We start from the raw sequence: 111,940 nt of genomic DNA on the forward strand, positions 1-111,940 counted from the left end.
TCGAATACCTGGGCCGCAGCGACGATCAGGTGAAGATCCGGGGGCAGCGCATCGAACTGGCGGAAATCGATCATGCCCTGCTGGCGCTGCCCGGCGTGGCCCAGGCGGTCACCCACGCCCGGGTGCTGGGCGAGGCGGCCGTTACCACCGGCGGCGATGCCCGTCAGCTGGTGGGTTATCTGATCGCCCAGCCAGGTGCCGCGCTGGACCTGGAGCGCCTGCGGGCGCGGCTGGGCGAAAGCCTGCCGCCGCATCTGGTGCCGGTGGCGCTGGTCGAGCTGGAGGCCTTGCCCCTGGGCGCCACCGGCAAGCTGGATCGCAAGGCCCTGCCGGCGCCCCAGGGCGTGGCCAGGGCCGCGAGCCGTCCCCTGGCGCCGGGGCTGGAAAGCGACTTGGCGGCAGCCTTTTCCGAGGTGCTCGGCTGCGCCATTGTCGGCGCGGACGATGACTTTTTTGCCCTGGGTGGCCATTCGCTGCTGGCCATGACCCTGGCGGCCAACCTGCGCCGGCGCCTGAGGCGGCCGGTATCCATCGGCCAGATCATGGTGGCCTCCAGTATTGCCCGCCTGGCGCGGCAGCTGGAGCAGGACGCGGCCAGCGCAGCGCGGGCCGGCTTCGAGACCCTGCTGCCGCTGCGCCCGGGCGACGGCCCGACGCTGTTCTGCTTCCATCCGGCCTCGGGCTTCGCCTGGCAATTCAGCGTGCTGCAGCGCCACCTGGATCCGCGCTGGTCGCTGCTCGGTATTCAGTCGCCGCGTCCGGACGGTCCCCTGGCCCAGGGCGCCGATCTGGAAGCCGTCCTCCAGCGCCATCTGCGCACCCTGCGCGAGGTACAGCCGCACGGCCCCTATCATCTGCTCGGCTATTCCCTGGGCGGCACCCTGGCCCAGGGCCTGGCGGCGCGGTTGCAGGCGGCAGGGGAAGAGGTCGCCTTCCTCGGCCTGCTCGACACCTATCCGCCGGAAACCCAGAACTGGCAGGAGCGCGAAGGCCAGCGCGAGCTGGACCCGGAAGTGCTGGCCGAGGTCAATCGCGAGCGCGAGGCCTTCCTCGCCGCCCAGCAGGGCCTGGCCGATCCGGCGCTGGGGGAGGGGGCGGAGCTGTTCGCCACCATCGAGGGCAACTACGCCGATTCGGTGCGGCTGTTGGCCTCGGCGCGCAGCGCGCGTTTCGACGGCGAGGCGCTGATGTTCGTCGCCCGCCGCACCCTGCCGGCGGGAATGGACGTCAAGGCCACCTGGGCGCCCTGGATCACCCGCCTGCAAGCCCACGAGGTGGACTGCGCCCACGTCGACATCATCGCCCCGGCCCAGCTGGCGCAGATCGGCCCGGTACTGAATCGGGCGTTGAAAGGACTCTAGCCAGCCGAGCGCCGCGCCAGGGGCACCACCATGGGAGTCCCGGCCACCGGGTCGTCGATGATCAGGCAGTCCAGGTCGTAGACCGCCTTGATCAGCGCGGGGGTGACCACCTCGCGCGGGCGGCCGGTGGCCAGTACCTTGCCGTCGCGCATGGCCACCAGGTGAGTGGCGTAGCGACAGGCGTGGTTGAGGTCGTGCAGCACCATCACCAGGGTGTGGCCCTGCTGGCGATTGAGGTCTTCCAGCAATTCCAGCAGGTCGATCTGGTGAGTGATGTCGAGCCAGGTGGTGGGCTCGTCGAGCAGCAGCAGCGGGGTTTCCTGGGCCAGGGCCATGGCGATCCATACCCGCTGGCGCTGGCCTCCGGAGAGGGTGTCCACCGCCCGGTCGGCCAGTTCGAAGACACCAGTGGCCTGCATGGCGTGGGTCACCGCGCGTTCATCGTCGGCGCGCACGCCACCAAACAGCGTCTGGTGCGGATAGCGTCCGCGGGCCACCAGGTCGCGCACCGAGATGTCACCCGGGGCCTGGGAGCTCTGCGGCAGCAGGCCCAGGCGGCGGGCCACCTCCTTGGTGCGATAGCTCTGGATCGCCTGGCCGTCCAGCCAGACCTGGCCCTGGCTGGGCGCCAGCAGTCGACTGAGGGTGCGCAGCAGGGTCGACTTGCCGCAGCCGTTGGGGCCGATGATGACCGTCAGCTCGCCGTCGGGAATGGTCAGCGACAGGTCTTCGGCGATCAGCTTGCGGCCGTAGCCCAGGGTCAGGCGCTCGGCGTGCAGGCGTGAAGCGGGGGCGTCGTTCATGAGCGGCGGGACTCCCAGATGAGCAGGCCGATCAGGTAGAGCCCACCCAGGCTCACCGTGACCAGGCCCACCGGCAGGACATAGGGCAGGAACAGGCGCTGGGCGAGCAGATCCGCGCCCAGCAGCAGCACCGCGCCGGTGAGGGCGGCGGCGGGCAGCGCCAGGCGCTGGGTGCCGGTCAGGCGGCGGGCGATCTGCGGCGCGGCCAGGGCGATGAAGGAGATCGGTCCGGCCACCGCGGTGCCGGCGGCGGTGAGCACCACCCCCAGGCCCAGCAGCGACAACCGGGTGCGCTCCACCGGCACGCCCAGGGCGCAGGCGGTGTCGTCGCCCATTTCCAGCAGGAACAGCCGGCGACTCAGCGCCAGGCTGGCGGCACCCGCCAGCAGGATGAAGACCACCGCCGGCCAGGCCTTGCCCCAGGTCAGGCCGTTGAGCGAACCGGCGCTCCACAGGCCGGCGCTGAAGGCGGCCTCCAGGGAGGCGTGGACGATCAGCCAGGTGTTGAGCGCCATCAGCAGGGCGCGCACGCCGATGCCGACGATGATGAGTCTCAGGGTATCCACGCCGCTGCCCCGCCAGGTGAGGGCATAGACCAGCGCCGCGCTGAGCAGGCCGCCGATCAGGGCGGCGGTGGTACTCCAGAGGATGCTGGCCTGGAACAGCACCAGGGCGACCAGCACCCCGCTGTAGGCGCCGGTGTTGAAGCCCATGATGTCCGGGCTGCCGAGGGGATTGCGCAGCAGCGATTGGAACAGCGCGCCGCTGAGGCCCAGGGCGGCGCCGATCAGCAGCGCCAGGGCCACCCGCGGCAGGCGCCACTGGGTGACCACCAGTTCGATGCCGCGCGGCGCCTCGCCGAGCAGCGCGGCCAGCACCTGGGAAGGGCTCAGGGCCAGGCTGCCGCTGCCCAGGGCGAACAGCGCCAACAACAGCGCGCCGCCGAGCAGGGCGAACAGCACGCCGGGCAGGCGCAGGCGACCGGGGCGGTTCATGCCCGGCCTCCCTGGCGCTGACGGCGCGCCAGCCAGATCAGCAGCGGCGCGCCGAGGAAAGCGGTCACCACCGAGACCCGCAGCTCGTTGGTGACCAGCAGGCGGCCGACGATATCGGCCGTCAGCAGCAGACTGGGAGTGAACAGCAGGACGAAGGGCAGCAGCCAGCGATGGTCTTCGCCGATGGCCCAGCGACCCAGGTGCGGCACCATCAGGCCGACGAAGGCGATGGGTCCGACCGCCGCTGCGGCGGCCCCGCAGAGCAGGGTGATGGCCAGCAGGCCAAGCAACTGGGTCTGGCGGACCCGGGTGCCGAGGGCCACGGCCAGATCGCTGCCCAGGCTCAGGGCATTGAGCGCCGGAGCCAGCAGCAGGGCGATGACCACGCCGCCCAGCACCGGCAGGCTGGCGCTGCGCAGCAGGTCGAGCTGCCGCACGTCCAGGGAGCCGAATTGCCAGAATCTCAGCTGATCGTAGACCTGGGGATCGAGCAGGGCGATGCCCGAGCTGACACCTTCGAGCATGGCGCCCAGGGCCACCCCGACCAGCACCAGGCGCATCGGGTTGAAGCCACCGCCACCGGCGATACCGGCCAGCAGTACCACCAGGCTGGCCAGCAGGGCGCCACCGAAGGCGAAGCCCAGGTACTGCTCGGGACCGCTGGCACCGAACAGGGCGATGCCCAGCACCACGGCGAAACTGGCACCGGCGTTGACGCCGAGGATGCCCGGGTCGGCCAGGGGATTGCGCGTCAGCGCCTGCATCAGGGTGCCGGCCACGCCCAGCGCCGCGCCGGCGAGCAGACCGGCGAGGGTCCGCGGCAGCCGCGCTTCGCGCACGATCAGACAGGCCGGCTCGCTGCAGCCCTGGCCCAGTGCCTGCCAGACGTCGACCAGCGGGATGGCGGTGGCGCCGAGCGCCAGGCTGGCAGCCATCACCAGCAGCAGCAGGACCGCGGCGCAGCCGAGGATGAAGAGGCTGCGCCCGGTCATCCGCGGCGACCGACGGGAAGGGGAGTGGATGAGAACAAGGCGTATTAACACATGATAGTCTGTATTACATGCTAACAGCCTTGCCCCGGCGGCTCGATAGCGTCCCCTGTGTTTTTCCGGTGATTCATGTCCAAGACGTCCTTCCTGCTCGACTTCGGCCTGCTCAGGTCCCACGCCGCCTTTCGCACCCTGTTCATCGCCCGCCTGGTGTCCGTGCTGTCCCTCGGCCTGCTGGCCGTGGCGATCCCCATCCAGGTCCAGGCCCTGACCGAGTCGCCGCTCAAGGTGGGCCTGGCGCTGAGCATGGCCGGCATCGGCATGTTCGTCGGCCTGCTCACCGGCGGGGTACTGGCCGACCGCCTGGAGCGGCGCCGCCTGATCCTGGCGGCACGCTCCATCTGCGGCCTGGGCTTCATCGGCCTGGCGGTCAATGCCAGCCTGCCCGAGCCGTCGCTGAACGCCATCTACCTGCTGGCGCTGTGGGACGGCTTCTTTGGCGCCCTCGGCGTCACCGCGCTGCTGGCCGTCACGCCGATCCTCGTCGGTCGCGAATCCATGGTGCAGGCTGGTGCCCTGAACATGCTCAGCGTGCGGGTGGCGGCCATCGTTGCCCCGCCGCTGGGCACCCTGCTGATTGCCCAGAGCGGCGTGGCCTGGAACTACGGCCTAACCGCCTGCGGCACCCTGATCACCCTGCTGGTGCTGCTGCGCCTGCCGCGGTTGCCGCCGCCAGAGCAGCCGCGCGAGACGCCCTGGGAGGCCCTGGGCGGCGGCATCGCCTTCCTGTTCGAGAATCGCCTGCTGGGCGCGGTTGCCCTGGTCGGCGCCCTGGTGACCATGGCCAATGCGGTGCGGGTGCTCTATCCGTCGCTGGGCGAGAGTTGGGGGCTGGATACCGCACACCTGGGCTGGCTCTATGCCGCCGCGCCCCTGGGTGCGGCCATCGGCGCCCTCACCAGTGGCCGACTGAACCAGGCGCCACGCCCGGGGCGTACCCTGCTGATGACCGCGGTGGCCACTTTTCTGGCGGTAGCGGTGTTCGCACTGTTGCCCGGCTTCTGGCTGTCCGCGCTGTGCCTGGTGCTGTTCGGCTACCTGGGCGCGCTCAATGCCCTGGTGCAGTACGCGCTGATCCAGCGCCTGACGCCGGATCGCCTGCTGGGGCGCATCAATGCGCTGTGGACGGCGCAGAACATCGGCGGCGAGGCCATTGGCGCGGCGCTGTTCGGCGGCCTGGCCAGCCTGATGCTGCCGGCGCAGGCGGCGTTCGTCTTCGGCCTGGTCGCCACTGGTGTGGCCGCCCTCTGCTGGACGCTGGCCCGAGGTCTGCGTAGGGCTGAAAGCCTCGGCACCTGATCCGCTTCGGTGCGCCTGGCGTAGCGTGGAAAACCGCGCAGCGTTTTCCACTGGGGACTCATGGCGATCAGCGATGGACAAGACAGATCGCGGCCATGGGCCGCTCCTACAGGCTAGACGGTACCTGTAGGAGCGGCCGCATCGGCGGACCGCCCTGGCCACGACTGCTCTATTCAAGGCTTGGCGTAGCGCTGTTCCAGGCGATCCAGCAGCAGGTTGGCGCTATAGGGGTCGAGACGGAAGGTCTCGGCGCCCAGGGCTTCGACACGGTTGTCCTTGACCGCCGGCAGGTGCGCCAGCAGCGGATTGCCGCGTACCGCCTCGGCTTCCTTGGCGTCCGCGGCGAACAGTAGGAAGGTCTGGCCCGTGAGACCGGTGGCGACGTTTTCGCCGGCGAGCTGAAGGATGTCGTGGCGCTGCCCCTGGCTATGGCCGGTCTCCAGTCCCGCCGGCAGCGCCGCCAGTTCGAAGCCCAGGCTTTCCAGCAACTGGCCCTGGGAAGAGGCGGCGGTCCAGAGATTGGCCTGGCGCGTCGCCGGGTTGTAGACGAAGGCCGATACCGGTTGCGGCGGCAGCTGCAGGCGCACCTTGAGCTCGGCGACACGCCGGTCGAAATCGGCGACCACCTGGCTGGCGGCGTCCTCGCGGCCGGTGGCCTGACCGAGCAATTCCACCACCTGTTGCCAGCTGCGATTGTCGTAACCCACCACCAGCACCGGGGCGATGGCCTTGAGTTGCTCGACCAGGCGCAGCGCCGAGTCGTTGCCGGCGGCGCTGACCAGGATCAGGTCCGGTGCCTCGGCGGCCACGGCTTCGGCATTGGCTTCGCCGATGTACAGCCGTTTCACGTCACGCTGCCTGGCGACCGCGCCCCACTGCCGCAGGAAGCCCTGGTCATCGGCGAATCTGTTGTTGGGCGAGGTGGCACCGCTGGCCACCACCGGTGCGCCGATGGCGAGCAGGGCGCCGGTGAGGGTGACGCTGGTGGAGACGATACGTTGCGGCTGGGCGGGCAGGGTGACCTGGCTGCCGTCGGTGCTGATCTGCCGGGGCCAGTCCGCCGCCCGAGCGGTACCGCCCAGCGCCAGGGTCGCGAGGACCAGGGTGGTGAGAATGCGAAACACTGACGACAAGCTGAACATGAACGCCTTCCGGTTGTAAGATAATCACTCTCATTTTCAAAGAAGCGCTCTCTGGCAGCAAGTCGTTCCGGTCAAGCCGCCGGTGTGCGCCCAGGGGAAGGGCAGGAGCTCATCGCCAGACGCCTTCCGGCCGGTGGGTATTTGTCTTTTATTTCAAGGATTTGCGGGATAGTCGGGAATATCGTTCGGTCCCTAACGAATTGACTTTCCGGTATCCAGTAAGTTAGCTTCTGCTTATTGATAAGCATTATCATTCGTGTAGAGGTTCATCGAAATGACGAGCAAGAGGGCCGAGCGGGTCGGAGACGTAGGCGCCGATCGTCGGGAACAGGCCGCATTCCTGTTCCAGTCGGGTGATCGCGTCCTGCAGGGGCGGGGCATCTGTGCCCGGGTCGAGACACCGGCCAGCGGCGGTGCGCACCGGGACAGTCTGTTCCTCCACTCCGTGGAAGAGGCCTTCGCCCGTGCCCGCCAGGCCGGCATCGCCGAGCCGGTGATCATGGGTGCCATTCCCTTCGATACCACTCGGCCCTCCTGTCTCTATGTGCCCCGGGAGCATGCCTGGGTGGCTCGTCCGGCGCCGGTCAGCAGCGCGCCAGTCGCCCCGGCGCAGGTGCGCGAGGTGCGCAACCTGCCCAGTGCGGATGGTTTCTGCCTGGCGGTGGAGGAGGCCATCGAGGCCTTCCGCCGCGGCGAGCTGAGCAAGGCGGTGCTGTCGCGGATCCAGGAGATCCACCTGGCGGAACCCGCCGACGTGGAAGCCATCCTCGCCAATCTGGCGCGGCAGAATCCCACCGGCTATCAATTCCGCATCCCCCTCGCCGAGGGCGGCGAGCTGGTCGGAGTCAGCCCCGAGTTGCTGGTGCGCAAGCAGGGCGCCCGGGTCCACACCAATCCGCTGGCGGGTTCGGCCAAGCGTCGCGCCGATCCGCAGGAAGACCAGCGTGTCGCCCGCGATCTGCTGGAGTCCAGCAAGGATCACTATGAGCACCGCCTGGTGATCGAGGACATCCGCCAGCAGCTGGCACCACTGTGCAGCCGGCTGGACGTGCCCGAAGGGCCGTCGCTGCTCAGCACCAACGCCATGTGGCACCTGTCCACCGCCATCGATGGCGAACTGGCCGACAGTCGCACCTCGGCGCTGCAGCTCGCCTGCCGCCTGCATCCGACCCCGGCGGTCTGTGGCTTTCCCACGGCGGCGGCGCGCCAGCTGATCCAGCGTATCGAGCCCTTCGACCGCGGCCTGTTCACCGGCATGGTCGGCTGGTGCGATGCCCAGGGCAACGGCGAGTGGGTCGTCACCATCCGCTGCGGCACGGTGCAGGGCGACTGGCTGCGGCTGTTCGCCGGCGCCGGCATCGTCGAAGCCTCGGATCCGGCGGCGGAGTGGGCCGAGGTCACCGCCAAACTGGGCACCATGCGTGCCGCCTGTGGTTTGCTCGACGAGGAGAACCCCACGTGAGTCTGGAATTCACCCCCTGGCCGGACGACCTGGCGGCGCGCTATCGCGCCCTGGGTTACTGGCCCGATCTGCCGATGACCGAAATCCTGGCGCGCAGCCGCGCGACCCTGCCCGAGGCGCCGGCGATCCTCTGCGGCGAGCGGCAGCTGAGCTATGCCGAGCTGGACGAGCGCTCCAGTCGGCTGGCCGCCCACCTGCAGGCCGCCGGGCTGCGGCGCCACGACACGGCCCTGGTGCAGCTGCCCAACGTGGCCGAGTTCTATGTGGTGTTCTTCGCCCTGCTCAAGGCTGGCATCGCCCCGGTCAACGCCCTGTTCAGCCACCAGAAGCTGGAGTTGCTCGCCTATGCGCAGCAGATCCAGCCCCGGCTGCTGATCGCCTCCCGCGAGCACAACCTGTTCCGCGACGACAACTTCCTCGCCGAATTGCGCGACGTGGCGCCGGGCCTCGGCGAGGTGCTGCTGGATGGCGCCGACGACGCACGCAGCCTGCAGCAGCGTCTGGATACCCCGCTGGACGGTTTTCAGCTGACCCCTACCGCCTGTGGCGAGGTGGCCTTCTTCCAGCTCTCCGGTGGCAGCACCGGCACGCCCAAGCTGATTCCGCGCACCCACAACGACTACTACTACAGCCTCAGACGCAGCGTCGAGATCTGCCGCCTGACCCCGGCGACGCGCTTTCTCTGCGCCCTGCCGGCGGGCCACAATTACACCCTCAGCTCGCCCGGCGCCCTGGGCGTCTTCATCGCCGGTGGCTGCGTGGTCATGGCCCGCGATCCCGAGCCGCTGCGGTGCTTCGCGCTGATCGAACGCCATCAGGTGGATTGGGTGGCCCTGGTACCGCCGGCGGTGGCGCTCTGGCTGCAGGCCGCGGCTGCCCCCGAGCAGCGCGCCCGGCTGGCCAGCCTCCGCGTGGTGCAGGTGGGCGGTGCCAGCTTCGCCGAGGCCCAGGCCCGCCGCGTGCCCGTGGAACTGGGCTGCCAGCTGCAGCAGGTGTTCGGCATGGCCGAGGGCCTGGTCAACTACACCCGCCTGGACGACGAGCCCGAGCGCATCTTCACCACCCAGGGCCGTCCCATGAGTCCGGACGACGAGGTGCGCATCACCGACGAGGACGGCAATCCGGTGCCCGACGGCGAGCCGGGCCTGCTGTCCACCCGCGGTCCCTACACCTTCCGCGGTTACTACCGCAGCCCCGAGCACAATGCCCAGGTGTTCGATGCCGAGGGTTTCTACTTTTCCGGCGACGTGGTCCAGCGCGATGCCGCCGGCTATCTCAAGGTGGTCGGCCGGGTGAAGGACCAGATCAACCGCGGCGGCGAGAAGATCGCCGCCGCCGAGATCGAGGGGCTGCTGCTGCGCCATCCCGGCATTACCCACGCGGCCCTGGTCGCCATCGCCGACGAGTTGATGGGCGAGAAGAGCTGCGCCTGCCTGGTGGTGAGCGATCCGGCACTCAAGCCGGTGGCGCTGCGTCGCTACCTGCGCGAGCAGGGCGTGGCCGAATACAAGCTGCCCGACCGTTTCCAGTTCCTTGACCAGTTGCCGCTCACCGCCGTCGGCAAGATCGACAAGCGGCGCCTGCGCGAGCAGCTGCAGACCCCTTCCACCGAGCGTTCCTAAGGTTTCCCATGGCTATCCCCCGTCTTGCTTCCTATCCCTTGCCTCAGCCCGACGGCTTTCCCGCCAACAAGGTCGACTGGACACCGGCGGCCGACCGCGCCGTGCTGCTGATCCACGACATGCAGCGCTATTTCGTCGAGTTCTATGGCGACAGCAGCCCGCTGATCGACCAGGTGGTGACCAACATCGCCGCGCTGCGCGCCTGGGCCGATGCCCGGGGCGTGCCGGTGGTCTACACCGCTCAGCCCACCGACCAGCCGCCAGCCGATCGCGCCCTGCTCAACGACATGTGGGGTCCGGGCCTGACCCAGGCCGATCCCGCGCTGCAGCAGGTGGTGGACGCGCTGGCGCCCAAGGACGGTGACGTGGTGCTGACCAAGTGGCGTTACAGCGCCTTCCACCGTTCCAACCTGCAGGACCTGATGACCGAGTGGCGGCGCGACCAGCTGATCGTCTGCGGCGTCTACGCCCATATCGGTTGCCTGACGACCTGCACCGACGCCTTCATGCGGGACATCCAGGCCTTCCTGATCGGCGACGCCGTGGCCGACTTCAGCGAGGAAGAGCACCGCATGGCCCTGCGCTACGTGGCGACCCGTTGCGGCAGTACCCTGAGCACCGCCCAGGTCACCGGCGGCGCGGTAACCCTGGACGAAGCCTGGCTGCGTGCCCAGGTCCAGCCGCTGCTGGACGCTGACGACGAAGCGCCGGCGCTGGACGACAACCTCACCGATTTCGGTCTGGATTCGGTGCAGGTCATGACTCTGGTGGGCGAGTGGCAGAAGCGCGGCCTGCCCGTGACCTTCGCCGATCTGGCCGCCCAGCCGACCCTGCAGGGCTGGCTGGATCTGCTGCGCGCCCGCGCCTGAGGAGTGTCCTGATGACGCAACTGGATTTCACCGGCAAGCGCGTCTGGGTGACCGGCGCAGGGCAGGGCATCGGCCTGCAGGTGGCGCGGCGTTTCCAAGCCGCGGGCGCCGAGGTGATCGGCCTCGACCGGCAATTCGCCGAGAGCGACTATCCCTTTCGTACCCAACTGCTGGACGTCGCCGACGCGGCCCAGGTGGAGGAAGTCTGCCAGGCGTTGCTGGCGGAAGAACGCCGTCTGGACGTGCTGGTCAACGGCGCCGGCGTGCTGCGCCTGGGCACCAGCGACAGCCTGAGCCTGGATGACTGGCAGGCGCTCTTGGACGTCAACGTCTCCGGTCCCTTCTACCTGTTCCGCCAACTGGTGCCGCTGTTCAAGGCCCAGGGCCAGGGCGCCATCGTCAACATCGCCTCCAACGCCGCCCATGTGCCGCGCCTGCAGATGGCCGGCTACTGCACCTCCAAGGCGGCGCTGGTGTCCCTGAGCCACTGCGTGGCCCTGGAACTGGCCGGGTCGGGCGTGCGCTGCAACGTGGTCTCGCCGGGTTCCACGGCGACCCCCATGCTGGCCGGCATGCTCGGCTCGCCCGAGGGCTATCAGCGCCTGGTGGACGGCCTGCCGGAAGACTTCAAGCTGGGCATCCCGCTGCGCAAGATCGCCCAGCCCGACGAGATCGCCAATACCGTACTGTTCCTCGCATCGGACCTGGCCAGCCATATCACCATGCAGGACATCGTGGTGGACGGCGGCGCGACGCTGGCGGCGTGAGGTATTTTCGCAGGTTGGGTTGAGCGCGAGCGAAGCCCAAGGCGACGGGTTCGACTCCGTTTGTTGGGCTTCGACGATGGAGCCGTCTCAACCCAACCTACGGCCGGGCGCGCTGAGCGATCCCGAGCTTGCCGGAGCTGATGAAGCGGAGCGCTCGCTCGGATAACCCCCTCTCCCCTCGGGAGAGGGTTGGGGTGAGGGCGCGCCCAGCTACGGAGTCCAGTGGAAAAGGCTGCGCCGTTTTCCACGCTACGGAGTCAGCAGTTCCGTAGGTTGGGTTGAGCGCGAGCGCGGCGGGTTCATGTCCATCCGTTGGGCTTCGACGATGGAGCCGTCTCAACCCAACCTACGGCCGGGCGCGGTGAGCGATCCCGAGCTTGCCGGGGCTGATGATGCGGAGCGCTCGCTCGAACAGCCTCCTCTCCCTCGGAAGAGGGTTGGGGTGAGGGCGTGTCCAGCTACGGAGTCCAGTGGAAAAGGCTGCGCCGTTTTCCACGCTACGGGCGTCCGTAGTTCCGTAGGTTGGGTTGAGCGCCAACGCGGCGGGTTCGCGTCCTTCCGTTGGGCTTCGACGATAAAGCCTCAACCCAACCTACGGCCGGGCGCGGCGATCGATCACGAGTTTGCCGGGGCGGAACGCCTGCTCGGATAACCCCCTCTCCCCTCGGGAGAGGGTTGGGGTGAGGGCGCCCCCAGCTAAGAAGTCCAGTGGAAAAGGCTGCGCCGTTTTCCATGCTACGGGCGTCCGCAGTTCCGTAGGTTGAGTTGAGCGCCAGCGCGGCGTGTTCGCGTCCGTCCGTTGGGCTTCGACGATGGAGCCGTCTCAACCCAACCTACAAGGTCACGCCCAAGCGCGAGTCTCGTAGGTTGGGTTGAGCGCTAGCGAAGCCCAACAGTGCGACCGGCCTAGCCCGCCACCAGCACCCGAATGGCTTCCAGGCGCAGCGAGGCCTTGTCCAGGTAGGTCAGGCCTTCTTCGCGCTGCTGGCGCAGGCGATCGATCTCGTCCTGGCGGACGCTGGAATTGACCGCGCGCAGGGCTTCCAGGCGGGCGATTTCTTCGTCCATACCCGACACATAGGCCTGGCGGGCCTTGGCGACGCGTTCCTCGTGGCGGGGCAGGGCCTTGTCTTCGCCACCACCGATCAGCTTGGCCAGGGAGTCACGCTGGGCCTGGACGAACTTGTTGGCGCTGGTACGCGGCACGCTTTCCAGCTGATCGTTGAGGGTCTCGAAGGCCACCCGGGCAGCCAGGTCGTTGCCGTTGGCATCCAGCAGGCAGCGGATCGCCAGCGGCGGCAGGTAGCGACCCAGTTGCAGGGCGCGCGGCGCCACTGCCTCGCTGATGTAGATCAGCTCCAGCAGCACGGTGCCCGGTTTGAGCGCCTTGTTCTTGATCAGCGCCACGGCGGTGTTGCCCATGGAGCCGGACATCACCAGGTCCATGCCACCCTGGGCCATGGGGTGCTCCCAGGTCAGGAATTGCATGTCTTCGCGGACCAGGGCCACGTTGCGATCGTAGGTGATGGTCACGCCTTCGTCGTCGCCGAGGGGGAAGCCGGCGTCGAGCATCTTCTCGCTGGGCTTGAGGATCAGGGCGTTGTCGGAGTGGTCCTCGCTGTCGATGCCGAAGGCGTTGAACAGCTCTTCCATGTACATCGGCAGGGCGAACTGGTCGTCCTGGTCGAGGATGTCCTCGACCAGTTGCTCGCCGGCGCCGGCGCCCGAGGAATTGAGTTCCAGCAGGCGGTCGCGACCGTTGTGCAGTTCCGTCTCCAGCGCGGCGCGCGCCTGGGCGCCCTGTTCCAGCAGTGCCTGCCAGGTGGCTTCGTCGCCACCGGCCAGCTGCTCGTCGAGCTCGCTGGCGAAGCGTGCCTGGAGGGCGCTGCCGGTCGGCGAGGTGGCCAGAAAGGCGTTCAGCGCCTGGTGGTACCACTGGAACTGGCGTTCCTGGCGGCTGCCTTCCAGATAGGGCACGTGCAGCTGGATGGTGTGGCGCTGGCCGATCCGGTCGAGACGGCCGATGCGCTGCTCCAGCAGGTCCGGGTGGGCCGGCAGGTCGAACAGCACCAGGTGATGGGCGAACTGGAAGTTGCGGCCTTCACTGCCGATCTCGGAGCAGATCAGCACCTGGGCGCCGAATTCTTCGTCGGCGAAGTAGGCGGCGGCGCGGTCGCGTTCGAGGATGCTCATGCCTTCGTGGAAGGTCGTGGCGGGGATGCCGGACTTGAGGCGCAGGGCGTCTTCCAGATCCAGGGCGGTTTCCATGCGCGCGCAGATGACCAGCACCTTGTGCGGCTTGAGCGCCTTGAGGGTGTCGATCAGCCATTCGACGCGGCCGTCGTGACGCCACCAGCGATCGTTGTCGTCTTCCGGGGCGAATTCGGTCTCCGGCTGCAGCGACTGGCCGGGCATGACGCCCTCGTCCAGGTAGGCATCCGGGAAGGGCAGGGCGTGGGCGTGCAGCTCGCGCTCGGGGAAGCCCTTGACCGCGGCGCGGGTGTTGCGGAACAGCACCCGGCCGGTGCCGTGGCGATCCAGCAGCTCGCGCACCAGGCGCGCGCGGGCGTCGGCGTCGCCGGCTGCGGCGGCGGCCAGCAGGGTCTCGCCTTCCTGACCGAGGAAGCCGCCGATGGCGTCCTGGGCGGCCGGACTCAGGGCGCCGGCGTCGAGCAGTTCCTGCACGGCTTCGGCCACCGGGCGGTAGTGCTGGGACTCCTGCTGGAAGGCGGCGAAGTCATGGAAGCGGCTGGGATCGAGCAGGCGCAGACGGGCGAAGTGGCTGTCCTGGCCCAGTTGCTCGGGGGTCGCGGTGAGCAGCAGCACGCCGGGGATGACCTCGCCGAGTTGCTCGACCAGGCTGTATTCGCGACTGGCGCCCTCGGGGTGCCAGACCAGGTGGTGGGCTTCGTCGACCACCAGCAGGTCCCAGCCGGCGGCGAAGGCGGCGTCCTGGGCCTTTTCGTCGCGCACCAGCCAGTCCAGGGAGACCAGGGCGAGCTGGGCGTCTTCGAAGGGATTGCCGTCTTCGCTGGCCATGAAGCGCTCGGCGTCGAACAGCGCCACTTCCAGGTTGAAACGGCGGCGCATCTCCACCAGCCACTGGTGCTGGAGATTTTCCGGAACCAGGATCAGCACCCGACTGGCGCGACCGCTGAGCAGCTGGCGATGGATCACCAGGCCGGCTTCGATGGTCTTGCCCAGGCCCACCTCGTCGGCCAGCAGGACGCGCGGGGCGACCCGGTCGGCCACGCTGCGGGCGATGTGCAGCTGGTGCGGGATCGGCTGGGCGCGGGTGCCGCCGAGGCCCCAGAGGCTGGACTGCAACAGGCGGTTGCGATGCTCGTGGGTGTGATAGCGCAGGCCGAACCAGGGCAGGGGATCGATCTGCCCGGCGAACAGGCGGTCGCTGGCCAGGCGGAACTGGATGAAGTTCGACAGCTGGGCCTCGGGCACGCTGCGTGCCTCGCGCTCGGCGGTAAAGCCGTGGTAGGTCAGCAGGCCGTCCGCTTCGGAGACCTCGCGCACGGTGAGCTTCCAGCCCTCGAAGTGAGTCACCTCGTCGCCCGGGGCGAAGCGCACCCGGGTCAGCGGGGCGTTGCGCTGGGCATACTGGCGCGTCTCACCGGTGGCTGGATAGAGCACCGTGAGCAGGCGGCCGTCCAGGGCCAGGATGGTTCCCAGGCCCAGTTCGGCCTCACTGTCACTGATCCAGCGTTGTCCCGGTTGATGCGACGCCATGTGGAAGCTTCTCCCCAGCTATCAAAAAGCCGGCTATTTTAGCGAAAGCGGAGTCAGAAGCCTAACGCGCTCTTTGCCGCAGTCCGCGAATTCGAGGTCCCCGTCATGATCCCTGCCATTCCGCCGCCCGGCGTGACCCCGCCAAATCAGCTGGATCCCGCCCCGGTGCGGCCCGCCAGCGCCCCCATAGCGCCCGTGCAGCCGGCGGCCGAGACCGCCCACGCACCCCTGGAGGACGAAGCCACCCTGGACCGCGAGGCGCGTCGTCGTCGCCGGCAGCGCGAAGCCCTGCGCCAGGGCTTCGGCGCCGAGCGTGCCCAGGCCCTGGAAGAGCCGGAGCAGGTGGGCGCCCAGGTGGATCTGCGGGTCTAGCCATGGTCGAGCGCCTGGAGCTGGACGATGCCGAGCTGATCTTCCAGCCGCACTGGCTGGCGGCGGAAACCGCCGACGCCTGGCTGCGGCAACTCGACGCCGAAACGCCCTGGAACCAGCCGCAGGTGCGGGTGTACGGGCGCTGGCACCCGGTGCCGCGGCAGGTGGCCTGGTACGCCGACCCGGGCGTGGTCTACGGCTACGCCGGCCTGGACCACGCCGCCTTGCCCTGGACACCCCTGCTGCAGCGGATTCGCGAAGCCGTCGAGGCGGCCTGCGGCCGGGGCTTCAACGGCGTGCTGCTCAATCGCTATCGCGATGGCCAGGACTCCATGGGCTGGCACAGCGACGACGAGGCCAGTCTCGGCGCCAATCCGCTGATCGCCTCGCTCAATCTCGGGGCCGCGCGGCGCTTCGACTTTCGCCGCAAGGGCACCAGCCGCATCGGCCATTCCCTGGAACTGGGTCACGGCAGCCTGCTGGTCATGGCCGGCGCGACCCAGCATCATTGGCAGCACCAGATCGCCAAGACCCGCAAAGCCAGCGGGTTGCGGCTGAATCTCACCTTTCGCCGGATAGCGACATGAGCGACGACAGCAATCTCATCGACTTCACCACCGAGCGCGGCAAGCGCATCCACGACCTCAAGGAGCGCCGCCTGCAGGAGGTGCGCTCGGCCTTCGAGCAGGCGCTGCCGCTGACCGCGGCCAAGAAGAAAAAGCGCAAGCCGAAGAAGAAGTAGCGGGCACTACCGTTCGTCGGGTTTTGTCCTTGAAATTTTTTGGAGAATTCCTATCTAGGTTCGTGCGGGATGCCGAAGTCGGGTCCCGCAGGCAATACCGAAACTTGCTGAACCTATCAGGAGATTCACCATGAGCAATGTACTGTCCCTGGCCCCGCTGTTCCGTCATTCCGTCGGCTTCGACCGGTTCAACGACCTGTTCGAATCCGCGCTGCGCAACGACGCTGGCAGCTCCTATCCGCCCTACAACGTCGAGAAGCACGGTGACGACCAGTATCGCATCGTGATCGCCGCCGCCGGTCTCCAGGAAGATGACCTGGACATCGAAGTCGAGCGTGGCGTGCTCACCGTCAAGGGTGGCCGGCGCGAAAACAGCGCCGAGAGCGTGACCTTCCTGCATCAGGGCATCGCCCAGCGCGCCTTCAAGCTGTCCTTCCGCCTCGCCGACCATATCGAGGTGAAGGGTGCCGATCTCAAGCATGGCCTGCTGAGCATCGAACTGGTGCGCGTGATCCCGGAAGAAGCCAAGCCCAAGCGCATCGCCATCTCCGGCCAGCGCCCGGCCCTGGACAACTGATCGTCCAGGCGTCCTGCCCAAGAGCCCCAGCCCCGCGCTGGGGCTCTTTCGTTTGTGGCGACTGCGCTAGCGATGGTGGCTGAAGAGCTCCAGCAGCACCCCGCGCAACCAGCGATTGCCGGCATCCTGGTGATAGCGCGCGTGCCAGTGCTGCCTGACCGCGAAGCCCTCGACTGGCAGCGGGCATTCGTGGACCCTGAGGCCGTAAGTCTGCGCCAGGGTGGTGCCGATGTGCCGCGGCAGGGTGACGATGAGGTCGGAGTTGCCGACCACCGCGCCGACGCCCAGAAAGCCGGGTAGCTCCAGCACGATGCGGCGCTGCACCCCGGCGCGCAGCAGGCCCGCTTCCAGCAGCTTCTGCCCGGTGCCGGCGCTGACCAGCACATGGCCCTCCTCGGCATAGGCCGTGGCCGTCAGTTGCTCGCCGAGGCGCGGATGGCGGGCGCTGACCAGACACACCCAGTCCTGGGGAAACAGCAGTTGCTGATAGAGGCTGCCGCCCAGCCAGGGAATGAAGCCGACCGCCAGGTCCGCTTCGCCGATCTCCAGCGCCTGTTCGGTGTTGCCGTCGATCCGTGCGACTTCCAGCCGCACCCCGGGCGCCACCTCGCGCAGCTGCGCCAGGATCCGTGGCAGCAGGGTGATGTGACTGGCATCGCTCAGGCAGAGGCGAAACAGCCGCTGGGCAGTGGCGGGCTCGAAGGCGACTTCCCAGGCCACCAGCCGGCGCAGGGATTCGAGCACTTCGCGACATGGGGTGATCAGGGCCTCGGCTTGCGGCGTGGGCTTCATGCCGCCAGGCGTGCGTACGAACAGCGGATCGCGCAGCTGCTGGCGCAACTTGCCCAGCCAGAGGCTGATGGTGGGCTGGCTCTGGCCCAGCTGTTCGGCGGCCCGGGTCACGCTGCCGGTGCGGTAGAGCACCTCGAACAGCATCAGCAGCTTGGGCTCGGGCAGGCCATCCGTGGGTAGCATTATCAGAATTCCTGATGGGCGAATTGAGCTCTTTGTATAGCTCAATAGCAGGCGCGGGCCTAGGGTAGGGCGAAAACAAGGAGCCCGATCCATGAAGATCTGCATCCTCGGGGCCGGTGCCCTGGGCAGCACCTTTGGCGCCTGGTTGAGCGAGGCGGGACACGAGACCTGGCTGCTCAACCGCCCCAATGCCCATATCGAGGCGGTGGCGCGTGACGGCCTGGACATCGAGACCGCCGATGGCCGTCGCCGGGTCCAGGTGCGGGCGGCGGTCAGCGCCGAGGCGGTCGGGGTAGTGGATCTGGTGGTGGTGCTGGTCAAGTCCTTCGCCACCCGCGCGGCCATGAGCCATGCCCGGGCGCTGGTCGGTCCGCATACCCTGGTGCTGTCGTTGCAGAACGGCCTCGGTCACGAAGAGCTGCTGGCCGAGATTGTCGGCCAGGAGCGGGTGATCGCCGGCAAGACCTATGTCGGCGGCGTGCTGCTCGGCCCCGGGCGGATCCGTAGCGGGGTGGCGGGCAAGCGCACGCTCATCGGCGAACTCGACGGTCAGCTCTCGGCACGCGTCCAGGCCGTTGCCGCCGTCTTCGAGGACGCCGGGCTGGCCACCACGGTCAGCAGCAACATCCGCGGCACCCTCTGGGACAAGTTGCTGGTCAACGTCGCCACCGGTGCCCTGACCGGCATCACCCAACTCACCTATGGCCAGCTCTACAGCGAGCCGCAGCTGCGCGACACCGCCTTGCAGGCGGTCGCCGAGGCCATCGCGGTGGCCCGCGCCGCCGGGGTCGAGCTGGGCCTGCGCGAGCCCCAGGCGGCCTGGGAGCTGGCACGGGAAGGGTTGCCGCCGTCCTTCAAGACCTCCCTGCTGCAGAGCCTGCAGAAGGGCTCCATCACCGAAATCGACTTCATCAACGGCGCGGTGGTGCGGCTCGGCCAGCAGTACCGCGTGCCCACGCCGGTCAACGCCACCCTGGTCGCCTGCATCAAGGGTATCGAGCGCGCCCTGGCCGACCGACAACAAGAGGACGCCAAACCATGAGCATTCCCAAGGCCTATCTGGAACACGTGGCTATCTGGGTGAAGGACATCCACTGGCATATCCGCTTCTTCCACGAGGTGTTCGGCATGACCCTGCGCGAGGTGCAGGGCACGGTCGAACAGCCCAGTCAGTACTGGACGCTGGGCGGGATGCAATTCATGAGCAAGCCTGACTTCGAAGGCCCTGAGGGGCGCCTGGGTCATCTGGGGCTGATGTGCGAGGACCTCGAGGCCGCCCTGGCCGCGGCCCGGCGCTTCGAGGGGGTGGAGCAACTGCCCCAGGGCCCCAACTGGCTGCGCCTGCCCGATGGCCTGGCGCTGGAATTCATCCAGGCCGTGCCGGCCCGCGCCGTGCACGACGCCCTGGCCGTCAACGCCCGCCAAGCCGAGTGACAGCGACCATGACCGTACAGGAAAAATATTTCGAGGATGCCCGCGAGGGCGACGAGGCGCTCACGCCGAGTTACCAGGTCACCAGGGAGCGCATCCTGGCCTACGCCGACCTCACCGGTGACCATACCCCGGTCCATGTCGACGAGGCCTATGCCAATGCCAGCCACTTCGGCGGTCTGGTCGCCCATGGCCTGATGGGGCTGTCCATCGCCGACGGCCTCAAGACCCAGTGCGACTACCGCTTCCTGCCAGGCATGTCACTGGGCTGGACCTGGGATTTCCTCCTGCCGATCCGCGTCGGCGACGAATTGCACGTCAGGGTGCGCGTCGGCGCCATGCGCCCGAGCAAGAGCAGGCCGGGCTGGGGCATCGTGGTGCTGCCCTCGGAGCTGATCAACCAGAAGGGCGAGGTGGTCCAGCGCGGCGAACACCGGCTGATGGTGCCGCGGCGGGAGGGCGTGGTATGAGCCAGCCACTGCCGCTGCACGGCCTGAGGGTCATCGACTACAGCCACTTCCTCGCCGGCCCCTATGTGGGGCGCTGCCTGGCGGCCTTGGGCGCCGAGGTGATCAAGGTGGAGCGCCCGGGCAGTGGCGATGCCGGTCGCCAGCACGCCTTCGTCCTCGATGACCAGCAGAGCGGCTATTTCCTGCAACTCAACATGGGCAAGCAGGGCGTCAGCGTCAACATGAAGGACCCGCGCGGCAAGGCCTTCATGCAGCAGCTCTGCGACAGCGCCGACGTCTTTATCGAGAACTACCGACCCGGCGCCCTGGACAGGCTCGGCCTGGGCTATGCGGAACTGTCGGCGCGCAATCCGCGACTGGTGTACTGCTCGATTTCCGCCTACGGCCACACCGGCCCCGACGCCCATCGCGCCGGCTTCGGGCTGATCGCCGAGGCCAAGAGCGGCATCATGCAGATGGTCGGCACGCCCGGCGAGGCCCCGCCATTGCTGCGGATTTCCCTGGGCGACATGTACACCGGTGCCCATGCGGTGGCTGCCATCAACGCGGCGCTGTTGGGGCGGGTCACCAGCGGCCGTGGCCAGCACATCGACATGGCGCTGTATGACACCCTGGTATCGATGCACGAGTACGCCGTGCAGTGCTATACCCTGTCCGGCGGCGAGATCCTACCGCAGCAGACCGGCCACGACATGCCCACCTCGACCCTCTATGGCGTGTTTCGCGCCCAGGACGGCGACCTGGTGATCGCCGCCCAGGTGGACGACTCCTGGAAGCGCTTCGCCGCCCTGGTCGAACAGGACGCGGACCAGCCGGGCTTTGGCAGCGACCTGCGCTTCCATACCTCCACCGGCCGCAACGCCCATCGCGAAGCCATCCTGCCCATCGTCAAGGCCTGGGTGGCGGCCAATCCGGTCGCACGGCTGCTGGCCCTGCTCGACGAGATCGACGTGCCCTGTGCCAAGGTGCAGCGCATCGACGAGGTGATCGAGGATCCCCAGATCAAGGCGCGCGGCATGATCCAGGAACAGCAGCACCCGCGCTTCGGCACCCTGCGCATGCCCAATCTGCCGTTCCGCTTTTCCGAGTGCGACACCACCATCCAGCAGGTGGCGCCGGACCTGGGCGAGCACAACGCTGCTGTCGCTCAGAGCCTGGGCTACAGCGCGGAAGACATCGCTCGGCTGCAGGCCGACGGCGTGCTGTTCAGCCAGGAGCCCTGCGCATGACCGACCACTACGCGGTGATCGGCCGCCCGATCAACCACACCAAGTCGCCGCTGATCCATGGCCTGTTCGCCGCCACCACCGGGCAAGACCTGGAATACGGCGCCATCGAGGGCTCGCCGGAAGACTTCGCTGGCGACGTGCAGCGCTTTCGCGCCCAGGGCGGGCAAGGCCTGAACGTGACCGCGCCGTTCAAGCTGCAGGCCTTCCAGCTGGCCACCGAGTCCAGCGAAAGGGCACGGCTGGCCCGGGCGGCCAATGCGCTGAAGTTCGAGGGCGAGCGGGTGCTGGCGGAGAACTTCGATGGCATCGGCCTGCTGCGCGACATCGAGGTCAATCTCGGTCAACCCCTGGCCGGCAAGCGGGTGCTTTTGCTGGGCGCCGGTGGTGCGGTGCGTGGCGCCCTGTTGCCCTTTCTCGCCGCCGGACCGACCGAATTGGTGATGGCCAATCGCGATGAGCGGAAGGCGGCTGAGCTAGCCCAGGAGATCAACCATCCGCTGCTGAGCGTAAAGGGCTACGCAGCGCTGGAAGGAGAGACCTTCGATCTGGTGGTCAACGCCACCTCTGCCAGCCTGGTTGGCGAACTGCCGCCGGTGCCGGTGGGCGTCTTCACCCAGGCGGCGCTGGCCTATGAACTGGCCTATGGCAAGGGGCTGACGCCCTTCCTGCGCCTGGCCCAGGAGCAGGGCGTGGCGCAGCTGGCCGATGGCGTGGGCATGCTGGTGGAGCAGGCGGCGGAAGCCTTCGCCTGGTGGCGCGGCGTACGCCCCGAGACCCGGCCGGTCATCGACCAGCTGACCCTTCCCCTGACCTGAGCGAACCCATGAAGATCCTGATGCTGCACGGTATCAACCACAACATGTTCGGCAAGCGCGACCCGGCGCAGTACGGCACCGTGACCCTGACCGAGATCGACGCCAGGCTAACGGCCCTGGGCGCGGAACTGGGCGTCGAGGTGGAAAGCTTCCAGAGCAACCACGAGGGGGCGATGGTGGAGTGCATCCATCGGGGCTACGAGGAGGGCGTCGACGCGGTGCTGATCAACGCCGGCGCCTGGACCCACTACAGCTACGGCATCCGCGACGCCCTGGCGATCCTTGCCGTGCCGGTGGTGGAGCTGCACATGTCCAACATCCACGCGCGCGAGGGTTTCCGCCATCATTCGGTATTCGCCGAGATCGTCCTGGGCCAGATCGCCGGCTTCGGCGTGGACAGCTACCTGCTGGCGCTACGCGCGGCAGTGAGCGAGGCCCAGGCCAGGCGGTAACGGGGGCTTGCAGTTCTGCTGCCAGAGAGCCCTGGCCGTGCCGAGGCTTTTTCGTCGAGGCGACCCTCACCCCGGCCCTCTCCCAGAGGGAGAGGGGGAGGTAACGGGGAGCCCCGCGTAGGGTGGAAAACCGCGCAGCGTTTTCCACGCGCCAAGAGTGGTTGCTGAGGCCCTGTTGGGCTTCGCTGCGCTCAACCCCAACCTACGAAAGCATCTCGACGTAGGTTGGGTTGAGGCAGCTCCATCGCCGAAGTCCAACAGCCACAGCCTATCCTCGATAACCGCGCCTACCCGCCGGATTTCCGGGCCTCACCCGCATGCGGCCCCAACTCCCGCTGCGGACACTCCCGCCACTGCTTATCCCCCAGACCTGCGGTGTATTCCGGATGCAGCGGATAGTGCAGCCGATTGTCCGCCCGGCTGGTATCGCCCACCACCAGCAGTTCCACCGGCTCCGTGGTCTCGTTGATGAAGGTATGGGCGACACCGTCGCCGGCCTTGAAGCCAATGCCGTCGCCCGGCTTGAGTCGGTGGGCGTGGCCGTCGATCCAGGCGGTGGGATGACCGGCGATCACATAGACGAATTCGTCTTCGGTGGCCTCGGCATGGGGCCTTGAGGTGCGGCGCCCGGGTGGCAGCCATTCATGGTGGATGCCCAAGCGGGCGAAGCCGAAGTGGCGGCCGAAGGCGGCGCCCAGGGAAAAGCGCTCGTCACTGTCAGGATAGCCGGGGCCATCCGGGGCCTGCAGCTGGGTCCAGTGCACGATCTTGTCGAAATCTTTCCGGGATTGCATGGGGTGCTGCGCCTCGCGGGAAAATAGCTCAAGCTTAGTGGTTTAGGCGGATGCTGCCGCCTCAGGTCTCTTTCGGTGCAGGAACGCGATGCCCAGACTGTCCAGACAACTCCTCGCACTCCTGACCCTGGCGCTGCTCGGTGGCTGTTCACCCGATACGCCGATCAACAGCCCCTACCGCGCTGGAGCCGAAGGCCAGAATACCCTCTATACCGCTTTCACCACCCGTTCGCCGAAGTACCTGGATCCGGCCAGTTCCTATTCAGGCGACGAGACCAACTTCACCTACAACATCTATGAGCCGCTCTACGGCTACCACTACTTCAAGCGGCCCTACGAGCTGATCCCCCGCGGCGCGGAGCGGGTGATCGCGCCCTATTACCTGGACACCCAGGGCCGGCGCCTGCCGGATGATGCACCGCCGGCGCAGATCGCTCAGAGCGTCTACGACATCCCCATCCGCCGCGACGCCCGCTACGCGCCCCACCCGGCCTTTGCCCGCGATGCCCAGGGCAATTACCGTTACTTCCCGATCAAGCCGGACGATCTGGCCGATCGCTACCAGATCCCTGACTTCCCCGAGACCGGCAGCCGCGCCCTGACCGCCGCCGACTACGCCTACGGTCTGCGCCGCCTGGCCAGTCCGCGGCTGGTCTCGCCCAGCTATGCCATCTTCGCCGAGCACCTGGTGGGCATGCAGACGTTTGGCGATGGTCTGCGCGCCGCCGACAAGGCCCTGCGCGCCAGCCTGCCCAAGGGCGCGCCGCTGCCCTGGCTGGACCTGCGCCGGGGCGAGTTGCCCGGGGTCGAGGTGCTGGATGAGCACACCCTTCGCCTGCGGGTGATCGGCAAGTACCCCCAGTTCAACTACTGGCTGGCCATGACCTTCGCCGCGCCGATGCCCTGGGAGGCGGATCGCTTCTACAGCCAGCCGGGCATGACCGAGCACAACCTCGGCTTCAACAGTTGGCCGGTGGGCACCGGCCCCTATCGCCTGGCCGAATCCATCCCCAATCGCCGCCATGTGCTGGCGCGCAATCCCAATTATCACGCCGATCCCTATCCCTGCGAGGGAGAGCCCGAGGATCGCGAACAGGGCCGGCTGGACGATTGCGGCAAGCCCATGCCGCTGATCGACCGCGCGGTGTTCAGCCTGGAAAAGGAAGGGGTGCCGCTGATGGGCAAGTTCATCCAGGGCTACTACGACACCCCCCAGGTCGAGCGCGGCGAATATGGCGTGGCGCTGCGCACCAAGGCCGGTGATTCGGCCGATTCCGCCGAACTCTATCGCGAGCGCGGCCTCAAGTTGCCCACCGCGGTGGAGGCGTCCAACTGGTACCTGGGTTTCAACTGGCTGGATCCGGTGGTGGGGCAGGGCGCCACACCCGAGCAACAGGCCCGCAATCGCAAGTTGCGCCAGGCGCTGTCCATCGCCTTCGACTGGGAGAGCTACATTACCGTCTTCCTCAACGGTAACGGCCTGGTTGCCAATGGCCCTCTGCCGCCGGGCGTGCTGGGCTATGAAGCGCCGCCGGCCGGCAGCAACCCGGTGGTCTATCGGTTGGTGGATGGCAAGCCCGAGCGGCGGCCCATCGAAGAGGCCAGGCAGCTGCTGGCCGACGCCGGCTATCCCGATGGCCGCGACGCCAGGAGCGGGCGGCCGCTGATCCTGCAATACGACGCCCAGAGCAGTGGCGACAGCGCCATGTTCGACTGGATGCGCCAGCAGACCGCCAAGCTGGGTATCCAGCTGGAATTGCGCGGCTCGGACTACAACAGATTCCAGGACAAGATGCGCAAGGGCGCGGCGCAGATCTTCTTCTGGGGCTGGAACGCCGACTATCCCGATGCCGAGAACTTCCTCTTCCTCTTCTACGGCCCCCAGGGCAAGGCCAAGCATGGTGGCGAGAATGCCGGCAACTACAGCAATGCCGAGTACGACCGGCTGTTCGAGCAGATGAAGAGTCTCGATGATGGTCCGGAAAAGGTGGCGCTGATCCGGCGCATGGTCGCCCTCGTGCAGCAGGACGCGCCCTGGCTGTTCGGCTGGAATCCCCTGTCGGCCGGGGCCTATCAACAGTGGGTGTACAACGCCAAGCCGACCCAGATGGTGCGCGATCAGCTGCGCTACCTGCGCCTGGATCCGGCGCTGCGCGAGCGCAAGGTGCTGGAGTGGAACCGGCCGGTGCTCTGGCCGCTGTGGCTGCTCTTGGGCCTGGCGCTGCTGCTGGCCTGGCTGGCCTGGCGCAGCCTCCGGCGCCGCGAGCGCCAGACCGCCTTTGGCGACGACACCGGGGAGGGGCGGTCATGATCGGCTATCTGTTGCGGCGCCTGGCCTATGGCGTGCTCATCCTGATCGGGGTGAATCTGCTGACCTTCCTGCTGTTCTTTACCGTCAACACCCCGGACGACATGGCGCGCCTGGCCATCGGTGGCAAGTACGTCACCGCCGAAGCCATCGAGGACTGGAAGGCAGAGCACGGCTACGACAAGCCACTGCTCATCAATACCACCCGTGAAGGGATGGAGCAGTTTACCGATACCCTCTTCTTCGACCGGTCGGTCAGTCTGCTGGTGTTCGACTTCGGCACCTCCGACAGCGGTCGCGACATCGGCCGGGAGATCGCCGAGCGCGCCGGACCGAGCCTGGCGCTGGCGCTGCCGACCTTTGTCCTCGGCCTGCTGGCGAGCGTCGGTTTTGCCCTCCTGCTGGTGTTCTTTCGCGCCACCCGCCTGGACTTCTGGGGCGTGGTGCTCTGCGTGCTGCTGCTGTCGATCTCCTCGCTGTTCTACATCATCGCCGGCCAGTGGCTGTTCGCGAAGATCCTGCGGCTGGTGCCCTATTCGGGTTATGAGGAAGGCTGGAATCTGCTGCGCTTCCTGGCGCTGCCGGTGCTGGTCGCGGTGATTTCCGGGCTGGGCAGCCAGGCGCGCTTCTATCGCGCGCTGTTTCTCGAAGAGATCGGCAAGGACTATGTGCGCACCGCCCGCGCCAAGGGCCTCGCCGAGCGCCAGGTGCTGTTGCACCACGTCTTGCGCAATGCGGCGCTGCCAATTCTCACCGGCGTGGTCTCGGCCATCCCACTGCTGATCATGGGCAGCCTGATCGCCGAATCCTTCTTTGGCATTCCCGGCCTGGGCAGCTACACCATCGACGCCATCAACGGCCAGGACTTCGCCGTGGTGCGCACCATGGTGTTCCTCGGCTCGGTGCTCTACATCGTCGGCCTGATCCTGGCGGACCTGTCCTACACCCTCGCCGATCCTCGCGTTCGCTTCAGGTAGCCGCCATGCCGAAATTCGTCTTGCTCTGGACCGACCTCGCCCTCTACCTGCTGGTGGCCGGTACCCTGGTCTACGCCTGGCGCACGCGTCGCCAGCCGGCCCTGCGCGCCAGTTGGCGGCGGGTGCTGCAGGATGCGCCGGCGATGAGCGCGGCCGTGATACTGGCCAGCTTCGTCGCCATCGCCCTGCTGGATTCGGTGCACTACCGGCCCCAGTTGCCCGCCACGCCCGGCGCCACGGCGCCGATCTATTCCCCCACGGTGCTCTCGGCCCTCGATGGCCTGCTGGCCGACACCAGCCTGACCCAGCGCGAAAAGACCTATTCCGCGCCACTCGCCACCCACCAGTTCACCAAGGAAACCCTGGGTACCAGCGCCGAGGGCCTGCCGCTGCGCGATTTCCCGCGCCTCAGGCATGCCGGCACCACCTTGAGCGATCCCGCTACCGAGTGGCGGGGCGATCTTCTCAAGCGACTGACGTTGGGCCTACTCGGCGGTCTGGCGCTGGCCCTGGCGACCGCGGCCCTGGCGACGGCACCGTTGCGCGAGACGGGTGGTTTCGCGGTACGTTGCGGACTCATCCTCCGTGGCCACACCGCCACCCCCTGGCGCGCCATCCTGCTGACCTGGCTGGGCGTCTGCCTGGTGACCGGCAGCGTGATCGCCCTAGCCAGCGGCTATCACGTGCTGGGCACCGACAGCACCGGCAACGACGTCCTCTACCAGTCGCTCAAGAGCATCCGCACCGCCTTCGTCATCGGCAGCCTGACCACCCTGGCCATGCTGCCGCCGGCGATCGGCTTCGGCCTGGCCGCCGGCTATTTCAAGGGCCGGGTGGACGACGTCATCACCTACCTCTACACCACCCTTACCTCCATCCCCGGGGTGCTGCTGGTGGCGGCCTGCGTGTTGATGATGCAGGTGTTCATCGACCGCCATCCCGAGCTGTTCGACACCGGTGCGGCGCGGGCCGACCTGCGCCTCTTCATGCTCTGCCTGATCCTCGGCCTCACCGGCTGGGCCGGGCTGTGCCGTCTGCTGCGCGCCGAGGCGCTCAAGTTGCGCGAGCTGGAATACGTTCAGGCCGCACGAGCCTTTGGCGTCTCCCACTTCACCATCCTGCGCCGGCACCTGCTGCCCAACGTCTTCTACCTGGTGCTCATCACCCTGACCCTGGAGTTCTCCAGCCTGGTGCTCTACGAGGCGGTGCTGTCCTACCTGGGCATCGGCGTCGATCCGACCATGAATTCCTTTGGCTCCATGATCAACGACGCCCGGACCGAGATGTCCCGGACCCCGATGATCTGGTGGAATCTGCTCAGCGCCTTCGCCTTCATGCTGGCCCTGGTGCTGGCGGCCAATCTGTTCGCCGATGCCGTGCGCGACGCCTTCGATCCGCGCAGTCGCCGGCTGAGATCCGCCTGGCTCAGGCGCCGTCCCGGCCAGGGTGAGGTGCAACCATGACCCCGGTGCTGGAGATTCGCGATCTGGAGATCCTGGTCGAGGGCGAGGAGGGCACACGGCAGGCGGTCCGCGGCCTGAGCCTGGCCATCGCCCGTGGCGAGACCTTCGCCCTGGTCGGGGAATCGGGCAGTGGCAAGAGCGTCACGGCGCTCTCGCTGCTGCGGCTGCTGCCACCGTCGCTGGGTATCGCCCGCGGCGCGGCGCTGCTGGCCGGGACCGACCTGCATCGACTGCCGGAAGGACGCCTGCGCGAACTGCGCGGCGGGCGTGTCGGCACCATCTTCCAGGAGCCCGCCACCAGCCTGAATCCGGTCATGCGCATCGGCGAGCAGATCGAGGAAACCCTGCGCGCCCATACCGTGCTGCGCGGTGCTGCCGCCCGTGCCCGGGTGGTGGAATGGCTGCGCCGGGTCGGCATTCCCGAGCCGGAGCGGCGGATCGACGACTATCCCTTCCAGTTCTCCGGTGGCCAGAAGCAGCGCATCATGCTCGCCCTGGCACTGGCCGCCGAACCGGACCTGCTGATCGCCGATGAACCCACCACGGCGCTGGACGTCACCGTCCAGGCGCAGATCCTCGCGCTGCTGGCCGATATCCAGCGTGAACTGGGCATGGCCATCCTGCTCATCACCCACGATCTGGCGGTGGTGCGCCAGGTGGCCGATCACGTGGCCCTGATGCGCCATGGCGAGATCGTCGAGAGCGCCCCGGCCGCGGAATTCTTCGAGGCGCCCCGGCATCCCTATGCCCGCGAGCTGTTCGCCGCCATTCCCACCTTCGCCAAGCGCGGCCAGACCCTGGCCGGCACCCCGCGTGCCCTGCCGCAGCGCCAGCCGGGCGCGCGGCTGCTGGAGGTGCGTGAGCTGGCCGTGCACTATCCGCTCCGCCGCGGGGCCTGGGGCCGAACGCGGGACTGGGTCAGGGCGGTGGACGGGGTGAGCTTCGACCTGCACGCGGGCGAGACCCTGGCGCTGCTGGGCGAGTCCGGGTGCGGCAAGACCACCACCGGCAAGGCGCTGCTGCGGCTGCTCGATGGACCGCGCATCAGCGGCAGCGCCCAGCTGGGCGGCGAGGACCTGCTCACGGCCGATCGGCGCACCCTGCAGCGGCTACGGCGGCAGATCCAGATCGTCTTCCAGGATCCCTTCGCCTCGCTGGATCCGCGCATGCGCATCGGCGCTACCCTGGAGCAGGGCTTGCTGGCGCTGCGTCCCGAGCTGGATGCCGCCGAGCGCCAGCGCCGCGCCGCGGCCCTGGTGGAGCGGGTCGGGCTGCCCGGCGACACCCTGCAGCGCTTCGCCCACGAATTTTCCGGCGGCCAGCGGCAGCGTATCGCCATCGCCCGGGCGCTGATCGTCGAGCCGCAGGTGCTGGTATGCGACGAACCCACCTCGGCGCTCGACGTCTCGGTGCAGGCGCAGATCCTCGATCTCCTGCGCGAGCTCCAGGCGGAGCGGGGGCTGGCCTATCTGTTCATCACCCATAATTTCGGCGTGGTCGAGTACCTGGCCGATCGCATCGCGGTGATGGACGGCGGCCACATCGTCGAACAGGACAGCGCCGAACGGGTACTGCGTGCGCCCGCTCACGCCATGACCCAACGCCTGCTGGCCGCCGTGCCGCGCCTGGATTTCGGGACCCCGCCATGAATTTTCCACCGCGCATCGCCCTGGCCGACTTCGCGCTGGTCTGGCCGCAACCACGCCTGGCCGAGGCCTTCGCCGAGGCGCTGAACTGGAGCTATGCCGAGCATCGCCGCTTCCTCGGCTGGGCCCGGGAACACACCACGGTCGCCCAGGCTCGCGACAGCCTGCTCGCCGCGCGCGGTGCCTTCACCCTGGCCCAGGGCGAGAAACGCTACTTCCTGGTGCGCGGTGACGCGTTGCTCGGCTGCCTGGGGCTCACGCCACTGGACGGCGGGCGGCGCTACGAGATCGGCTACTGGCTGCACAGCCTGCATACCGGCCAGGGCCTGATGACCGCCGCGTTGCGCTACTTCGTCGAGCAGCGGGGCGCGGCGGGGCTCTTTCTCACCACTTCGGCCGCCAACCACTCCAGCCAACGGCTCGCCGAACGGGTGGGTTTCCGGCGCGTGCGGGTGCTGGAAAACGATCGGCAAGGTCCGGACGGGCAGCGCTGCGCCACCTGGGTCTATGAATTGCCACCGCAGGTGAAGCCATGACCGCCCTGAGCGTTCCGCTGCAGTATCCGCCCCGCTTCGCCGTGACTGAGGCGGTGGAACTGATCGACCTGACCCTGGCCGATCCTGGCGCGGTAGCCGACTACTATCGGCGCAATCGCCAGCACCTGGCGCTGTCGATGCCACGGCGCTCGGATGCCTTCTATACCCTGGCGCAATGGCAGGGGCAGGTAGCGGCGTACCGCGCCGGCGGCCCAGGCCTGAGCGAATTGCGCCTGGTGCTGCGGGCGGGGCCGCTGGTGATAGGTACGGTGAATTTCAGCCAGATGGTTCGCGGCGGTTTCCAGGCCTGCTACCTGGGCTATGGCCTGGATGCAGCCTGGCAGGGACGGGGGCTGATGCGCCAGGCGGTGCGCCTGGGGCGGGACTTCGTCATCGCCGAGCTGGGCCTGAATCGGATCATGGCCAACCATCTGCCGGAGAACCTGCGCAGCGCTCATCTGCTGACCCGCCTCGGCTTCGAGCGCGAGGGTTTGGCGCGGCGCTATCTGGAAATCGACGGGGTCTGGCGGGATCACGTACTGACCAGCTATGTGCGTCCCGCCCCCTGAATGAAAACCGGCGGCACCTGGCCGCCGGACTTCTCTCAGACCCGCGCGGCGGTGACGGCCGCCGAGCCCCAGGTGGTGCGCCAGCGGCGCTTGACGCTGAGCAGGCCGAACCAGGCGAGCACGCCGAGGGCAGCGAACAGCCAGAGGCCCAGCTGATAGTCGCCGGTGGCCTGTTTGACCGCGCCCAGGCCGGCGGTGAGGGCGAAGCCGCCGATGCCGCCCGCCATGCCAATCAGTCCGGTCATGACGCCGATTTCCTTGCGGAAGCGCTGGGGGACCAGTTGGAACACCGCGCCATTGCCAGCACCCAGGCTGAGCATGGCGACCACGAACAGCGCAAGGGCGGCCATGGCGCTGGGCAGGTGGAAACCCACAGCGGCGATGCAGATGGCCGCGACGGTGTACATGCCGAGCAGCGCGCGGATGCCGCCGATGCGGTCGGCCAGGGCGCCACCCAGGGGCCGCATCAGGCTGCCACCGAAGACACAGGCCGCGGTGTAGTAGCCGGCAACCACCGGCTCCAGGGCGTACTGGTCATGGAAGTAGCCGGGCAGGGTGCTGGCGAGGCCGAGGAAGCCGCCGAAGGTCACGCTGTAGAAGAACATGAACCACCAGCTGTCCTGGTCGCCCAGGGCGCGGCCATAGTCCGCCAGCTTCTTCGGCGCCGGGCGTTCCGGGGCGTTGCGGGCGCAGAGCACGAAGACCACCAGGGTCAGGATCAGCGGGATCAGCGCGAAGCCGAACACGTTGGTCCAGCCAAAGGCCTTGGCCAGTGCCGGGGCGAAGAGGGCGGCGAACACCGTACCCGAGTTGCCCGCGCCGGCGATGCCCAGGGCCTTGCCTTGGTGCTGCGGCGGATACCACTGGGAGGCCAGCGGCAGGGCAACGGCGAAGGAGGCGCCGGCGAAGCCGAGGAACAGGCCCAGCACCAGGGTCTGCTCATAGCTGTGCACGCCATGCTGCCAGGCCACCAGCAGCGCCAGGATCACCACCACCTGGCCGATGATGCCGGCGGTCTTGGGTGACAGTCGATCGGCGACGAAGCCCAGGATCAGGCGCAGGACAGCGCCGGCGAGGATGGGCGTCGCCACCATCATGCTGCGCTGCTGGGTGGTCAGCTGCAGGTCGGTGGCGATCTGCACGGCCATGGGGCCGAGCACGTACCAGACCATGAAACTCAGGTCGAAGTAGAGGAAGGCGGCGAACAGGGTCGGCGCATGGCCGGCTTTCCAGAAACTGGGACTCATGGAGGCACCTCGGGCACGTCACGGGCATGAAAAAGGCGCCAGTCACCCTTGCCCGTTGCCGGGAGGTGAACTGACGCCTTTGTCGATTGGGGTGACCGCCGTTGGCCACCGCTACCCAGGTCTTTGCAAGAGCGAAGCCAAGTTGAGTAAGCCCAGTGTTAGCCGGGGATCGCGATATTGGCAGCGTCTGAACCGGTCAAAGCGCTGCACAAGGATTGAGCGCCGTCACGACAGGTTGCCCCTTGTTGGCGCTTGTGAAGAGGTAGTATGGGCTAGGTTGGATCGCGGCCATGGGCCGCTCCTACGGGTACAGCAGCGTCTGTAGGAGCGGCCCATGGCCGCGATAACGTGCTCGATACCTTCCGTCCGTCTTCGGTGCACTACCTGCAACGCCACGAACGGGTGGGTAGGACAGGACGCCGATACGGCCGCTCCTGGCTGTTACTTTGCGTACTTGGTCTGCAGCGCCTTGGCTTCCTGGAGGTGGTGCTCCAGCTTCGGCAGGGTCTTCTCGGCGAAGGCCTTGAGCGCGGCGTCATCGCCGGTCTTGGCTTCGTTGCGGAAGATCTCGATGGTCTGCTCATGGGCCACGACCTGGTTGTTGGCATAGGAGCGATCGAAGGAATCGTCACGCACCTGCAGGATCATGGCCTTGGCCTTGTCCATCAGCTCGGCGTCGGTGGAGACTTTCAGCTTCTTCTCCTGGGCCAGGCTCTTGAGCTGCTCGTTGGCCTTGGTGTGATCGTCGATCATGCTCTGGGCGAAGGTCTTGATGTCCTGGGACTGGCTCTTTTCCAGGGCCAGCTTGCCTGCCTCGATCTCGGCGATGCCCTTGGCCGAGGCGTCGTCGACGAATTCGGCCGGAGACAGCTTGTCGGCGGCCTGGGCCAGACCGGCACCGGCAGCCAGCAGGATGGCGAGGGACAGGCTGGAGGCTTTCTTCAGCATGGGCGTCATGGACGTGCTCCTGATTTTCTTGGCAGTAAGGGAAGGGCGTCACCGGCTGGCAGTGAACGCGCCTGCAAAATGGGACCTGCCTAAAAAGTCATACGTTCCCTGAAGAAAGCGTGCGAAGCCAGATCAGGTGCGGCTTACGCTTGAGCGAAACGCTTCGTAGGCGTCGAAATCGAAGCGCGTCGCCGAGACGATCTGGCTCTGTTTCAGGGTCAGGTAGATGTCCTTGCCCTTGTCCGCATAGTGGGTGGTGAAGGTCACCCAGAGTTTGTCCTTGTCGCGGTAGCCACTCATGATCGGCTTGATGCAGACGTCCTGGTCGGCCCCTTCCGTTTCGCTAGGCTCGCCGAGGGTAGTGATACGACCGACATACACCTTTCGCTCTTCCAGGGTCAGCATCAGCGTCTCCCTGTTGATGGAGGCGGTCATCAGCAGATCGTCCAGCGGACTGTCCTTGAGGATCCCGGCGAGGATGAAGGTACGGTAGTTGTCCTCGCTCAGGCCGTACTTGCGCTTGATGGTCCAGCGCGCCAGCGCGGCCCAGGCGCCGGGGATCAGCAGGGCGGTCACCGTCACCACCAGGATCCAGGCGGCCTGCAGCGGGTCATCCAGGGTGCCGGTGCGGCGCAGCAGCTCGGCGAGACCGGCGAAGTAGTCGAGAGAGAAGGTTCGCGCGCCCCATGACCAGTGGCGGCCCTGCAGGACTTGGGCGATGCCCAGGTGCAGGATCACGGCGAGCAGGGTGCAGAACAGCCCGAAACGGGCGCTCTGCAGATAGAGGTACTGGCCCTCGTAGCGATGCAGGCGATAGAAATAGAGCGGATGCTTGTGGCAGACGAGAAAGCCACTGACCAGGATCGGCAGGAGCAGCAGCAGGAACATCAGCGGTTGATGAGCCGCCGGGCGCGGTCCAGGTCTTCCTTGAATTCGGGGGAGTCGAAGACCTCCGCTGGATCGATGCGCAGGGTGCCGCGGCCGACCACGCGCATGGACTTGTAGGAGTTGTTGATGCTCGCGGCCAGCTTGAGATCGTCCGCGGAGGGCGATTTGAGCAGGTTGAACAGGCCTTTCAGCATGACGATATCCTGGGGATGCACTAGGCGCTTATAGCTTGGAACACCCGGACTGACAAGAATTCGCCGCGCCGCCAGTCGACGGCGCGGCGAAGACTCAGGCCGGCTCGACGCCGGATTTGCGCGGGGCCGCCTTGGGCAGCAGGCCGTCGGCGCGGAACATCTGCTTGATGCCGCGCACCGCCTGGCGGATGCGGTCCTGGTTCTCGATCAGGGCGAAGCGCACATGGTCGTCGCCATAGTCACCGAAGCCCAACCCCGGCGAGACGCAGACCTTGGCCTCGGCCAGCAGCTTCTTGGCGAATTCCAGCGACCCCAGGTGGGCATAGGGCTCGGGAATCCTGGCCCAGACGTACATCGACGCCTTGGGATTCTCGACCATCCAGCCGGCTTCATGCAGGCCGCGCACCAGCACATCGCGGCGCTGCTGGTACTGCTGGGCGATGTCGCGCACGCACTGCTGGTCGCCCTCCAGGGCGGCGATGGCGGCCACCTGCAGCGGGGTGAAGGTGCCGTAGTCGTGATAGCTCTTGATCCGCGCCAGGGCGGCGACCAGCTCGGGATTGCCGACCATGAAGCCGATCCGCCAGCCGGCCATGTTGTAGCTCTTGGACAGGGTGAAGAATTCCACCGCGATGTCCTTGGCGCCGGGCACCTGCATGATGGAGGGCGCCTGCCAGCCGTCGAAGACGATGTCGGCATAGGCCAGGTCGTGCACCACCAGCACGTTGTAGCGCTTGGCCAGTTCCACCACGCGCTCGAAGAAATCCAGCTCCACGCACTGGGCGGTGGGGTTGGAGGGGAAGCCGAGGATCATCATCTTCGGCTTGGGAATGCTCTCGCGGATGGCCCGCTCCAGTTCGGCGAAGAAGTCCATGCCCTGCACCAGGGGCACCGAACGCACCTGGGCGCCGGCAATCACCGCGCCGTAGATGTGGATCGGATAGCTTGGGTTGGGCACGAGCACGGTGTCGCCGGCATCCAGGGTGGCCAGCATCAGATGCGCCAGGCCTTCCTTGGAACCTATGGTGACGATGGCTTCGCTGTCGGCATCGATTTCCACCTGATAACGGTCGCGATACCAGTGGGAGATGGCGCGACGCAGACGCGGAATGCCCTTGGAGCTGGAATAGCCGTGGGTGTCCTCGCGCTGGGCGACCTGGCAGAGCTTCTCGACGATGTGCGGCGGGGTCGGACCGTCGGGATTGCCCATGGACAGGTCGATGATGTCCTCACCGCGACGGCGCGCGGCCATCTTGAGTTCGGCGGTGATGTTGAAGACATAGGGGGGCAGGCGATCGATGCGCGCAAAGCGGCGCACGGGACTGGAATCAGTCATGCGTTCCTCGAAGTACGTAAGCGCCCGGAACCGTCCGAGCGACGTGGGTCACAGGAGGTGACCTGCCGCGGACATTAGCCGCAGGTCGCTGCGCTTGTCGAGGAAAAAATCTGACTGGTCCGCGCGGCCTGTCTCAGCCGAGCAATTCGCTCATGGCGATGATCTGGTCGGCCACCTGGATCAGCTTCTGCTGCTTGCTCATGGCCTGGCGGCGCATCAGGGTATAGGCCTCGTCCTCGCTGCAACCGCGCATCTTCATCAGCAGGCCCTTGGCCTGGTCGACCTTCTTGCGCTCCAGCAACTGCTGCTCGCGGGCCTGGAGTTCGGCGCGCAGGGCCTGGTCGGTCTCGAAACGGGCGCGGGCCACATCGATGATGGCCTGCAGGCGGCTGGTCTGGATGCCCTCGACGATGTAGGCGCTGACCCCGGACTGGATGGCCCGGCGCATCACCGCCGGGTCGTGCTCGTCGGTGAACATGACGATGGGGCGTGGCCGGTCGCGGGTGACCAGGCAGACCTGTTCCATGACGTCGCGACCGGGTGATTGGGTGTCGAACAGGATGACGTCCGGCCGCAGGGCCTCGATGCGCGCGGGCAGGTCGATGGTCAGGCCGGATTCCTCGATGACCTCGAAACCGGCTTCGATCAGCGCGGCCTTGAGACGGCCGACCTGCTTGGGGGTGTCGTCGATGAGCAAGATGCGCAAGGTCGTTCTCCCTAGTGATCGCTGAGCGCGTGGATGGCGAAGCTGCGGGCGTAACCGGCCGGATCGCTGCCGTCCCAGATGCGACCGTCGAACAGGGTGCTGCGGCGCCGGGTCGGCGGCACCGCCAGACCGAGGTCGGTGGCAGCCTGCCGGTACAGTTCGGTGCATTGCACGGCCTCGGCGATGGTCAGGTAATCCGGCTCCTCGCGTAGCAAACCCCAGCGGCGGAACTGGGTAAGGAACCAGAGGCCGTCGGACAGGTATGGCGGATTGACCGTGCCCTGGCGATGGAAGGCCAGGGGATGCTCGTCCTCCCAGTGGCCATCGAGGCCGTCTTCGTAGTGACCGAGAAAGCGCTGGGCGAGCAACGCCGGATCGGTATCCACATAGTCGGCGCCGCTGATCAGCTGGGCGGTGCCCAGGCGATTCTCACGACTTTCCTCGATGAAGCGGCTGGCATCAAGCAGGGTGCGGATCAGCGCCCGGGCGGTGTTGGGATAGCGCTCGGCGAAGCTGCCGGTGCAGGCCAGCACCTTTTCCGGGTGGTCCGGCCAGATGGCCTGGGTGGTGGTCAGGGTGAAGCCCTGGCCGCGCGCCACGGCGGCAGCGCCCCAGGGTTCGCCGACGCAGAAGCCGTCGACTCGGCCGGCAGCCAGGTGCTCGGGCATCTGCGGCGGTGGCACCAGTGCGGTACGCACGTCCTTGAGGGGATGAATGCCCTGGGCGGCGAGCCAGTAGTAGAGCCAGAAGATATGGGTGCCGGTGGGAAAGGTGTGCGCCAGGGTCAGCGGCCGGGCATCCGGCTGGCGAATCCGCTCGACCAGGGAGGCCGTATCCCGGACGCCTTCCCGGGTCAGGCTGCGGGCCAGGTTGAGGCTCTGACCGTTCTGCGCCAGGCTCATGAGCACCGCCATCGGCGTGGCGGCGGCACCGCCCAGTCCGAGCTGGGCGCCATAGACCAGGCCATAGAGGCAATGCGCGGCATCGAGCTGGCCATTGAGCAGGTTGTCGCGCAGCGCCGACCAGGAGGGCTGGCGGTGCAGATTGAGTGTCAGGCCATGGGGTTCGCCAAAGCCCTGGGTCGCCGCCACGATCAGCGAGGCGGCATCGCTCAGGGGCAGGAAGCCCAGATTGAGCTCGGGCTTTTCCGGGGCATCCGAACCCGCGACCCAAAGATGCGCGGCGTGGGGGGAAGGCTGGGCAGGCATGGTGTCTCCGGCGGCTGACGGACGTCCAGGCACCGCTTTGTGCACCGCTGTGGACGTCTCGGCTTGAGCCTGCACCATTTTGGTGACAGGCACGGCACCATCACCGGGCGCTCTCACGGCCACGGCGCTTGCCGGACAGCGCCTCTGCGGCGGTCCGCGGCGCGGCGGGAGGAGGGGCGCCGGCTGAGGTCTGACAGAGAAAGGGCAAAACCCGCGCCAAGTCACGGGTTGCCAGGGGAAGATTACTTCTGCGGGATCAGCAGCAGGCGATCACGGCCATAGACGCGCTCCAGATTCTGCGGTTGCAACGGCAGGCTCTGGTATTGGCCGCGGGTCCAGCCCTTGCCCGGGGTGCCGGCCTGGCTCGCCTGCAGGGGCTCGGCCAGGCCGAAGTCCACCACCAGACGCAGCGCCGGCGCCAGCCAGGCCTGGTCATCGCCGCCCCAGTGGCTGGCGGTCAGGTCCAGGGTCGAGCCGTCGCCGCCACTGGCATTGCCATCCAGGCGGTGCAAGCGGCCCCACTGCCAGGCGGCGCGATCACTGCCCAGCTTGGCCTCGCAGGTTTCGACGGCCCCGGCCAGCGCGCGGGCGAAGATCGCCGGCTTGTCTTCACGGGCCGGCGTGCTGACGTCATCCCAATAGGGGCTGTCGTCACGGGCCAGGAGATGATCGACGATGGCGTTGTAGCCGGTGTCGCTGAGGGTGGTGAAGGCCTGCCAGGCCGGGCTCCTGGTGCCCCCCAATTCATCGGCGAAGGTCTTTTCGGCCAGGGCCTGCAAGAAGGCCTCGTAGAGCGCCGCATCCGCGGAACCGGCGGCCAGGCGACCGTCGAAGCCCTGCAGACGGCGCAGGGCTTCTTCCGCCTGCTGGCGCTGGGTGGCCGGCAGGGCGGCGATGGCCTGGCGCAGTGGCGCGGCGAAGCCGGGGGCGTCGAGCTGGGTCTTGAGCTTGGCGGCCAGGGTGGTGGTCTGGTCCTGCTGCAGGGCCATGGCGTCGCGGGTAGCGAGGCGCGCCGAGCGCCCGGCCAGTTGTGCCAGGCGCTCCTGGCGCTCGGGGCCCGACCAGTTGCTGGACAGCTGCATGCCGTAGCCACGCGGCACCACGCGCTGGTTGGCGGCGCCCAGCCAGCCCTGGGCCGGGTCCTGATCGTAGGGGTGCAGCATGGGGTCGGCGTAGCCATCCCAGGCATAGCGCTCGTCCCAGCCGGGCGAGGGCAGCAGCCCCAGGCCGCTGCGGCGATTGGGATAACGGCCGGTCACCTGCCAGCCGACATGCTCGGCATCGGCGAATACCAGATTCCAGTCACTGGCGCGCAGCTCGCGAGCCAGTTCGAAGGCGCGCTCCACGTCCTTGGCGCGGGTGAGGTCGAAGAGGGCGTCCAGGCTCTTGTCGGCTTCCAGGCGACTGCTGCGCAGGGCCAGGCCGTAGCCGTTGGCGTCCGGCGCCAGGGCCAGATTCAGCAGCGGACCGCGCGGACTGGTGTAGAGGGTCTCGCGCCGCGGCTTTTCACCGCGGACGAAAAAGGTCTCCACCCGCTCGCCGGCCGGCTGCCACTGGCCGCCGCTCTGCACCTGCAGGCGACCGCCCTGGCGCTGCAGGCGTTCGAGGTAGAGGTCCTGACTGTCGCCCATCAGGGTCGCGGCGCCCCAGGCCAGCTTGCCGTTGTAGCCGTCGAGCAGCAGCGGCAGGCCGGGCAGGGTGGTGCCCACGGCCTCGAAGCGCGGCGCCCTCAGGGTCACCAGGGTGAAGGGCGACTGTCCGGCAAAGGCGCTGACCTTGTCGACGCCGAGCAGGCTGCGACCGCTGCGGGTATGGCCCGGGGTGGCGGCCCAGGCGGTACCGGTGGGGCCGCCGAAGGGGGCGAGCGCCGCCAATTGCCGCTGGACCTGCAGCAGGGCGTCGAGTCCGGGCAGCTGGCCGCGCAGATTCAGGCCGCGCAACTTGGCGGTCTCTTCTTCCGGTAGAGGTTCGTCGGGGTAGGTGGGCAAGAGCCAGGCCAGGCGTTCGGGACCGACCTGGGCGGCCAGGGCCAGCGCCGCGGTTTCCTTGCGCAGGTCCACCGCCTGGGCGAAGTTGAGCAGTTCGAAGAGCAGGGCGCTGTCTTCGGCTTTCCAGTATTCGGCGCGGTAGTCGTGGCCATCCAGCGCGACCCGCTCGCCGGCGCGATAGAGGTAGGCGTTGACACCCCGGGCATAGACCTCGAAGAAGGTCTTCATCCGCGGCGAGGCGTTGCCGTAGGCCACCTGGGCGGCCTTGCGCAGGTCCACGGCACGCATGAATCTGTCGCTGTCCAGGCGGCTTTCACCGTAGGCCTCGGCCAGCCGCCCCTGGGCCAGCAGGCGCAGCTCGACCATCTGCGCCAGGCGTTCGCTGGCGTGGACGTAGCCGAGGGCGAAGAGGGCATCGTGAAAGGTGGTGGTCTCGATCAGCGGCTGGCCGTCGGCATTGCGGCGCACCGAGGCGGTCTGCGCCAGACCGCGCAGCGGCAGGCTGCCCTTGAGTTGCGGCTGGCCGCGGGGCGACGGCTCCTCGGCGAAGTACTGGCAGCCGGCGAGGGCGGTCAGCAGGCCGAGAGTGGCGAGGCGCAGCGGCGCGCGCGAGCGAAACGGGAGAGGCGAGACCATGAACAGCGGACACTCCGAGCGGATGGATGCGAACGGGTGGCTACGTTAGCAGGGTCCACCGGGGGAGCAAGCCTCGGGCGAGGGGTGGCGTCCGGGCGCTGCCGACAGGTCATCGGGAAAGGCGCCTGGCGCGGCACCAGACCGCTCAGCGCAGCGCCATCCAGATCAGCAGTGCGGCCTGGAACAGGCAGAACACCGCCAGGCAGCCGATGGCGAATCTCAAAGAGATGTCATCACGACGATAGAGGGCGATGCGGTCTTCCAGCTGACGCAGGCTGGCATCGCGCTCGTCGATCAACCGGTCGCATTGCTCCAGCAGGGTGGCGCCGTCCAGCAGCGACAGCAGTTGCACCTTGTCGGTATTCCAGTCCTCGCGCAGCTGGCTGACCCGGGCCGCCCGGCAGAGCTGCTGGCGCTCGTCGTCTGCCGCCGTCTCGACGGTGAAGCCCTGGGCGCCGAGCACGTGGTCGCGACGCTTGCGGCTGTCTTCGTCGAGGGCGTCGCGGCGCGCCAGGGGCAGGTCCTGCACCCGGTAGTGGTTCCAGCGCAAGCGCGCCCAGGCGGCCGCCCGGGCCAGCAGGAAGCGGCCCAGGCCGCGCTCCTCGGGCTCGATCTGCAGGCCGCGTTCGGGGCCCAGGCGGATTTCGCCGAGGCGATGGTCGACCCAGACCTCCAGCACGTTCACCTCGCGGTGCAGCAGCTGGCCGGGAATCTGCACCGTCAGCCGCAGCAGGCTTTCTTCGTCGCCATGGCGCTCGACCAGGCCGAGTTGCACGAAGCGCAGGGGGCGCACGCCGACCCGACGATCCGCCGGCTGCGGCATCAGCCGCAGCAGCTGGAAGCGCTCCGGCGGCAGGCTGGCCCATGGATGGGGCTCATTGGGAACGGCTTCGACGGCCGGCGATGCTTGATCGGGGGTTTCCACGGGCGGACTCCAGCTGGCGCGCCTCCTGGGCGCCTGTGCCGGCTTATCGGCCAGGGTGCGGGGAACCTGAGCGCGCGACGAAGGCGGTCACGCGCTCGACCAGCGCGCGGGCTAGCGGCAGGTTGGGGTTGTCGTAGGTGGGCAGTTGCGCCTGAATGTCCGCCGGAGCGATGCGCAGCACGTGGTTCATGCCGGGAATGATCGCCAGTTCGGCATCCGGCTTGGCCCGCTGCAGGGTGCGGGCATCGTCCACCTCCACCTGCACGTCATGGGTACCCTGGACGATCAGCGCCGGGGCGTGGATGCCGGCAAAGGCCCTGGCCGGATTCTGGCGGAACAGCGAGATCAGATAGGGCTGGACGCTGGGACGGAACAGCACCAGCAATTCCTTCGGCACCTCGGGCACCGGCGTGCCGCGCAGCAACTGGTCGATGATCCACTGGGCGCTGGCCAGGCCGGCGGGCGACAGCTTGCCGGCCAGCTGCTCGCGCAGCACCACGTCGATGGGCCGGCCACTGCCGGCCAGGGTGACCACGCCGGCGACCGGCACCCGGTCGGCGGCCAGGCTGGCGATCAGGGCGCCTTCGCTGTGACCGAGCAGGACCACCTTGGAAAAGCGCGGATCGGCGCGCAGCAGCCGGATCCAGCCGACCAGGTCGTCGACATAGCGCTCCACGCTGAGACGACTCTCGTCCGGCTCGGCGCCGCGACTCTCGGCCACCCCGCGCTTGTCGAAGCGCACGCTGGCGATCCGCTGCCGGCCCAGGGCCTCGGCCAGACGCTGCAGGGCGGCATTGCGGGCGCCGGGGGCGTTGCCATTGCGGTCGATGGGGCCCGAGCCGGAAACGAAGAGCACCACCGGTTGCGGACGCTCGCTGCGGGGCAGGATCAGACTGCCCTTGAGCACGCCGCTGCCGGTGTCGAGCTGGAGGGGGCGGTAGAGCACGGGATCGGCCGCCGTGGCGAGGGCGGGCAGGGCGAGGCACAGCAGCAGGGAGAACAGCAGACGCATGGCAGGAAGGGCACCGGAGAGCTGGGGTGTGGGGGCCTATCCCGCACACAATCCGTGTAAAAGACCACGGCGCGTGTAAAATCGCCCATTGCCAATTTGAATCCATACCTTTCACCCGTAGCGCGGAGCCCTCGCATGTCCGGCAATACCCTCGGCACGCTGTTTACCGTCACCACCGCCGGCGAAAGCCATGGCCCGGCGCTGGTCGCCATCGTCGACGGTTGCCCACCCGGACTGCCCCTGGACATCGCCGACCTGCAGCGTGACCTGGATCGGCGCAAGCCCGGCACCAGCCGCCATACCACCCAGCGCCAGGAAGCGGACGAGGTGGAGATCCTCTCCGGGGTCTTCGAGGGCGTCACCACCGGTACCCCCATCGGCCTGCTGATCCGCAACACCGACCAGAAGTCCAAGGACTACTCGGCGATCAAGGACCTGTTCCGCCCGGCCCATGCTGACTACGCCTACCACCACAAGTATGGCCTGCGCGACTACCGCGGCGGCGGTCGCAGCTCGGCGCGGGAAACCGCCATGCGCGTGGCGGCCGGCGCCATCGCCAAGAAGTACCTGGCCACCCAGGGCATCCGGGTGCGTGGCTACATGAGTCAGCTGGGCCCCATCGAGATCCCCTTCAAGACCTGGGACAGCGTGGAAGAAAACGCCTTCTTCAGCCCCGATCCGGACCGGGTACCGGAGTTGGAGGCCTACATGGATCAGCTGCGCCGCGATCAGGACTCGGTGGGCGCGCGCATCACCGTGGTCGCCGACGGCGTGCCGCCGGGCCTGGGCGAGCCGATCTTCGACCGCCTCGACGCCGAACTGGCCTATGCGCTGATGAGCATCAATGCGGTGAAGGGCGTCGAGATCGGCGCCGGCTTCGCCAGCGTCGCCCAGCGCGGCACCGAGCACCGTGACGAGCTGACCCCGGAGGGCTTCCTGTCCAACAACGCCGGTGGCGTGCTGGGCGGTATCTCCTCTGGTCAGCCCCTCGTCGCCCACCTGGCGCTGAAGGCCACGTCCAGCATCACCACCCCGGGGCGCTCCATCGACGTCCATGGCAATCCGGTGGATATCATCACCAAGGGTCGCCACGATCCCTGCGTGGGCATCCGCGCCACGCCCATTGCCGAGGCGATGATGGCCCTGGTGCTGATGGATCACCTGTTGCGTCACCGTGCGCAGAACGCCGAGGTGAAAGTGCACACGCCCACCCTGCCGCAACTCTGATCCGCGGACGGACGATGCCGGTTCCCTATTGGCGGCTGTCGGGCTTCTACTTCGCCTACTTCGCGCTGCTGGGGGCCACGGCGCCCTACCTGGGGCTGTACTTCCACCACCTGGGCTTTTCCGGCACCGCCATCGGCCAGCTGGTGGCCATCCCCATGCTGATGCGGGTACTGGCGCCCAACCTCTGGGGCTGGCTGGCCGATCGCACCGGCCGCCGGCTGAGCATCGTCCGCCTCGGCGCCGCCTGCACCCTGCTGTGCTTTTCCGGTATCTACCTCGGCCAGGGCTTCGCCTGGCTGGCGCTGATCATGGCCGGCCATGCCTTCTTCTGGCACGCGGTGCTGCCCCAGTTCGAAGCCATCACCCTGGCCCATTTGCGCGACCAGCCACAGCGCTATGCGCGCATCCGCCTCTGGGGCTCCATCGGCTTCATCGCCGCGGTGGCGGGGCTCGGCTGGGCCTTCGAATACGTCAGCCTGGATCTCTATCCGGCCTATCTGCTGCTGGTGATGGCGATCATCCTGCTGGCCTCACTGGCGGTGCCAGGGGTCAAGGTCGATCCAGGCCAGCGGCCCGAGGCGCCGGCCGAGCCCTTCCTGACGACCCTGCGCCAGCCGCGGGTGCTGGCCTTCTTCGCTGCCGCGGCGCTGATGCAGCTGTCCCACGGCCCTTACTACACGGTCTTCACCCTGCATCTGGAAGAACTCGGTTATGGCCGCGGCGTCATCGGTCAGCTCTGGTCGCTGGGCGTGGTCGCCGAGGTGCTGATCTTCCTGGTGATGCCGCAACTACTGGCGCGGCTGGCGCTCAACACCCTGCTGGTCGGCGCCTTTCTGATCGCCGCCGGGCGCTGGCTGCTGCTGGGCACCCTGGCCGACCAGTTGCCAGTGCTGTTGTTCGCCCAGCTCCTGCATGCGGCCACCTTCGCCTGCTTCCACGCCGCCGCCATCCAGTTCGTGCAATCTCATTTCGACCGCCGCCGCCAGGGCCAGGCCCAATCGCTCTACGCGGCACTTTCCGGGGCTGGCGGGGCGCTGGGCGCGCTGTATGCTGGCTATGCCTGGCAGGTGTCCGGCGCCCTTGCCGCCTTTGCCGGCGCCTCCCTGGCGGCGCTGGCAGGCGCCTTCCTCATCCTCTTGTCCGTTAGGTCCAGTACGAAAAGTGCCTGCGCTCTGTGATGCTTCGTTGAAAAACACCTGGATCGCCAGCCCGGTCGCAATGCTCATTTACCTCTCGTAAACTCCGCTTCCTCAGCGTTTTTCGCCTCGCCTGACCATCGCTCGGCGACTTTTCGTACAGAACCTAGGAGAACCCTCCATGATCCAGCAGCGTGAGCAACTGGCCCGGGAAATCATCGACGCCGGTCGCTTCCTCTATGGCCGCGGCTGGTCGCCGGCCACCAGCAGCAACTATTCGGTACGGCTGTCCGACAGTCGCCTGCTGCTGACCGTCTCCGGCAAGCACAAGGGTCAGCTGGAGCTGGACGACGTCCTCGCCACCGATCTCGACGGCACGCCGCTGGAGGACAAGAAGCCTTCGGCCGAGACCGCGCTGCACACCCAGCTCTATCGCTGGCAGCCGGAGATTGGTGCCGTACTGCACACCCATTCGGTGAATTCGACGGTGCTCTCGCGCCAGCTCGAAGGCGATCGCATGCTGCTGGACGGCTACGAGCTGCAGAAGGCCCTGCATGGCGTCACCACCCACGACGTGCGAGTGGAGATCCCGGTGTTCGACAACGACCAGGACATCCCGCGTCTGGCCGACCAGGTGCAGACCTGGCTGGACGTGCATCCCGACTGCGTGGGGTACCTGATCCGCGGGCACGGCCTCTATACTTGGGGCCCGCGCATGGCCGACGCCCTGCGCCACGTGGAAGCCTTCGAATTCCTCTTCGAATGCGAACTCAAGACCCGGAGCCTGCGTCCATGAGCCGACTGACCGTCTACCACGATGCCGAACCGCGCCAGCCGCTGAAGGTGATCAGCGATGGCGAGCACATCGCCGCCACCCTGGCCGAGGTCGGGGTGCGTTTCGAGCGCTGGCAGGCCACCGCCCCGGTGGCGCCGGGCGCCAGCCAGGAGGAGGTGATCGCCGCCTACCGGCCGGAGATCGATCGTCTCATCCAGGAGCGCGGCTACCAGACCGTCGACGTCATCAGCATGCATCCCGAGCATCCGCAGAAGGAGGCGCTGCGCGCCAAGTTCCTCGAAGAACATCGCCACAATGAAGACGAGGTGCGCTTCTTCGTCGCCGGTCAGGGCCTCTTCACCCTGCACATCGACGACCAGGTCTATGCCGTGCTCTGCGAGAAGGACGACCTCATCTCGGTGCCGGCCGGTACGCCGCACTGGTTCGACATGAGCGAGTCGCCGTCCTTCGTCGCCATCCGCCTGTTCGACAATCCCGATGGCTGGGTCGCCCACTTCACCGGCGTCGACATCGCCCAGCGCTTCCCGCGCCTGGAGGTCGAGGCGTGACGATCAAGGCCATCCTCACCGATATCGAAGGTACCACCAGCGCCGTCAGCTTCGTCTTCGACGTGCTCTTTCCCTATGCCCGTGAGCACCTGCCGGCCCTTGTGCGCGCCCATGCCGGAGAGCCGGCGGTGGCCGAGCAACTCGATGCCGTGCGCGCCGAAGCCGGCGAGCTGGACGCCGACGTGGAGCGGGTGATCGCCATCCTGCTGGAATGGATCGCCACCGACCGCAAGGCCACACCGCTCAAGGCGCTGCAGGGTCAGGTATGGGAGCAGGGCTATCGTGCCGGCACCCTCAAGGGCCACGTCTATCCCGACGCCGTCCAGACCCTGCGCCAGTGGCACGCGGCGGGGCTGCCGCTGTACGTCTATTCCTCCGGATCGATCCAGGCGCAGAAGCTGATCTTCGGCTGCTCCGAGCATGGCGATCTCACGCCTTTGTTTTCCGGGTATTTCGATACCCTGACCGGCGGCAAGCGCGACGCCGAGTCCTATGCGCGCATCGCCTCGGCCACCACCCACGCGCCGGCGGAACTGCTGTTTCTCTCCGATGTGGTGGAAGAGCTGGATGCCGCGCGCCAGGCGGGCCTGCCGACCTGCGGGCTGGTACGTGCCGGTGGCCAACTGGGCGATCATCCGTGCGTGGCGTCCTTTGCCGACATCGATCTCGCCGGACTCAGCTGAAGCCCACGGCCGGCCTCGCTGCCAAGCGAGCCGGCCGAACTCGACGCCCTCATCGCCAGTCCCAATTGACGAGACCTGTGTCCTCGCAACGGGAGTCGCGACATGATCAATTCCACCATCGGCGGTGTACTGGGCTTCATCGTCTTCCTGCTCGACATCTGGGCCATCGTCAACGTCATCCGCAGTGACAGCACCAGCAACGCCAAGATCGGCTGGACGGTGCTCATCATCGTGCTGCCGGTGATCGGCCTGATCGCCTGGGCTGCCGCCGGACCACGCGGCAATCGCTCGGCCACGGCACCCACGCACAAGGGCTAGCCAGCACAACGCTGGAGCCTGTCACATCCAGCTCTTACAATGCCCGGCTTTTGGCCGGGCATTGTCTGTCTCGGCCAGCCACCTGCGGAGATCGACATGAGCGACTACCTGGAAACCCTCTACGACGGCTACGGTCAGCGATTCACCGTCGAGCGCATGCTGCACGAGGTGCGCACCGAGCATCAGCACCTGGTGATCTTCCAGAACGCCGTGCTGGGCAAGGTCATGGCCCTGGATGGCGTCATCCAGACCACCGAGGCCGACGAATTCATCTATCACGAGATGCTCACCCACGTCCCCCTGCTGGCCCATCCGGCGCCCAGGCGGGTGCTCGTCATCGGCGGTGGCGACGGTGGCATCCTGCGCGAAGTGGCCAAGCACCGGGGTGTCGAGCACATCACCATGGTCGAGATCGACGGCTCGGTGGTGGCGATGTGCAAGGAGCACTTTCCCGGTCACTCGGCAGGCGCCTTCGACGACCCGCGGCTGAAGCTGGTGATCGACGACGGCATGAATTTCGTCGCCAACACCACCGAACGCTACGACGTCATCATCTCCGACTCCACCGATCCCATCGGACCGGCCGAGGTTCTCTTTTCGGAGAACTTCTATCAGGCCTGCCATCGTTGTCTGAACGACGGCGGCGTGATGGTGGCCCAGAACGGTACTCCGTTCCTGCAACTGGACGAGGTCAAGACCACTGCCAGCCGCATGTCCGGGCTGTTCGCCGATTGGCACTTTTATCTGTCGGCGGTGCCTACTTACATAGGGGGCGTCATGACCCTGGCCTGGGGTAGCAAGGACTCGACCTTGCGTCGGCAGAATGCCGAAACCCTGGCGCAGCGCTACAGTGATACAGGCATCCAGACCCGTTATTACACTCCGGAGCTGCATGCCGCAGCCTTTGCTCTACCTCGATACGTGCTGGAGGCCATCGGCAAGGCGTAAGCCCTGGCGGTCGCTGCACCGTTCGAGTTCTCAGCCGCGACTCGCCAGGCGTCGGTAGCGACGTCCAGCGAGACGATCATCCGAACCAGAGGAGGGAAGTCCTATGTCCTTGTCGTTTGCCGATGATGTGAGCTTGAACCTGCTGCAGCGGATGAAGGAGGGCGGCTTCGATTTCGCCCGCTTCCATCCCATCGACTTCTTTGCCATTTTCGCCGATGAAGGCAAGGCCCGCATCGCTGCGGACCAGTTTCACGGCGAATCCCTCAACGCCCAGGTGCTCCCCCATGAAGAGGGCGGCTGGCATCTGCAGGTCAGCAAGGTGATGTTCGCCACCCACGCCACCATCGATGATTTCGAAAGCGATCTCGAGGCGGTGGTTGCGCCTCTTGGCGGTCAGCTCGATGGCTGGGGCGTCACCCAAGAAGTCAGCCGCAGCTCCGCCTGATCCTGCACGTCCCGAGGCGGCATCCCAGACGGGGTGCCTGTCTCATCTCCGGTTACCGCTCGGCCCCTCAATCATCGCACTTTCCGCGTGGCGCACCGTCTTAGGCTCATGACGGAGACGTTGCGGTGCATGCGCACGCTGACGTGCCTGGGTTTGGTGCATCGTGCGACTCGCAGCCGCGCAAGGGCTTGATCTTGAAGGCTCTGGCGCTGGCACGCGGCTTGCGAAGCTGCACCGTGGGTGACAAGGAGATCGGCATGAGCCGCCAACTGTATAACGAGATGTATGACGTCCAGGCACAGTGTCGACCGCATTATGGTCGCTATGCCCAGTGGCTGAGCGAGACACCCCCGGAACTCCTGGCCCAGCGGCGGCGTGAAGCCGATCTGCTGTTCCATCGCGCCGGGATCACCTTCACCCTCTATGGCGACGAACAGGGCACGGAACGCCTGATTCCCTTCGACGCCTTGCCGCGCGCCATTCCCGCCAGCGAATGGCAGATCATCGAACGCGGCTGCATCCAGCGTGTCCAGGCGCTGAATCTCTTTCTGCACGACCTCTATCATGACCAGCGCATCATCAAGGCCGGGGTCATTCCCGCCGAGCAGGTGCTGGCCAACGACCAGTATCAGCTGGCCATGCAGGGGCTGGACCTGCCCAATGGCATCTACGCCCATATCGCCGGGGTCGATCTGGTACGAGATGGCGATGGCGCCTACTACGTGCTGGAAGACAACCTGCGCACCCCCAGCGGTGTCTCCTACATGCTCGAAAACCGCAAGATGATGATGCGGCTGTTTCCCGAGCTGTTCACCCTGGAGCGCATCGCGCCCATCGACCACTATCCGAACATCCTGCTCGATACCCTGCGCAGCTCCACCCCGGTCAACAACCCCACGGTGGTTGTCCTTACCCCGGGTCGTTTCAACAGCGCCTATTTCGAACACGCCTTCCTCGCGCGCGAGATGGGCGTGGAGCTGGTGGAGGGTGCCGATCTGCTGGTGCGTGACGAGCAGGTGTTCATGCGTACCACCTCTGGCTTCCGCAAGGTCGATGTCATCTATCGGCGTCTCGACGACGCCTTCCTCGACCCGCTGGCCTTTAATCCCGATTCCATGCTCGGCGTGCCCGGTCTGCTCGCCGCCTATCGCGCCGGCAATGTCATCCTGGCCAATGCCATAGGTACTGGGGTGGCCGACGACAAGTCGATCTATCCCTATGTGCCGGAGATGATCCGCTTCTATCTCAGCGAAGAACCCATCCTCTATAACGTGCCCACCTGGCAGTGCCGCAAGCCGGACGAACTGTCCCATGTGCTGGCCAACCTGCCCGAGCTGGTGGTCAAGGAAGTCCATGGTTCAGGCGGTTACGGCATGCTGGTCGGCCCCACCGCCAGCAGCCTGGAGATCGAAGCCTTCCGCGCGCGGCTCAAGGCCAACCCCAGTGCCTACATCGCCCAGCCGACTCTGTCGCTGTCCACCTGCCCGACCTTTGTCGAGAACGGCATCGCGCCGCGCCACATCGACCTGCGGCCCTTCGTGCTGTCCGGGCGCAAGACGCGTCTGGTGCCTGGTGGCCTGACCCGGGTCGCCCTGCGCGAAGGCTCGCTGGTGGTGAATTCCTCCCAGGGCGGCGGCACCAAGGACACCTGGGTGGTCCAGGACTAGATCGCCACAGAACAGCGGCCGCTCCGGCGGCCCCGCAAGGACCTTTGAAAGGCGATCCCACCATGTTGAGTCGTACCGCTGCCGATCTGTACTGGATGTCCCGCAACCTGGAGCGCGCCGAGAATCTCGCGCGGATGCTGGACGTCAGCTATTCGCTGTCGATGATGCCGCAGAGCGGGCAGGGCGGAGGCCTGGATGAACTGGCCATGCCACTACTCATCACCGGCACCCTGGATGACTACCGGGAAAAGCACGGGGCCCTGCACCCCGAGCGCCTGCTGCACTTCTTCGCCCTGGACGAGCGCAACCCTGGCAGCATCTATTGCTGTCTGCAGGCTGCGCGCAGCAATGCCCACGCGGTGCGTGGGCGCATCACCGCCGACATGTGGGAGAACGTCAACTCCACTTGGCTGGAGATGCGCGAGATCGCCGTTACCGGCCTGATCCGCTTCGGCATCAGCCGTTTCTGCGAGTGGGTGAAGGAGCGTTCCCACCTGTTCCGTGGTGCCACCGTCGGCACCATCATGAGAAACGACGCCTATCGCTTCATCCGCCTGGGTACCTTCGTCGAACGCGCCGACAACACCCTGCGCATGCTCGACGCCCGCTACCAGGTGCTCGGCGAAGAGGAAGCGGAAGCCATCAGCGACGCCTCCGCCCGCGGCTTCTATCAGTGGAGCGCCCTGCTGCGCGCCCTGAGCGCCTTCGAGGCCTACACCGAGCTCTATCGCGATGCCCTCAACGTGCGCAACGGCGCCGAGCTGCTGCTGTTGCAGGAAGACCTGCCACGCTCGCTGCTGGCCTGCGTGATCGAGCTGCACCGGGTGCTGGTCAGCCTGCCCGGCGAGAACGGTCGCGAGGCCAAGCGCCTGGCGGCAGGCCTGGAGGCACGCCTGCGCTACACCAGCATCGACGAGGTGCTCGAAGAGGGACTGCATGCCTGGATCGGCGATTTCATCGTCCACATCCGCCAGCTTGGCAGTGGCATCAACACCGCTTACCTGGAGATCGTATGAGACTCGCGATCCATCACGAAACCCTGTATCGCTACGCCGACCTGGTCCGCGCCAGCATCCAGTACCTGCGTCTCACGCCACAGGACGACGCGCGACAGAAGATTCTCAGCTGGGAGCTGGCACTGCCGCGCCCGGCGCTCGCGCAGCGCGATCCCTTCGGCAACATTCTCCATGTGCTGACCCTGGACACCCCGCACGACGCCATCACCATCACCGCCAGCGGCCAGGTGGAGATCGACGAGACCTTCGAGGCGGAACCCTGCCAGGCCTCGGCCTTTCCCTTTCTGCGCCAGACCCGGCTGACCGAGGCCGACGAGGCGCTTACCGCCTTCGCCCGCGAGGTCTGCGACGGTCGCCGGGATCGCGCCACCCTGATCCAGCTGATGGAGCACTTGCACGAGCGCATGACCTATGTGCCCGGCTCCACCGAGGTGGACGGCAATGCCGCCCAGGCCTTCGCCAAGGGGTCCGGGGTCTGCCAGGACCATGCCCATGCCTTCCTGGCCTGCGCCCGCAGCCTGGGCATCCCGGCACGCTATGTGTCTGGCTATCTGTGCACCGATGACAGCGCGCACCTTTCCAGTCACGCCTGGGCGGAAGCCTGGTACGACGGCGCCTGGTACAGCTATGACGTCACCAATCGTCTGATCCGACCGGAGCGGCACCTGCGCCTGGCCATCGGCCTGGACTACCTGGATGCCTGTCCGGTGCGCGGCATGCGCCGCGGTGGCGGGGTGGAGCACATGGAGGCCAAGGTACTGGTCGAGCCCTTGCAGCAGGTGCAGCAACAGCAATAATCAGCGCTGCCCACAGCAGACGAGAAGGCGGCCACGGGCCGTCTTTTCTTTTGGGGTCGGGCCTGTTGCGTCGACCGTTCCATCACCCGAGGTTCGCATGACCTATTGCGTCGCCATGAAACTGCAAGATGGCCTGGTATTCGTCGCCGACTCCCGCACCAATGCCGGGGTCGACAACATCGCTACCTTCCGCAAGCTGCATCTGTTCCGGATCCCCGGCGAGCGCCTGATCGCCATCCAGTCAGCGGGCAATCTGGCCACCTCCCAGGCGGTCGTCAGTCTCCTCCGACAACGGCTGGACAGCGAGCGGGACAACCTGCACGGGGTGCCCACCCTGTACGACGCCGCCCGACTGCTGGGCCAGACCCTGCGCGAGGTCCTGCAACGCGACGCCGAGGATGCGCCCCAGGGGCACGGCCTGGACCTGAGCTGTTCCTTTCTGCTGGGTGGGCAGATCCGCGGCGCGGCGCCGGAGCTGTTCAATCTCTATCCCCACGGCAACTTCATCAGTGCCACCGAGGACACGCCTTACTTCCAGATCGGCGAGAGCAAATACGGCAAGCCCATCCTGGATCGGGCGCTGACCTTCGCGACGCCGCTGGAGGAAGCCCTGCGCTGCGCGCTGCTGTCCTACGATGCCACCATTCGCAGCAATCTGTCGGTTGGGCTACCGCTGGATCTGGTGGTCTATCCGCGTGATCGACTGGCGCAGGTGAGCAGTCATCGGATCGACGAACACGATCCCTACTTCCAGGCCTTGCGCAAGGGCTGGGGGGAGGGATTGCGGGATCTGCTGGCAGCCTTGCCGGCAGCCCCTGCGGACTATTGGCGCTAGGGATCAGCCAACGAACCGCGAGAGGTTGGGGATGACCAGCACTACGGTGGTGACGATGAGCACGAAACTCGCCTGACGCCACTTGGGGACGGGATTCTTGAACATGACTCGGGGCCTTTATTGTTAGCTGTTTAGAGCCTTTACGTCTTCAGCGGGAAGCGCTTGCGCAACAGCGGCATGCAATTACTGATACCCGCAGGCTTGAGCACTATCCAGTAGCTATAGAACATAAATTTCAGTTTTGTGGCGGTAACCGGCCAGGCGGTTATCAGAAATGTCGTACCAGGCGATTTTTCCTTTGCTTTCAGCCGATTAGAAAAATGCTTGCGACGCTACCGTTGGTCGGAGGTATCAGTGACTCAGGGCCAGGGGGCGGCGACCAACCGGTCATCCCATGAACGGGGCAGGGCGGAGCCCCTTCCAGGTCATGAATGCAAATGCATGAATAGATTGAAGAAAAAGCTTGCCATCGAAATCGCCTTTGCCTATAGTTGCGCGCCTCGGTGATGCAGATGCAGCCGCCGAGCAAATCTGGTGAGGTGTCCGAGCGGTTGAAGGAGCACGCCTGGAAAGTGTGTATAGGAGAAATCTTATCGAGGGTTCGAATCCCTCCCTCACCGCCAGATCTGAGAGAACCCCTGAGAGCCCAGCTCCAGGGGTTTTTTCTTGCCTGCGATTTGGCCAGGCCATCCAGAAATCAGGCGGCCTGGGCGAAGGTCGCGGCGGTATCCCGCGCGTTGGGCAGGACTGCGCTCAGCTGCGCCAGGTCGATGCTGGCGAACAGCGGGCCGCTCAGGTCCTGCACCTTGCTGTCGCCGGCGTTCTCGTGGAGCACCTCGGCCACGGCGACCGCCTGGGCCACGATCAGCGCATAGCCATTGCTTTCCGGTGCCTGCAACGGGCGCGCCTGGTAGCCGATGGCGTCGCGCAGCACCTGGGGCAGCTGCCAGCGGCGCGCCAGCTCGGCGCCTACCTCCGGATAGCCAAATCCCAATTGCAGGGTTTCGTCCGCGGCGCGATGGCTGCTGGCAGTGGCGCGACCGGCCAGGCTCGGCGCCAGCTCCGGCGCGCCGTTCTGGATCAGCAACTCGCCAATGTCATGCAGCATGCCGCAGGTAAAGGCGGTTTCCTGATCCAGGCCGGCCTGCTTGGCCAGCGGCTTGCACAGGCTGGCGACCAGGAAGCTGTTGTACCAGAAGGCCTGCAGATCGAAGCCGGGCGCGGATTTGAAGCCGCTGGCGAAGGCCGAGGCCAGCACCAGGGTGCGCAGGGTGTTGAAGCCCAGACGCAGGGCGGCGTCTTCGATGCTGGTGGATTCACGGGCGCCGCGGAAGCGCGCCGAATTGGCCAGGCGCAGTACCTTGGCGGCGATGACCGGATCGCGCGCCACGGTGCGCGACAGGGTTTCGATGCTGGTGTTGGGGTCGTCGAACTGCCGGATCAGAACCTGCGCCACCTCGGGAACGTTGGGCAGGTTGTGCAGCTGGGCAAAGAGGGTGTCGAGTTGCATGGGCGTCTCCGCGGAAAAGGGTTACATCTCCTTACACCCTCGTCATCGGTCGCCTGCGCGGATTTCTGTAGCTGTCATGTGACGATCGGTCGCAGCCCGGGCGGCCAATACCGGCTAGCCGGGAAAAATTGCTTTGCTGGTCAGGGACCTGCCGCCAGCGAGCCAGGCCTGCCTGGCTACGCCCTTACCGTTCGTCGAGGGCGAAATCGACCTGGGTCAGGCCCGCTTCGCTGGCTTCCAGCACCCAGCCGCGACGGTCCCAATCGCCCAGCACGATACGTTCGGCCGGCTGGCCATCGAGCAGCAGTTCATGGCGGGCGGGCCTGTGGGTATGGCCGTGGATCAACGTCGTCACCCGGGCGGCGCGCATTTCCCGCTCGACCTCGGCCTCGGTGACATCGGTGATGTCCATGGCCTTGGCCCGGGTCTGCTGGCGACTCTCGCTGCGCAGCTTGCGTGCCAGCTTCTGGCGGCTGGCCAGTGGCAGGTTGCGCAGGACGAAGAGGGTGAGGGGGTTGCGCAGGATGCGGCGCAGCTTCTGGTAGCCCTCGTCACGGGTGCAGAGGGTGTCGCCATGCATCAGCAGCACCCGGCGGCCGTGGAAGTCGGCGATATGGCGATCCGGCAGCAGGCGGCAGCCGGCCTGGCGGCAGAAGGCCTTGCCAATGAGGAAGTCGCGATTGCCATGCATCAGGTAGACGGCCGTGCCGCTGTCGGCCAGTTGGCGCAGGGCGGTGGCGATTTCCTGCTCGAAGGCACCCATGGCGTCGTCGCCGATCCAGGCTTCGAACAGGTCGCCAAGGATGTACAGGGCCTCGGCACCGCGGGCACGGGTTTCGAGGAGATGCAAAAACGCCCGGACCAGGTCCGGGCGTTGCAGTTCGAGATGCAGGTCGGAGACCAGTAAAATCACTCGACGATCTCGGCCTTCTCGATGATCACGTCTTCGCTCGGCACGTCCTGGTGACCGGCCTTGCTGGTGGTGGCGACGCCCTTGATGGCGTTGACCACGTCCATGCCCTCGACGACCTTGCCGAACACCGCATAGCCCCAGCCCTGGCTGGTGGGCGCGGTATGGTTGAGGAAGGTGTTGTCGGACACGTTGATGAAGAACTGCGCCGAGGCGGAGTGCGGGTCCATGGTGCGGGCCATGGCGACGGTGCCGATCGCGTTGGAGACGCCGTTGTTGGCCTCGTTCTTGATCGGGGCGCGGGTCGGCTTCTGCTTCATGCCCGGCTCGAAACCACCGCCCTGGACCATGAAGTTGCTGATCACACGGTGGAAGATGGTGCCGTCGTAGTGACCGCTCCTGACGTATTCCTTGAAGTTGGCCGCGGTTTCGGGCGCCTTGTCCTCGAAGAGTTCCAGGGTGATGACGCCGTGGTTGGTGTGCAGCTTGATCATGGCAGCGAATCCGTAGCTAAGGGGGACAGCATCCAGACCCGGCGAGGGCCTCAAGGGTTTCGCCGGGACTTGACGGGTTGGGCTATGATACGGGTTTACCTTTGCCCGGCCTACCCTGGCCGTGCGTCTGCCCAGTTAAGGATCCCATGAGCAAGCCGACTTCCGACTCGTCCACCGCCGCCAAAGCCGCCCCCGCGCATTTCCTGCGGCAGATCGTCCAGGCTGACCTGGACGCCGGCAAGCAGGCCAAGATCGTCACCCGTTTCCCGCCCGAGCCCAACGGCTACCTGCACATCGGTCATGCCAAGTCGATCTGCGTGAACTTCGGCCTGGCCAAGGAATTCGGCGGCGACTGTCATCTGCGCTTCGACGACACCAACCCGGCCAAGGAAGACCAGGAATACATCGACGCCATCAAGAGCGACGTGCACTGGCTGGGCTTCGACTGGGCCGGCGAGGTGCGCTACGCCTCCGCCTACTTCGACCAGCTCTACGCCTGGGCCGTCAACCTGATCGAGCAGGGTCTGGCCTATGTCTGCGACCTCACCCCCGAGCAGGCCCGCGAATACCGTGGCAGCCTCACCGAGCCGGGTCGCAACAGTCCTTTCCGCGACCGTTCGGTGGCCGAGAACCTGGACCTCTTCGCCCGCATGAAGGCCGGCGAATTCAAGGACGGCGAAAAGGTGCTGCGCGCCAAGATCGACATGGCCTCGGCCAACATGAACCTGCGCGATCCCATCCTCTATCGCATCCGCCACGCCCATCACCACCAGACAGGCGATGCCTGGTGCATCTATCCGAGCTATGACTTCACCCATGGCCAGTCCGATGCCCTGGAAGGCGTGACCCACTCCATCTGCACCCTGGAGTTCGAGGACCATCGCCCGCTGTACGAATGGTTCCTGGCCAAGCTGCCGGTGCCGGCCCAGCCACGCCAGTACGAATTCGCCCGCCTCAACCTGAACTACACCGTCACCAGCAAGCGCAAGCTCAAGCAGCTGGTGGACGAAGGCCACGTACACGGCTGGGACGATCCGCGCATGTCGACCCTGTCGGGCTATCGCCGTCGCGGCTACACCCCGGCCGCCATCCGCAACTTCTGCGAGATGATCGGTGTGACCCGCTCCAACGGCGTGGTCGACGTGGCCATGCTGGAATTCGCCATCCGCGAGGACCTGGACCAGAACGCCCCGCGCGCCATGTGCGTGCTCAAGCCGCTCAAGGTGGTGATCACCAACTACCCCGAGGGCCAGGTCGAGAATCTGGAACTGGCGCGCCATCCCAAGCAGGATCTGGGTGTGCGCCAGCTGCCCTTTACCCGCGAGCTGTACATCGACCAGGGTGACTACGAAGAGAATCCGCCCAAGGGCTACAAGCGCCTGGAGCCGGGTGGCGAGGTGCGCCTGCGCGGCAGCTACGTGATCCGCGCCGACGAAGCCATCAAGGACGCCGACGGCACCGTCGTCGAACTGCGCTGCAGCTACGACCCGGACACCCTCGGCAAGAATCCCGAGGGCCGCAAGGTCAAGGGCGTGATCCACTGGGTGCCGGCCGAGGGCAGCGTGGAGTGCGAGGTGCGCCTCTACGATCGCCTGTTCCGTTCGGCGCAGCCGGAGAAGAGCGAAGAGGGCGGCAGCTTCCTCGACAACATCAACCCCGACTCCCTGGTGGTGCTCCAGGGCTGCCGCGCCGAGCCGTCGCTGGCCCAGGCCCGGCCGGAAGACCGCTTCCAGTTCGAGCGCGAGGGCTACTTCTGCGTCGATCCCAGGGATTCGGCGCCCGGCAAGCCGGTGTTCAACCGCACCGTGACCCTGCGCGATTCCTGGGGGCAATGATGGCGCTGCACCTCTACAACACCCTGACCAAGACCAAGGAAGCCTTTACGCCGCTGGTGCCGGGGCAGGTGCGGATGTACGTCTGCGGCATGACCGTCTACGACTATTGCCACCTGGGCCATGGTCGCAGCATGGTGGCCTTCGACGTCATTACCCGCTGGTTGCGTCATAGCGGCTACGACCTGACCTACGTGCGCAACATCACCGACATCGACGACAAGATCATCAATCGCGCCAACGCCAACGGTGAGCCGTTCACCGACCTGGTGGCGCGTATGATCGACGCGATGCACGAGGACGAGGCGCGGCTGAATATCCGCAAGCCCGATCAGGAGCCGCGCGCCACCGAGCACATCGACGGCATGCACGCCATGATCCAGACCCTGATCGACAAGGGCTACGCCTATGCCGCGGGCAATGGCGACGTCTACTACCGGGTCAATCGCTTCGCCGGCTACGGCAAGCTGTCGCGGCGGCGCATCGAGGACCTGCGCATCGGTGCCCGCATCGAGCCGGGCGAAGCCAAGGAAGATCCGCTGGACTTCGTGCTGTGGAAGGCCGCCAAGCCGGGCGAGCCGAGCTGGCCGTCGCCCTGGGGCGCCGGGCGGCCGGGCTGGCATATCGAGTGCTCGGTAATGTCCACCTGCTGCCTGGGCGAGACCTTCGACATCCACGGCGGCGGCAACGACCTGGAATTCCCGCACCACGAGAACGAGATCGCCCAGAGCGAGGCGGCCACCGGCAAGACCTACGCCAACGCCTGGCTGCATTGCGGGATGATCACCATCAATGGCGAGAAGATGTCCAAGTCCCTGGGCAACTTCTTCACCCTGCGCGAGGTGCTGGAGAAGTATCACCCGGAAGTGGTGCGCTACCTGCTGATCGCCAGCCACTACCGCAGTCCGATCAACTACTCGGAAGACAACCTGCGCGAGGCCAAGGGTGCTCTGGAGCGCTTCTACCACTCGCTCAAGGGCTTGCCCCAGGCGCCGGCGCAGGGCGGCGAAAGCTACGCCGAGCGCTTCGCCAAGTGCATGGACGACGACTTCAACACCGCCGGCGCCTGCGGTGTGCTGTTCGAGTTGGCCCGCGAGATCAACCGCCTGCGCGAGAGCGATCCTGCCACGGCGGCTGGCCTGGCCGGGCGGTTGCGCGAACTGGGTGAGGTGCTGGGCGTGCTGCAGCTGGAGCCGGAGGCCTTCCTGCGCGCCGACGCGGCGGGGCGGGTGGATGCGGCCGAGGTCGAGGCGCTGATCCAGGCGCGCCTGAACGCGCGCGCGGAAAAGAACTGGGCGGAATCCGACCGCATCCGCGATCAGCTCACCGCTCTCGGTGTGGTGCTGGAAGACGGCAAGGGCGGCACCACTTGGCGCCTGGCGGAATAGGTCTGCGATCAGCTGGATGACGGTTCTGCGTCTTCCAGCTGATCTGGCCTGGTCCACCGTCCCATCCCCGGAAAACGCTGCGCGGTTTTCCGGACTACGGAGTGCGTCGTAGGATGGACAACGGCGAAGCCTTGTCCATCGCTCCAAACCTCAGGGCTTTTTGCGCGGCTTGCCGAAACCGGGCGACTTGCGTACCGACTTGACCTTCGGCTTGCCGTCTTCCACCCAGCGACCCAGGGGCTTGTCCGACACCGGCGCGTCCACCTTGGGCTTCTTCGGCTTCTTGGGTTTCTTCACGACCAGGCCGTTGGGTCGGGTTTCCGGGACCCGGTGATCGGGGATGAAGTCCGGTTCGTCGCGGCGCTGCAGGACCTGGCCGATCAGCGTCTCGATCGCGGCCAACTGCTCCACTTCATCCGCGCAGACCAGGGACACCGCCTGGCCCTGGTTGCCGGCACGCCCGGTCCGGCCGATGCGGTGGACATAGTCCTCGGCGACGATGGGCAGGTCCAGGTTGACCACCAGCGGCAGGTCCTGGATGTCCAGGCCACGCGCAGCCACATCGGTCGCCACCAGGATGTCGGCCTCGCCGGCCTTGAAACGGGCGAGGGCGCGCAGCCGCGCGGGCTGGGGCTTGTCGCCATGGATGGATTCGGCGGCCAGACCTTCGGCCTGCAGCGCCTCCACCAGTTGCTCCACACCCTTGCGGGTCTTGGCAAACACCAGCACCTGGCCATGGCGACCGCTGCGATGGAGGTGCAGGAAGAGTTCGGTCTTGCGCTTCTTGTCGACCGGCACCACCCACTGCTTGACCGTGACGGCAGCGGTGTTGCGCGGACTCACGTCGATCGTCTGGGGATCGCGCAGCACGGGCGCGGCCAGCTGGCGCACGGCGTCGGAGAAGGTCGCCGAGAACAGCAGGGTCTGGCGCTTGCGCGGCAGCATGACGAACAACTCGCCCAGCTGCCGCGAAAAGCCCAGGTCGAGCATGCGATCGGCTTCGTCCAGCACCAGCAGCTGCACCTGGTCGAAGCGTACGGCGTTCTGGCTGAACAGGTCGAGCAGGCGCCCGGGGGTCGCCACCAGCACGTCCACGCCCTTGCGCAGCTTCATCATCTGCGGATTGATGCTGACGCCGCCATAGGCTACCGCGGTGCGCAGCGGCAGGTGCTGGGCGTAGTCGCGCAGACTGGCATGGACCTGTTCGGCCAGCTCGCGGGTGGGGGTGAGGATCAGCGCACGGATATGGTTGGGCGCCACCGCCGGGCCTTCCTGCACCAGTCGCTGCAGGAGCGGCAGGCCGAAGGCGCCGGTCTTGCCGGTGCCGGTCTGGGCGGCGGCCAGCAGGTCGCGACCGGCCAGCACCGCCGGGATGGCCTGGCGCTGGATCGGGGTAGGGGAGCTGTGCTCCAGGGCGCTGAGCGCCTGCAGCAGCGGATCTATGAGGCCGAGGTCGGCAAAGGTCATGACGGGCCCGCAAGGCGACGAAAAGGGAGCGAATTCTAGGCCGACTGTGACGCGTGCTCAAACTTTGTAGCCAAGCGGCGGCTGCAGGCGGAATCCCGGCACGGCATAGTGGTCAGTTCCGTGGCTACAGGAGACCCCATGAGCGCTACCCCTACCTTGCCCCCGGTCCTGGCCGGCCCGCTGCTGCGGCGCACCGAGGCCTCCCGGTTGCTGCTCTGGCTGGTGACCACCACGGCCGAGGTGCCTGTCCCGCAGTTATGGCAGGGCGAGGTCGAGCTCGGGGCGCAAGCCGAGGTGCGGTGCCTGCGCCTGGGCGAGCACGCCTATCTGCAACTGATCGATGTCCGGCCCGACGCCGCGTTGCCGGTCGACGCCTTCATCCAGTACGACGTGCGGCTGGCCGCAGGCGGAATTGGTAATTGGGCGCCGCATCTGCTCTCCACGCAGGGCGAGCTGCCACGCTTAGTGCTGCGTGCGCGCTTCGATCACCTGCTTCACGGCTCCTGCCGCAAGCCTCATCATGCCTCGGCCGATGGCCTGATCGCGGTAGATCGCCTGCTGCAGGCCTGCACGGCCCCCGCGGAGCGGCCCGCGGCCCTGCTGCTCACCGGTGATCAGGTCTATGCTGACGATGTCGCCGGGCCGATGCTGTTGGCGGTGCAGGCACTGATCCGCCGCCTCGGCCTCCATGGTGAGGGTCTCGAAGGCGCGGTGGTGGCGGACAGCGACGCGCTGATGGCCCATCCGGCCAACCTCTATCATCGCGAAGACCTGCTGCCGGCCTTCAAGTCCAACCGGGCGCTGCGCGAGAAATTCTTCGGCGGGGTGGAAAAGCCGATCTTCACCTCCACCAATGCGCACAATCACCTGGTGACGCTGAGCGAGGTGCTGGCGCTCTATCTGCTCTGCTGGTCGCCGACGCCCTGGACCCTGATCGAGGTCATGCCGCCGGCGCTGGACGCCAGGGACCAGGAGCGTTACGCCGCCGAATCGCGCTGCATCGACGGCTTCGTCGCGACCCTGCCCCAGGCGGCACGAGCCCTGGCCTGGGTACCGACGCTGATGATCTTCGACGACCACGACGTCACCGACGACTGGAATCTGTCCGCCCGCTGGGAGGAGACCGCCTACGGCCACCCCTTTTCCCGGCGCATCCTCGGCAATGCGCTGCTGGCCTATCTGCTCTGCCAGGCCTGGGGCAACGCTCCGGAAGCGGTAGCCGAACCCCTCGCGGTCACCGCCCGCCTGCTGGACACGGCGGGCGACGACGGCATGCTGGATTGCCCGGTGCAGAACAGCTGCATCGACGACCTGCTGCGCTTCCAGGGTTGGCATTATGTGCTCAAGACCGATCCGCCGCTGATCGTGCTGGACACCCGCACCCGCCGCTGGCGCAGCGAAAGACGCCTGGAGCATCCGTCGGGCCTGATGGACTGGGAAGCCCTCTGCGAATTGCAGCAGGATCTGCTGGACCATCCCTCGGCGGTGATCGTCTCGGCCGCGCCCATGTTCGGCGTCAAGCTGATCGAGGCGGTGCAGCGTATCTTCACCTGGTTCGGCCAGCCGCTGATGGTGGATGCCGAGAACTGGATGGCCCATCCCGGTGCGGCCAAGACCATGCTCAACATCTTTCGCCACCGGCGCACCCCGGGCAACTACGTGGTGCTCTCCGGCGACGTGCACTATTCCTTCGTCTACGACATCCGCATCCGTGACCGACGGGGCGAGCCGCGGCTCTGGCAGATCACCAGCAGCGGCATCAAGAACGAATTTCCGCCGCGCCTGCTGGCGACCCTGGACCGGCTCAATCGCTGGCTCTATGCGCCCTGGTCGCCGCTCAACGGCTTCACCAAGCGTCGCCGCTGGGAGCTGCGGCCACGCCTGCCCGATCGCCGCGAGGCCGGCGAGCGGCTGTGGAACGGCGCCGGTATCGGCCAGGTGCTGCTGGACGAGGAAGGGCGGCCGGCGGTGATCCGCCAGCACAATGCCGATGGCTCGCCGGCCACCGAGTTCGTCGAACGCCCGGCCTGAGGTCAGCGCGGCCGCTTGCTAGGTTCTCGAGGGGGACAGGCGCCTGATCAGCCAGGTCGAGATCCAGTACACCGGCTCCAGCACCAGAAAACCCAGCAGGATACCGCCCAGCCGCGCCATGCCTGCCACCGGGTCGATATGGTCATGGTGGTCAGGCACCATCACCACCAGAAACGCCAGCGCGAACTGCATGCCGAGATAGCCGATACCGAGCGGGCCGTTCTCGAGGTGTCTGCCGATCAGCACGCCGAGCGCAACGCCCGCCAGCGTCAGCCAGAGACTTTCCTGGCTGACCAGCAGCAGGATGGCCGCCAGGCCGCCGCCGAGCAGGCAACCGAGCATTCGATGCAGCAGCCTTCTGGAGACTGCCTTGCCGGCGCTGCTCAGGCCGTCGAAGGGAACGACCATGACCGCCAGGATGGTGATGGCGGCCTGGCTGATGTCCACCGCGATCTTCCCCGTCGCGCCCAGCGCCAGCAGGGCCAGGGCCAGACCCCCCTGCAGCGCATGGCGCAATGCCAAGGGTTGCCAGACACCCAGGGTTCGCGGCGCTGAGGCTACCGTGGTCGGTACCCTGGGCCATAGGCGGGCACGGACGCCGTAGGTGGAAAGCGCGCTCACCAGTACGCAGGCCGAGGTGCCGAGCGCCACTTCCAACAGACGGGACAGGGCGTATTGCTCGAGCTGAGCGGGTGCCTGGAGGCTCGCCAGGACCACCATGGCGTAGGTGAGGCCGCCCAGCAACCAGGCGTAGCCATAGCGGCCCACCAGGGTCAGATAGAGGGTGATGCTGCCCACGGTGCCCAGCAGTCCGGCCTGCTCGTAGGGGTTCAGCTGCAGGTGGCGCAGGACGAGCAGGGCACCTGCGGCGCCGATACAGGTACCCAGCACTCGCAGGCAGCCGCGTGCGCAGCTGTCGCGGACATCTGACCTCATCACGATATAGCCGCTGAAAGCCGCCCAGCCGACATGCTGAACCCCGGCCAAATGGCCGAGCAGGATCGCCAGCAAGACCGAGGTCAGGGTTTCCAGTTCGTCGACCAGGCGGCGACGGTCGCGGCCGAACTGGCGGAGATCTCCCGCCAGATCGCGCAACAACTGCCTGAATTCCGACAACGCCTGGAAAGGTGGCATGGATCCATGATGATCGCCGTGGTCGCTGCCTATGCTACCGCGCCCGGTCGCCGTCTGGCATCACCGAGGCCGGCCGCGAGCAGTAGAGCGGCATCGCGCCGGGACTGCTCAGGCCGACCTGTCACCAGCGGCCAGCCAGCGCAGCACGCCCTGGCCCGCCGCCCGGCCGCTGGCAAAGCAGGCCGTGAGCAGATAGCCGCCGGTGGGTGCTTCCCAGTCGAGCATCTCGCCGGCACAGAAGACGCCAGGCAATTGCCGCAGCATCAGGCCCTCATCCAATGCTTCCAGGTGCACCCCGCCCGCGCTGCTGATGGCTTCTGCCAGGGGGCGCGGTCTGACCACGGTGAGGGGCAGGGCCTTGCAGGCCTGGGCCAGCCGAGCCATGTCCTGGAACGTTTCCGCCGGGGCCAGCTCGCGAAGCAGGGCGGCGCGGGCGCCGTCGATCCCGGCGTGACGCCGCAGGTGATTGGCGAGGGACTGGCTGCCGCGTGGCTTGGCGAGTGCCCGGCCGAGTTCGGCGAGGTCGCGCTGGGGGGCCAGATCCAGGGTCAGGGTGGCCTGGCCGGCGCCTTCGATGGCCGAGCGGATCTCGGCAGACAGCGCATAGACCAGACTGCCTTCGATGCCGGTCTCGGTAAGGACGAATTCGCCCTGGCGTGGCGGTTGGCCGGGCAGAGCCAGGGCGGCGGGCTTGACTGGCGCGCCGGCATGGCGGGTCTTGAGGAAGTCACTCCAGCCAGCCACCTCGAAGCCACAGTTGGCCGGTTCCAGCGGTCGCAGTGTGATGCCACGTTCGGCCAGCAGGGCCTGCCAGGCACCGTCCGAGCCCAGGCGCGGCCAACTGCCGCCGCCCAACGCCAGTACACAGGCCTGGAACTGCAAGAGGCGCTCGCCTTCCGGGGTCGCCAGGCGCAGCCGACCCTCGGCGTCCCAGCCCAGCCAGCGGCTGCGGGTGTGGATGCGTACGCCCTGATCGCGCAGGCGATGCAGCCAGGCGCGCAGCAGCGGCGCGGCCTTCATGTCGGCGGGAAACACTCGCCCCGAGGTGCCGACGAAGGTCTCGATGCCGAGGTCATGGATCCAGGCACGTAGGGCATCACTGTCGAAGCTATCGAGCCAGAGACCGACGCCGCGCTCGCGTTCGCGATAGCGCCGGCGAAAGGCGGCCTGTTCCTCGGCATGGGTGATATTCATGCCGCCCACACCGGCCAGCAGGAACTTGCGGCCCACGGAGGGCATGGCGTCGAAGAGGTCTACGGGGATGCCGGCAGCGGCCAAGGTCTCGGCCGCCATCAACCCGGCGGGGCCACCTCCGATGACAGCGACGGCAGGGGTGGCGGGGGAGAGAGACATGGCGGCATCCAGGAGCTACGGAAAGCCGCCATTGTACGCGAGGTGCTGGGCTCTTAGACCACGCCAGCCTGACCCAGGGGCGCCGCCAGGGGTTCTTCCAGTCGCTCCGGAATCAGGGGCTCCGTGCGTCCCGGCGTCAGGATCACCTTGCGGCAGTCCTCCTGCTTCTTGTCGAAGATCTTGTAGCCCTCGACCGCCTGCTCCAGGGACATCCGGTGGGTGATGATGGCCTCCGGCGCCAGGTCGCCGCGCTCGATATGTTCCAGCAGTTCCGGCAGATAGCGCTGTACGTGGGTCTGGCCCATCTTGAAGGTCAGGCCCTTGTCGAAGGCGTCGCCGAACAGGAAGCCATGGATGAAGCCGGCATAGACGCCCGGGACACTCACGGTGCCACCACGCCGTACCGCGGCGATGCACTGACGCAGGGCCTTGCCACTGCTGCCTTCCAGTTTGAGGTTGGCAAGAATGGTCTCGGTGGTGCTGCCCTTGGCCTCGAAGCCTACCGCATCGACCACACCGTCGACGCCGCGCTTGCCGGGTGTCTGCTCGATGATGGTCGCGGCCGGGTCATCGTCTTCGTCGAAGTTGATCGGGATGACGCCATAGGTCTGCTGGGCATAGGCCAGGCGATAGGGGTGGTGATCGACCATGAAGATGCGCTCGGCACCCAGCATCCGCGCGCAGGCCGCGGACAGCAGGCCGACCGGCCCGGCGCCGTAGATGGCGATGCTGGAGCCCTGACCGATGCCGGTGTTGAGCACCGCCTGCCAGGCGGTGGGCAGGATGTCGGAAAGGAACAGCACCTTCTCGTCGGCCAGGGTACCGGGCACCTTGAAGGGCCCGGTGTTGGCCTTGGGTACGCGCACGTACTCGGCCTGGCCGCCCGGTACGCCACCGTAGAGATGGCTGAAGCCGAACAGGGCCGCGCCCGGTGGGATCTGCTTCTTGTTGAGAATGGCGCCGCGGCCGGTATTGGTGGTTTCGCAGGCGGCGTAGAGATCCTGGTTGCAGAAGAAGCAGCTGCCGCAGGCGATGACGAAGGGAATCACCACCCGGTCGCCTTTCTGCACGGCGGTCACTGCCGGACCGGTTTCCTCGACGATACCCATGAATTCGTGGCCGAAGATATCACCGTGCTCAACGGTGGGAATCTTGCCGCGATAGAGGTGCAGGTCCGAGCCGCAGATGGCTGTGGCGGTCACCCGCAGGACGATGTCGTCGGCATCCTGGATGGTCGGATCAGGAACGGTATCGACGCGGACATCGTGGGCACCGTGGTAGGTCAAGGCTCGCATGGCGGTCTCCGTAGGGCGGTAAGCACCTAGGATTGAGGCCACCGCCAGCCGAGCGGTTCCGCGGCCTCGGACCGGTGGTATGGCACCTTGATAGTGACCGATCGCGGCTTTTCGCCGCCAGTGCCCAGTCTAGAGCCGGGCAGGCGCAGCGGCGTCAGCGGTTGCGGATATAGACGGCCTTGCCCGCGCTGCGATCGGCAGGGTCGCGTTCCTGGACCTCGAAACGATCGCCATGGGCCTTGACCAGACCGCTGAACTTGCGATGCCCATAGAGGCGGGCATCGAAATCCGGACGCACCTTGCCCAGGTTGGTGCCGACCAGGCCCAGATTGGCCCAGCCGCCTTCGTCGGAGGCGTCTTCCACCGCCTGTTCAATGAGCTTGAGGATGGTGCTCAGCTTGGGCTTGCCGCGATTGGTGGTGGCCGGCTTGTCGGTGGTACTGCTGGCTTCCCGCGGCTCTTCGCGCGGCTTGGATCTGAGGATCTCGGTGTAGATGAATCTGTCGCAGGCCGAGACGAAGGGGTCCGGGGTCTTTTCTTCGCCGAAGCCATAGACCGTCAGCCCTTCCTCGCGCAGCCGCGCCGCCAGGCGGGTGAAGTCGCTGTCGCTGGAAACCAGACAGAAACCGTCGAAGCGGCGGGTGTAGAGCAGATCCATGGCGTCGATGATCAGGGCGCTGTCGGTGGCGTTCTTGCCCTTCGTATAACCGAATTGCTGCACCGGCTGGATGGAGTGGTCGAGCAGCACCTTTTTCCAGCTGTTGAGTTGCGGCTGGGTCCAGTCGCCATAGATGCGCTTGACGCTGGCCACACCGAAGCGGGCGATCTCGGCCATGAGACCGTCGACGATGGCAGCTGGTGCGTTGTCGGCATCGATCAGTACAGCCAGGCGCGCCTGGCTGGATTCAGAGGTCTTGACTGTCTTGCTCATGAAAACTCCTGTTCAGGTCAGGCCCAGTTCCTGCCAGACCTGGGTCGCGGTGTGATGGAGAATGCCGTGCCGGCGGGCCAGGGCCTGGCGATCGGCGGAATAGCCGCCACCGATGACTCCCACGACCGGTATATCCGCCGCCAGGCAGCGCCGCAAGACGAAACCGTCCCGGGCGGCGAGACCGGCATCGGTGAGATCCAGATAGCCCAGGGCGTCATCGCGGTGGACGTCGACGCCGGCGTCGTAGAGCACCACGTCGGGTTGATGAAGGGGCAGCAGGTAGCCCAGGGCCTCGTCGAGAACCTGAAGATAGCCGGCGTCGTCCAGGCCGCGGGGCAGGGGGATATCCCAGTCGCTTTGCGCCTTGCGCGCCGGATAGTTGGTGGCGCAGTGCAGCGAGACGGTGACGGCGTCCGGCACCTCGGCGAGGATGCGTGCGGTGCCATCGCCCTGGTGGACGTCGCAGTCCAGGATCAGCACCCGCCCGGCGCGCCCACTTTCCAGCAGCGACAGCGCCAGGATCGCCAGGTCGTTGAAGATGCAGAAGCCGGCTGGATAGTCGTGGTGCGCATGATGGGTACCCCCGGCGAGGTGACAGGCCAGGCCATGGCGCAGCGCCAGCTCCAGGGTGAGCAGGGAGCCGCCCACGGCGCGGATGGTGCGGCGCACCAGGGCTTCGCTCCAGGGCAGGCCCAGCTGGCGCTGCAGCGGCGGCGCCAGCTCGCCGGCCTGGAAGGCGCGGATGTAGGCGGGCGCATGGGCCAGCGCCAGCACCTCGTCCGGGCAGAGCTCGGGCCGCTGCCAGTTGTCCGTGCCGAGAATGCCACTGGCGCTCAGGTGCTCGTGCAGCAGGCGGAATTTCTCCATCGGAAAGCGATGGCCTGCGGGGAAGGGCGGACTGTAGTCCTCGTGGTAGACCAGTGGCAGGCGCGTGCTCAAAACACCAGGAGCTCCAGGATGAACCAGAGGATGCCGGTGCAGAAACCCAGTGCCAGAAGGAACAGCAGACCATCGCGGGCGATCAGCGACAGGGCGAAGGAGGTCAATGCCAGTCCCGCCGTGGTGTTGGCGAAGGGCACCAGATCCAGCACCGGCATGGTCGCGGCGATCAGGATGCAGAGCAGGGCAGTGACGAAGTGCGCCGGGCGCGAGGTGAGCACCCGCAGTCGCGACTTGACCACCTTGTCCACCCAGCGCGCCGGCCGCTGCAGCAGCCGCAGCGACTTGCGCAGCTTGCCGCGCGAAACCGAGCGCTGCAGCACCCAGCGCGGCAGCCAGAAATGATCCCGGCCAAGCAGCAGCTGGCCACTCACCAGCATCACGAAGACGGCAATGGCGGTAGCGATACCGGGAATGCCGGTCAGCGGCGAGATCGCCAGTACCCCCGGCAGGAGAATCATGGGGCCGAAGGAGCGGCTGCCGATGGCATCGATCAGGTGCCGCACCGAGACCTGGTTCGGGCTGTTACCCACCCGCTCCAGGCAGGCCAGAAAGCTCTGGAGGTCTACCGGGCCATCCTGCCCGGCATCGCAGCTGGCGGGCTCGTGCTCCAGGGCCTCGTCCTTCATGGCTGGCCGCTGTCCAGCATGCGACGGATCCAGCGGGTCAGGTCCTGGCGGCCATAGGGCTTGTTGAGAATCGGAAAGCGTTCGCCGTTGCCTTCCTCGAGTTCCAGCGCGTTGTTGGCGTAACCCGTGGTCAGCAGGATGCGCAACTCGGGCTGCCGCCGCTGGGCCTCCTTGGCCAGCATCACGCCATTCATGCCGCCCGGCATGATGAGATCGCTGAACAACAGATCGACGGCGGGCTCGCGAGCGAGGATGTCCAGCGCCTGCTGGCCATTGTGGGCGACCAGCACCTGGTAGCCGGTCTCCTCCAGGATGGCCTGGGCCAGCGCCGCCACGTCCGGTCGGTCATCCACCACCAGGATGGTCTCGGAGCCACCGCCGTCTTCGTGCGGGGTCGGCAGGGGTGCCGGATGCTCACGCGCCTCCTCTTCGGAAACCGGGAAGTAGAGACGCACCGAGGTGCCTATGCCGACTTCGGAATAGAGCCTGACCAGGCCGCCCGACTGCTTGAGAAAGCCATAGACCATGGACAGGCCCAGGCCGCTGCCCTGGCCTTCGTCGCGGGTGGTGAAGAAGGGGTCCAGGGCGCGCCCGAGCACGTCGGTGGACATGCCGCTGCCGGTGTCGGTCAGGGCGATGCAGACATAATGCCCCTGGGCCAGACCGCCGTGGGCCAGGTCCTGGCCATTGACCTCGACGTTGAGGGTTTCCAGGGTCAGGGTGCCGGCGCCTCGCTCCTGCATGGCCAGGCGGGCGTTGTCGACGATATTGAGCAGCGCCGTTTCCAGCTGGATCGGATCGAGGCGGCAATTCCACAGCGCCGGTGCTGGTCGGAAGATGAAGCGGAAGGGCTCACCCAGCGCCTGGGTCAGGCGCCCCTGGCGGGCATTGATGAGCTTGTTCAGGTCCACCGCGCGCCCGGTCAGGCGTTGCTTGCGAGCAAAGGCCAGCAGCTGCTGGGTCAGGGTCGCCGCTCGATTCACTGCGTCGCGGGTGTTGTCAACATGGCGCTTGGCCTTGTCCTTGTCCAGTTCCGGACGGTCCAGGTTGATCCTCAGGATATCCAGGTAGCCGACCATCACCTGCAGCAGGTTGTTGAAGTCATGGGCGATGCCACCGGTGAGTTGGCCCAGGGCTTCCATCTTCTGCGCCTGGCGCAGGGCGTCCTCGGCATCGCGCCGACGGGAGACATCCAGCTGCGAGGCGAAGTAGTAGCGCAGGTGCCCCTCGTGATCGAACACCGGCGAAATGAACAGCGCGTTCCAAAAGGTCGAGCCGTCCTTGCGGTAGTTGAGCAGCTCAATGTCGCAATCGCGTTGCTCGCGTACGGCATTGCGGATTTCGGCGATGTGCTCCGGACGGGTGTCAGGCCCTTGCAGGAAGCGGCAATTGCGCCCCATCACCTCGTCCAGGGCATAGCCGGTGGTACGCAGGAAGGACTCGTTGGCGAAGATGATCGGATTATCCGGCTGATGTGGATCCGTCACGATCATCGGCATCCGGGTCTTCTTCACGGCGGCGAAGAAGATGTCGTCGTGTCCGAGGCCCTTGCCCAGCTCCGCGATCTGCGCTGCGGAAGGGTGGGGAGACGAAGCGTTGGCGGTTTCGGTCATGGAAAGGAAGCCTGCGAGCGGACAGCGATACCTTCATTGTGACCGCTTATACGGCCACAAGCTCCACCAGTTATCGTCATACGATGAGCAATGTGTCTGGAAGCACGGCGAACGCACAGGATTTGACCGGTTTTGCGTATGATGATCGCTCTCTGTCAAGGAACCCTCCCCATGAGCAAGGTGCTGGACAACCTGGTCGATCTGCTGACCCTCGAATCCCTGGCCCCCGATCTGTATCGCGGCGGCAGCCAGGATCTCGGCTTTCCCCAGCTCTTTGGTGGACAGGTGCTGGGTCAGGCGCTGTCGGCGGCCAGCCAGACCGTGCCGGTGGAGCGCCGCGTGCACTCGCTGCATGGTTACTTCCTGCGCGCCGGTTCGGCGGTGGAGTCGGTGACCTACCAGGTGGATCGCATCCGCGATGGCGGCAGCTTTTCCACCCGCCGGGTCACCGCCTTCCAGGGCGAGCAGCCGATCTTCTTCTGCAGCGCCTCCTTCCATGTCGAGGAGCCTGGCTTCGAACACCAGACGACCATGCCGGAGGTGCCCGCACCCGAGACCCTGCAGTCGGAGATCGCCCATGCCCAGCGCTATGCCGAGCTGATCCCCGCGCCGCTGCGCGACAAGCTGCTGGGGCCACGGCCGATCGAGATGCGCCCGGTGGTCTTTACCGATCCCTTCAAGCCGGAGCCGACCGAGCCGGTCCGCCACGTCTGGTTCCGCGCCACGGGCGATTTGCCGGACCAGCCGGCGCTGCACCGCTACCTGCTGGCCTATGCCTCGGACTTCAACCTGCTGCCAAGTTCGCTGCTGCCTCATGGCACCAGTTTCTGGGATCGCTCGCTGCAGATCGCCAGCCTCGACCATGCGGTCTGGTTCCACCGCGATTTCCGTCTGGACGACTGGCTGCTCTACGCCATCGACAGTCCCTGGGCCGGTGGCGCGCGTGGCCTGTGCCGCGGCAGCATCTACAACCGCGCGGGCCAGCTGGTGGCCTCGGTAGCCCAGGAAGGACTGATTCGCAAACGCGGCTAAGACCAGGCCCTCTAGCTGGCTATTTCGGTAGCACCCTTATAGGCTCTTGCCTGCGAAGCACCGGGCGCCTGTCCAGGCGTCCCAGACACATCATTAGTTTGAGGCATCGTTCTTGAATCGACTCGAGCGCGTCGTAACCGGTATCCAGGGGCTGGATGAGATCTTGAAGGGAGGCCTGGTCGCAGGCGCGTCCTATGTCATCCAGGGCCGTCCGGGCTCCGGCAAATCGATCATGGCCAATCAGATCGCCTTCAACCATGTGCGCGGCGGTGGCCGGGTGCTGTTTGCGACCATGCTGTCGGAAACCCACGAGCGGATGTTCCAGTTCTTTTCCACGCTGGATTTCTTCGACCGCTCCTGCATCGGGGATCAGGTCCAGTACCTGAGCGCCTTCGACACCATGGAAGGCGAGGGGCTGGATGAGGTCGTGCGCCTGCTGCGGCGCGAGATCAGCCGGCAGAAGGCCAGTCTGCTGGTGGTGGATGGCCTGCTCAATGCGCGCTCGCGTGCGGAAACGCCCATCGACACCAAGAAGTTCATCGCCGAGTTGCAGGGGCATGCGGCCTTTGCCGGTTGCACGGTGATCTTTCTCACCAGCGCGCGTCTCGAAGATGGCAGCCCGGAACACACCATGGTCGATGGCGTGCTGGACCTGCACGAGGAAGAGATCGGCAGTCGCACCATCCGCCGCCTGGCGCTGCGCAAGACCCGCGGTAGCGGCGCGTTGCCGGGCTTCCACGAATTCACCATCTCCGATGCCGGCATCACCGTGTTTCCACGGTTGGAAACTCTCTATCGCGATCCCTCGGTGGGCGCGACCTATCGCCTTGGGCACCAGCGGGTAACCAGCGGCGTGGCTTCGCTGGATGCGATGATCGAGAACGGGCTACCGGAAAGCTCGACCACCTTGCTCATGGGGCCTTCGGGTTCCGGCAAGACGTCCATTTCGCTGAATTTCCTGGCCGCCTGCACGCCCGAGGCCCCCGGTCTGATGTTCAGCTTCTATGAACCGCCGGAGCGGCTGCAACTCAAGGCCGACGCCCTGGGGCTCGATCTGGCCGGGCGTATCGATCAGGGCGCACTGCACATGCACTGGCAGCCCACGACCGAGTTGCGCCTTGATGAAGTGGGTCTGAAGCTGCTCGCGCTGGTCCAGCAGCACGGCATCAGACGGCTGGTGATCGACAGCCTGGGCGCCATTGCCCGCTTCGCCCTGCCACAGGGGCGGCTCATCGAATACTTCAGCGCATTACTGAACGAGCTGCGTACCCAGGGCGTCACAGTTCTAGCTACCTGGGAATTACGGGACATGTTTGGCGCGGACATAGCAGCGCCGGCCCCCGAACTTTCCAGCATGGTGGACAATCTGATTTTGCTGCGATTCGTCGAGGCCGAGGCGGAGATCAAAAGAGTTCTGTCCATCCTCAAGGTGCGGGATAGCCTTTATGACCCCTCGCTACGCGAGATGGTGATAGACAACTCTGGAATCGAACTGAAAAAGGCGTTCAAAGACATGGTGAAGGTGCTTTCCGGTTCAGCCATGCCCTCAATACAACCATGATCGCGTCGGCTGGGAGAGTCTCCACATGACGACGATACTGGTAGTCGATGACGAATTTCTGATAGCGGACATCCTGGCCTTCGCTCTTGAAGACGAAGGCTACATGGTGGTCAAGGCGAGCAACGGCCGCCGAGCGCTTGATGTCTTCGATCGAGAACTACCGTCGCTGGTCATCACCGACTTCATGATGCCGGTGATGAATGGCCGTGAGCTGGCGGAAGCGTTACGTGAACGCCAGGGCCTGCAACACCTGCCCATCATCCTTATGAGCGGGGCCCAGGCACACCTGGCCCAGGAGAGTTCGGAGCTGTTCGATGCCGTGTTCCAGAAGCCGTTCAACATTGGCGAAATCGTGGACGCGGTACACAAGCACCTGGTAACGCTGGAACGTTAATGGGCTCCACAGCAAAAAGGCCTGTCTAGACAGGCCTTTTTGCTGTGGAGCTGGCGCAGTGGCCAGCCCGGCGTCTCCGATCAGGAGCGCGAAAGCAGTACGCCCAGCACGAAACCGACACCGCCGGCGATGGCCAGGGCAGTGAAGGGCTTGTCGGCGGTCACATTGCGCGCGCAGTCGATGGCCTGGCCATATTGCTCCTGCAGCTTGCCTTCCAGTTGACGGGCCTTGCCCTCGGCTTGCCAGTCGGCATTGCCGGTCGCTGCGCCGAAACTGTCCTGGACCTTGCCGGTAGCGTCCTTGGCATTGCCTATGATCTGATCGGTATTCATAAATGCACCTCGTGTGGGAAACGGGGGAGGTCATGCCAAACGGCATGCTTCCTTTATTGATCCGCGCCAGACGCATTTCGTTCAGGTCAATTTGCTGTTCGCGACATCTTTCGCGGTTCCCTGTCGAGAGGATTCATGATCTCCAGCCGTCTTTCCGTCCTTTGCCTGCTGTCGCTACTGGCTGGCTGCAGCACCCAGCAGCCGCCGGTCGAGCCCCCGACCAGTGCCGATGACCTCTTTACCCGTCCGATCATCGCCGAAAGCGTTCTGCGCGAAGGTTCACGCCTGCAGCTGGCACTTGCCCTGGCAGAGGGCGGTTCCGCCTTGGTTTCTCTGGATTGCACGACCGACCAGGCCGAGCTGCTCTACCTTGATGGTGCTCAGCGGGTCTATCCCGGACGGGTGAATGCCTATGCCGTGCCCCTGCCGCTGAGCGCTACCAAGGTCGCGACGCTCAGGCAGCGTCCCGATGTGGCGGCGCTCTGCGCCCAGCCGGCCAATACCGACTGGCGCGCCCTCGCCAGTGGCCCTGGCGGTGACACCCTGGTGATCGACCGTAACAGCCTGGTGGATGCCAACGGAATACGCCGCTTCTGGGGCGGTCAGCAACTGGCCGTCGCGGTGCAGACGCCGCGCTATGGCGCTCCGGTGCGTCAGTGGCGCGAATCCCTGGCCGCCGATTGCACGGCGCGTCGTTACCTGCTGCTGGCGCGCTACGGCCTGGACGACCGCGGGCGGGTGACCGACAGCCAGCTGGGCGCCCAGGGCCAGGAGGCCTTCACGGCGGCGCCGGTCGAGCGGCGTACGCTGCTGGAAGCCGCCTGTGATCGTCGGGACGCCTTACTGGCCACGCCACGCCTGGATGGGGTCAAGGCTGCCGCCACCGCACCGGCCGCACCACCGCCCCTCGGCGAATTGCCCGCGCCGCAGGCTCAGCCCCTGCAGGCGTTGAAGGCGCAGGCGTTACCCGCGCCGCGTCTGGCCGTCCAGCGCTTCGTGGAGGAGGGCGAAAGTCGCTACGAAGGCCAGACCCATGCCTATCGCGAAGAGGTGCAGGTCAGCCCCGGCCCGCAGCCCGGCCTGCTGCGCTTCAGTGCCCAGGGCAAGGCTGCCCGGGTCGATTCGCTCAACTGGCGCGGGCTGATCGATCTGGTACGTCGTACCCGTATCGACAACGGCAATCTGCCGGTGGAAGAGGTGGCCAGCCTGGACCAGCTGAGCTTCAGCGGCGACTGGCGCGCCCTTGCCGTGGGTAGCCAGGTCGGCTATCAGGGGCGGCAATCCCTGACCGGCAATCTCAAAGGCACCGAACAGCGCGAAATCAGGCTGTCCTGCAAGGTGGTGAGCGAAGGCGAGGCACGCAAGGTACTGGCCAGCCTCAGCGGGCGGGCCAAGACCCTGGAGTGCCAGCATGGCGAGACGGGGAGCGGGCCGCGGAGTCGCTGGACCTATCTGGAAGACTACGGCTTCTTTCAGCTGACCAGTGTCGGCGCCGGCCGTGCCATGGGGCTGGAAAAGCACCTGAAGGAGCTGCGATAGCCGAACCAGAGCCCTTGGCCGAAAGACGGACGCTCAGGAAAGGTCTGGAAGTTCCCAGGCGATATTTTCCTTACAGGTAAAGATCACTCTCTCAAAGCGCTCTTTTTGGCAAATTAGTACCTGGAGTACGCTGTGTCTATCGAAACAGCACAACCAAGAGGTATTCGCTATGAAAGTCCTGGGTGTCCAAGCCATCGTCGCCGTCCTGTTCCTGGGCCTGCTGTCGGGTACGGCGTCCGCTGCCAGCCGCGACGTATCGAACAAATCGATCCGTGCCAATGCGCAAACGCAGTTCCAGTCGGAGCATCCGAACCGGGTCTCCGCGCTCTACCAGAACAATGCCAACTAGTCTGGCGGCTGTCTCGACGCCCCGGCGACCCACTCATCGCCGGGGCGTCGTGCTGTCTGGCCAGCCGCCAAGGCAGGTCTCGGCCACTTCCCCGCGTGATTCGCTTCACCTGCCGCCCCTCCGAGAAAAGCCGCAGTTCAGCACCTTCCTGACGGCCGTGGACTCTTGCTCCGAAGCGGTCGGCGGCGCAGGCTGGGCGTCCGTCAGCAGAACGAGACAGAGTGATGAAGATCGGCGAATTGGCCAGACGCACCGATTGCGCGGTCGAGACCATCCGCTACTACGAGCGGGAGGGGCTGCTGAGCCCGGCAGCGCGTAGCAGCAGCAACTATCGCAGCTATGACGACACTCAGGTCGAGCGTCTGGTATTCGTCCGCCATTGCCGTTCGCTGGACATGACGCTGGAGGAGATTCGGGCCTTGCTGGCCCTGCGCGACACCAGCGAACCCGGCTGTGCCCAGGTGGATGCCCTGATCGGCGCCCATCTGCATCATGTCGAGGTGCGCATTCGCGAATTGAATCAGCTTCGCGAGCAACTGGTGACCCTGAGGCGTCACTGCCAGGGAGAGGGCGAGGGTGACCGTTGCGGCATCCTGCGCGAACTCGGTCAACCGGCGGCGCCGTCAGCGACTACGGCCAGTTGCAGTGCGGCCGGACACGCCCATGTGCCCGGCACCCACCGTCTGCACGACTAGCCAGGACTCAGAGCGTCTCTGCCCAGAGGTCGTACTCGTCGGCGTCGGTGACCCGGACCCAGACCTTGTCGCCCGGCTTGAGGGGATTGGCGCTGTCGACATAGACGTTGCCATCGATTTCCGGGGCATCGGCGTAGGAGCGGCCGATGGCGCCTTGCTCGTCCACCTCGTCGATCAGGACCTCGATCTCGCGACCGATCTTGAGCTGCAGGCGCGCCGCGGAAATGGCCTGCTGGTGCGCCATGAAGCGCTCCCAGCGCGCCTGCTTGACCTCGTCCGCCACCGGCTCCAGGCCCAGTTCGTTGGCGGGTGCGCCTTCGACCGGTGAATACTGGAAGCAGCCGACGCGATCCAGCTGGGCTTCGGTGAGCCAGTCCAGCAGGTACTGGAAGTCTTCCTCGGTCTCGCCGGGGAAGCCGACGATGAAGGTGGAGCGGATGGTCAGCTCCGGGCAGATCTCGCGCCAGCGCTTGATGCGCGCCAGGGTCTTGTCCTCGAACGCCGGGCGCTTCATCGACTTGAGCACCTTGGGGCTGGCGTGCTGGAAGGGGATGTCCAGGTAGGGCAGCAGCTTGCCGGCGGCCATCAGCGGAATGACGTCGTCGACATTGGGGTAGGGGTAGACATAGTGCAGGCGCACCCAGACGCCCATGCCCGACAGCGCCTCGCACAGTTCCAGCATGCGCGTCTTGACCGGCTGGCCGTTCCAGAAGTCCAGCCGGTACTTGAGGTCGACACCGTAGGCGCTGGTGTCCTGGGAGATCACCAGCAGCTCCTTGACGCCCGCCTTGACCAGGCGCTCGGCCTCGGACAGCACGTCACCCACCGGGCGGCTGACCAGTTTGCCGCGCATGGAGGGGATGATGCAGAAGCTGCAGCTGTGGTTGCAGCCTTCGGAAATCTTCAGATAGGCATAGTGGCGCGGGGTCAGCTTGATGCCCTGGGGCGGCACCAGGTCGATCAGCGGATTGTGCTCCAGCTGCGGCGGCACCACCTCGTGCACGGCGTTGACCACCTGCTCGTACTGTTGCGGGCCGGTCACCGCCAGCACGCTGGGATGCACGCCGCGGATGTTGCCCTCGTCCACGCCCATGCACCCGGTGACGATCACCTTGCCGTTCTCGGCGATGGCCTCGCCGATGGCGTCCAAGGATTCGGCCTTGGCGCTGTCGATGAAGCCGCAGGTGTTGACCACCACCACGTCGGCGTCTTCATAGGTCGGCACGATCTCGTAGCCTTCCATGCGCAGCTGGGTGAGGATGCGTTCGGAGTCGACGGTGGCCTTGGGACAACCGAGGCTGACGAAACCGACCTTGGGGGCGGACGTTTGGATGGACATGGGCTAACCTCGGCGGGCGCTCAGGAGGCGCCTTGATCAAAAAACGCGCGATTCTAGCCATCTCTGCCGCCGCTTGGAAGGGGCAGGCGGGTCCTGGCGACCGCGCAGAGCTTTTTGCCGACCAAGGAGTCTATGGTGCTGGAAGCGCTGCGCCGAGAGGTTGCGCGCGCCACGCTACCGGCCTTTTCAACTTGATCCTGACGCCGCTTCGGCGCAGGATGCGCCGATTTTAGACTCTAGGAGCCCTGCATGAGCCGTCCGGAACACGAGCACGGTGGTAAAGCCCCTTCGGCCTTGGGAATGATCGTGCTCGCCACCGGCGTGGTATACGGCGACATCGGCACCAGTCCTCTCTATACCCTCAAGGAAGTCTTTTCGCCGCACTACGGCCTGCCGCTGAATCACGACAGCGTGCTCGGCATCCTGTCGCTGATCTTCTGGTCGCTCATCTGGGTCGTCACCCTCAAGTACATCACCTTCGTCATGCGCGCCGACAACCAGGGCGAGGGCGGCATCATGGCCCTCACGGCCCTGGCTCGCCGCGCCGCCCAGGGTTCGCCACGCCTGGCCACCACCCTGGTCCTGCTGGGGCTGTTCGGCGCCGCGCTCTTCTACGGCGACAGCATGATCACCCCGGCGGTCTCGGTGCTGTCGGCGGTGGAGGGCCTGGAGCTGGCCTTCGATGGCCTGGACGCCTGGGTCGTACCCATTGCCCTGGTGATCCTGGTCGGCATCTTCGCCATCCAGAAGCGCGGTACCGCCACCATCGGCAAGTTCTTCGGGCCGGTGATGGTGCTCTGGTTCACCACCCTGGGCGCCCTGGGTGTCTATGGCATCGTCCAGCAACCCGAGGTGCTCAAGGCCTTCAATCCCTGCTGGGCGGTGCAATTCTTCGTCGACAACCCGGTGAAGGGCTTCATCGTGCTGGGTGCGGCGGTGCTGGCGCTGACCGGCGCCGAAGCGCTCTATGCCGACATGGGCCACTTCGGGCGCAAGCCCATCGCCCGGGCCTGGCTGCTGCTGGTGCTGCCAGGGCTGGTGCTGAACTACTTCGGCCAGGGCGCGCTGCTGCTGGCCGATCCCGCGGCGGTGCGCAATCCCTTCTATCTGCTGGCGCCTGAGTGGCTGCTGCTGCCGATGATCGGCCTGGCGACCCTGGCTACCGTCATCGCCTCCCAGGCGGTGATCACCGGCGCCTTCTCCATGACCCGCCAGGCCATCCAGCTGGGCTACATCCCGCGCATGCAGGTCCAGCACACCTCCAGCCAGGAGCAGGGGCAGATCTACATCCCGCTGATGAACTGGGCGTTGATGCTGGGGGTGATCTTCCTGATCCTGACCTTCCAGTCCTCGGCCAACCTGGCCGAAGCCTACGGCGTGGCCGTGACGGGGACCATGCTGATCACCAGCTGCCTGGTGTCGGCGGTGATCCTGCTGCTGTGGAAATGGCCGCGCTGGATCATGGTGCCGCTGCTGATCGGCTTTCTGCTGGTCGACGTGCTGTACTTCTCCGCCAATGCGCCGAAGATCCTCTCCGGCGGATCCTTCCCGGTGATCGCCGGTGTCATCATCTTCATCCTGCTGACCACCTGGAAGCGGGGCCGGCAACTGGTGGTGGAACGCCTGGACGATGGTGCCCTGCCGCTGCCGATCTTTATCAGCAGCATTCGCGCCCAGCCACCGTTCCGCGCCAAGGGCACCGCGGTGTTCCTCACCGCCCGCACCGATGTGGTCCCACACGCCATGCTGCACAACCTGCTGCACAACCAGGTGCTGCACGAGCAGGTGGTGCTGCTCACGGTGCGCTACGAGGACCGTCCGCGGGTATCGCGCGGCGAGCGCATCGAGGTCGAGGACTTCGGTGACGGCTTCTATCGGGTGGTGTTGCACTATGGCTTCATGGACGAGCCGGACATCCCCCTGGCGCTCAGCCACTGCCCCTATCCAGGGCTGGATTTCACGCCGATGCGTACCACCTACTTCCTCAGTCGGGAGACGGTGATCGCTTCCAAGCGGCTGGGCATGGCGCCCTGGCGGGAGAATCTCTTCGTCTTCCTGATGAAGAACGCCAACGGCAACCTGAGATTCTTCAAACTGCCGGTGAACCGGGTGATCGAACTGGGTACCCAGGTCGAGATCTAGTCCGGCGCAGCAAGAAAAAAGGCCCCAGCAGGGGCCTTTTCTTTGCCTAGTTGAACACCGGCGGCGGCAGGGCGTCGGGATCGGTGATGAAGGGCATCTGCCAGCTGTCGAGGGTCTGCCCACTGCCTTCCAACTCGCTGCGCACCGTGCCTATGTAGCCGGCCAGGCGCAGGGGATCGCTGTAGTCGCCCTCGCTGAGCCGTTCTTCGGTGTAGAGCGTCTTGCCTTGGGCATCGACCACGCCCAGGGCCAGGTCGTGGCCATCCGTGCCGGAAGACACCACGCAGCCAAGGGGCTGAAAGGCATCCACCAGGATCTTGCTGGCGGCATCGGCGGAAAGCGGTGTGCTCATGTCGGGAGTCTCCGTGGCTGTTGCAGCCATAGACCGCGGGAGACCGGCCCCTTGTTCCGGCCGTTCGTCCGGGCCCCAAGCCAGTCCAAAGTCTGCTGCGCGTCGGCTAAGCGGCGTTGAAGATGGCCTCGGAATGCTCATTTACCAATCGTAAACTCCGCTTCCTCAGCCATCTTCGCCTTGCTTAGCTCTAGCTCGCTAGCCTTTGAACAGGCTTAAAGCCCGGTCTATCTGGTGGCTATTGCGGCGTACGGGCCTCGATGGCCTTGACCATGATGTCGGCCAGCTTGTCGTAGTTCTCGTCGAAATGGTGACCGCCCGGGCGACCCAGCTTCTCACCCGGCTGACCCGCCTGGGTGCAGCCGCTGTCGTCCTTCTCTTCCTCGCCATAGACGCAGAACAGCTTGGCGGCGGGAATCTTGCTGGTTTCCGGCAGGGTATCGGCTTCGTCACCCGGCTTGCCCAGCCAGCCTTCCACGGCGATCTCGAAGTTGCTCTTGCGGCTGAAGGCCAGCAGCAGCAGCGAGCTCACCTGGTCCTGATCCGCCTTGGGCAGGCGGTTGTAGACCGCTGGCAGGATGTCGGCGCCGAAGGAGTAGCCAGCCAGGACGAAGTGCTTGGCGTTCCACTTCTCGCGGTATTCCTGCATCAGGTTGGCGAGGTCGGCGGCGACCTGCTCGGGACTCTTGTGCTGCCAGAAGTAGCGTAGGGAGTCCACGCCAACGACCGGATAACCGGCCTCGTTCATGGCCTGGGCCGAGAGCCGGTCGATATCGCGCCAGCCGCCGTCACCGGAGTAGAAAATGGTCACGACGTCGGGATGGCCGGGCTTGACGTCCGGATCGGCCGGCATCTCGATGGTCGGGATGTCGTTGTGCTGGCCCAGCAGGCGATTCTTTAGCTGGGTGCGCAGCACCACCGGCAGGGCAGTGCCATAGTCGGCGATGGTCAGGTCGGCATTGCTCTGCTGACGCACGAAGATGGCCGAATCGTCGGTCGGATGATCATTCCAGGCGATGTGCCATTGGCCAGCGGCCGCCTTGGCCGGCAGGGCGTCGGGGCAATCCAGGGTTTCCAGATTGAAGCCCACGCTCAGGGCCGCCGCCTTCGGGTTGTCCTGGGTCGTCAGCCAGCGCCAGGCGCGGGCAGCGCCCGCGCCGATGCCGCCGACGAAGGTCGGGGCGCCACTCAGCTGCTTGGCCGCCTGGGTGAAGTCGTCGTTCTGCGCCTGGCAGCTGCTGGCGACCCTGACCTCGTACTGGACGATCTCGGCGCCGGTGTTGGTCGCCAGGCCCAGCAGGTCGGCATCCGCCAGTTGCAGGTCCGAAGGCGTGGCCAGGACCACGCGGGCATGCGGCTCGCCCTTGGGTGCGGCCATGGTCAGCAGGCGGCCATCCGGCTGCTCGACGACCTTGACCTGGGGCGCCGACGGCCAGCGATGGAGCCACCACCAGCCCAGACCTCCAGCGATCAGCAGGATGACGAGCAGTACTGCGAGTGCACGTTTCAGCATAGGAGTCTCAACGTTTGACCAGGCCGGTATAACCCCCGGCGATTAGGGCGGCGGTATCGGCGAAGGCGACTAGGGGATCCAGGCCGGCGGGCACCGCCATGTAGCGCGGTTCCCATTCCGGATCGAACTTGTCCTTGAAGCGACGCAGCCCCTGGAAGTTATAGAACTGTTCGCCACGTCTGAACACCATGGCCCCCAGGCGCTGGGTGATGGGGGCGCCACGGCGGGGGTGCAGGCCGGCCAGCGGGACCATGCCCAGGGAGAAGCGGGCGAAGCCGGCAGCCTTGAAGTGCAGGATCAGCCCCAGCATGAGGAATTCCATGGTCTGCTTGGGCGCATCCGCGGTGACCCGCATCAGGTCGATGCTGGCCAGGTCGGGGCGTTCGGTTTCCAGCAGGTTGGCGAAGGCCACCGCCTTGTCCTGGAAACGCACCACGGCGATACGAAAGTGCTTGAGGTAGGTCGGATCGAAACGACCAAGGGAAAAGCCCTTCTCGCGCACCTGCTTGCTCTCCAGCCAGACGTCGGAGATGGCCTTGAGCTCGTCCAGCGGCGCTTCGCCCGGGGCGTGGAATTCGATAGCCAGGCCGTCGCGCTGGCCGCGATTCCAGGTGTATCTCAGGTCCTTCTTGCCCTTGCTGTCGAGATCGAAGGCATGCAGGTCCACCCGGGCCTCTTCGCCAAGCTTGAGCGCCGTGAGACCGATGTCCATGTAGAACGGCAGGTTCTCCGCCCGTACCTGATAGAACACCGGCCGGGCATGGTGCAGGTCGCAGAGATCGCGAAATTTCCAGATCAGCTCGGCGCGAGGCTGGGAGCGGCCGATGGGATCGAAGAGGGCGATCAGACTGCGACCCCGTCGTCCGTACATCAGGAAGGCATCGTCGCTGTCGTGGAAGAGCAGGGCCTTGTCACCGGTCATCACCAGGCCGCCATCCGGCTGACTGGATTTGCGCACGATGCCGAAGGCCCGCTCGAGCTCGGCGCTGGTGGGGGCTTCGATCGGCGGCGGCGCGGCGCGCAGCAGCCAGCCCAGGGCGATGATCAGCAGCAGGACCGAACTGCCCAGGGCGGCACGCAGGCCGCGTGGGGCATCGGCATCCAGCGCGAATTGCCACCAGAGGCGGGTGTCGTAGGGCACGTCCTGATAGGCGAACAGCAGCAGCCACACCGAGGCGGCGACCACGCAGATGCTGGCGGTCACGTACAGCGGCGAGAAGGGCTGTTCCATCAGCCGGCTGCGGCGATAGAAGGATTTGCGGAAGATGGCGAGCAGCGCGGCCGTGATCGCCAGAATGGAGGCTTCCTCCCAGTCGAAACCTTTCAACAGGGACAGCAGGCAGCCCAGCAACAGCAAGACCAAGGTCACCGCCCAAGCCGCGGAGAGGCGCCGGCGCAATCCCTGCGCCAGCAATAGACAGACGACGCCGATCAGGCTCGCGCCCAGGTGGGAGGCATCGATCAACCGCTGGGGCAGCAGGAAATCCATGCCTTCCAGGCGGGTGTCTATTTCAGGGGTGACCCCAGAAAAAAGCAGTACCACCCCAGAAAAAAAAACCAGGATGGCGAGGATGGGTGCCGCCAGGCCGGAGGCGACCCGTACGGCCGGACTGTTCGACAGCAGGCGGCGGCCTTCGCTGAACAGCAGCACCAGGCAGGCGATCACGAAGGGCAGCAGCACATAGAACAGGCGGTAGACCACCAGCGCCGCGGCCAACTGGGCGGCGCCCAGCTCGTTGGCGAAGGCCGCCAGCAGGACAGCCTCGAACACGCCGACACCGCCCGGAACGTGACTGAGCACCCCGGCGGCCAGCGCCAGCAGGTAGACCAGCAGGAAGGCACCGAAGGGCGGCGCTGTGGGCAGCAGCAGATAGAGCACCATCGAGGCGGCGGTCACGTCGAGGATGGTGATCACCAGCTGCAGCACGGACAGCCGCAGGGTCGGCAGGCGCAGGGCACGCTTGCCGATGCGGAAGTGCAGGGCGTGGGCGCAGGGCTGCTCGGGCACCCGCCAGCGGCGCAGGGCCAGGATGCCGACGGCATAGCCGAGCAGGATCAGGGCGGACACGGTGATGATCACCGCTTCGGGAACGCGCAGGGCCTGGGTGGACGCCGGCAGATTGGTCAGGGCGGCGATGGCGGCCAGGGGCGGCAGCGCGGTGCCCAGCGCCAGGCTGGAAAACACCGTCATCTGCGCCACTTCCAGAGCGCTGAGGCCCTGGCGGGCATAGAGGCGATAGCGCACCGACCCGCCGGACAGCATGGACAGGCCAACCGCATTGCCGATGGCGAAGGCGGTAAGGCCGCCCATGGTCCAGGCGCGTGCCGGCAGCTTGACGTCGGCGAAGCGCATGGCCGACCACTCGTAGCCGAGCAGGATGGTGAAGCCGGCGGCTGCGGCGATCAGCGCGCCGATCAGGGAGGAGTGTGGAATATCGTGAAGGGCATCATGGAGAGCTTCGCCATCGATGCTGCTCAGCAGATGCCAGCAGACCACCAGGGCGGCGGCGAACAACACCAGCGTCAGACCCAGTTCGATGGGTTGCCGGTAGGCCGTCAGGCGCTCCAGGAGGCGCCAGGGCAGCGCCTGAGGGGGCGACACAGGGTGGTCCGCAGGGGATGCCGGCTTCGAGGAGACCTCTTTGGCTGGATCAGGTGCAGTCATGCAAACTCCTCTAGACAGGAACGCGCGTCAGATTACTGGTCGCGCGCGGTTTGCCAAGCCTTGTACAGATAAAAAAGCTCTATACCAACCTTTGTAGCTCTTGTAGCCACAGAGTTCGCACCGCCTGGATCTGAACCGGGTCAAATTCAGGGCAAAAAAAAACCACTCAAGAGAGTGGTTTTTTCGAATTTGGTTGCGGGAGCTGGATTTGAACCAACGACCTTCGGGTTATGAGCCCGACGAGCTACCAGACTGCTCCATCCCGCGTCCGATGTGGCTCAGTATAGGGCCAAGAAAAAATTCGTCAAGGAAAAATTTAATATTCATCAAAGGCTTATTTACCAAGCAGGGACGGGCCTACTTGTCGCCATCGCTTTTCTGCATCTGCACCGACGCCTTTTCGCCGCTGGAGCGGTTCTGCTGATCAGATTGGTCGCGATCGAAGCAGCCACCCAGCATGAAGCTGAGGAGCAGGGCAGAGGACACGAGTAGAGGGCGCTTCATGGGGGTTCTCCTAGGGGTACGTCCTCAGTCGACCCATCTAGCCGGCAAAGGGTCCGGAAACCCGATGAGGGCCCCTGCGCGATCAAGTGAGAAGGTGATAGCAAAACGCCGCTAAGGGCCAGGGCAGGTGGTGGCCATGTGCTATCCTCGATGGGTGTTATGGAGAACCTCATGCACCCTACCCAGGATTCGAGTCGTCTGGATCAGCGCATCATGCGCGTGATGGATCACGATATAGCGACACTGGTCGCCCAGTTGTGCAATCTTTCCCTGGCGCTTACCGGCAGCAGTGCCAAAGGTGCGTCGGAGATGGCACTTCAGGTCGTGGAGAAAGTCGAATTGCTCGTCGACGACATGCAGATGCTCCGCGCTGCGGCGCAGGAATTGCTGGACACCACGTCCCGTCATGTTCGCTCCGGCCATATAGAAGATCGGACCGTCATCGCCGGCGACGAGGGTGCACCTTTCGACGATGGGCAGCGCGACCGAACCGTTTGACCAGGAAAGTCCAAGGGGCCGCCATGAATCTGCTGCTGGAAACCTTGCTCCAACATCTCCAGGGCCTGGGTCGCATCGAGTTCTTCGAGCGCAGCGAGCATTTCGCGCGGTTGATGATCACCACGCCCGACGGCGTGATCGCCGAGCGCCACCTCTATTACGATCAGCTGCACCATGCTCATGACCTCAAGGCGGTGGTCGATGAGCTGCGCGAAGAGGTCGTCCATCGGCAACGCCTGCTGCAGGACGTCGGTTAACGGGCGATTCGTCGTCCGCCATGGACAAATCCGGGCGGTCTTGGCTTACTGTACGGATAATCAGCCGCCAAGCCCGGCCCGGCATCTCTCTCCATGGCTCCGGACAGTCCTCCCGCCCAGCTCCCACCCAAGCGCCAGCGCAAGATCATCCATGTCGACTGTGACTGCTTCTATGCGTCCATCGAGATGCGCGACGATCCGCGCCTGGGCGGCAAGCCGCTGGCGGTAGGCGGGACCCCTGATCGTCGTGGGGTCGTCGCCACCTGCAACTACGAAGCCCGGGCCTTCGGCGTGCGCTCCGCCATGTCGTCCCACCAGGCGCAGAAGCTCTGTCCCGACCTGGTGTTCGTCAAGCCACGCTTCGAGGTCTACAAGGAGGTATCACGGCAGATCCACGGCATCTTCCAGGACTACACCGAGCTGATCGAGCCGCTGTCACTCGACGAAGCCTATCTGGATGTCACCCAGTGCGAGCTGTTCAACGGCAGCGCCACCCTGATCGCCCGTGATATCCGCAGGCGGGTGTGGCAGGAGTTGAACATCACGGTGTCCGCCGGGGTGGCGCCCAACAAGTTTCTCGCCAAGATCGCCAGCGACTGGAAGAAGCCCAACGGGTTGTTCGTCATCGCCCCGCACGAGGTGGACGACTTCGTCGCCGCCTTGCCGGTGGCCAAGCTGCATGGCGTGGGCAAGGTCACCGCCGACAAGCTCAAGCGCCGCGGCATCGTCCTCTGCAGCGACCTGCAGACCTGGTCGCGCTTCGATCTGCTGCGCGAGTTCGGCAGCTTCGGCGAGCGCCTCTGGTCACTGGCCCATGGCATCGACGAGCGCCAGGTCAAGGTGGACAGCCAGCGGCAATCGGCCAGCGTGGAGCGCACCTATGACCGCGATCTGCCCGATGCCGCCGCCTGTGCGCAGGAGTTGCCCGAGTTGCTGGCCAAGCTCGAAGAGCGGCTGACGCGGCTGGCCGATCGTTATCGCCCGGAGCGACCCTTCATCAAGGTCAAGTTCCACGACTTCACCCAGACCACCCTGGAACAGCAGGGCGCCGGTCGTGATCTCGACAGCTATCGGCGCCTGCTGGAGCAGGCCTACCGGCGCGGCAATCGGCCGGTACGGCTGCTCGGGGTGGGCGTGCGCCTGACCGATCTGCGCGAGGCGGCGCTGCAGCTGAGGCTGTTCGAGGACTAGTCCGCTAGAGTGGGCTCTTGGCCTGGGCGGACAGATTGACGATGGCCGCGTCCAGTTCTTCCAGCGCCGGACTGGAGGTCGGCGCGCCCTGCTTGAGCAGGGTTTCGCTGTGCTGGCAGGCGGCGCGGAGCTGGGGTACGCCGCAATAGCGGGTGGCGCCATGCAGGCGGTGGACGCGCTCGATGAGGGCGATGCGGTCACCGTCTTCGCGGGCCTGGCGAATGGCCTGACGGTCCGCCGCCAGGGAGGCGAGCAGCATGCTCAGGAGATCCTTGGCCAGATCCGGCTTGTTGGCCGCCAGGCGCAGGCCTTCGTCCGCATCCATCACCGCCAGCGTGGAAATGTCCTGGCCACCACTGTTGAGGCTGGTGACCTCGGGCGCCGAGCTGTGCAGCAGGCGCAGGCCGGTCCACTTGAGGATGACCTGGGCCAGCTGCCGATCGCTGATGGGCTTGGTGAGGTAGTCGTCCATGCCGCTCTGCAGCAGGGCGCGCTTCTCGTTGGCCATGGCGTGGGCGGTAAGGGCGACGATGGGCACCGGGGTGCCGCCTTCGCTGGCTTCCCAGTCGCGGATCGCCTCGGTGGCCTGGCGGCCGTCCATGCCGGGCATCTGCACGTCCATGAACACCAGATCGAAGCGCTCCTGCTGGACGGCTTCCACCGCCGCGTAGCCGCTCTCCACCGCGGTGACCTGGGCGCCGAGATCGGTCAGCAGGGTTTCCACCAGCAGCAGGTTGGCCGGGTTGTCGTCCACGCAGAGCAGCCGCGGCGGGCGGTCGGTGATGCCCAGGCCGCCGCTCTCGTTGCGTTGCGGGCGCTGGTTGAGCAGCTCGGCCACCGCCTGCTCGAGCTTGCGGCTGCAGGCCGGCTTGGCGTGCAGCTGGCAATGGACATCGGGCAGGGAGGCGTGGAACACCGCCTGGTCGGTGGTGGGGCAATAGACCAGGGTATTGCAGTCCTGGCGACCCAGTTCCCAGATGCGCTCGGTGAGCAGATCCGGCGGAATGCTGCGGGCACTGACACCGAGCACCGCCAGGCTGACCGGCAGCTTGCCGGAGGCCGGGTGGGCGACCGCTTCGCTGAGCTGCTCCAGGGTCTCGAACGGCTCCACGCTCAGACCGCATTCTTCCAGCTGGTGCTGCAGTGCCTGGCGGGTGAGGGGGTGGGGCTCCACCAGGCCGACGCGGCGACCGGCCAGGGCGATGCGCTTGTGGCTCTCGACGCTGCCGTGGGCCTTGGGCAGGTTGAGGGTGATCCAGAATTCCGAGCCCTCGCCGGGAATGCTCTCCAGGCCGATCTCGCCCCCCATCTGCTCGATCAGGCGCTTGGAGATGACTAGGCCGAGTCCGGTGCCGCCGGCCTGCCGGGTCAGGGAGTTGTCGGCCTGGGAGAAGGCCTGGAACAGCATCTGCCGGTCTTCGTCGGTGAGGCCGACCCCGGTGTCCTGGACGCTGATGCGCAGCTGGGCATGGTCGTCGGTCTCTTCCTCGACCATGGCGCGCACGGCGATGGTGCCGGAATGGGTGAACTTGATGGCATTGCTCACCAGGTTGGTGAGCACCTGGCGCAGACGCTGCGGATCGCCGACCAGGTGGGTCGGTGTGTCGCGGTAGACCAGGCAGACCAGCTCCAGGTGCTTTTCATGGGCCGAGGGCGCCAGGATGGTCAGGGTGTCCTGGATCATGTCACGCAGGTTGAACGGCAGATTCTCCAGCACCAGCTTGCCGGCCTCGATCTTCGAGAAGTCGAGGATCTCGTTGATGATGCCCAGGAGGCTCTCGGCGGAATTCTGGATGGTGCTCAGGTAATCCTGCTGGCGCGGGGTCAGCTCGCTTTTCTGCATCAGGTTGGTGAAGCCGATGATGCCGTTGAGCGGGGTGCGAATCTCGTGGCTCATGTTGGCCAGGAATTCCGACTTGATGCGGCTGGCTTCCAGCGCCGCCTTGCGCGCCAGGTCCAGTTCGATGTTCTGGATCTCGATGGTTTCCAGATTCTGGCGGACGTCCTCGGTGGCCTGGTCGATGTTGTTCTGCATCTCGAACTGGGCGTTCTCCATGGCTTCGGCCATGCGGTTGATACCGGTCGCCAGTTCGTCGAATTCGGGGCTGCCGAGCTGGGTCGGCAGGCGCGTCTCCAGGCGACCTTCCTGCAACTGGCTGACGCCGTGGGCGATCACCTGCAGGGGCCGGTTGATGCGGCGGCCCATGCGCACCGCGATGAAGGCGGTGAAGGCCAGGCCGAGCAGGATCAGCAGAAGGCCGGCCACCAGGTTGCGATAGCCGCGCAGCAGGGTGGCGTGATGGGAGAGTTCGAGCTGGATCCAGCCCAGGGTCTGGGGCGTGGCCGGACTGCCGTCGCTGCGGGTCAGGCGCAGATCATGGGTCTGCACCGGCAGGTTGAAGTGGGTGATGTCCAGCCCGGATCTCATGCTGATGGTCTGGTAGTCGCGCCCGGTGAGCTCCACGGTCATTGAGGGGCCGGCGTGGGCGAGGAGGTTGCCGTCGGCATCCAGAAAACTGATCGCCCGGACATCGGCCTGGTCGAGGGCGCGCTGGGCGATACGGTTGAGCTGGTCGTTGTCGCCGGTGCGCATGGCCGGGGCGATGAGCGGGGCCATCTGCTGGGCCACCAGCTGGCCATGCTCGATGAGCTGGCTGCGCATGTCGGACAGCTGCACCCAGCTGAAGTAGACCCCCAGCAGGGCCGCCATGCAGCAGGTCGGGAGGACGCTCAACAGCAGGATGCGCCCCTTGAGTCCCAATTCGTCCAGCACTGCGCGTCCCCCGAGGAAATTGGCGAGTCTAACCCCTTTACCAAATGTAAAGAGAGTCTTTGCGAAAGGGGTCGCACCCGCTGACGCGCCGATTCGCGAAAATCCGCGAAGGCTGCCACGGTCCCTGGCCGGGGTGCACAACCATTGACTCCATCGGCGGTCTGGTAGGGACTGCCGGTCGTTCCGGTGCGGTCGTGTTCGAGGAGATCCTTTGAAGAAGAGTTGCAGTCTGATGCTGGCGGGCGCCCTGTTGCTGGGGACCGGCTGGATGGCGTCGAGCCAGGCCCAGGAGCCGAAGAAGACCACCCTGGTGGAGCGGGGGTCGATGTACTACAGCTTCGAGACGCACCTGCTCGACTCGGCGGACGGCAAGCGCCGCTATCGGGTCTATATCGGCATTCCCAAGCAGCCGGCGCCGATGATGGGGTATCCCGCGCTGTTCCTGCTCGACGGCGATGCCGCCCTGGCGCAACTGCAGGATGTCTGGCTGTCCCCCCATAAGCTGAAGAGCGCGCCGGTGCTGGTGGCCATTGGTTACGCCGATGCCGCGGACGCCATGCAGGAGCGCACCTACGATTACACCCCGGCGGTGGGCAATGGCCGCACGCGCGACGATGTGCGCAAGGACTGGCCGGCGGGAGGCTCGCGGGCCTTTCTCGACCTGATCGAGCAACGCATCAAGCCGCTACTGACCCAGAGCGTGCCGGTGGACCCCAATCGCCAGACCCTCTGGGGCCATGGCTACGGCGGACTGTTCGTGCTCGACACCCTCTATCGGCAGCCGCAGGCCTTCCAGCGCTACGTGGCGAGCGATGTCGCCTATGGCTGGCAGCAGGGCTACATCCTCAAGCGGGCAGAGGAATTCCAGGGCGTGGGCGGCGCCCGGCCGGTACAGCTCTGGCTGTATTCCGGTACCGAGGACCTGACCCGCAAGGTCGCCCCCGATGCCGCCAGGCGACTGGCCGAGCGCCTGGGTGGACTGCCGGGGATGCAGGTGACCCCCCAGGTGCAGCCCAACCTGGGGCCGGAGGGCATTCTGTCGCTGAGCCTGCCCGCCGCCCTGGAGGTGGCCAGCGACGGCGCCGCCACCCGCCGGCCCTAGCCAAGCGCCGGATGGGTAGGGTCGGCGAGGCTTTGGGAGTATCATGGAAGGCTTTCACCCCTGGCGGAACGAGCTGATTCATGAGTCTGCACTATCCCACCATCGCCGATTGCATCGGTAACACGCCGCTGGTGCGCCTGCAGCGCCTGGCCGGCGACACCCGCAGTACCGTGCTGCTCAAGCTGGAAGGCAACAACCCGGCGGGTTCGGTCAAGGACCGCCCGGCGCTTTCGATGATCCGCCAGGCCGAGGCCCGTGGCGACATCCAGCCCGGCGATACCCTCATCGAAGCCACCTCCGGCAATACCGGGATCGCCCTGGCGATGGCCGCCGCCATCATGGGCTACCGCATGATCCTGATCATGCCCGACAACTCCAGCGCCGAGCGCAAGGCGGCCATGACCGCCTATGGCGCCGAGCTGATCCTGGTCAGTCGGGAAGACGGCATGGAAGGCGCGCGGGATCTGGCCACCCGCATGCAGGCCGAAGGCCGCGGCAAGGTGCTCGACCAGTTCGGCAATGGCGACAATCCGGTGGCCCACTACCTGGGGACCGGGCCGGAGATCTGGCGCCAGACACATGGCAGCATCACCCATTTCGTCAGCTCCATGGGCACCACCGGGACCATCATGGGCACCTCGCGCTACCTCAAGGAGCAGAATCCCAAGGTGCAGATCGTCGGTCTGCAGCCGGAGGAGGGCGCGGCCATCCCCGGCATCCGCCGTTGGCCGGAGGCCTATCTGCCGAAGATCTACGAGGCCAGCCGCGTGGATCGCATCATCGACATGGGTCAGCAGGAAGCCGAAGACACCATGCGTCGCCTGGCGCGGGAAGAAGGCATCTTCTGCGGCGTGTCGTCCGGCGGTTCGGTGGCGGGCGCCCTGCGCATCGCCCGGGAAGTGGACAATGCGGTGATCGTCGCGATCATCTGTGACCGAGGCGATCGCTACCTGTCGACCGGCGTCTATGACGCGCGCTAAGCGAGGCGGCGGCGGACTGCGCTTTCAACCGGCCGGTGGCGCCCGGGCGACCGGGGTACCGACCGGCAAGCGGCAGCTGTTGGGCATCGAGCGCCTGTCCCATGACGGGCGTGGCATCGCGCGCGAAGGCGGGCGGACCTGGTTCGTCGCCGGCGCCCTGCCGGGCGAGCAGGTCGAGGCGCGGGTGCTCGGCGCCCGCAGTCAGGTGGTCGAGGCCCGTACCCTCCGGGTGCTGGAGGCCAGTCCGTTGCGGCGTACACCACCCTGCAGCGTGGCCGACCGCTGCGGCGGTTGCACCCTGCAGCACCTGCCCCATGCCGATCAGCTGACCCTCAAGCAGGAAGCCCTGGCCGAGCAATTCCGCCGTCTGGCCGGGGTGCAGCCGCTGGCCTGGGCCGCGCCCATGGTCGGTCCCGAATTCGGCTATCGCCGCCGCGCCCGCATCGCGGTGCGCTGGGACGAACGCCAGAGTCGCCTGGAAGTGGGCTTTCGCGCCGAGGCCAGCCAGGACATCGTCACCCCCGACGACTGCCTGGTACTGGTGCCGGAACTCCAGCCATTGCTGCCCGCGTTGCCTGACCTGCTGAGCGGGCTGGAACAGCCCCAGGCGATCGGTCATGTGGAGCTCTTCCAGGGCACGGCAACGGCCATGCTGGTGCGCCATACCCGGGCGCTGCTGCCGGGCGACCAGGCGCGCCTGCGCGACTTCTGCGCGGCGGCTGGCGTCCAGCTCTGGTGGCAGGGCAAGGGCGAGCCGCAGCCGGATCAGGCTGATGCTAGGCTGGGCTTCCGGCTGGCGTCCTGGGACCTGACCCTGGCCTATCAGCCGGGCGACTTCGTCCAGGTCAATGCCGCCATCAACGAGGCCATGGTCGCCCAGGCGCTGGACTGGCTGGCGCCGACGGCGGACGACCGGGTGCTCGATCTGTTCTCCGGGCTGGGCAACTTCGCCCTGCCGCTGGCGCGGCAGGCAGCGGCCGTCACCGGTATCGAAGGGGTCGCGGCGATGACATCCCGGGCAATACAAAATGCACGTGACAACGGCATCGGCAACGCGCACTTTCTACAGGTGGATCTGTCGAACCCGCTACCCGCCGATCTGGGCAGCCATTCGCTGGCCCTGCTGGATCCGCCGCGCGACGGTGCGCTGGAAGTGGTTCGGCAGCTCAGCGGCCTGGGTATCGGGCGGCTGGTCTACGTCTCCTGCAATCCGGCCACCCTGGCACGGGATGCCGGGGAGCTGGTCCGACAGGGCTATCGCATGACAAGAGCGGGCATTCTCGACATGTTCCCGCAGACCGCCCATGTGGAAGCCATGGTGCTGTTCGAAGCGGGCAGGATGCCCGGGTAACGACGGCTCGCCAACCGATGCGAGCCAATCCGGCGAGAAGGCTACGCCGTGAGGAAGGGGTAGATGGTACAGGTCAGAGCGCATCAGCCAGTCAACGTCGATGGCAGCATCAACCTCCACGCCTGGCTGGATCATATCCAGAGCGTGGATCCGAATCTCGATCGCGAGGCCTTGCTGGACGCCTGCGGCTTCGCCCGCACGGCGGAAGAGAATTCCGGCCAGGTGGAGCACACCTGGGCGGAGGGGACCTCCAGTTTCCATACCGGCCTGCAGATGGCGGAGATCCTGGCCGACCTCAAGCTGGATCAGGACAGCCTGATCGCCGCCATCGTCTACCGGGCGGTGCGCGAGGGCAAGGCGACCCTGGAGTCGGCGGCCGAGCATTTCGGGCCGGTGGTGGCCAAGCTGATCGAAGGCGTGCTGCGCATGGCGGCGATCAGCGAGAGTCTCAATCCGCGCAAGTCCATGGTGCTGGGCAGCCAGACCCAGGTCGACAACCTGCGCCGCATGCTGGTGGCCATGGTCGACGACGTGCGCGTGGCCCTGATCAAGCTGGCCGAGCGCACCTGCGCCATCCGCGCGGTCAAGAACGCCACCGAAGAGCGCCGCAACCGGGTGGCCCGCGAGGTCGCCGACATCTACGCGCCCCTGGCCCACCGGCTGGGCATCGGCCATATCAAGTGGGAGCTGGAGGACCTGTCCTTCCGCTACCTGGAGCCCCAGCAGTACAAGCAGATCGCGACCCTGCTGCATGAACGGCGGCTGGATCGCGAGCAGTACATCGCCGACGTCATGCAGCAGCTGCGTGACGAGCTCACCGCCACCGGCATCAAGTCCGACCTCAGCGGGCGCGCCAAGCACATCTATTCCATCTGGCGGAAGATGCAGCGCAAGGGCCTGGAATTCAGCCAGATCTACGACGTGCGCGCCGTGCGGGTTCTGGTGCCTGAGGTGCGTGACTGCTATACCGCGCTGGGCATCGTGCATACCCTGTGGCGGCATATTGCCCGCGAGTTCGACGACTATATCGCCAATCCCAAGGAGAACGGCTACCGTTCCCTGCATACTGCGGTGATCGGTCCGGAGGGCAAGGTGCTGGAGGTGCAGATCCGCACCCACGCCATGCACGAAGAGGCCGAACTGGGCGTCTGCGCCCACTGGCGCTACAAGGGAACCGACGTCAAGTCGGCCTCCAACCACTACGAAGAAAAGATCTCCTGGCTGCGCCAGGTGCTGGAATGGCACGAGGAGCTGGGCGACATCGGCGGCCTGGCCGATCAGCTGCGGGTCGACATCGAGCCGGACCGGGTCTACGTCTTCACCCCCGACGGCCACGCCATCGACCTGCCCAAGGGCGCGACGCCGCTGGACTTCGCCTATCGGGTGCACACCGAGATCGGCCACAACTGCCGCGGGGCCAAGATCAACGGCCGCATCGTGCCGCTGAACTACCAGCTGCAGACCGGCGAGCAGGTGGAGATCATCACCGGCAAGCAGGGCTCGCCCAGCCGCGACTGGCTCAACCCCAACCTTGGCTACGTCAACACCTCGCGGGCCCGAGCCAAGATCGTCCACTGGTTCAAGTTCCAGGCGCGCGATCAGAACGTGGCCGCCGGCAAGGCCATGGTCGAGCGCGAGCTGTCGCGCCTGGCACTGCCGCCGGTGGACTTCAACACCCTGGCTGAGAAGGTCAACTACAAAGGTGCCGAGGACATGCTCGCGGCCCTGGGCGCCGGCGATCTGCGCCTGGCCCAGGTGATGCACGCCGCCCAGCAGCTGGTGGAGCCGGACAAGGGCCTCGACACCCTCGATCATTTGCCGCGCAAGCCCACCAACAAGCCGGGCAAGCGTGGCGATGTGCAGATCCAGGGGGTAGGCAACCTGCTCACCCAGATCGCCGGCTGCTGCCAGCCGGTGCCGGGCGATGCCATCGTCGGCTACATCACCCTCGGCCGTGGCGTGACCATCCACCGGCAGGATTGCGCCAACGCCCTGCAGCTGGCCAGTCGCGAGCCGGAGCGGACCATCCAGGTGAGCTGGGGCCCGGTGCCGGTGCAGACCTATCCGGTCGACATCGTGATCAAGGCCTTCGACCGCTCCGGTCTGCTGCGCGATGTCTCGCAGATCCTGCTCAACGAGCGGATCAACGTGCTGGCGGTGAATACCCGCTCCAATCGCGAGGAAAACACCGCCAATATGCTGCTGACCATCGAGATCCCCGGCCTGGACGCCCTCGGCCGCCTGCTCGGGCGCATCTCCCAGCTGCCCAACATCATCGAAGCCCGGCGCAATCGCGCTGCCTGAGAGATGTGACGACGACCCCACGAGGCGCCTCCTGGCGCCTCGTTCTTTTCCAGTAACAGGATTCATCCATGTACCAGCTCGACGATCTGCTGCACCTCATGGCCCGGTTGCGCGATCCGCAACACGGCTGCCCCTGGGATCTGCGCCAGGACTACGCCAGCATCGTGCCCCACACCCTGGAAGAGGCCTACGAGGTCGCCGACGCCATCGCCCGGCGGGATTTCCCGCAGGTGCGCGACGAGCTGGGCGATCTGCTGTTCCAGGTTGTCTACTACAGCCAGCTGGGTCGCGAGGATGGCCATTTCGACTTCGCCCAGGTGGTCGATGGCATCACCCGCAAGCTGGTACGGCGCCATCCCCATGTCTTTCCCGACGGCGACCTGCATGGCCCGCTCGACCTGCCGCGACTGGACGAGGCGACCATCAAGCGCCGCTGGGAAGAAATCAAGGCCGAGGAGCGCGCGGAAAAGGCCGCGGCGCCGGAGCAGCTCTCGCTGCTGGATGACGTGCCGGCCGCGCTGCCGGCCCTGAGCCGTGCGGCCAAGCTGCAGAAGCGTGCGGCCAATGTCGGCTTCGACTGGGCCGACGCCATGTCGGTGGTGGCCAAGATCCAGGAGGAACTGGACGAGGTGCGCGAGGCCATGGCGAACGGTCAGGCTGCCCAGGTGGCGGAAGAGGTCGGCGATCTGCTATTCGTGATGGTCAATCTGGCGAGGCACCTGCAGGTCGACGCCGAGGACGCCCTGCGCCAGGCCAACGCCAAGTTCGAGCTGCGCTTTCGCTATATCGAGGAAGGCCTGAACGCTCAGGGCAGAACGCCCCAGGAAGCCAGCCTGGAAGAGATGGATGCACTCTGGGACGCCGCCAAGGTGGCCGAGAAGGGTGCCGTCGGGCATTCGTTGCGGCGGGGGTAGGTCGATTCCGCTGGCTGGATTGCTTGATCGCGGTCATGGCGGTCCACCGATGTGGGCGCTCTTGCAAGCGCATCATTCCCCGTAGGAGCGGCCTATGGCCACGATAAAACGATTCGTAGTGTCGTCGCGTGGAAAACCGCGCAGCGTTTTTCGCTGGGAGTGACTGCCGGGGGCACCCTCACCCCAACGCTCTCCGGGAGGGAGAGGGGGCTGTCCGAGTGGGCGTTCATCTCCATCAGCCGCGGCAAGATCGCGATCAGCCGTAGCGTGGAAAACCGCATGGCGTTTTCCACGGACAGGCCGACTCGAAGGGTGGATAAGGCTGCGCCGTTATCCAGGCTACACGGCAGATCGCGGCCATGGGCCGTTCCTACTGGCCCCGGCCGCATCGGCGTGCCGCCATGGCCGTGAGGACCGATTCCTACGGCATCCTTTCCCAACCCGGCGACAGATCCGGCTGGTCGGCCAGATGCGCCGGGCACTTGCCCTTGAGGTGCCAGGCGAAGGCGATGATCTCGGCCAGGGTGCGATAGAGCGCCTCGGGGATCTCGGCGCCCAGTTCCAGGCGCGCCAGGATGCGCACCAGGTCGGCGTTCTCGTAGATAGGCACCTCGTGCTCCCGGGCCGTGGCCAGGATGAGTTCGGCCAGTTCGGCATCGCCCTTGGCGGAGAGGATGGGGGCGCTGCTGCCGTCATAGGACAGCGCGATGGCCTGGCGGGCGGCGGTTGTACTCATGCGGTGTCGTCGATCCAGCGTTGTTCGAGGGTGGTGCGCGGATGGCGTGCGGGACGGCCCTGGCGGCTGCTGAGGTCGCCGACCACGAAGCCGGCCGCCAGCAGGCGGTCGCGCAGATGGGGCAATTCGGTATCGATCAGCGTCGCGGTGGCGCCTTTTTCCGCCCAGAATTCGCTCGACAGCCGGCCGCTGGCCAATTGCGCCCGCACCTGCAGCGGGCCCAGCGGCGCCAGGTCGAAGGCCAGTTCCACCTTCCACAGGCTGTCGCGGGCTTCACCACGGTTATCCGGCGGTGGTCGTTCTTCCTGGAAGCGCACCTGCACCGCGCCGAGGCGCTCGCCATCGCGCCAGGGAATCTCGGTCTGCCAGGTGGACAGGTAGTAGCCATCGGGCAGGACCTGGGTCTGGGCCAGGCTGGCCAGCTGGTGGGTCTGCAGGCGGGCGATGACGCCCGTGGCCAGTTGCAGCAATTCATCGAGTTCGGCGTTGGCGGCACTGAGGCCGCGACCATCGCGTTCGCCCAGGGGAAAGTCCAGGGCGGTGGGCTGGCGACTGGCGGTGGCGGCGTCCCCCAGCGCCCGGCGCAGGGCATCGGGCAGATTCTGCTGGGCGGTCTGGATCGCGACCTGGGGATTGCGCAGGGCCTCGCCCGGCACGCTGGCCAGCAGGCGATCCACCAGGCGCAGCAGGTTGGCCTTGAAGTCCTCCTGGAGATCGGGACCGCCGCGATCCAGCAATTGCTGCTCCAGTTGCAGGCCACTGCGCGCCAGGGCGCGGGCCCAGCCCTGGGGCGTGCCCAGGGCCTCGGTGGTTTCCAGATTGGCCAGCAGGGACTTGAGCGCCGCGCCCACCGACGGTGGTAGCTCAGTTTCAGGGACGTCCTCCAGCCATTGCAGCAGGGCATTCATCGACAGCTGGCGCTGCCCCTGGCCCTGCAGCTGGCGATCGATGTCGAGCTGGTCGAGGCGTTGCGCCATGGGCAGCACCGTGACCTCCTGGCTGTCCTTGATCACCACGGTCAGCAGACTGCCCACCGGTACCGGGCGGGGCGATTCCAGCTTGAGCTGGCGACCTTCGAGAGTGGAACTCAGGGCCTTGGCGATCACCTCGTAGGTGGGCGTTGCGCCGGGCGGCTGTTGTAGCAGGCTGCTCAGCACCCGCAATTGCAGGGTCGTGCCCACCGGCAGCTGGCGCAGATCCAGCTGCTGCAGCGGCGGCGGTGGTGCGTCGCCCTCCAGGCTCTGCAGCAGCACCGCCAGCTGGGTGGAGCCGAGGGTGCTCACCAGCAACTGACTGCCCACCGGCAGGTTGTTGGTCGGACTCTGGGTGGTGAGCAGGACGCTGCCGCCCTCGGCCAGCTGCAGTTGCAGCAGGAACTGGAAGCTCTGGCCGGCCGGACGGGTGGCGAGTACCTCGGCGGTCGCGGTGCTGCCGGGCGGAATCAGGTCGTCGAGGAATTGCAGGGCCTGCAGGATCTGCGCACCCGCGTCCGATGCCTGCGCCGCCGCGGCCCGGACGGGCAGGGCGGGCGTGACGCCGACGCTGGGTTGGATCGCGGAGATGGAAGTCATCGGGCAGGTCCGGTGGAATCGCCTGTGTATAATGGCGCGCCTTCAAGGGCGTGTGCCGGGTTAACGGCCAGCGCCCGACCGACTTTAGTGCCGTGAGATCCCCTGTCTTGAATCAGCCCCTGCTCGACGCCGTCGCGCTCCGTTGCGAACGGGGCGGTCGCCTGCTGTTCGACGACCTGAGTCTGAGCGTGGCAGCGGGCGAGTCGCTGCGGATCGGGGGCGTCAACGGCAGTGGCAAGACCAGCCTGCTGCGCATCCTGGCGGGACTTCTGCCGGCGGATGCGGGTAAGGTGCGCCGGCCCGCCGCGGCCGAACTGCTCTGGCTAGGCCACGCGCCCGGCATCGCCGAGGGGCTGACGGCGGTGGAAAATCTCCACAGTCTGGCCAATCTGTGGCGCCCGACCACCAATGAGGCCTGCCGGGTCGCCCTGGCAACGGTAGGCCTGGCCGACTGGGCGGACGAGCCCTGTGGGCAGTTGTCGGCCGGTCAGCGTCGCCGCGTTGCCCTGGCCCGGCTCCAGTTGCCCGAACCACCGCGGCTCTGGCTGCTGGACGAACCCTTCACCGCCCTCGACGCCAGCACCTGCAGGCAGCTGGAAGCGCGCCTGCGCGCCCATTGCGCGGCAGGCGGCGCCCTGGTGCTGACCAGTCACCGCGAACTGGAGGTCGTTCCCGAAGGGCATCGGCTGCTCTGGCTGGACGGTGGCCGATGAGCGGCGCCTGGTTGGCCTTCCTCAGGCGCGAAGGGCGCCTGGCCTGTCGCCGTCCGGCGCTGTGGCTCACGCCCCTGGCCTTCCATGCCCTGGTAGTGACCCTCTTTCCCCTGGCGCTGGGTCCCGATAGCCAGCAGCTGGCCGCCCTGGCACCAGGCCTCCTGTGGATAGCACTGCTGCTGGCATTGCTGCTTGGCCAGGAAGCCCTGTTTCGCAGCGACTGGCAGGATGGCTCGCTGGAGCTCTGGCTGCTGGCACCCCAGCCCTTGCCGCTGCTGGTGCTGCTCAAGCTGCTGGTGCACTGGTGCTTCGCCGGCCTCGGCCTGGTGGCCCTGACGCCGCTACTGGCGCTGATGCTGGGGTTGCCCGCCGCGGCCCTGCCGGCGACCCTGGCGGCCCTGACCCTGGGCAGTCTGGCCCTGACCCTGATCGGTGCCATAGGGGCGGCCCTCACCGTGGGTCTGGCCCGTGGCGGGCTGCTGCTGGCGCTGCTCAACCTGCCGCTGCAGATCCCGGTGCTGATCCTGGGCGCCAGCACCCTGGACGCGGCGCGTCTTGGCCTGCCGGTGACGGGGCTGCTGCTCTGGCTGGCTTGCCTGACCCTGCTGGCCCTGACCCTGGCGCCCCTGGCGGTCGCCGCCGGCCTGCGCATCGGCGCGGCCCAATGACGAGGACGACATGAACTGGACCTGGCTGCACCGCCTGGGCTCTCCCGCCATCTTCTATCGCCTGGCCGGCCGCCTGCAGGGACCCTGCCTGGCGCTGGCCGGGGTGCTGCTGGCCGTGGGTCTGGTGTGGGGGTTGTTCCTGGCCCCGCCGGACTACCAGCAGGGCGACAGCTTTCGCATCATCTATGTGCATGTGCCGGCAGCCTTTCTGGCGCAGTCCTGCTATCTGCTGCTGGCGGTCGCCGGAGCCATCGGCCTGGTCTGGCGTCTCAAGCTGGCCGACGTGGCCCTGCGCGCGGCCGCGCCGATCGGCGCCTGGATGACGGTGATCGCCCTGGCCACGGGGTCGCTGTGGGGCATTCCCACCTGGGGCACCTGGTGGATCTGGGACGCCCGGCTCACCTCGATGCTGGTGCTGCTGTTTCTCTATCTGGGGGTGATCGCCCTGGGGCAGGCCATCGAGCATCGCGAGAGCGCCGCCCGTGCCTGCGCCATCCTGGCCCTGGTGGGCTCGGTCAATCTGCCGATCATCAAGTATTCGGTGGAGTGGTGGAGCACCCTGCACCAGCCGGCCACCTTCAGCCTGGTGGCGCGGCCACCGATGCCCGCCGCCATGTGGCTGCCACTGCTGGTGATGGTGCTGGCGTTCTATCTGTTCTTCGCTGGCGTCTTGCTGCAGCGGATGCGCCTGGAGGTGCTCAGGCGCGAGTGGCGCAGTCGCTGGGTACGCCTGGAACTGGGCGAGGAGGGCGCGTGAGCGGAGTGGAATGGGCGCAGGTCCTGGGCATGGGCCGCTACGGCCTCTACGTCTGGCCGGCCTTCGGCCTGACCCTGGTCATCCTCGGCGGTCTGCTGCTGCACGGCTGGCAGGCGCGTCGCCGACTGCAGCGGGCGTTGCGCCAGCGCTGCCGGCGGGAGCGGCGGCCATGAATCCGGTCCGTCGTCGTCGGCTGCTGTGGATCCTGCTGCTGTTGCTGGGCGTAGGGGGCGCGGCGGCGCTGGCCCTCAGCGCCCTGCAGCAGAACATCAACCTCTTCTATACCCCGAGCCAGATCGCCCGGGGCGAGGCGCCGCCCGCCACCCGCATCCGCGCCGGCGGCATGGTGGAGAAGGGCAGCCTGGTACGCGCCGCGGATTCCCTGGCGGTGACTTTCGTCATCACCGACTTCCAGCAGGAGGTGCGGGTGAACTATACCGGCATCCTGCCGGATCTGTTCCGCGAAGGGCAGGGCGTGGTGGCCCTGGGCCGCCTCGACGACCAGGGGCGTCTGGTCGCCGATCAGATCCTCGCCAAGCACGACGAGAAATACATGCCGCCCGAGGTGAGCCAGGCGTTGCGCCAGGCCGGGCGACCGCTGGACGGCGCGAGGCCGACGCCATGATCCCGGAACTGGGGCAACTCTGCCTGCTGCTGGCGCTCATCATGGCCCTGGTGCAGGGCACCCTGCCACTGCTGGGCGCCTGGCGCGGCCAGGCCGACTGGATGCGCCTGGCGCGCCCGGCCGCCCTCGGCCAGTGGCTGTTCCTGGCACTGGCCTTCGCCGCCCTGACCTGGGCCTTTCTGCAGGACGACTTCTCGGTGGCCTATGTGGCGGCCAACTCCAACAGTCGCCTGCCCTGGTACTACAAGGTCAGCGCCACCTGGGGCGCCCACGAGGGGTCCCTGCTGCTGTGGGCGCTGATCCTGGCGGGCTGGAGTCTGGCGGTGGCGTGCTGTTCGCGGTCCTTGCCCCAGGCCCTGCTGGCGCGGGTGCTGAGCATCCTTGGGCTGGTGGCCACGGGATTCCTGACCTTCCTGGTGGCCACTTCCAATCCCTTCGCGCGCCTGCTGCCGCAATTTCCGCGGGAGGGCAACGACCTCAATCCGCTGCTGCAGGACCCGGGGCTCATCCTGCATCCGCCCATGCTGTACATGGGCTATGTCGGTTTCTCGGTGGCCTTCGCCTTCGCCCTGGCGGCTTTGCTGGAAGGGCGCTTGGACGCCGCCTGGGCGCGCTGGGCACGGCCCTGGACGCTGCTGGCCTGGGCCTTTCTCGGCTGCGGCATCGTGCTGGGCTCCTGGTGGGCCTACTACGAGCTGGGCTGGGGCGGCTGGTGGTTCTGGGATCCGGTGGAAAACGCCTCCTTCATGCCCTGGCTGGTGGGCACGGCGCTCCTGCACTCCCTGGCGGTGACCGAGAAGCGCGGCCTGTTCAAGGGCTGGACGGTGCTGCTGGCCATCGCCGCCTTTTCGCTCAGCCTGCTGGGGACCTTTCTGGTGCGCTCGGGGGTGCTGACCTCGGTGCATGCCTTCGCCAGCGATCCCACCCGCGGCGTCTTCATCCTGGCCTTCCTGCTGCTGGTGGTCGGCGGTTCGCTGGCGCTGTTCGCCTGGCGCGCGCCGGCGCTCGGCGGGTCGGCGGCCTTCAGCCTGGCCTCCCGCGAGGCGCTGCTGCTGGTCAACAACCTGATCCTGGTGACCGCCGCCGCTACGGTCCTGCTCGGTACTCTCTATCCCTTGATCATCGACAGCCTGACCGGGGCCAAGCTGTCGGTGGGGCCGCCCTATTTCAACCTGCTGTTCGTGCCGCTGATGGCGCTGCTGATGCTGGCCCTGGGCATCGGGGTGCTGGTGCGCTGGAAAAGCAGTCCGGGGCGCTGGCTGGTGCGCCTGCTGGCGCCCGTCCTGCTGGCGTGCGCCGTCCTGGCGGGGCTGGCCGGCTGGTGGCTGGACCAGCCCAGGGCGGCGATCCTGGCGGTGCTGGCGCTGGCGGCCTGGATCCTGCTGACCGCGCTGCGCGACGTGCTGGGCAAGGTGGTGGCGTTGGGCTGGCGCCGCGGCCTGCGCGGTCAGCCACGCAGCTACTGGGGCATGCACCTGGCCCACCTGGGGCTGGCGGTGCTGGCCCTGGGGGTGGTGCTGGCCAGTCAGCTGGATGTGCAACGCGATCTGCGCCTGGCGCCGGGCGAGCACGTCGAACTCCAGGGCTATCGCTTCGGCTTCGCCGGCACCCAGCATTACGAGGGGCCCAATTTCACCGCCGAACGCGCCCTGCTGCAGGTCGAGCGCGAGGGGCGGGTGGTCGCCCTGCTGACCCCGGAAAAACGCCGCTACCTGGCCAGCGGCGCGGTGATGACCGAAGCCGCCATCGACGCCGGCCTGACCCGCGATCTCTATGTGGCCCTCGGCGAGCCGCTGTGGCAGGGCGCCTGGGCCGTGCGCCTGCAGATCAAGCCCTTCGTCCGACTGATCTGGCTCGGTGGCCTGCTCACCGCCCTGGGTGGCCTGCTGGCCCTGGCCGATCCGCGCTATCGCCGCCGGCGATCCTCTTCCCCTGCCGCTGCCGCGGAGTCCGCCTGATGCGTCGTCGCCTGTTGCTCTGCCTGCCACTGCTGGCCTTCCTGGTGCTGGCCGGCTTGCTCTTTCGCGGACTCTATCGCGATCCCCAGGCCCTGCCGTCGGCGCTGGTCGGCCAGCCGTTTCCGGCGTTCTCGCTGCCGGGCGTACAGGACCAACGACTGTTCACCCGGGAGGATCTGCTCGGCCGCCCGGCGCTGGTCAATGTCTGGGGCACCTGGTGCGTAGCCTGCCGGGAAGAGCATCCGGTGCTCACTCGCCTCAAGGCCGAGGGCGTGGTGATCCATGGCGTCAACTACAAGGACGACCAGGCCAGCGCCCGCCGCTGGCTGGCGGAATTCCACGATCCCTACCAGCTCGATATCCGTGACGACGAAGGGCGGCTGGGGCTGGACCTGGGTGTCTATGGCGCGCCGGAGACCTTTCTCATCGATGCCCGCGGCGTGGTGCGCTATCGCCATGTCGGGGTAATCGATCAGCGTGTCTGGGACACCGACCTCGGGCCGCGCTACCGGGCCCTGGTGGCGACGCCATGAGGGTCGGCTGGCTGCTGCTGTTGCTGGTCTGGTCGACCCTGAGCCACGCGGCCATCGACCCCTATGGCTTTCGCGACGACGCCGAACGCGCGCGCTTCCAGGCGCTGACCCGCGAATTGCGCTGTCCCAAGTGCCAGAACCAGGACCTGGCCGATTCCAATGCGCCCATCGCCGGCGATCTGCGCCGCGAGATCCAGCGCCTGATGGCGGCCGGGCAGAACGATGACGAGATCGTCGCCCACCTGGAGCAGCGCTATGGCGAATTCATCCGCTATCGGCCGCCCTTCGAGGGTCGCACCCTGCTGCTCTGGCTGCTGCCAGGTCTGGGTCTGCTGGGTGGCGCCGGGCTGCTGCTGGTCCTGACGCGCCGCCGCCGCCCGGAGCAGACGCTGAGCGACGCCGAACGCCAGCGACTGGCCGCGCTGCAGGCCGAGGAGGAGGAGCCAGGATGCTGACCTTCTGGGGGCTGGCGGGACTGCTGCTGATCCTGGCGGTGCTGATCCTGCTCGTGCCGCTACTGCGCGGTGGACGCGTCCTGGCGGACCAGCGGGCGGTGCTCAATCGCTCGCTCTATCAGGAACGCCTGGCCGATGCCCGGGCGCGGGCCGCACGGGGGGAACTGGACACCCAGGCGCTGGCGCTGGCCGAAGCCGAGGCGGGCCGCAGCCTGCTCGCCGACAGTCCGGTTGAGGGCTCTTCGCCGCCGCGCTACGGCCGGCGCCTGGGTATCGCGGTCGCCCTGGGCGGCCCGGCCCTGGCCCTGGGGCTCTATCTGCTGCTCGGCGCCTGGCCGGCGCTGCAGCTGAGCCAGCGCCTCGCCGCGGCGCCGGCTTCGCCCCAGGCGCTGCTGGCCGACCTGCAAGCGGCGACGCGACTGCAACCCCAGGCGACCGACAACTGGTATCTGCTGGCACGGGCCTATGCCGGCCTGGGTCGCTACCAGGATGCCGTGGCCGCCTTCGAGCAGGTCATCCAGCGCGATGGCCGGCGCGCGGAAGTCCTCGGGCAACTGGCCCAGGCCCGTTTCTTCGCCGCAGGGCGTCAGCTGGATGCGCGCACCCAGGCCCTGGCCGACGAAGCCCTGGCCGCCAATCCTGGCGAGCCCACCACCCTGGGTCTGCTGGGCATGGCCGCCTACGAACGAGGAGCCTACGCCAAGGCGGCCGGCTACTGGCAGCGCCTGGTCGCCGTGCTGCCACCAGGGGATCCCCTGCGCGACACCCTCGCCCAAGGCGTCGCCCGGGCGGAGACGGCGGCGCGGGCCGCCGGTCAGGCGCTGACCACGCCCGGGCTGGACGTGGAGGTCAGTCTGGCGCCCGCGGTGGCGCAACGGGTGCGGCCCGAGGACAGTGTCTTCGTGCTGGCGCTGGCGGTGGATCAACCCGGCCCACCGCTGGCGGTGCGGCGGCTGAGTGTTGCCGATCTGCCCCGCCGGGTGCGGCTGGATGACCGCGACGCCATGCTTCCCCAGCGCAAGCTGTCCGACCATCGACAGATCCGACCGGTCGTGGTGATCGCCCGGGGCGGCGATCCGCTCAAGGGGGACTGGCGGCATGAGGGACCGCCACTGGAGCTCTCTTCTAGTGCGTTCAGCCTATTGCGCGTGGAAGCCGCTGATGCCATCGCGCCATGATCGGGCGGAATCTTGATATGCGGGGCAGGGAAGGCATGTACACCTATGAAGACGCCGTCGCGGCGACCAGCGAGCTCTGTCGCCAGATCGAGAACGTCCCGTCCTGGCGGCGAGCGGTACGCGAAGACTTCTATCAGCGTTTTGGCGATACCGACAACGACGGCCTGAGCTATGGCGACTCGGAACTGGCCTTTCTCGACTGGGAAATCCAGGCCGGTGTCCTGGATCCCATAACCGGCAGCGCCTGGTGGCGCAACGTCAATCTGCACTTCATCTACCTGGCCGAGCTGGCCGGCTGCCTGGCGCAGCATGGGCTGCCCGGCGACCAGGCGCCCTATCCCACGCGCTGCTGGCTGACCTTCATCGCCGATCCCACCCCGCGGCACTGGTACCGGGCGCACAACGCCTCCATCCTGGCCGGCTTCGCCCTGCATCAGGCGGACGCGCGCGCGGAGAATGAGGTCGGTCAGCTGTTTCTCAACATCACCCTCTACCGACTGATGTTCGCCCAGGCGCTGGTGGAAGAGGCGACGCTGTTCGCCGAGCTGGGGGCCTTGTTGGCCGATCCGCGCGGCTTTTCGGTCAAGTTGCTGGTCAGCCTGGCCGAGTTCTATCCGCCGCACTATCCCCTCACCGATGCGGATCGCGAGGTGATCGAGGGCCACGGGCTGGGTATCGAGGAGCTGGGCGTACGCCTCATGGATGGCTGGATTCGGCTGGAATTGCCGCGCCTCTACAGCGAGGCCGCGGTCTGGAACCAGGCGCCCGAGCTGCTGGACTATCTGGATGGCACCGCGCCGTGCTATCCGCCTGCCGTGGAGCGCTGCGCCGAGCGCGCAGCGGTCCAGGCGGTGGCGCTACTGGAAGGCGTCCTCGCCGGGCAGGACCTCGCTGTGACCGAGCAGGGCACGCGCGGTCTGCAGGCCGGATAGGGTCGCCGACTCCACGCAGCCCATGTTGAAGCCGTTGTCGATCCAGTCGCCGGTCAGATAGAGGTTGCGGCAGACGCTGCCGTCGGTGGCCAGGCGATAGCGGCTGCTGCCGGCCACGCTCTGCACATAGCGCTCGCTGGGATCGACGTTGGCTCGCCAGTATTGATAGTCGAAGCGCGCTGGTCCCTGGACCTCGACGGGCGCCAGCAGGAAGTCCCAGCGATAGCCCGCCGGGGTCACGGCTGCCGGCCAGTAGGCGCCCAGGTTGCCGTTCATGAGGTCGAGGAAGGCCTGCTTCACCTTGGCGGCCTCCTGCTGCGGATAGTCATCCTTTTTGCCGATGGGCGGGGCAGCCTTGGCAGCGAAAACCCCGCAGAAATAGCTGATGTCCGCCGGCGGCGTGCCGCTCGACCAGTCTTCGCGGTCCACCAGGTAGCTGACATCCGCCCAGGAGTCCATCGCCTGGGCGGCGAAGCCCAGCAGCTCGGGCGCCTGCCCACCCTGAGGCGAGCCACTCCAGCCCAGTTGCCAGGCGTCGCGGTTCTGCCAGAGCTGTACCGCCTGGGTGGCGACAGTGGCCACCTGCCGGGTCATGTGCGCGAATGCGGGGTCCAGGGCGCAGAAACTGGGGGCGAGGTCGGCCAGGCCGGCCACGGAGATCCCCAGCACCACCTCGTCGAAGTCGCGGTCGACCTGCAGCTCCAGCTGCTCGACGCCCTGCCAGCCGCTCCAGTTGGATTCCAGATTGATCTGGCCGTCCTGCAGCTCCCGGGCGATCTGCTCGTCGAGCTGCTCGTACAGCGGCGCCGAAGGCCAGCAGGGCAGACCCTTGACGTCCACCAGCGGTTGGTAGGCGTCGCCCTTGAGGGTGACCTGGCGCTGGATCTGCAGGCGCGTCACCCGTGGTCCCTGACCGTCGTCGGCGGCTTCGATGGCGGTGACCTGGTGGAAGAAGCGGAAGTCCACGCCACGGCGGGCGAGCACCTCGTAGTAAGGCGCGAAGACCACATCACCCATGCCGGCCTGCATGCGCCAGATGAAGGAGCCCTTGGCCGTGGTCAGGGCCAGCAGGGCGGCACGCAGCACGGTGCCGGCCTCGACGTCGGGCTGGGCGAGGTCGCCGTCGCGATAGGCGAAGATGCCGCCGTGCAGGGACTTGAGCACCGCGCTGTCCAGGGTCGCGGCGCTGGCGCCGTGCCGGCTCAGCCAGGCCTGGAAAGTCTCTTCGTTGAGCGCTGCGAAGCCCTTGGCATAGACCTCGTCGGCGAGCATGCCGATCAGCACGGTCAGGCCGAAATCCATCAGCAGCCACAGCCGGTGGGCCTTGACGTGGGTCTGGCTGCGGTCGTGCAGGATGTCGCCGAGCAGGCCGCGGAGCCTGCGCAGCAACGCCAGCAGCACGGGATGGTCGACGCCGTCGGGCAGCGCCGTGCGGGCCTGCTGCAACTGGTGCTCCGCCTCTTTGAGGGCCAGCTCCTGCAATTCCTCACGGCAGTGAGCGCGCAGCCGGGCGAACAGGCCGCCTGGCGCGGTGGCGGCCGGGGTGTCGTCCACCTCGCCCAGCCGCAGCAACCACTCCAGCAGATCGCCGAGGGCCGCCATGAAGGGCTTGGGATTCCAGCCCTCGCCGGGCTTGCCGGGCAGGGCCAGGGTATCGATGGGCCAGGTGGTCCACTGTCCCTGGAAGGCATCGGCGAAGGCGGTATGGGAATGCGGGAAGAAAGCCTCGTCGAGGGTCGCCAGGGGCGCGCCGGCAGGCCGGTCCAGTTCCTCGTAGCACTGCCTCAGGCTGTGGAAGGCATTGTAGTAGAAGCCGAACCAGACATGGATGCCATGTTCCTCGATGCGCTGGTGGTCGGTCGCCTTGCGTCCGCTGGCCCCCTTGCCGCCGAGACGCCAGCCCTGCTGGTACAGGGTGATCTGGTAACGGTCCTGCCAGTTGGGCTCACTAGTAAGACGAAAGGCGGTGGTGACGGCGGACACGCCGCCGCCCAAGATGGCGATCTTGCGGACAGAAGGTACAGCGTCCATGCGTATTGCTCCGAAGTGTGCAAATTGTTGCGCCAGTGGACGTAAGCCAGATGATGGCTAGGGTAATATCACTTTATCGAAAAGTTCCCTTGAGACTTTAGCAAGGCAACGGAAATAGTTGAGGCGCTGGCCCGGTATCGCCCGGTCGGCCGAGGATCGAGGCGAGCGCGGTGTTGAGGATTCCAGGCTACAGCTGCAAGACGCGGGTGAGCGAAAGCCGCCATGCCCTGATCTACCGCGGCACGCGCCTGGCCGATGGTCAGCCGGTGATCCTCAAGCAGCTGGCCGCCGACTATCCCACGCCCCAGGCCCAGGCCGGGCTGCGCCATGAATTCGAACTGACCCGCCGGGCCAGTGCCAGCGGGGCGGTGAGCGCTGCCCTGGAACTGCTGGAATACCAGGGTCGGCAGGTGCTGGTGCTCGAAGACATCGGCGGCACCGACCTCGCCGGGTTGCTCGCCGCCGGGCCGCTGGCGCTGGATGACTTCTTCGACTGGGCGCTGGCCATCGTCCGTGCCCTGGCGCGGCTGCACCGGTTGCGCATCGCCCACAACGACCTCAATCCGCGCAACATCGTCTGCAACTGCACCACGGGCAGCCTGCGGCTGACCGATCTGGGCATCGCCACGGCCTTTGGCACCGTCCAGGGCAGCGATGCCCGCCTGGAGGGCTCGCTCACCTATCTTGCCCCGGAGCAGAGCGGGCGGACCGGGCGCCACCAGGACTATCGCAGCGACTTCTATGCGCTGGGCGTGACCTTCTACGAGATGCTCGCGGGCGAGCCACCGTTTCGCGCCCAGGACCCGCTCGAACTGGTGCATGCGCACCTGGCGATGCGTGCGCCCTCGCTGGTCGAGCGGGTGCCGACGGTACCGCCGATGCTGGCGGCGCTGGTGGACAAACTCATGGCCAAGGCCGCCGAGGAACGCTACCAGGGCTGCTATGGCATCCTGCGCGATCTGCAGCGCTGCCAGGCGGCCCATCAGGCCGGCGAGCGGGGGGGCTTCGCCCTGGGCGAACAGGATCCGCCGGCACGCCTGATGCCGGTACGCACCCTGCAGGGGCGCGGCGCGCCCCTGCGTTTGCTCGAAGAGGCGCTGGCGCGGGCGACCCTGGGCCGGATCGAAGCCGTCTTCGTCAGTGGCAGTTCCGGGGTGGGCAAATCGGCGCTGGTGCAGTCCTTCGTCCGTCGCCAGGGCGAGCGGGTGCTGCTCGCCCACGGCAAGTTCGAGACCCTTGGCAGCGGCGTGCCCTATGGCGCCCTGCGCCAGGCCGTGCGCGAGCTGGTCGAGGTCGGGCAGAGTCTGGGCGAAGCCTTTGCCGACCGCCTGGTCGAGGCTCTGGGTGGCAACGCCGGGGTGCTGACCGAGGTCTCGCCCGAGCTGGCCACCTGGCTCGGGCCCCAGGCACCGGTGGCCGAACTGCCGCCACTACAGGCCGAACAACGCTTTGACGAAGCCGTGATCGCGCTGCTGCTGGCCTTCGCCGTGGACACCCGTCCGCTGCTGCTGTGGCTGGACGATCTGCAGTGGGCCGACAGCGCGTCGCTGCGCCTGATCGAGCGCCTGCTGGCGCGGACCGACCAGGGGCCGTTGCTGCTGGTGGCGACCCATCGTGAAGAACAGCTCGCCGGCAGCGCCCTGGAGCGCCTGCTCGGCGCGGCGCTGATCCGTACCCTGTCGCTGGGTCCGCTGTCGCGGGTGGAGATCGAGCGCCTGATCGCCGAACTGCTGCCGGCACCGGCGGCGGAGCAGGCGGCCCTGGCCGGGCTCTGCCTGGACAAGACCCTCGGCAATCCCTTCTTCATCGAGCAGTTGCTGCGCAGTCTGCAGCAGGAAGGCCTGCTGGAGTTCGACGGCGAGCAGGGCCAGTGGCACTGGGAGCTGGCGCGGCTGCAGGCCCTGGACGTCTACGACAATGTCGTCGACTTCATGGTCGGCAAGCTCAAGGAGCTGCCGGCGAGCACCTCGCAACTGCTGCAGTGGGCAGCCTGTCTGGGCACCCATTTCTCCAGCGATCGCCTCGCCGCGCTGATGGCGGAATCGCCCGCGGACATCCGCCGCCTCTGCCAGTCGCTGGTGCAGGAAGGCCTGCTCACCGAGCCCGAAGGCGGCCCGGCGGGGGAACAGACGCCCACGCACTACAGTTTCCTGCACGATCAGGTACGCCATGCCGCTCACTCGCTGCTGGCGCCTGCCGAGCGCGAGCGAGTCCACCTGCGCGCCGGTCAGCTCTATCTCGCCGAAGGCAGCGCCACGCGGCTGGACGCGGTCAATCACCTCAACCTGGCGCTGGCGCTGATCGAGACGCCCGCCGAGCGGCTGCAGCTGCTGGAACTCAATCTGGACGCCGCGCGCAAGGCGCGCCAGGCCAATGCCTATCCCGCCGCCCAGGAGTTTCTGCGCACGGCGGTCGCGCTGATCGACGACGCGGCCTGGGAGAGCCGTCATGAGCTGCTGTTCCAGCTGCATCGGGAATGGGCCGAGGTCGCGCACCTCTGTGGCGATGCCAACGAGGCCCTGCGCATCTGCGAAGTGCTGCTGCCGCGGGCGCTCACCATCTTCGAGGAAGCCGGGGTGCGGGCCTTGCAGATCGACCTCTACAGCGGCCTCGGGCGCTTCACCGAAGCCCTGGTGGTGGCCAAGGCCGGCCTCCAGGTGCTGGACGAACCCTGGCCGGAAGCGCCGGACGCCATCAACCAGGCCATCGGCGCCGACAGCGCCGAGGTCGAGGCCTGGCTCGCCGAGCGCAGTCCGGCGGCGCTGCTCGACCTGCCACGCATGGAAGATCCGCGTGCCCAGTTGCTTATCCGCCTGCTGGGCCTGCTCTGGGGGCCGGCGATCAACGTCGACCTGCCGATGAGCCTGCTGGCGGTCATGCGCATCGTCAAGCTGTCGATCCAGTACGGCAATGGCGATCTCTCGCCCTTCGGCTATGCCAACTACGGCTCGCTGCTGTCGGCCTTCCACGGTCGCTACGAACTGGGTTACCAGGTCGGGCGCCTGGCCGTCGACCTGGTCGACCGCACCGGCAACCTGCCGCTCAAGTGCAAGGTCTACACCATGTTCGCGGTGACCAACAGTCCCTGGTCGAGCCCCATCGCGGACAACGTCGCCCTGCTGCGCGAGGCCCTGGCCGCCGGTCAGCGCACCGGCGAGATCATCTTCACCGCCTACAGCGCCTTCCACATCCTCAAGCACCTGCAGCACGCTGGGGCGCCGCTGGACGACATCCTCGGCGAAACCGCGGAGATCGAGCGGATCCTGCTGGGCATCGGCGATCCCAACACCCTGGAGATCTTCACCATCCTGCGCCAGTCGCTGCGGCTGCTGCAGGGGCTCACCCCAGGTCAGGAGAGCTGGGACGAAGAGGGTCAGGACGAAGCGGCGCTGGTGCGGCAGATGCAGGACAGCGGCCATGTGCTCTGTCTGAACTACTACGACTTCAACAAGATGCAGGCGGCGCTGCTGTTCCGCCGGCTGCCCCAGGCGCGGCAGCACGCCGAAGCCATGGAAGCCTCGCTGGCGGCGAGCTTCGGCTGGTTCAGCATCGCCGAGCACGCCTTCTATCAGGCGCTGATCCTGCTGGCCGAGGGCGAACTGGCGGGTGAGGCGCTGGCCAAGGTCGAGATCGCCCAGGAACGGCTGAACGGCTGGGCCGCGCACTGCCCGGAAAACTTCGCCCACAAGCGTGACCTGGTGGCGGCCGAGCGGGCCCGCCGCGAGGGCCGGGTCGAAGCGGCCATGGATCTCTACGAACAGGCTCTGGAATCCGCGCGGTTGCACGGCTTTCGCCAGGGCGCGGCGCTGACCGAGGAACTCTATGGGCGCTTCTGGCTGGAACAGCAGCGTCCGCGGATCGCCCGGACCTACCTGCAGGACGCCCAGCGCAGCTATTTGCACTGGGGCGCCGCGGCCAAGGCCCAGGCGCTGGAAAACGAATTCCCGCAATGGCTGCGCGCCGCCGAGGCCACTGCCCTGACGGTGCAGCGGACCCATAGTCAGGCCACCAGTGAGATGATGCGGCTGGACTGGCTGTCGGTGCTCAAGTCGCTGCAGACCATCTCCAACGAACTGGCGCTGGATCAGCTGCTGGCGCGGATGATGCGCATCATCCTGGAGGAGGGTGGCGCCCAGCATGGCCTGCTGCTGTTGCCCGAGGGCGGTCGCTGGCTGGTGCAGGCCTCGATCTGCAGCGGCTCGGCCGAGCCCAAGGTGCTGCAGGGTCTGCCGTTGGCGCTGAACGAACAGGACTCCGGCGAGGGCCTGGTGCCCCTGACCCTGGTGTCCCACGTGATCCGTCATCGCGAACCGGTGATCCTCGATGACGCCGCCCGCGCCGGCCGCTTCGTCCGCGACGCCTACATTCGCGCGCGGCGCCCGCGGTCGGTCTGTTGCCTGCCGGTGCTGCGCCAGGGGCGCCTGATCGGCATCCTCTATCTGGAAAACAACCTGCTGGCCCAGGCCTTCACCCCGGGTCGGCTGCAGGTGCTGGGCATCC

Annotated in this window: 101 protein-coding genes and 2 tRNA genes (2 of these 103 cut by a window edge); 64 read left to right on the plus strand and 39 right to left on the minus strand. The window is 66.9% G+C overall.

The genetic code is table 11. The features are described from left to right. A protein-coding gene (locus OMP44_RS02655; protein ID WP_280306296.1) for an enterobactin synthase subunit F crosses the window boundary here: on the plus strand, positions 1-1,361 show its final stretch. Its footprint begins 2,569 nt before the window's first position; the window shows 1,361 of its 3,930 coding nt (coding positions 2,570-3,930); the start codon falls outside the window, past its left edge; its stop codon occupies positions 1,359-1,361. Here OMP44_RS02655 and OMP44_RS02660 read toward each other — a convergent pair. The 3 genes from OMP44_RS02660 to fepD are packed head-to-tail and all read right to left on the minus strand — an operon-like array spanning position 1,358 to position 4,151. Next, positions 1,358-2,164, minus strand: coding sequence for an ATP-binding cassette domain-containing protein (locus OMP44_RS02660; protein WP_133861186.1), 807 nt, complete (start codon positions 2,162-2,164; stop codon positions 1,358-1,360). The two genes, OMP44_RS02655 and OMP44_RS02660, sit on opposite strands and share 4 nt — an antisense overlap. Continuing rightward, positions 2,161-3,159: an iron-enterobactin ABC transporter permease gene (fepG, locus tag OMP44_RS02665; protein WP_280306299.1), complete on the minus strand. Its 999-nt coding sequence runs from the start codon at positions 3,157-3,159 to the stop codon at positions 2,161-2,163. Before fepG ends, OMP44_RS02660 begins: the two co-directional genes overlap by 4 nt. After that, on the minus strand, positions 3,156-4,151 hold the full coding sequence (fepD, locus tag OMP44_RS02670) for a Fe(3+)-siderophore ABC transporter permease (protein WP_280306300.1): 996 nt from the start codon (positions 4,149-4,151) through the stop codon (positions 3,156-3,158). Before fepD ends, fepG begins: the two co-directional genes overlap by 4 nt. 126 nt (positions 4,152-4,277) lie before the next feature. On the opposite strand from fepD, the gene entS reads away from it, so the two are divergent. Beyond that, positions 4,278-5,507 carry an enterobactin transporter EntS gene (entS, locus tag OMP44_RS02675; RefSeq protein WP_280306302.1) on the plus strand — a complete coding sequence of 410 codons (1,230 nt, stop codon included), beginning with the start codon at positions 4,278-4,280 and terminating at the stop codon, positions 5,505-5,507. A gap of 173 nt (positions 5,508-5,680) precedes the next feature. On the opposite strand, the gene fepB is transcribed toward entS, so the two are convergent. Continuing rightward, the gene (gene fepB / locus OMP44_RS02680) at positions 5,681-6,649 is read right to left on the minus strand and encodes a Fe2+-enterobactin ABC transporter substrate-binding protein (protein WP_280306303.1); all 969 of its coding nucleotides are present in this window, start codon (positions 6,647-6,649) and stop codon (positions 5,681-5,683) included. Positions 6,650-6,923: 274 nt separating this feature from the next. Between fepB and OMP44_RS02685 the strand changes: the two genes are divergently transcribed. Genes OMP44_RS02685 through dhbA form a run of 4 tightly spaced genes read left to right on the plus strand, consistent with a single transcriptional unit; the run spans position 6,924 to position 11,369 of the window. Next, complete coding sequence (locus OMP44_RS02685; RefSeq protein ID WP_280306304.1) at positions 6,924-8,111, plus strand: isochorismate synthase; 1,188 nt, start codon at positions 6,924-6,926, stop codon at positions 8,109-8,111. Further along, positions 8,108-9,733, plus strand: a complete 1,626-nt coding sequence (locus OMP44_RS02690; RefSeq protein WP_280306306.1) for a (2,3-dihydroxybenzoyl)adenylate synthase — start codon at positions 8,108-8,110, stop codon at positions 9,731-9,733. The genes OMP44_RS02685 and OMP44_RS02690 overlap by 4 nt, the downstream gene beginning before the upstream one ends. Before the next feature lie 8 nt (positions 9,734-9,741). Further along, positions 9,742-10,602 carry an isochorismatase gene (locus OMP44_RS02695; protein WP_187979744.1) on the plus strand — a complete coding sequence of 287 codons (861 nt, stop codon included), beginning with the start codon at positions 9,742-9,744 and terminating at the stop codon, positions 10,600-10,602. Between the two features lie 11 nt (positions 10,603-10,613). Next, positions 10,614-11,369 (plus strand): 2,3-dihydro-2,3-dihydroxybenzoate dehydrogenase, encoded by a 756-nt coding sequence (dhbA, locus tag OMP44_RS02700; RefSeq protein WP_187979743.1) that lies wholly within the window; start codon positions 10,614-10,616, stop codon positions 11,367-11,369. Positions 11,370-12,275: 906 nt separating this feature from the next. On the opposite strand, the gene rapA is transcribed toward dhbA, so the two are convergent. Continuing rightward, positions 12,276-15,110 (minus strand): RNA polymerase-associated protein RapA, encoded by a 2,835-nt coding sequence (gene rapA, locus OMP44_RS02705; RefSeq protein ID WP_273862331.1) that lies wholly within the window; start codon positions 15,108-15,110, stop codon positions 12,276-12,278. Positions 15,111-15,215: 105 nt separating this feature from the next. On the opposite strand from rapA, the gene OMP44_RS02710 reads away from it, so the two are divergent. The 4 genes from OMP44_RS02710 to OMP44_RS02725 all read left to right on the plus strand — a co-directional run bounded on the left by OMP44_RS02710 (position 15,216) and on the right by OMP44_RS02725 (position 16,801). After that, positions 15,216-15,482 (plus strand): hypothetical protein, encoded by a 267-nt coding sequence (locus OMP44_RS02710; protein WP_133861176.1) that lies wholly within the window; start codon positions 15,216-15,218, stop codon positions 15,480-15,482. Positions 15,483-15,484: 2 nt separating this feature from the next. Continuing rightward, the gene (locus OMP44_RS02715) at positions 15,485-16,069 is read left to right on the plus strand and encodes an alpha-ketoglutarate-dependent dioxygenase AlkB family protein (RefSeq protein ID WP_187979742.1); all 585 of its coding nucleotides are present in this window, start codon (positions 15,485-15,487) and stop codon (positions 16,067-16,069) included. Continuing rightward, entirely contained in the window at positions 16,066-16,224 is a 159-nt protein-coding gene (locus OMP44_RS02720; protein WP_007160293.1) for a hypothetical protein, read from the plus strand. The genes OMP44_RS02715 and OMP44_RS02720 overlap by 4 nt, the downstream gene beginning before the upstream one ends. A 130-nt stretch (positions 16,225-16,354) precedes the next feature. Beyond that, entirely contained in the window at positions 16,355-16,801 is a 447-nt protein-coding gene (locus OMP44_RS02725) for an Hsp20 family protein (RefSeq protein ID WP_017642155.1), read from the plus strand. 66 nt (positions 16,802-16,867) lie between these two features. On the opposite strand, the gene OMP44_RS02730 is transcribed toward OMP44_RS02725, so the two are convergent. Next, a complete protein-coding gene (locus OMP44_RS02730) occupies positions 16,868-17,776 on the minus strand; it encodes a LysR family transcriptional regulator (protein ID WP_133861173.1) in 909 nt (302 codons plus the stop codon). Positions 17,777-17,867: 91 nt separating this feature from the next. On the opposite strand from OMP44_RS02730, the gene OMP44_RS02735 reads away from it, so the two are divergent. The 6 genes from OMP44_RS02735 to aroQ are packed head-to-tail and all read left to right on the plus strand — an operon-like array spanning position 17,868 to position 22,173. Beyond that, positions 17,868-18,818: a ketopantoate reductase family protein gene (locus OMP44_RS02735; protein ID WP_133861172.1), complete on the plus strand. Its 951-nt coding sequence runs from the start codon at positions 17,868-17,870 to the stop codon at positions 18,816-18,818. After that, positions 18,815-19,210 (plus strand): VOC family protein, encoded by a 396-nt coding sequence (locus OMP44_RS02740; protein WP_187979739.1) that lies wholly within the window; start codon positions 18,815-18,817, stop codon positions 19,208-19,210. The genes OMP44_RS02735 and OMP44_RS02740 overlap by 4 nt, the downstream gene beginning before the upstream one ends. Before the next feature lie 8 nt (positions 19,211-19,218). Continuing rightward, positions 19,219-19,677 carry a MaoC family dehydratase gene (locus OMP44_RS02745; RefSeq protein WP_187979738.1) on the plus strand — a complete coding sequence of 153 codons (459 nt, stop codon included), beginning with the start codon at positions 19,219-19,221 and terminating at the stop codon, positions 19,675-19,677. Continuing rightward, complete coding sequence (locus OMP44_RS02750; RefSeq protein ID WP_187979737.1) at positions 19,674-20,906, plus strand: CaiB/BaiF CoA transferase family protein; 1,233 nt, start codon at positions 19,674-19,676, stop codon at positions 20,904-20,906. The genes OMP44_RS02745 and OMP44_RS02750 overlap by 4 nt, the downstream gene beginning before the upstream one ends. Further along, entirely contained in the window at positions 20,903-21,721 is an 819-nt protein-coding gene (gene aroE / locus OMP44_RS02755; protein ID WP_273862326.1) for a shikimate dehydrogenase, read from the plus strand. Before OMP44_RS02750 ends, aroE begins: the two co-directional genes overlap by 4 nt. A gap of 8 nt (positions 21,722-21,729) precedes the next feature. Then, positions 21,730-22,173 carry a type II 3-dehydroquinate dehydratase gene (gene aroQ, locus OMP44_RS02760; RefSeq protein WP_273862325.1) on the plus strand — a complete coding sequence of 148 codons (444 nt, stop codon included), beginning with the start codon at positions 21,730-21,732 and terminating at the stop codon, positions 22,171-22,173. A gap of 287 nt (positions 22,174-22,460) precedes the next feature. Here the strand turns inward: aroQ and OMP44_RS02765 are convergent, their stop codons facing one another. Beyond that, positions 22,461-22,967 carry a cupin domain-containing protein gene (locus tag OMP44_RS02765; RefSeq protein WP_280306319.1) on the minus strand — a complete coding sequence of 169 codons (507 nt, stop codon included), beginning with the start codon at positions 22,965-22,967 and terminating at the stop codon, positions 22,461-22,463. An 88-nt stretch (positions 22,968-23,055) separates the two neighbouring features. Here OMP44_RS02765 and OMP44_RS02770 point away from each other — a divergent pair, with 88 nt between their 5' ends. Genes OMP44_RS02770 through OMP44_RS02795 form a run of 6 tightly spaced genes read left to right on the plus strand, consistent with a single transcriptional unit; the run spans position 23,056 to position 30,466 of the window. Beyond that, positions 23,056-25,278 carry an ABC transporter substrate-binding protein gene (locus tag OMP44_RS02770; protein ID WP_273862323.1) on the plus strand — a complete coding sequence of 741 codons (2,223 nt, stop codon included), beginning with the start codon at positions 23,056-23,058 and terminating at the stop codon, positions 25,276-25,278. Next, a complete protein-coding gene (locus OMP44_RS02775; protein WP_280306321.1) occupies positions 25,275-26,252 on the plus strand; it encodes an ABC transporter permease in 978 nt (325 codons plus the stop codon). The genes OMP44_RS02770 and OMP44_RS02775 overlap by 4 nt, the downstream gene beginning before the upstream one ends. A gap of 5 nt (positions 26,253-26,257) precedes the next feature. Then, positions 26,258-27,715 carry an ABC transporter permease gene (locus OMP44_RS02780; protein ID WP_280306324.1) on the plus strand — a complete coding sequence of 486 codons (1,458 nt, stop codon included), beginning with the start codon at positions 26,258-26,260 and terminating at the stop codon, positions 27,713-27,715. Continuing rightward, complete coding sequence (locus OMP44_RS02785) at positions 27,712-29,364, plus strand: ABC transporter ATP-binding protein (RefSeq protein ID WP_280306326.1); 1,653 nt, start codon at positions 27,712-27,714, stop codon at positions 29,362-29,364. Before OMP44_RS02780 ends, OMP44_RS02785 begins: the two co-directional genes overlap by 4 nt. Continuing rightward, a complete protein-coding gene (locus OMP44_RS02790; protein WP_187979729.1) occupies positions 29,361-29,897 on the plus strand; it encodes a GNAT family N-acetyltransferase in 537 nt (178 codons plus the stop codon). Before OMP44_RS02785 ends, OMP44_RS02790 begins: the two co-directional genes overlap by 4 nt. Beyond that, positions 29,894-30,466 (plus strand): GNAT family N-acetyltransferase, encoded by a 573-nt coding sequence (locus tag OMP44_RS02795; RefSeq protein ID WP_187979728.1) that lies wholly within the window; start codon positions 29,894-29,896, stop codon positions 30,464-30,466. Before OMP44_RS02790 ends, OMP44_RS02795 begins: the two co-directional genes overlap by 4 nt. 35 nt (positions 30,467-30,501) lie before the next feature. Here the strand turns inward: OMP44_RS02795 and OMP44_RS02800 are convergent, their stop codons facing one another. From OMP44_RS02800 to OMP44_RS02845, 10 genes are all read right to left on the minus strand, one after another. Then, positions 30,502-31,713 (minus strand): nitrate/nitrite transporter, encoded by a 1,212-nt coding sequence (locus OMP44_RS02800; RefSeq protein WP_133861158.1) that lies wholly within the window; start codon positions 31,711-31,713, stop codon positions 30,502-30,504. A 441-nt stretch (positions 31,714-32,154) separates the two neighbouring features. Further along, positions 32,155-32,670, minus strand: a complete 516-nt coding sequence (locus OMP44_RS02805) for a DUF4142 domain-containing protein (protein ID WP_017642172.1) — start codon at positions 32,668-32,670, stop codon at positions 32,155-32,157. Between the two features lie 123 nt (positions 32,671-32,793). Beyond that, positions 32,794-33,549 carry a hypothetical protein gene (locus OMP44_RS02810; RefSeq protein ID WP_133861156.1) on the minus strand — a complete coding sequence of 252 codons (756 nt, stop codon included), beginning with the start codon at positions 33,547-33,549 and terminating at the stop codon, positions 32,794-32,796. Continuing rightward, positions 33,549-33,743, minus strand: a complete 195-nt coding sequence (locus OMP44_RS02815; protein WP_017642174.1) for a hypothetical protein — start codon at positions 33,741-33,743, stop codon at positions 33,549-33,551. Before OMP44_RS02815 ends, OMP44_RS02810 begins: the two co-directional genes overlap by 1 nt. Before the next feature lie 94 nt (positions 33,744-33,837). After that, positions 33,838-35,079: an alanine transaminase gene (gene alaC / locus OMP44_RS02820; protein ID WP_187979727.1), complete on the minus strand. Its 1,242-nt coding sequence runs from the start codon at positions 35,077-35,079 to the stop codon at positions 33,838-33,840. 133 nt (positions 35,080-35,212) lie between these two features. Next, positions 35,213-35,785 carry an ANTAR domain-containing response regulator gene (locus OMP44_RS02825; RefSeq protein ID WP_027599890.1) on the minus strand — a complete coding sequence of 191 codons (573 nt, stop codon included), beginning with the start codon at positions 35,783-35,785 and terminating at the stop codon, positions 35,213-35,215. Positions 35,786-35,796: 11 nt separating this feature from the next. Further along, entirely contained in the window at positions 35,797-36,993 is a 1,197-nt protein-coding gene (locus tag OMP44_RS02830; RefSeq protein ID WP_280306337.1) for a CmpA/NrtA family ABC transporter substrate-binding protein, read from the minus strand. A gap of 242 nt (positions 36,994-37,235) precedes the next feature. After that, positions 37,236-39,617 (minus strand): penicillin acylase family protein, encoded by a 2,382-nt coding sequence (locus OMP44_RS02835; protein ID WP_280306338.1) that lies wholly within the window; start codon positions 39,615-39,617, stop codon positions 37,236-37,238. A 145-nt stretch (positions 39,618-39,762) separates the two neighbouring features. Beyond that, on the minus strand, positions 39,763-40,542 hold the full coding sequence (locus OMP44_RS02840; protein ID WP_280306340.1) for a hypothetical protein: 780 nt from the start codon (positions 40,540-40,542) through the stop codon (positions 39,763-39,765). Positions 40,543-40,585: 43 nt separating this feature from the next. Continuing rightward, a complete protein-coding gene (locus OMP44_RS02845) occupies positions 40,586-41,554 on the minus strand; it encodes an alpha/beta hydrolase (protein WP_280306342.1) in 969 nt (322 codons plus the stop codon). Between the two features lie 135 nt (positions 41,555-41,689). Here OMP44_RS02845 and aroC point away from each other — a divergent pair, with 135 nt between their 5' ends. From aroC to OMP44_RS02910, 13 genes are all read left to right on the plus strand, one after another. Further along, complete coding sequence (gene aroC / locus OMP44_RS02850; protein WP_187979723.1) at positions 41,690-42,781, plus strand: chorismate synthase; 1,092 nt, start codon at positions 41,690-41,692, stop codon at positions 42,779-42,781. A 14-nt stretch (positions 42,782-42,795) separates the two neighbouring features. Continuing rightward, entirely contained in the window at positions 42,796-43,959 is a 1,164-nt protein-coding gene (locus OMP44_RS02855; RefSeq protein ID WP_187979722.1) for an MFS transporter, read from the plus strand. A 139-nt stretch (positions 43,960-44,098) separates the two neighbouring features. After that, a complete protein-coding gene (locus tag OMP44_RS02860; protein WP_280306345.1) occupies positions 44,099-44,713 on the plus strand; it encodes a methylthioribulose 1-phosphate dehydratase in 615 nt (204 codons plus the stop codon). Continuing rightward, the gene (locus tag OMP44_RS02865) at positions 44,710-45,261 is read left to right on the plus strand and encodes a 1,2-dihydroxy-3-keto-5-methylthiopentene dioxygenase (protein WP_017642184.1); all 552 of its coding nucleotides are present in this window, start codon (positions 44,710-44,712) and stop codon (positions 45,259-45,261) included. Before OMP44_RS02860 ends, OMP44_RS02865 begins: the two co-directional genes overlap by 4 nt. After that, positions 45,258-45,944, plus strand: a complete 687-nt coding sequence (mtnC, locus tag OMP44_RS02870) for an acireductone synthase (protein WP_280306347.1) — start codon at positions 45,258-45,260, stop codon at positions 45,942-45,944. Before OMP44_RS02865 ends, mtnC begins: the two co-directional genes overlap by 4 nt. 105 nt (positions 45,945-46,049) lie before the next feature. Further along, positions 46,050-46,262 carry a PLD nuclease N-terminal domain-containing protein gene (locus OMP44_RS02875; protein WP_026083979.1) on the plus strand — a complete coding sequence of 71 codons (213 nt, stop codon included), beginning with the start codon at positions 46,050-46,052 and terminating at the stop codon, positions 46,260-46,262. A 96-nt stretch (positions 46,263-46,358) separates the two neighbouring features. Beyond that, positions 46,359-47,210: a polyamine aminopropyltransferase gene (gene speE / locus OMP44_RS02880; RefSeq protein ID WP_280306350.1), complete on the plus strand. Its 852-nt coding sequence runs from the start codon at positions 46,359-46,361 to the stop codon at positions 47,208-47,210. Between the two features lie 103 nt (positions 47,211-47,313). Further along, the gene (locus OMP44_RS02885) at positions 47,314-47,655 is read left to right on the plus strand and encodes a ribonuclease E inhibitor RraB (RefSeq protein WP_133861144.1); all 342 of its coding nucleotides are present in this window, start codon (positions 47,314-47,316) and stop codon (positions 47,653-47,655) included. A gap of 257 nt (positions 47,656-47,912) precedes the next feature. Further along, positions 47,913-49,322 (plus strand): circularly permuted type 2 ATP-grasp protein, encoded by a 1,410-nt coding sequence (locus OMP44_RS02890; protein ID WP_187979718.1) that lies wholly within the window; start codon positions 47,913-47,915, stop codon positions 49,320-49,322. A gap of 62 nt (positions 49,323-49,384) precedes the next feature. Continuing rightward, positions 49,385-50,338 (plus strand): alpha-E domain-containing protein, encoded by a 954-nt coding sequence (locus OMP44_RS02895; protein WP_187979717.1) that lies wholly within the window; start codon positions 49,385-49,387, stop codon positions 50,336-50,338. Further along, on the plus strand, positions 50,335-51,135 hold the full coding sequence (locus OMP44_RS02900; RefSeq protein WP_280306351.1) for a transglutaminase family protein: 801 nt from the start codon (positions 50,335-50,337) through the stop codon (positions 51,133-51,135). Before OMP44_RS02895 ends, OMP44_RS02900 begins: the two co-directional genes overlap by 4 nt. Before the next feature lie 97 nt (positions 51,136-51,232). Continuing rightward, complete coding sequence (locus tag OMP44_RS02905; RefSeq protein ID WP_273862307.1) at positions 51,233-51,970, plus strand: proteasome-type protease; 738 nt, start codon at positions 51,233-51,235, stop codon at positions 51,968-51,970. 533 nt (positions 51,971-52,503) lie between these two features. Next, positions 52,504-52,593: transfer RNA gene (locus OMP44_RS02910), tRNA-Ser, on the plus strand. A 74-nt stretch (positions 52,594-52,667) separates the two neighbouring features. Here OMP44_RS02910 and OMP44_RS02915 read toward each other — a convergent pair. From OMP44_RS02915 to OMP44_RS02925, 3 genes are all read right to left on the minus strand, one after another. Continuing rightward, on the minus strand, positions 52,668-53,480 hold the full coding sequence (locus OMP44_RS02915; RefSeq protein ID WP_280306352.1) for an HDOD domain-containing protein: 813 nt from the start codon (positions 53,478-53,480) through the stop codon (positions 52,668-52,670). A gap of 184 nt (positions 53,481-53,664) precedes the next feature. Continuing rightward, positions 53,665-54,393, minus strand: coding sequence for a UDP-2,3-diacylglucosamine diphosphatase (gene lpxH / locus OMP44_RS02920; protein ID WP_280306353.1), 729 nt, complete (start codon positions 54,391-54,393; stop codon positions 53,665-53,667). Next, positions 54,390-54,884: a peptidylprolyl isomerase gene (locus OMP44_RS02925; RefSeq protein WP_280306354.1), complete on the minus strand. Its 495-nt coding sequence runs from the start codon at positions 54,882-54,884 to the stop codon at positions 54,390-54,392. The genes lpxH and OMP44_RS02925 overlap by 4 nt, the downstream gene beginning before the upstream one ends. Positions 54,885-55,030: 146 nt before the next feature. Between OMP44_RS02925 and OMP44_RS02930 the strand changes: the two genes are divergently transcribed. Then, positions 55,031-56,719: a glutamine--tRNA ligase/YqeY domain fusion protein gene (locus OMP44_RS02930; protein WP_280306355.1), complete on the plus strand. Its 1,689-nt coding sequence runs from the start codon at positions 55,031-55,033 to the stop codon at positions 56,717-56,719. Next, positions 56,719-58,104, plus strand: a complete 1,386-nt coding sequence (gene cysS / locus OMP44_RS02935; RefSeq protein WP_280306356.1) for a cysteine--tRNA ligase — start codon at positions 56,719-56,721, stop codon at positions 58,102-58,104. Before OMP44_RS02930 ends, cysS begins: the two co-directional genes overlap by 1 nt. Before the next feature lie 150 nt (positions 58,105-58,254). Here the strand turns inward: cysS and rhlE1 are convergent, their stop codons facing one another. Continuing rightward, entirely contained in the window at positions 58,255-59,571 is a 1,317-nt protein-coding gene (gene rhlE1 / locus OMP44_RS02940) for an RNA helicase RhlE1 (RefSeq protein ID WP_273862303.1), read from the minus strand. A 138-nt stretch (positions 59,572-59,709) separates the two neighbouring features. Between rhlE1 and OMP44_RS02945 the strand changes: the two genes are divergently transcribed. Next, positions 59,710-61,602, plus strand: coding sequence for a metallophosphoesterase family protein (locus tag OMP44_RS02945; RefSeq protein WP_280306357.1), 1,893 nt, complete (start codon positions 59,710-59,712; stop codon positions 61,600-61,602). A gap of 18 nt (positions 61,603-61,620) precedes the next feature. On the opposite strand, the gene OMP44_RS02950 is transcribed toward OMP44_RS02945, so the two are convergent. The 7 genes from OMP44_RS02950 to OMP44_RS02980 all read right to left on the minus strand — a co-directional run bounded on the left by OMP44_RS02950 (position 61,621) and on the right by OMP44_RS02980 (position 69,496). After that, positions 61,621-62,736 carry an FUSC family protein gene (locus tag OMP44_RS02950; RefSeq protein ID WP_252977159.1) on the minus strand — a complete coding sequence of 372 codons (1,116 nt, stop codon included), beginning with the start codon at positions 62,734-62,736 and terminating at the stop codon, positions 61,621-61,623. A gap of 108 nt (positions 62,737-62,844) precedes the next feature. Then, positions 62,845-64,089, minus strand: coding sequence for a BaiN/RdsA family NAD(P)/FAD-dependent oxidoreductase (locus tag OMP44_RS02955; RefSeq protein ID WP_280306358.1), 1,245 nt, complete (start codon positions 64,087-64,089; stop codon positions 62,845-62,847). A 53-nt stretch (positions 64,090-64,142) separates the two neighbouring features. Continuing rightward, the gene (locus OMP44_RS02960) at positions 64,143-65,384 is read right to left on the minus strand and encodes a zinc-dependent alcohol dehydrogenase (protein WP_017642201.1); all 1,242 of its coding nucleotides are present in this window, start codon (positions 65,382-65,384) and stop codon (positions 64,143-64,145) included. Positions 65,385-65,538: 154 nt separating this feature from the next. Further along, positions 65,539-66,315, minus strand: a complete 777-nt coding sequence (locus OMP44_RS02965; protein ID WP_158891225.1) for an NYN domain-containing protein — start codon at positions 66,313-66,315, stop codon at positions 65,539-65,541. Positions 66,316-66,327: 12 nt separating this feature from the next. Continuing rightward, positions 66,328-67,254 carry a histone deacetylase family protein gene (locus tag OMP44_RS02970; protein ID WP_187979707.1) on the minus strand — a complete coding sequence of 309 codons (927 nt, stop codon included), beginning with the start codon at positions 67,252-67,254 and terminating at the stop codon, positions 66,328-66,330. Next, positions 67,251-67,883, minus strand: a complete 633-nt coding sequence (locus tag OMP44_RS02975) for an exopolysaccharide biosynthesis protein (protein WP_280306359.1) — start codon at positions 67,881-67,883, stop codon at positions 67,251-67,253. Before OMP44_RS02975 ends, OMP44_RS02970 begins: the two co-directional genes overlap by 4 nt. Continuing rightward, complete coding sequence (locus OMP44_RS02980; protein ID WP_133861128.1) at positions 67,880-69,496, minus strand: histidine kinase famiy protein; 1,617 nt, start codon at positions 69,494-69,496, stop codon at positions 67,880-67,882. The genes OMP44_RS02975 and OMP44_RS02980 overlap by 4 nt, the downstream gene beginning before the upstream one ends. A 171-nt stretch (positions 69,497-69,667) precedes the next feature. Here OMP44_RS02980 and tesB point away from each other — a divergent pair, with 171 nt between their 5' ends. From tesB to OMP44_RS02995, 3 genes are all read left to right on the plus strand, one after another. Next, positions 69,668-70,528 (plus strand): acyl-CoA thioesterase II, encoded by an 861-nt coding sequence (tesB, locus tag OMP44_RS02985; RefSeq protein ID WP_133861127.1) that lies wholly within the window; start codon positions 69,668-69,670, stop codon positions 70,526-70,528. Between the two features lie 112 nt (positions 70,529-70,640). After that, positions 70,641-72,089, plus strand: a complete 1,449-nt coding sequence (locus OMP44_RS02990; protein ID WP_280306360.1) for an ATPase domain-containing protein — start codon at positions 70,641-70,643, stop codon at positions 72,087-72,089. A gap of 25 nt (positions 72,090-72,114) precedes the next feature. Beyond that, positions 72,115-72,483: a response regulator gene (locus tag OMP44_RS02995; protein WP_133861125.1), complete on the plus strand. Its 369-nt coding sequence runs from the start codon at positions 72,115-72,117 to the stop codon at positions 72,481-72,483. Between the two features lie 80 nt (positions 72,484-72,563). Here OMP44_RS02995 and OMP44_RS03000 read toward each other — a convergent pair whose 3' ends face one another. Beyond that, complete coding sequence (locus OMP44_RS03000) at positions 72,564-72,815, minus strand: CsbD family protein (protein WP_017642209.1); 252 nt, start codon at positions 72,813-72,815, stop codon at positions 72,564-72,566. A gap of 135 nt (positions 72,816-72,950) precedes the next feature. Here OMP44_RS03000 and OMP44_RS03005 point away from each other — a divergent pair, with 135 nt between their 5' ends. The 3 genes from OMP44_RS03005 to cadR all read left to right on the plus strand — a co-directional run bounded on the left by OMP44_RS03005 (position 72,951) and on the right by cadR (position 75,398). After that, a complete protein-coding gene (locus OMP44_RS03005) occupies positions 72,951-74,354 on the plus strand; it encodes a hypothetical protein (protein ID WP_280306362.1) in 1,404 nt (467 codons plus the stop codon). A 169-nt stretch (positions 74,355-74,523) separates the two neighbouring features. Next, complete coding sequence (locus OMP44_RS03010) at positions 74,524-74,703, plus strand: hypothetical protein (protein ID WP_133861123.1); 180 nt, start codon at positions 74,524-74,526, stop codon at positions 74,701-74,703. Between the two features lie 224 nt (positions 74,704-74,927). Continuing rightward, on the plus strand, positions 74,928-75,398 hold the full coding sequence (gene cadR, locus OMP44_RS03015; protein ID WP_133861122.1) for a Cd(II)/Pb(II)-responsive transcriptional regulator: 471 nt from the start codon (positions 74,928-74,930) through the stop codon (positions 75,396-75,398). 7 nt (positions 75,399-75,405) lie between these two features. Here cadR and rimO read toward each other — a convergent pair whose 3' ends face one another. Beyond that, positions 75,406-76,731: a 30S ribosomal protein S12 methylthiotransferase RimO gene (gene rimO / locus OMP44_RS03020; protein ID WP_187981377.1), complete on the minus strand. Its 1,326-nt coding sequence runs from the start codon at positions 76,729-76,731 to the stop codon at positions 75,406-75,408. A gap of 306 nt (positions 76,732-77,037) precedes the next feature. On the opposite strand from rimO, the gene OMP44_RS03025 reads away from it, so the two are divergent. Continuing rightward, on the plus strand, positions 77,038-78,879 hold the full coding sequence (locus OMP44_RS03025; protein WP_280306759.1) for a potassium transporter Kup: 1,842 nt from the start codon (positions 77,038-77,040) through the stop codon (positions 78,877-78,879). 46 nt (positions 78,880-78,925) lie between these two features. Here the strand turns inward: OMP44_RS03025 and OMP44_RS03030 are convergent, their stop codons facing one another. The 5 genes from OMP44_RS03030 to OMP44_RS03050 all read right to left on the minus strand — a co-directional run bounded on the left by OMP44_RS03030 (position 78,926) and on the right by OMP44_RS03050 (position 83,913). Then, entirely contained in the window at positions 78,926-79,231 is a 306-nt protein-coding gene (locus tag OMP44_RS03030; protein WP_273862296.1) for a hypothetical protein, read from the minus strand. Between the two features lie 238 nt (positions 79,232-79,469). Further along, positions 79,470-80,744 (minus strand): virulence factor family protein, encoded by a 1,275-nt coding sequence (locus OMP44_RS03035; RefSeq protein WP_280306366.1) that lies wholly within the window; start codon positions 80,742-80,744, stop codon positions 79,470-79,472. A gap of 7 nt (positions 80,745-80,751) precedes the next feature. Beyond that, positions 80,752-83,409 carry a bifunctional lysylphosphatidylglycerol flippase/synthetase MprF gene (mprF, locus tag OMP44_RS03040; RefSeq protein WP_263258930.1) on the minus strand — a complete coding sequence of 886 codons (2,658 nt, stop codon included), beginning with the start codon at positions 83,407-83,409 and terminating at the stop codon, positions 80,752-80,754. 190 nt (positions 83,410-83,599) lie between these two features. Further along, positions 83,600-83,676, minus strand: a tRNA-Met gene (locus tag OMP44_RS03045). Between the two features lie 90 nt (positions 83,677-83,766). After that, positions 83,767-83,913 (minus strand): hypothetical protein, encoded by a 147-nt coding sequence (locus tag OMP44_RS03050; RefSeq protein WP_280306368.1) that lies wholly within the window; start codon positions 83,911-83,913, stop codon positions 83,767-83,769. Between the two features lie 171 nt (positions 83,914-84,084). Between OMP44_RS03050 and OMP44_RS03055 the strand changes: the two genes are divergently transcribed. The 3 genes from OMP44_RS03055 (at position 84,085) to dinB (ending at position 85,859) form a co-directional block, all read left to right on the plus strand. Continuing rightward, positions 84,085-84,411 carry a hypothetical protein gene (locus tag OMP44_RS03055; protein WP_280306370.1) on the plus strand — a complete coding sequence of 109 codons (327 nt, stop codon included), beginning with the start codon at positions 84,085-84,087 and terminating at the stop codon, positions 84,409-84,411. Between the two features lie 23 nt (positions 84,412-84,434). After that, on the plus strand, positions 84,435-84,668 hold the full coding sequence (locus OMP44_RS03060; RefSeq protein WP_017642220.1) for a hypothetical protein: 234 nt from the start codon (positions 84,435-84,437) through the stop codon (positions 84,666-84,668). Positions 84,669-84,761: 93 nt separating this feature from the next. Further along, the gene (gene dinB / locus OMP44_RS03065; protein WP_187979703.1) at positions 84,762-85,859 is read left to right on the plus strand and encodes a DNA polymerase IV; all 1,098 of its coding nucleotides are present in this window, start codon (positions 84,762-84,764) and stop codon (positions 85,857-85,859) included. Positions 85,860-85,863: 4 nt separating this feature from the next. On the opposite strand, the gene OMP44_RS03070 is transcribed toward dinB, so the two are convergent. Beyond that, positions 85,864-88,632: a response regulator gene (locus OMP44_RS03070; protein ID WP_133861116.1), complete on the minus strand. Its 2,769-nt coding sequence runs from the start codon at positions 88,630-88,632 to the stop codon at positions 85,864-85,866. A 211-nt stretch (positions 88,633-88,843) separates the two neighbouring features. Between OMP44_RS03070 and OMP44_RS03075 the strand changes: the two genes are divergently transcribed. From OMP44_RS03075 to mazG, 5 genes are all read left to right on the plus strand, one after another. Beyond that, positions 88,844-89,734 (plus strand): alpha/beta hydrolase, encoded by an 891-nt coding sequence (locus OMP44_RS03075; protein ID WP_178118384.1) that lies wholly within the window; start codon positions 88,844-88,846, stop codon positions 89,732-89,734. An 80-nt stretch (positions 89,735-89,814) separates the two neighbouring features. Further along, positions 89,815-90,714, plus strand: a complete 900-nt coding sequence (gene cysM / locus OMP44_RS03080) for a cysteine synthase CysM (RefSeq protein WP_007158967.1) — start codon at positions 89,815-89,817, stop codon at positions 90,712-90,714. Next, complete coding sequence (gene rlmD, locus OMP44_RS03085) at positions 90,701-92,065, plus strand: 23S rRNA (uracil(1939)-C(5))-methyltransferase RlmD (RefSeq protein WP_280306375.1); 1,365 nt, start codon at positions 90,701-90,703, stop codon at positions 92,063-92,065. The genes cysM and rlmD overlap by 14 nt, the downstream gene beginning before the upstream one ends. A 63-nt stretch (positions 92,066-92,128) precedes the next feature. Further along, on the plus strand, positions 92,129-94,369 hold the full coding sequence (relA, locus tag OMP44_RS03090; RefSeq protein WP_208691702.1) for a GTP diphosphokinase: 2,241 nt from the start codon (positions 92,129-92,131) through the stop codon (positions 94,367-94,369). Positions 94,370-94,437: 68 nt separating this feature from the next. Then, complete coding sequence (mazG, locus tag OMP44_RS03095; protein ID WP_187979699.1) at positions 94,438-95,283, plus strand: nucleoside triphosphate pyrophosphohydrolase; 846 nt, start codon at positions 94,438-94,440, stop codon at positions 95,281-95,283. A gap of 421 nt (positions 95,284-95,704) precedes the next feature. Here the strand turns inward: mazG and OMP44_RS03100 are convergent, their stop codons facing one another. Next, entirely contained in the window at positions 95,705-96,019 is a 315-nt protein-coding gene (locus tag OMP44_RS03100; protein WP_133861112.1) for an EscU/YscU/HrcU family type III secretion system export apparatus switch protein, read from the minus strand. Further along, complete coding sequence (fliK, locus tag OMP44_RS03105; RefSeq protein ID WP_280306380.1) at positions 96,016-97,590, minus strand: flagellar hook-length control protein FliK; 1,575 nt, start codon at positions 97,588-97,590, stop codon at positions 96,016-96,018. Before fliK ends, OMP44_RS03100 begins: the two co-directional genes overlap by 4 nt. Before the next feature lie 107 nt (positions 97,591-97,697). Here fliK and ccmA point away from each other — a divergent pair, with 107 nt between their 5' ends. Genes ccmA through OMP44_RS03155 form a run of 10 tightly spaced genes read left to right on the plus strand, consistent with a single transcriptional unit; the run spans position 97,698 to position 105,409 of the window. Beyond that, positions 97,698-98,303, plus strand: coding sequence for a cytochrome c biogenesis heme-transporting ATPase CcmA (gene ccmA / locus OMP44_RS03110; protein WP_280306382.1), 606 nt, complete (start codon positions 97,698-97,700; stop codon positions 98,301-98,303). After that, positions 98,300-98,971: a heme exporter protein CcmB gene (gene ccmB / locus OMP44_RS03115; RefSeq protein ID WP_280306383.1), complete on the plus strand. Its 672-nt coding sequence runs from the start codon at positions 98,300-98,302 to the stop codon at positions 98,969-98,971. Before ccmA ends, ccmB begins: the two co-directional genes overlap by 4 nt. A 10-nt stretch (positions 98,972-98,981) precedes the next feature. After that, complete coding sequence (locus OMP44_RS03120) at positions 98,982-99,728, plus strand: heme ABC transporter permease (protein WP_133861108.1); 747 nt, start codon at positions 98,982-98,984, stop codon at positions 99,726-99,728. Continuing rightward, positions 99,725-99,901 (plus strand): heme exporter protein CcmD, encoded by a 177-nt coding sequence (gene ccmD / locus OMP44_RS03125; protein WP_280306385.1) that lies wholly within the window; start codon positions 99,725-99,727, stop codon positions 99,899-99,901. The genes OMP44_RS03120 and ccmD overlap by 4 nt, the downstream gene beginning before the upstream one ends. Next, the gene (gene ccmE / locus OMP44_RS03130; protein WP_280306386.1) at positions 99,898-100,353 is read left to right on the plus strand and encodes a cytochrome c maturation protein CcmE; all 456 of its coding nucleotides are present in this window, start codon (positions 99,898-99,900) and stop codon (positions 100,351-100,353) included. The genes ccmD and ccmE overlap by 4 nt, the downstream gene beginning before the upstream one ends. Then, entirely contained in the window at positions 100,350-102,311 is a 1,962-nt protein-coding gene (locus OMP44_RS03135) for a heme lyase CcmF/NrfE family subunit (RefSeq protein ID WP_280306388.1), read from the plus strand. Before ccmE ends, OMP44_RS03135 begins: the two co-directional genes overlap by 4 nt. Beyond that, positions 102,311-102,844 (plus strand): DsbE family thiol:disulfide interchange protein, encoded by a 534-nt coding sequence (locus tag OMP44_RS03140; RefSeq protein WP_280306390.1) that lies wholly within the window; start codon positions 102,311-102,313, stop codon positions 102,842-102,844. Before OMP44_RS03135 ends, OMP44_RS03140 begins: the two co-directional genes overlap by 1 nt. Continuing rightward, positions 102,841-103,299: a cytochrome c-type biogenesis protein gene (locus OMP44_RS03145; protein WP_133861103.1), complete on the plus strand. Its 459-nt coding sequence runs from the start codon at positions 102,841-102,843 to the stop codon at positions 103,297-103,299. Before OMP44_RS03140 ends, OMP44_RS03145 begins: the two co-directional genes overlap by 4 nt. Then, positions 103,293-104,477 carry a c-type cytochrome biogenesis protein CcmI gene (gene ccmI / locus OMP44_RS03150; RefSeq protein WP_280306392.1) on the plus strand — a complete coding sequence of 395 codons (1,185 nt, stop codon included), beginning with the start codon at positions 103,293-103,295 and terminating at the stop codon, positions 104,475-104,477. The genes OMP44_RS03145 and ccmI overlap by 7 nt, the downstream gene beginning before the upstream one ends. 35 nt (positions 104,478-104,512) lie before the next feature. Further along, positions 104,513-105,409 carry a hypothetical protein gene (locus OMP44_RS03155; RefSeq protein ID WP_280306393.1) on the plus strand — a complete coding sequence of 299 codons (897 nt, stop codon included), beginning with the start codon at positions 104,513-104,515 and terminating at the stop codon, positions 105,407-105,409. Here OMP44_RS03155 and OMP44_RS03160 read toward each other — a convergent pair. Beyond that, positions 105,335-107,440: an NAD(P)-binding protein gene (locus tag OMP44_RS03160; protein ID WP_280306394.1), complete on the minus strand. Its 2,106-nt coding sequence runs from the start codon at positions 107,438-107,440 to the stop codon at positions 105,335-105,337. The genes OMP44_RS03155 and OMP44_RS03160 overlap by 75 nt on opposite strands. Before the next feature lie 170 nt (positions 107,441-107,610). Here OMP44_RS03160 and OMP44_RS03165 point away from each other — a divergent pair, with 170 nt between their 5' ends. Next, positions 107,611-111,940, plus strand: partial view of a response regulator gene (locus tag OMP44_RS03165; RefSeq protein ID WP_280306395.1) — the 5' portion only. The gene runs 2,276 nt beyond the window's last position; 4,330 of the gene's 6,606 nt are visible here — the first part of the coding sequence; it begins with the start codon at positions 107,611-107,613; the stop codon falls past the right edge of the window.

The organism is Pseudomonas flavocrustae (assembly GCF_029872515.1).
Classification (GTDB): Bacteria; Pseudomonadota; Gammaproteobacteria; order Pseudomonadales; family Pseudomonadaceae; genus Chryseomonas; species Chryseomonas aestiva.

Excerpts from the sequence above, each read along its gene's own strand:
- OMP44_RS02660 (WP_133861186.1), bottom strand. The coding sequence starts at position 2,164 with ATGAACGACGCCCCCGCTTCACGCCTGCACGCCGAGCGCCTGACCCTG.
- fepG (WP_280306299.1), bottom strand. The coding sequence starts at position 3,159 with ATGAACCGCCCCGGTCGCCTGCGCCTGCCCGGCGTGCTGTTCGCCCTG.
- fepD (WP_280306300.1), bottom strand. The coding sequence starts at position 4,151 with ATGACCGGGCGCAGCCTCTTCATCCTCGGCTGCGCCGCGGTCCTGCTG.
- entS (WP_280306302.1), top strand. The coding sequence starts at position 4,278 with ATGTCCAAGACGTCCTTCCTGCTCGACTTCGGCCTGCTCAGGTCCCAC.
- fepB (WP_280306303.1), bottom strand. The coding sequence starts at position 6,649 with ATGTTCAGCTTGTCGTCAGTGTTTCGCATTCTCACCACCCTGGTCCTC.
- OMP44_RS02685 (WP_280306304.1), top strand. The coding sequence starts at position 6,924 with ATGACGAGCAAGAGGGCCGAGCGGGTCGGAGACGTAGGCGCCGATCGT.
- OMP44_RS02695 (WP_187979744.1), top strand. The coding sequence starts at position 9,742 with ATGGCTATCCCCCGTCTTGCTTCCTATCCCTTGCCTCAGCCCGACGGC.
- dhbA (WP_187979743.1), top strand. The coding sequence starts at position 10,614 with ATGACGCAACTGGATTTCACCGGCAAGCGCGTCTGGGTGACCGGCGCA.
- rapA (WP_273862331.1), bottom strand. The coding sequence starts at position 15,110 with ATGGCGTCGCATCAACCGGGACAACGCTGGATCAGTGACAGTGAGGCC.
- OMP44_RS02710 (WP_133861176.1), top strand. The coding sequence starts at position 15,216 with ATGATCCCTGCCATTCCGCCGCCCGGCGTGACCCCGCCAAATCAGCTG.
- OMP44_RS02715 (WP_187979742.1), top strand. The coding sequence starts at position 15,485 with ATGGTCGAGCGCCTGGAGCTGGACGATGCCGAGCTGATCTTCCAGCCG.
- OMP44_RS02720 (WP_007160293.1), top strand. The coding sequence starts at position 16,066 with ATGAGCGACGACAGCAATCTCATCGACTTCACCACCGAGCGCGGCAAG.
- OMP44_RS02725 (WP_017642155.1), top strand. The coding sequence starts at position 16,355 with ATGAGCAATGTACTGTCCCTGGCCCCGCTGTTCCGTCATTCCGTCGGC.
- OMP44_RS02730 (WP_133861173.1), bottom strand. The coding sequence starts at position 17,776 with ATGCTACCCACGGATGGCCTGCCCGAGCCCAAGCTGCTGATGCTGTTC.
- OMP44_RS02735 (WP_133861172.1), top strand. The coding sequence starts at position 17,868 with ATGAAGATCTGCATCCTCGGGGCCGGTGCCCTGGGCAGCACCTTTGGC.
- OMP44_RS02740 (WP_187979739.1), top strand. The coding sequence starts at position 18,815 with ATGAGCATTCCCAAGGCCTATCTGGAACACGTGGCTATCTGGGTGAAG.
- OMP44_RS02745 (WP_187979738.1), top strand. The coding sequence starts at position 19,219 with ATGACCGTACAGGAAAAATATTTCGAGGATGCCCGCGAGGGCGACGAG.
- OMP44_RS02750 (WP_187979737.1), top strand. The coding sequence starts at position 19,674 with ATGAGCCAGCCACTGCCGCTGCACGGCCTGAGGGTCATCGACTACAGC.
- aroE (WP_273862326.1), top strand. The coding sequence starts at position 20,903 with ATGACCGACCACTACGCGGTGATCGGCCGCCCGATCAACCACACCAAG.
- aroQ (WP_273862325.1), top strand. The coding sequence starts at position 21,730 with ATGAAGATCCTGATGCTGCACGGTATCAACCACAACATGTTCGGCAAG.
- OMP44_RS02765 (WP_280306319.1), bottom strand. The coding sequence starts at position 22,967 with ATGCAATCCCGGAAAGATTTCGACAAGATCGTGCACTGGACCCAGCTG.
- OMP44_RS02770 (WP_273862323.1), top strand. The coding sequence starts at position 23,056 with ATGCCCAGACTGTCCAGACAACTCCTCGCACTCCTGACCCTGGCGCTG.
- OMP44_RS02775 (WP_280306321.1), top strand. The coding sequence starts at position 25,275 with ATGATCGGCTATCTGTTGCGGCGCCTGGCCTATGGCGTGCTCATCCTG.
- OMP44_RS02780 (WP_280306324.1), top strand. The coding sequence starts at position 26,258 with ATGCCGAAATTCGTCTTGCTCTGGACCGACCTCGCCCTCTACCTGCTG.
- OMP44_RS02785 (WP_280306326.1), top strand. The coding sequence starts at position 27,712 with ATGACCCCGGTGCTGGAGATTCGCGATCTGGAGATCCTGGTCGAGGGC.
- OMP44_RS02790 (WP_187979729.1), top strand. The coding sequence starts at position 29,361 with ATGAATTTTCCACCGCGCATCGCCCTGGCCGACTTCGCGCTGGTCTGG.
- OMP44_RS02795 (WP_187979728.1), top strand. The coding sequence starts at position 29,894 with ATGACCGCCCTGAGCGTTCCGCTGCAGTATCCGCCCCGCTTCGCCGTG.
- OMP44_RS02800 (WP_133861158.1), bottom strand. The coding sequence starts at position 31,713 with ATGAGTCCCAGTTTCTGGAAAGCCGGCCATGCGCCGACCCTGTTCGCC.
- OMP44_RS02805 (WP_017642172.1), bottom strand. The coding sequence starts at position 32,670 with ATGACGCCCATGCTGAAGAAAGCCTCCAGCCTGTCCCTCGCCATCCTG.
- OMP44_RS02810 (WP_133861156.1), bottom strand. The coding sequence starts at position 33,549 with ATGTTCCTGCTGCTGCTCCTGCCGATCCTGGTCAGTGGCTTTCTCGTC.
- OMP44_RS02815 (WP_017642174.1), bottom strand. The coding sequence starts at position 33,743 with ATGCTGAAAGGCCTGTTCAACCTGCTCAAATCGCCCTCCGCGGACGAT.
- alaC (WP_187979727.1), bottom strand. The coding sequence starts at position 35,079 with ATGACTGATTCCAGTCCCGTGCGCCGCTTTGCGCGCATCGATCGCCTG.
- OMP44_RS02830 (WP_280306337.1), bottom strand. The coding sequence starts at position 36,993 with ATGCCTGCCCAGCCTTCCCCCCACGCCGCGCATCTTTGGGTCGCGGGT.
- OMP44_RS02835 (WP_280306338.1), bottom strand. The coding sequence starts at position 39,617 with ATGGTCTCGCCTCTCCCGTTTCGCTCGCGCGCGCCGCTGCGCCTCGCC.
- OMP44_RS02845 (WP_280306342.1), bottom strand. The coding sequence starts at position 41,554 with ATGCGTCTGCTGTTCTCCCTGCTGCTGTGCCTCGCCCTGCCCGCCCTC.
- aroC (WP_187979723.1), top strand. The coding sequence starts at position 41,690 with ATGTCCGGCAATACCCTCGGCACGCTGTTTACCGTCACCACCGCCGGC.
- OMP44_RS02855 (WP_187979722.1), top strand. The coding sequence starts at position 42,796 with ATGCCGGTTCCCTATTGGCGGCTGTCGGGCTTCTACTTCGCCTACTTC.
- OMP44_RS02860 (WP_280306345.1), top strand. The coding sequence starts at position 44,099 with ATGATCCAGCAGCGTGAGCAACTGGCCCGGGAAATCATCGACGCCGGT.
- OMP44_RS02865 (WP_017642184.1), top strand. The coding sequence starts at position 44,710 with ATGAGCCGACTGACCGTCTACCACGATGCCGAACCGCGCCAGCCGCTG.
- speE (WP_280306350.1), top strand. The coding sequence starts at position 46,359 with ATGAGCGACTACCTGGAAACCCTCTACGACGGCTACGGTCAGCGATTC.
- OMP44_RS02885 (WP_133861144.1), top strand. The coding sequence starts at position 47,314 with ATGTCCTTGTCGTTTGCCGATGATGTGAGCTTGAACCTGCTGCAGCGG.
- OMP44_RS02890 (WP_187979718.1), top strand. The coding sequence starts at position 47,913 with ATGAGCCGCCAACTGTATAACGAGATGTATGACGTCCAGGCACAGTGT.
- OMP44_RS02895 (WP_187979717.1), top strand. The coding sequence starts at position 49,385 with ATGTTGAGTCGTACCGCTGCCGATCTGTACTGGATGTCCCGCAACCTG.
- OMP44_RS02900 (WP_280306351.1), top strand. The coding sequence starts at position 50,335 with ATGAGACTCGCGATCCATCACGAAACCCTGTATCGCTACGCCGACCTG.
- OMP44_RS02905 (WP_273862307.1), top strand. The coding sequence starts at position 51,233 with ATGACCTATTGCGTCGCCATGAAACTGCAAGATGGCCTGGTATTCGTC.
- OMP44_RS02915 (WP_280306352.1), bottom strand. The coding sequence starts at position 53,480 with ATGCAACTCGACACCCTCTTTGCCCAGCTGCACAACCTGCCCAACGTT.
- OMP44_RS02925 (WP_280306354.1), bottom strand. The coding sequence starts at position 54,884 with ATGATCAAGCTGCACACCAACCACGGCGTCATCACCCTGGAACTCTTC.
- OMP44_RS02930 (WP_280306355.1), top strand. The coding sequence starts at position 55,031 with ATGAGCAAGCCGACTTCCGACTCGTCCACCGCCGCCAAAGCCGCCCCC.
- cysS (WP_280306356.1), top strand. The coding sequence starts at position 56,719 with ATGGCGCTGCACCTCTACAACACCCTGACCAAGACCAAGGAAGCCTTT.
- rhlE1 (WP_273862303.1), bottom strand. The coding sequence starts at position 59,571 with ATGACCTTTGCCGACCTCGGCCTCATAGATCCGCTGCTGCAGGCGCTC.
- OMP44_RS02945 (WP_280306357.1), top strand. The coding sequence starts at position 59,710 with ATGAGCGCTACCCCTACCTTGCCCCCGGTCCTGGCCGGCCCGCTGCTG.
- OMP44_RS02950 (WP_252977159.1), bottom strand. The coding sequence starts at position 62,736 with ATGCCACCTTTCCAGGCGTTGTCGGAATTCAGGCAGTTGTTGCGCGAT.
- OMP44_RS02955 (WP_280306358.1), bottom strand. The coding sequence starts at position 64,089 with ATGTCTCTCTCCCCCGCCACCCCTGCCGTCGCTGTCATCGGAGGTGGC.
- OMP44_RS02960 (WP_017642201.1), bottom strand. The coding sequence starts at position 65,384 with ATGCGAGCCTTGACCTACCACGGTGCCCACGATGTCCGCGTCGATACC.
- OMP44_RS02965 (WP_158891225.1), bottom strand. The coding sequence starts at position 66,315 with ATGAGCAAGACAGTCAAGACCTCTGAATCCAGCCAGGCGCGCCTGGCT.
- OMP44_RS02975 (WP_280306359.1), bottom strand. The coding sequence starts at position 67,883 with ATGAAGGACGAGGCCCTGGAGCACGAGCCCGCCAGCTGCGATGCCGGG.
- OMP44_RS02980 (WP_133861128.1), bottom strand. The coding sequence starts at position 69,496 with ATGACCGAAACCGCCAACGCTTCGTCTCCCCACCCTTCCGCAGCGCAG.
- tesB (WP_133861127.1), top strand. The coding sequence starts at position 69,668 with ATGAGCAAGGTGCTGGACAACCTGGTCGATCTGCTGACCCTCGAATCC.
- OMP44_RS02995 (WP_133861125.1), top strand. The coding sequence starts at position 72,115 with ATGACGACGATACTGGTAGTCGATGACGAATTTCTGATAGCGGACATC.
- OMP44_RS03000 (WP_017642209.1), bottom strand. The coding sequence starts at position 72,815 with ATGAATACCGATCAGATCATAGGCAATGCCAAGGACGCTACCGGCAAG.
- OMP44_RS03005 (WP_280306362.1), top strand. The coding sequence starts at position 72,951 with ATGATCTCCAGCCGTCTTTCCGTCCTTTGCCTGCTGTCGCTACTGGCT.
- OMP44_RS03010 (WP_133861123.1), top strand. The coding sequence starts at position 74,524 with ATGAAAGTCCTGGGTGTCCAAGCCATCGTCGCCGTCCTGTTCCTGGGC.
- cadR (WP_133861122.1), top strand. The coding sequence starts at position 74,928 with ATGAAGATCGGCGAATTGGCCAGACGCACCGATTGCGCGGTCGAGACC.
- OMP44_RS03025 (WP_280306759.1), top strand. The coding sequence starts at position 77,038 with ATGATCGTGCTCGCCACCGGCGTGGTATACGGCGACATCGGCACCAGT.
- OMP44_RS03030 (WP_273862296.1), bottom strand. The coding sequence starts at position 79,231 with ATGAGCACACCGCTTTCCGCCGATGCCGCCAGCAAGATCCTGGTGGAT.
- OMP44_RS03035 (WP_280306366.1), bottom strand. The coding sequence starts at position 80,744 with ATGCTGAAACGTGCACTCGCAGTACTGCTCGTCATCCTGCTGATCGCT.
- mprF (WP_263258930.1), bottom strand. The coding sequence starts at position 83,409 with ATGACTGCACCTGATCCAGCCAAAGAGGTCTCCTCGAAGCCGGCATCC.
- OMP44_RS03050 (WP_280306368.1), bottom strand. The coding sequence starts at position 83,913 with ATGAAGCGCCCTCTACTCGTGTCCTCTGCCCTGCTCCTCAGCTTCATG.
- OMP44_RS03055 (WP_280306370.1), top strand. The coding sequence starts at position 84,085 with ATGCACCCTACCCAGGATTCGAGTCGTCTGGATCAGCGCATCATGCGC.
- OMP44_RS03060 (WP_017642220.1), top strand. The coding sequence starts at position 84,435 with ATGAATCTGCTGCTGGAAACCTTGCTCCAACATCTCCAGGGCCTGGGT.
- dinB (WP_187979703.1), top strand. The coding sequence starts at position 84,762 with ATGGCTCCGGACAGTCCTCCCGCCCAGCTCCCACCCAAGCGCCAGCGC.
- cysM (WP_007158967.1), top strand. The coding sequence starts at position 89,815 with ATGAGTCTGCACTATCCCACCATCGCCGATTGCATCGGTAACACGCCG.
- rlmD (WP_280306375.1), top strand. The coding sequence starts at position 90,701 with ATGACGCGCGCTAAGCGAGGCGGCGGCGGACTGCGCTTTCAACCGGCC.
- relA (WP_208691702.1), top strand. The coding sequence starts at position 92,129 with ATGGTACAGGTCAGAGCGCATCAGCCAGTCAACGTCGATGGCAGCATC.
- mazG (WP_187979699.1), top strand. The coding sequence starts at position 94,438 with ATGTACCAGCTCGACGATCTGCTGCACCTCATGGCCCGGTTGCGCGAT.
- OMP44_RS03100 (WP_133861112.1), bottom strand. The coding sequence starts at position 96,019 with ATGAGTACAACCGCCGCCCGCCAGGCCATCGCGCTGTCCTATGACGGC.
- fliK (WP_280306380.1), bottom strand. The coding sequence starts at position 97,590 with ATGACTTCCATCTCCGCGATCCAACCCAGCGTCGGCGTCACGCCCGCC.
- ccmB (WP_280306383.1), top strand. The coding sequence starts at position 98,300 with ATGAGCGGCGCCTGGTTGGCCTTCCTCAGGCGCGAAGGGCGCCTGGCC.
- OMP44_RS03120 (WP_133861108.1), top strand. The coding sequence starts at position 98,982 with ATGAACTGGACCTGGCTGCACCGCCTGGGCTCTCCCGCCATCTTCTAT.
- ccmE (WP_280306386.1), top strand. The coding sequence starts at position 99,898 with ATGAATCCGGTCCGTCGTCGTCGGCTGCTGTGGATCCTGCTGCTGTTG.
- OMP44_RS03135 (WP_280306388.1), top strand. The coding sequence starts at position 100,350 with ATGATCCCGGAACTGGGGCAACTCTGCCTGCTGCTGGCGCTCATCATG.
- OMP44_RS03140 (WP_280306390.1), top strand. The coding sequence starts at position 102,311 with ATGCGTCGTCGCCTGTTGCTCTGCCTGCCACTGCTGGCCTTCCTGGTG.
- OMP44_RS03145 (WP_133861103.1), top strand. The coding sequence starts at position 102,841 with ATGAGGGTCGGCTGGCTGCTGCTGTTGCTGGTCTGGTCGACCCTGAGC.
- ccmI (WP_280306392.1), top strand. The coding sequence starts at position 103,293 with ATGCTGACCTTCTGGGGGCTGGCGGGACTGCTGCTGATCCTGGCGGTG.
- OMP44_RS03155 (WP_280306393.1), top strand. The coding sequence starts at position 104,513 with ATGTACACCTATGAAGACGCCGTCGCGGCGACCAGCGAGCTCTGTCGC.
- OMP44_RS03160 (WP_280306394.1), bottom strand. The coding sequence starts at position 107,440 with ATGGACGCTGTACCTTCTGTCCGCAAGATCGCCATCTTGGGCGGCGGC.